The 114,157-nt window shown below is 63.1% G+C and carries 102 protein-coding genes, 2 pseudogenes and 2 riboswitches (1 of these 106 cut by a window edge); of the genes and pseudogenes, 53 read left to right on the top strand and 51 right to left on the bottom strand.

The window, feature by feature from the left end; translation table 11 throughout:
- Positions 1-783, top strand: partial view of a rhamnogalacturonan lyase gene (locus CXQ88_RS07255; RefSeq protein WP_104043498.1) — the 3' portion only. It extends 1,215 nt beyond the left edge of the window; only the last 783 of its 1,998 coding nucleotides appear in the window; its start codon lies off the left edge, out of view; its stop codon occupies positions 781-783.
- Between the two features lie 129 nt (positions 784-912).
- Here CXQ88_RS07255 and CXQ88_RS07250 read toward each other — a convergent pair whose 3' ends face one another.
- The 3 genes from CXQ88_RS07250 to CXQ88_RS21725 all read right to left on the bottom strand — a co-directional run bounded on the left by CXQ88_RS07250 (position 913) and on the right by CXQ88_RS21725 (position 2,976).
- Positions 913-1,821 carry an SRPBCC family protein gene (locus CXQ88_RS07250; RefSeq protein WP_104043497.1) on the bottom strand — a complete coding sequence of 303 codons (909 nt, stop codon included), beginning with the start codon at positions 1,819-1,821 and terminating at the stop codon, positions 913-915.
- A 173-nt stretch (positions 1,822-1,994) separates the two neighbouring features.
- Positions 1,995-2,714, bottom strand: coding sequence for an SRPBCC family protein (locus CXQ88_RS07245; RefSeq protein WP_104043496.1), 720 nt, complete (start codon positions 2,712-2,714; stop codon positions 1,995-1,997).
- 112 nt (positions 2,715-2,826) lie between these two features.
- Entirely contained in the window at positions 2,827-2,976 is a 150-nt protein-coding gene (locus tag CXQ88_RS21725; protein ID WP_181037439.1) for a hypothetical protein, read from the bottom strand.
- A gap of 213 nt (positions 2,977-3,189) precedes the next feature.
- Here CXQ88_RS21725 and CXQ88_RS07240 point away from each other — a divergent pair, with 213 nt between their 5' ends.
- Positions 3,190-3,801, top strand: a complete 612-nt coding sequence (locus CXQ88_RS07240; RefSeq protein WP_104043495.1) for an NADPH-dependent FMN reductase — start codon at positions 3,190-3,192, stop codon at positions 3,799-3,801.
- A 57-nt stretch (positions 3,802-3,858) separates the two neighbouring features.
- On the opposite strand, the gene CXQ88_RS07235 is transcribed toward CXQ88_RS07240, so the two are convergent.
- Positions 3,859-4,332 carry a sensor histidine kinase gene (locus tag CXQ88_RS07235; RefSeq protein ID WP_104043494.1) on the bottom strand — a complete coding sequence of 158 codons (474 nt, stop codon included), beginning with the start codon at positions 4,330-4,332 and terminating at the stop codon, positions 3,859-3,861.
- Positions 4,333-4,544: 212 nt separating this feature from the next.
- Between CXQ88_RS07235 and CXQ88_RS07230 the strand changes: the two are divergent.
- Positions 4,545-5,152: pseudogene (locus CXQ88_RS07230) on the top strand (ZIP family metal transporter).
- A gap of 58 nt (positions 5,153-5,210) precedes the next feature.
- Here CXQ88_RS07230 and CXQ88_RS07225 read toward each other — a convergent pair.
- The 9 genes from CXQ88_RS07225 to CXQ88_RS07190 all read right to left on the bottom strand — a co-directional run bounded on the left by CXQ88_RS07225 (position 5,211) and on the right by CXQ88_RS07190 (position 15,012).
- Positions 5,211-6,146, bottom strand: a complete 936-nt coding sequence (locus CXQ88_RS07225; RefSeq protein WP_104043493.1) for a carbohydrate kinase family protein — start codon at positions 6,144-6,146, stop codon at positions 5,211-5,213.
- 28 nt (positions 6,147-6,174) lie between these two features.
- The gene (locus tag CXQ88_RS07220) at positions 6,175-7,680 is read right to left on the bottom strand and encodes a glycoside hydrolase family 32 protein (protein ID WP_104043492.1); all 1,506 of its coding nucleotides are present in this window, start codon (positions 7,678-7,680) and stop codon (positions 6,175-6,177) included.
- Positions 7,681-7,803: 123 nt separating this feature from the next.
- On the bottom strand, positions 7,804-9,411 hold the full coding sequence (locus CXQ88_RS07215) for an ABC transporter substrate-binding protein (protein WP_104043491.1): 1,608 nt from the start codon (positions 9,409-9,411) through the stop codon (positions 7,804-7,806).
- Between the two features lie 71 nt (positions 9,412-9,482).
- The gene (locus CXQ88_RS22255; RefSeq protein WP_258061719.1) at positions 9,483-9,965 is read right to left on the bottom strand and encodes a carbohydrate ABC transporter permease; all 483 of its coding nucleotides are present in this window, start codon (positions 9,963-9,965) and stop codon (positions 9,483-9,485) included.
- The gene (locus tag CXQ88_RS22250) at positions 9,908-10,441 is read right to left on the bottom strand and encodes a hypothetical protein (RefSeq protein WP_258061718.1); all 534 of its coding nucleotides are present in this window, start codon (positions 10,439-10,441) and stop codon (positions 9,908-9,910) included. Before CXQ88_RS22250 ends, CXQ88_RS22255 begins: the two co-directional genes overlap by 58 nt.
- Positions 10,442-10,448: 7 nt before the next feature.
- Positions 10,449-11,423 (bottom strand): ABC transporter permease, encoded by a 975-nt coding sequence (locus tag CXQ88_RS07205; RefSeq protein WP_181037438.1) that lies wholly within the window; start codon positions 11,421-11,423, stop codon positions 10,449-10,451.
- A complete protein-coding gene (locus CXQ88_RS07200; RefSeq protein ID WP_258061717.1) occupies positions 11,420-12,463 on the bottom strand; it encodes a LacI family DNA-binding transcriptional regulator in 1,044 nt (347 codons plus the stop codon). Before CXQ88_RS07200 ends, CXQ88_RS07205 begins: the two co-directional genes overlap by 4 nt.
- Positions 12,464-12,638: 175 nt before the next feature.
- Positions 12,639-13,826 carry a rhamnogalacturonan acetylesterase gene (locus CXQ88_RS07195; protein WP_258061716.1) on the bottom strand — a complete coding sequence of 396 codons (1,188 nt, stop codon included), beginning with the start codon at positions 13,824-13,826 and terminating at the stop codon, positions 12,639-12,641.
- Between the two features lie 256 nt (positions 13,827-14,082).
- The gene (locus CXQ88_RS07190) at positions 14,083-15,012 is read right to left on the bottom strand and encodes an aldo/keto reductase (RefSeq protein WP_104043488.1); all 930 of its coding nucleotides are present in this window, start codon (positions 15,010-15,012) and stop codon (positions 14,083-14,085) included.
- Between the two features lie 264 nt (positions 15,013-15,276).
- On the opposite strand from CXQ88_RS07190, the gene CXQ88_RS07185 reads away from it, so the two are divergent.
- On the top strand, positions 15,277-16,326 hold the full coding sequence (locus tag CXQ88_RS07185) for a glycosyltransferase family 2 protein (protein WP_104043487.1): 1,050 nt from the start codon (positions 15,277-15,279) through the stop codon (positions 16,324-16,326).
- Between the two features lie 4 nt (positions 16,327-16,330).
- Positions 16,331-16,495 (top strand): hypothetical protein, encoded by a 165-nt coding sequence (locus tag CXQ88_RS21720; protein WP_181037437.1) that lies wholly within the window; start codon positions 16,331-16,333, stop codon positions 16,493-16,495.
- Between the two features lies 1 nt (position 16,496).
- Here CXQ88_RS21720 and CXQ88_RS07180 read toward each other — a convergent pair whose 3' ends face one another.
- Positions 16,497-17,588 carry a hypothetical protein gene (locus CXQ88_RS07180; protein ID WP_258061715.1) on the bottom strand — a complete coding sequence of 364 codons (1,092 nt, stop codon included), beginning with the start codon at positions 17,586-17,588 and terminating at the stop codon, positions 16,497-16,499.
- Positions 17,589-17,922: 334 nt separating this feature from the next.
- Here CXQ88_RS07180 and CXQ88_RS07175 point away from each other — a divergent pair, with 334 nt between their 5' ends.
- The 3 genes from CXQ88_RS07175 to CXQ88_RS07165 all read left to right on the top strand — a co-directional run bounded on the left by CXQ88_RS07175 (position 17,923) and on the right by CXQ88_RS07165 (position 19,522).
- On the top strand, positions 17,923-18,762 hold the full coding sequence (locus CXQ88_RS07175; RefSeq protein ID WP_104043486.1) for a response regulator transcription factor: 840 nt from the start codon (positions 17,923-17,925) through the stop codon (positions 18,760-18,762).
- A gap of 78 nt (positions 18,763-18,840) precedes the next feature.
- The gene (locus CXQ88_RS07170) at positions 18,841-19,260 is read left to right on the top strand and encodes a YkvA family protein (protein ID WP_104043485.1); all 420 of its coding nucleotides are present in this window, start codon (positions 18,841-18,843) and stop codon (positions 19,258-19,260) included.
- A gap of 73 nt (positions 19,261-19,333) precedes the next feature.
- Positions 19,334-19,522: a hypothetical protein gene (locus tag CXQ88_RS07165; protein ID WP_104043484.1), complete on the top strand. Its 189-nt coding sequence runs from the start codon at positions 19,334-19,336 to the stop codon at positions 19,520-19,522.
- A gap of 243 nt (positions 19,523-19,765) precedes the next feature.
- Here the strand turns inward: CXQ88_RS07165 and CXQ88_RS07160 are convergent, their stop codons facing one another.
- On the bottom strand, positions 19,766-20,941 hold the full coding sequence (locus tag CXQ88_RS07160) for a serine hydrolase domain-containing protein (protein ID WP_104043483.1): 1,176 nt from the start codon (positions 20,939-20,941) through the stop codon (positions 19,766-19,768).
- Positions 20,942-21,186: 245 nt separating this feature from the next.
- On the opposite strand from CXQ88_RS07160, the gene CXQ88_RS07155 reads away from it, so the two are divergent.
- Positions 21,187-21,780, top strand: a complete 594-nt coding sequence (locus CXQ88_RS07155; protein ID WP_104043482.1) for a carboxymuconolactone decarboxylase family protein — start codon at positions 21,187-21,189, stop codon at positions 21,778-21,780.
- 340 nt (positions 21,781-22,120) lie between these two features.
- On the opposite strand, the gene CXQ88_RS07150 is transcribed toward CXQ88_RS07155, so the two are convergent.
- On the bottom strand, positions 22,121-22,297 hold the full coding sequence (locus tag CXQ88_RS07150) for a CsbD family protein (protein WP_104043481.1): 177 nt from the start codon (positions 22,295-22,297) through the stop codon (positions 22,121-22,123).
- A 213-nt stretch (positions 22,298-22,510) separates the two neighbouring features.
- Entirely contained in the window at positions 22,511-23,497 is a 987-nt protein-coding gene (locus tag CXQ88_RS07145; RefSeq protein WP_104043480.1) for an aldo/keto reductase, read from the bottom strand.
- Positions 23,498-23,699: 202 nt separating this feature from the next.
- Between CXQ88_RS07145 and rlmN the strand changes: the two genes are divergently transcribed.
- The 3 genes from rlmN (at position 23,700) to CXQ88_RS07130 (ending at position 27,029) form a co-directional block, all read left to right on the top strand.
- On the top strand, positions 23,700-24,941 hold the full coding sequence (gene rlmN / locus CXQ88_RS07140) for a 23S rRNA (adenine(2503)-C(2))-methyltransferase RlmN (RefSeq protein ID WP_104043479.1): 1,242 nt from the start codon (positions 23,700-23,702) through the stop codon (positions 24,939-24,941).
- A 211-nt stretch (positions 24,942-25,152) separates the two neighbouring features.
- A complete protein-coding gene (locus CXQ88_RS07135; RefSeq protein WP_181037436.1) occupies positions 25,153-25,782 on the top strand; it encodes a hypothetical protein in 630 nt (209 codons plus the stop codon).
- 32 nt (positions 25,783-25,814) lie between these two features.
- Positions 25,815-27,029, top strand: coding sequence for a hypothetical protein (locus tag CXQ88_RS07130; protein WP_146069172.1), 1,215 nt, complete (start codon positions 25,815-25,817; stop codon positions 27,027-27,029).
- 242 nt (positions 27,030-27,271) lie between these two features.
- On the opposite strand, the gene CXQ88_RS07125 is transcribed toward CXQ88_RS07130, so the two are convergent.
- Positions 27,272-28,261, bottom strand: coding sequence for a sugar-binding transcriptional regulator (locus CXQ88_RS07125; protein WP_104043476.1), 990 nt, complete (start codon positions 28,259-28,261; stop codon positions 27,272-27,274).
- Positions 28,262-28,577: 316 nt separating this feature from the next.
- Between CXQ88_RS07125 and CXQ88_RS07120 the strand changes: the two genes are divergently transcribed.
- The 6 genes from CXQ88_RS07120 (at position 28,578) to CXQ88_RS07095 (ending at position 35,328) form a co-directional block, all read left to right on the top strand.
- Positions 28,578-29,540, top strand: a complete 963-nt coding sequence (locus CXQ88_RS07120) for a sugar phosphate isomerase/epimerase family protein (RefSeq protein ID WP_146069171.1) — start codon at positions 28,578-28,580, stop codon at positions 29,538-29,540.
- Positions 29,541-30,482 (top strand): PfkB family carbohydrate kinase, encoded by a 942-nt coding sequence (locus CXQ88_RS07115; protein WP_104043474.1) that lies wholly within the window; start codon positions 29,541-29,543, stop codon positions 30,480-30,482.
- Between the two features lie 131 nt (positions 30,483-30,613).
- Complete coding sequence (locus CXQ88_RS07110) at positions 30,614-31,678, top strand: sugar ABC transporter substrate-binding protein (RefSeq protein ID WP_181037435.1); 1,065 nt, start codon at positions 30,614-30,616, stop codon at positions 31,676-31,678.
- Positions 31,679-31,697: 19 nt separating this feature from the next.
- Positions 31,698-33,203: a sugar ABC transporter ATP-binding protein gene (locus CXQ88_RS07105; RefSeq protein ID WP_104043472.1), complete on the top strand. Its 1,506-nt coding sequence runs from the start codon at positions 31,698-31,700 to the stop codon at positions 33,201-33,203.
- Positions 33,200-34,276, top strand: coding sequence for an ABC transporter permease (locus tag CXQ88_RS07100; RefSeq protein WP_104043471.1), 1,077 nt, complete (start codon positions 33,200-33,202; stop codon positions 34,274-34,276). Before CXQ88_RS07105 ends, CXQ88_RS07100 begins: the two co-directional genes overlap by 4 nt.
- Positions 34,277-34,416: 140 nt before the next feature.
- On the top strand, positions 34,417-35,328 hold the full coding sequence (locus CXQ88_RS07095) for an amidohydrolase family protein (protein WP_181037434.1): 912 nt from the start codon (positions 34,417-34,419) through the stop codon (positions 35,326-35,328).
- 137 nt (positions 35,329-35,465) lie between these two features.
- Here CXQ88_RS07095 and CXQ88_RS07090 read toward each other — a convergent pair whose 3' ends face one another.
- The 7 genes from CXQ88_RS07090 to CXQ88_RS07060 all read right to left on the bottom strand — a co-directional run bounded on the left by CXQ88_RS07090 (position 35,466) and on the right by CXQ88_RS07060 (position 42,076).
- A complete protein-coding gene (locus CXQ88_RS07090; protein WP_258061714.1) occupies positions 35,466-35,966 on the bottom strand; it encodes a gluconokinase in 501 nt (166 codons plus the stop codon).
- Positions 35,966-36,277, bottom strand: a complete 312-nt coding sequence (locus CXQ88_RS07085; protein ID WP_104043468.1) for a putative quinol monooxygenase — start codon at positions 36,275-36,277, stop codon at positions 35,966-35,968. Before CXQ88_RS07085 ends, CXQ88_RS07090 begins: the two co-directional genes overlap by 1 nt.
- A gap of 117 nt (positions 36,278-36,394) precedes the next feature.
- Positions 36,395-37,579, bottom strand: a complete 1,185-nt coding sequence (locus CXQ88_RS07080; RefSeq protein ID WP_104043467.1) for an ABC transporter ATP-binding protein — start codon at positions 37,577-37,579, stop codon at positions 36,395-36,397.
- Positions 37,580-37,581: 2 nt separating this feature from the next.
- Entirely contained in the window at positions 37,582-38,475 is an 894-nt protein-coding gene (locus CXQ88_RS07075) for a carbohydrate ABC transporter permease (protein WP_104043466.1), read from the bottom strand.
- A 3-nt stretch (positions 38,476-38,478) separates the two neighbouring features.
- On the bottom strand, positions 38,479-39,426 hold the full coding sequence (locus tag CXQ88_RS07070; RefSeq protein ID WP_104043465.1) for a carbohydrate ABC transporter permease: 948 nt from the start codon (positions 39,424-39,426) through the stop codon (positions 38,479-38,481).
- 26 nt (positions 39,427-39,452) lie between these two features.
- Positions 39,453-40,727 carry an extracellular solute-binding protein gene (locus CXQ88_RS07065; protein WP_104043464.1) on the bottom strand — a complete coding sequence of 425 codons (1,275 nt, stop codon included), beginning with the start codon at positions 40,725-40,727 and terminating at the stop codon, positions 39,453-39,455.
- Complete coding sequence (locus CXQ88_RS07060) at positions 40,724-42,076, bottom strand: NAD(P)H-dependent oxidoreductase (RefSeq protein WP_104043463.1); 1,353 nt, start codon at positions 42,074-42,076, stop codon at positions 40,724-40,726. The genes CXQ88_RS07065 and CXQ88_RS07060 overlap by 4 nt, the downstream gene beginning before the upstream one ends.
- 253 nt (positions 42,077-42,329) lie before the next feature.
- On the opposite strand from CXQ88_RS07060, the gene CXQ88_RS07055 reads away from it, so the two are divergent.
- The 5 genes from CXQ88_RS07055 (at position 42,330) to CXQ88_RS07035 (ending at position 47,818) form a co-directional block, all read left to right on the top strand.
- A complete protein-coding gene (locus CXQ88_RS07055) occupies positions 42,330-43,358 on the top strand; it encodes a LacI family DNA-binding transcriptional regulator (RefSeq protein WP_104043462.1) in 1,029 nt (342 codons plus the stop codon).
- A 153-nt stretch (positions 43,359-43,511) separates the two neighbouring features.
- Positions 43,512-44,423: an NAD(P)-dependent oxidoreductase gene (locus tag CXQ88_RS07050; RefSeq protein WP_104043461.1), complete on the top strand. Its 912-nt coding sequence runs from the start codon at positions 43,512-43,514 to the stop codon at positions 44,421-44,423.
- A gap of 342 nt (positions 44,424-44,765) precedes the next feature.
- Positions 44,766-44,972 carry a hypothetical protein gene (locus CXQ88_RS07045; RefSeq protein WP_146069170.1) on the top strand — a complete coding sequence of 69 codons (207 nt, stop codon included), beginning with the start codon at positions 44,766-44,768 and terminating at the stop codon, positions 44,970-44,972.
- On the top strand, positions 44,969-47,335 hold the full coding sequence (locus CXQ88_RS07040; RefSeq protein ID WP_104043459.1) for a multicopper oxidase domain-containing protein: 2,367 nt from the start codon (positions 44,969-44,971) through the stop codon (positions 47,333-47,335). Before CXQ88_RS07045 ends, CXQ88_RS07040 begins: the two co-directional genes overlap by 4 nt.
- A 90-nt stretch (positions 47,336-47,425) precedes the next feature.
- On the top strand, positions 47,426-47,818 hold the full coding sequence (locus tag CXQ88_RS07035; RefSeq protein ID WP_104043458.1) for a nuclear transport factor 2 family protein: 393 nt from the start codon (positions 47,426-47,428) through the stop codon (positions 47,816-47,818).
- A gap of 81 nt (positions 47,819-47,899) precedes the next feature.
- On the opposite strand, the gene katG is transcribed toward CXQ88_RS07035, so the two are convergent.
- The 5 genes from katG to CXQ88_RS07010 form a co-directional block, all read right to left on the bottom strand.
- Positions 47,900-50,194 carry a catalase/peroxidase HPI gene (gene katG, locus CXQ88_RS07030; RefSeq protein ID WP_104043457.1) on the bottom strand — a complete coding sequence of 765 codons (2,295 nt, stop codon included), beginning with the start codon at positions 50,192-50,194 and terminating at the stop codon, positions 47,900-47,902.
- 194 nt (positions 50,195-50,388) lie between these two features.
- Positions 50,389-51,792 carry an MFS transporter gene (locus tag CXQ88_RS07025; RefSeq protein WP_104043456.1) on the bottom strand — a complete coding sequence of 468 codons (1,404 nt, stop codon included), beginning with the start codon at positions 51,790-51,792 and terminating at the stop codon, positions 50,389-50,391.
- Positions 51,793-51,977: 185 nt separating this feature from the next.
- Positions 51,978-52,298 (bottom strand): DMT family transporter, encoded by a 321-nt coding sequence (locus CXQ88_RS07020; protein WP_104043455.1) that lies wholly within the window; start codon positions 52,296-52,298, stop codon positions 51,978-51,980.
- Positions 52,295-52,651 (bottom strand): DMT family transporter, encoded by a 357-nt coding sequence (locus CXQ88_RS07015; RefSeq protein WP_104043454.1) that lies wholly within the window; start codon positions 52,649-52,651, stop codon positions 52,295-52,297. The genes CXQ88_RS07020 and CXQ88_RS07015 overlap by 4 nt, the downstream gene beginning before the upstream one ends.
- Positions 52,652-52,767: 116 nt before the next feature.
- Complete coding sequence (locus CXQ88_RS07010) at positions 52,768-53,406, bottom strand: isochorismatase family protein (RefSeq protein ID WP_104043453.1); 639 nt, start codon at positions 53,404-53,406, stop codon at positions 52,768-52,770.
- 135 nt (positions 53,407-53,541) lie between these two features.
- Between CXQ88_RS07010 and CXQ88_RS07005 the strand changes: the two genes are divergently transcribed.
- Positions 53,542-54,507, top strand: coding sequence for a GlxA family transcriptional regulator (locus CXQ88_RS07005; RefSeq protein ID WP_104043452.1), 966 nt, complete (start codon positions 53,542-53,544; stop codon positions 54,505-54,507).
- A gap of 67 nt (positions 54,508-54,574) precedes the next feature.
- On the opposite strand, the gene CXQ88_RS07000 is transcribed toward CXQ88_RS07005, so the two are convergent.
- Both CXQ88_RS07000 and CXQ88_RS22245 read right to left on the bottom strand, forming a co-directional pair.
- Positions 54,575-55,072 carry a hypothetical protein gene (locus CXQ88_RS07000; protein ID WP_104043451.1) on the bottom strand — a complete coding sequence of 166 codons (498 nt, stop codon included), beginning with the start codon at positions 55,070-55,072 and terminating at the stop codon, positions 54,575-54,577.
- Positions 55,073-55,445: 373 nt separating this feature from the next.
- On the bottom strand, positions 55,446-55,577 hold the full coding sequence (locus tag CXQ88_RS22245) for a hypothetical protein (RefSeq protein ID WP_258061713.1): 132 nt from the start codon (positions 55,575-55,577) through the stop codon (positions 55,446-55,448).
- Between the two features lie 653 nt (positions 55,578-56,230).
- Between CXQ88_RS22245 and CXQ88_RS06990 the strand changes: the two genes are divergently transcribed.
- Positions 56,231-57,508, top strand: coding sequence for a flavin-containing monooxygenase (locus CXQ88_RS06990; protein WP_104043449.1), 1,278 nt, complete (start codon positions 56,231-56,233; stop codon positions 57,506-57,508).
- Positions 57,509-57,669: 161 nt separating this feature from the next.
- Here the strand turns inward: CXQ88_RS06990 and CXQ88_RS06985 are convergent, their stop codons facing one another.
- The 4 genes from CXQ88_RS06985 to CXQ88_RS06970 are packed head-to-tail and all read right to left on the bottom strand — an operon-like array spanning position 57,670 to position 61,357.
- A complete protein-coding gene (locus tag CXQ88_RS06985) occupies positions 57,670-59,088 on the bottom strand; it encodes an aspartate ammonia-lyase (RefSeq protein WP_104043448.1) in 1,419 nt (472 codons plus the stop codon).
- A gap of 31 nt (positions 59,089-59,119) precedes the next feature.
- Positions 59,120-60,256 carry a M20 family metallopeptidase gene (locus CXQ88_RS06980; protein WP_258061712.1) on the bottom strand — a complete coding sequence of 379 codons (1,137 nt, stop codon included), beginning with the start codon at positions 60,254-60,256 and terminating at the stop codon, positions 59,120-59,122.
- 10 nt (positions 60,257-60,266) lie between these two features.
- Complete coding sequence (locus CXQ88_RS06975; RefSeq protein WP_104043446.1) at positions 60,267-60,938, bottom strand: DUF1028 domain-containing protein; 672 nt, start codon at positions 60,936-60,938, stop codon at positions 60,267-60,269.
- On the bottom strand, positions 60,935-61,357 hold the full coding sequence (locus tag CXQ88_RS06970; RefSeq protein ID WP_104043668.1) for a RidA family protein: 423 nt from the start codon (positions 61,355-61,357) through the stop codon (positions 60,935-60,937). Before CXQ88_RS06970 ends, CXQ88_RS06975 begins: the two co-directional genes overlap by 4 nt.
- Before the next feature lie 135 nt (positions 61,358-61,492).
- On the opposite strand from CXQ88_RS06970, the gene CXQ88_RS06965 reads away from it, so the two are divergent.
- Positions 61,493-62,407 (top strand): LysR substrate-binding domain-containing protein, encoded by a 915-nt coding sequence (locus CXQ88_RS06965; protein WP_104043445.1) that lies wholly within the window; start codon positions 61,493-61,495, stop codon positions 62,405-62,407.
- 50 nt (positions 62,408-62,457) lie between these two features.
- Here the strand turns inward: CXQ88_RS06965 and CXQ88_RS06960 are convergent, their stop codons facing one another.
- Positions 62,458-63,063 carry a TetR/AcrR family transcriptional regulator gene (locus CXQ88_RS06960; protein WP_104043444.1) on the bottom strand — a complete coding sequence of 202 codons (606 nt, stop codon included), beginning with the start codon at positions 63,061-63,063 and terminating at the stop codon, positions 62,458-62,460.
- Positions 63,064-63,152: 89 nt separating this feature from the next.
- Positions 63,153-65,189 (bottom strand): primary-amine oxidase, encoded by a 2,037-nt coding sequence (locus CXQ88_RS06955; protein WP_258061711.1) that lies wholly within the window; start codon positions 65,187-65,189, stop codon positions 63,153-63,155.
- Positions 65,190-65,309: 120 nt separating this feature from the next.
- On the opposite strand from CXQ88_RS06955, the gene CXQ88_RS06950 reads away from it, so the two are divergent.
- The 3 genes from CXQ88_RS06950 (at position 65,310) to CXQ88_RS06940 (ending at position 69,108) form a co-directional block, all read left to right on the top strand.
- Positions 65,310-65,837 carry a hypothetical protein gene (locus CXQ88_RS06950; protein ID WP_104043443.1) on the top strand — a complete coding sequence of 176 codons (528 nt, stop codon included), beginning with the start codon at positions 65,310-65,312 and terminating at the stop codon, positions 65,835-65,837.
- A 42-nt stretch (positions 65,838-65,879) separates the two neighbouring features.
- Positions 65,880-67,376 carry an aldehyde dehydrogenase family protein gene (locus CXQ88_RS06945; RefSeq protein WP_104043442.1) on the top strand — a complete coding sequence of 499 codons (1,497 nt, stop codon included), beginning with the start codon at positions 65,880-65,882 and terminating at the stop codon, positions 67,374-67,376.
- Positions 67,377-67,593: 217 nt separating this feature from the next.
- Positions 67,594-69,108 (top strand): APC family permease, encoded by a 1,515-nt coding sequence (locus CXQ88_RS06940; RefSeq protein WP_104043441.1) that lies wholly within the window; start codon positions 67,594-67,596, stop codon positions 69,106-69,108.
- A 376-nt stretch (positions 69,109-69,484) separates the two neighbouring features.
- On the opposite strand, the gene CXQ88_RS06930 is transcribed toward CXQ88_RS06940, so the two are convergent.
- Both CXQ88_RS06930 and CXQ88_RS06925 read right to left on the bottom strand, forming a co-directional pair.
- A complete protein-coding gene (locus tag CXQ88_RS06930) occupies positions 69,485-70,186 on the bottom strand; it encodes a cache domain-containing protein (RefSeq protein ID WP_104043439.1) in 702 nt (233 codons plus the stop codon).
- A complete protein-coding gene (locus CXQ88_RS06925; protein WP_104043666.1) occupies positions 70,183-70,944 on the bottom strand; it encodes a FadR/GntR family transcriptional regulator in 762 nt (253 codons plus the stop codon). The genes CXQ88_RS06930 and CXQ88_RS06925 overlap by 4 nt, the downstream gene beginning before the upstream one ends.
- 340 nt (positions 70,945-71,284) lie before the next feature.
- Here CXQ88_RS06925 and CXQ88_RS06920 point away from each other — a divergent pair, with 340 nt between their 5' ends.
- From CXQ88_RS06920 to CXQ88_RS06870, 11 genes and pseudogenes are all read left to right on the top strand, one after another.
- Positions 71,285-72,787, top strand: a complete 1,503-nt coding sequence (locus CXQ88_RS06920) for an APC family permease (RefSeq protein ID WP_104043438.1) — start codon at positions 71,285-71,287, stop codon at positions 72,785-72,787.
- Between the two features lie 33 nt (positions 72,788-72,820).
- Positions 72,821-73,426, top strand: coding sequence for a dimethylamine monooxygenase subunit DmmA family protein (locus CXQ88_RS06915; protein ID WP_104043437.1), 606 nt, complete (start codon positions 72,821-72,823; stop codon positions 73,424-73,426).
- The gene (locus CXQ88_RS06910) at positions 73,423-74,394 is read left to right on the top strand and encodes a PDR/VanB family oxidoreductase (protein WP_104043436.1); all 972 of its coding nucleotides are present in this window, start codon (positions 73,423-73,425) and stop codon (positions 74,392-74,394) included. The genes CXQ88_RS06915 and CXQ88_RS06910 overlap by 4 nt, the downstream gene beginning before the upstream one ends.
- An 11-nt stretch (positions 74,395-74,405) precedes the next feature.
- Positions 74,406-75,500, top strand: a complete 1,095-nt coding sequence (locus tag CXQ88_RS06905; protein WP_104043435.1) for a heme-dependent oxidative N-demethylase family protein — start codon at positions 74,406-74,408, stop codon at positions 75,498-75,500.
- Between the two features lie 43 nt (positions 75,501-75,543).
- The gene (locus CXQ88_RS06900; protein ID WP_104043434.1) at positions 75,544-75,774 is read left to right on the top strand and encodes a hypothetical protein; all 231 of its coding nucleotides are present in this window, start codon (positions 75,544-75,546) and stop codon (positions 75,772-75,774) included.
- Between the two features lie 68 nt (positions 75,775-75,842).
- Positions 75,843-77,219: an NAD-dependent succinate-semialdehyde dehydrogenase gene (locus CXQ88_RS06895; protein WP_104043433.1), complete on the top strand. Its 1,377-nt coding sequence runs from the start codon at positions 75,843-75,845 to the stop codon at positions 77,217-77,219.
- Between the two features lie 97 nt (positions 77,220-77,316).
- Positions 77,317-77,763 carry an HPP family protein gene (locus CXQ88_RS06890; protein ID WP_104043432.1) on the top strand — a complete coding sequence of 149 codons (447 nt, stop codon included), beginning with the start codon at positions 77,317-77,319 and terminating at the stop codon, positions 77,761-77,763.
- Between the two features lie 180 nt (positions 77,764-77,943).
- Positions 77,944-79,677 carry an ABC transporter ATP-binding protein gene (locus CXQ88_RS06885; RefSeq protein WP_104043431.1) on the top strand — a complete coding sequence of 578 codons (1,734 nt, stop codon included), beginning with the start codon at positions 77,944-77,946 and terminating at the stop codon, positions 79,675-79,677.
- A complete protein-coding gene (locus tag CXQ88_RS06880; protein WP_104043430.1) occupies positions 79,674-81,692 on the top strand; it encodes an ABC transporter ATP-binding protein in 2,019 nt (672 codons plus the stop codon). The genes CXQ88_RS06885 and CXQ88_RS06880 overlap by 4 nt, the downstream gene beginning before the upstream one ends.
- A gap of 180 nt (positions 81,693-81,872) precedes the next feature.
- Positions 81,873-82,328: a hypothetical protein gene (locus tag CXQ88_RS06875; protein ID WP_104043429.1), complete on the top strand. Its 456-nt coding sequence runs from the start codon at positions 81,873-81,875 to the stop codon at positions 82,326-82,328.
- A gap of 115 nt (positions 82,329-82,443) precedes the next feature.
- A pseudogene (locus tag CXQ88_RS06870) lies at positions 82,444-83,090 on the top strand (ABC transporter ATP-binding protein); the annotation flags it as partial.
- Positions 83,091-83,300: 210 nt separating this feature from the next.
- On the opposite strand, the gene CXQ88_RS06865 reads toward CXQ88_RS06870, so the two are convergent.
- A complete protein-coding gene (locus CXQ88_RS06865) occupies positions 83,301-84,899 on the bottom strand; it encodes a hypothetical protein (protein WP_219816305.1) in 1,599 nt (532 codons plus the stop codon).
- 129 nt (positions 84,900-85,028) lie between these two features.
- Here CXQ88_RS06865 and CXQ88_RS21525 point away from each other — a divergent pair, with 129 nt between their 5' ends.
- Positions 85,029-85,922 (top strand): hypothetical protein, encoded by an 894-nt coding sequence (locus CXQ88_RS21525; protein ID WP_146069169.1) that lies wholly within the window; start codon positions 85,029-85,031, stop codon positions 85,920-85,922.
- A gap of 507 nt (positions 85,923-86,429) precedes the next feature.
- Positions 86,430-90,074, top strand: a complete 3,645-nt coding sequence (gene metH / locus CXQ88_RS06855) for a methionine synthase (protein ID WP_104043427.1) — start codon at positions 86,430-86,432, stop codon at positions 90,072-90,074.
- A gap of 40 nt (positions 90,075-90,114) precedes the next feature.
- On the opposite strand, the gene CXQ88_RS06850 is transcribed toward metH, so the two are convergent.
- The gene (locus tag CXQ88_RS06850) at positions 90,115-90,576 is read right to left on the bottom strand and encodes an SRPBCC family protein (RefSeq protein ID WP_219816304.1); all 462 of its coding nucleotides are present in this window, start codon (positions 90,574-90,576) and stop codon (positions 90,115-90,117) included.
- 178 nt (positions 90,577-90,754) lie between these two features.
- Between CXQ88_RS06850 and CXQ88_RS06845 the strand changes: the two genes are divergently transcribed.
- Positions 90,755-91,273, top strand: a complete 519-nt coding sequence (locus CXQ88_RS06845; protein WP_181037433.1) for a DUF6994 family protein — start codon at positions 90,755-90,757, stop codon at positions 91,271-91,273.
- A 508-nt stretch (positions 91,274-91,781) separates the two neighbouring features.
- Here the strand turns inward: CXQ88_RS06845 and fdhA are convergent.
- The 4 genes from fdhA to CXQ88_RS06825 form a co-directional block, all read right to left on the bottom strand.
- Entirely contained in the window at positions 91,782-92,999 is a 1,218-nt protein-coding gene (fdhA, locus tag CXQ88_RS06840) for a formaldehyde dehydrogenase, glutathione-independent (RefSeq protein WP_104043426.1), read from the bottom strand.
- A 487-nt stretch (positions 93,000-93,486) separates the two neighbouring features.
- Complete coding sequence (locus CXQ88_RS06835) at positions 93,487-95,229, bottom strand: S8 family serine peptidase (protein WP_219816303.1); 1,743 nt, start codon at positions 95,227-95,229, stop codon at positions 93,487-93,489.
- A 228-nt stretch (positions 95,230-95,457) separates the two neighbouring features.
- Positions 95,458-98,322, bottom strand: coding sequence for an ATP-binding cassette domain-containing protein (locus tag CXQ88_RS06830; RefSeq protein WP_104043425.1), 2,865 nt, complete (start codon positions 98,320-98,322; stop codon positions 95,458-95,460).
- Complete coding sequence (locus CXQ88_RS06825) at positions 98,319-98,876, bottom strand: hypothetical protein (protein ID WP_104043424.1); 558 nt, start codon at positions 98,874-98,876, stop codon at positions 98,319-98,321. The genes CXQ88_RS06830 and CXQ88_RS06825 overlap by 4 nt, the downstream gene beginning before the upstream one ends.
- 176 nt (positions 98,877-99,052) lie before the next feature.
- Between CXQ88_RS06825 and CXQ88_RS06820 the strand changes: the two genes are divergently transcribed.
- Positions 99,053-99,949 carry an SAM-dependent methyltransferase gene (locus CXQ88_RS06820; protein WP_104043423.1) on the top strand — a complete coding sequence of 299 codons (897 nt, stop codon included), beginning with the start codon at positions 99,053-99,055 and terminating at the stop codon, positions 99,947-99,949.
- A 214-nt stretch (positions 99,950-100,163) separates the two neighbouring features.
- Positions 100,164-100,637, top strand: coding sequence for an SRPBCC family protein (locus CXQ88_RS06815; RefSeq protein WP_104043422.1), 474 nt, complete (start codon positions 100,164-100,166; stop codon positions 100,635-100,637).
- Positions 100,638-100,723: 86 nt separating this feature from the next.
- On the opposite strand, the gene CXQ88_RS06810 is transcribed toward CXQ88_RS06815, so the two are convergent.
- Together CXQ88_RS06810 and CXQ88_RS06805 are read right to left on the bottom strand one after the other, a co-directional pair.
- A complete protein-coding gene (locus tag CXQ88_RS06810) occupies positions 100,724-101,197 on the bottom strand; it encodes a GNAT family N-acetyltransferase (protein WP_104043421.1) in 474 nt (157 codons plus the stop codon).
- Positions 101,198-101,227: 30 nt separating this feature from the next.
- Positions 101,228-101,551, bottom strand: a complete 324-nt coding sequence (locus tag CXQ88_RS06805; RefSeq protein ID WP_104043420.1) for a hypothetical protein — start codon at positions 101,549-101,551, stop codon at positions 101,228-101,230.
- Positions 101,552-101,712: 161 nt separating this feature from the next.
- On the opposite strand from CXQ88_RS06805, the gene CXQ88_RS06800 reads away from it, so the two are divergent.
- From CXQ88_RS06800 to CXQ88_RS06790, 3 genes are all read left to right on the top strand, one after another.
- Positions 101,713-103,356, top strand: a complete 1,644-nt coding sequence (locus CXQ88_RS06800) for a serine hydrolase (protein ID WP_104043419.1) — start codon at positions 101,713-101,715, stop codon at positions 103,354-103,356.
- Between the two features lie 89 nt (positions 103,357-103,445).
- Positions 103,446-104,219, top strand: a complete 774-nt coding sequence (locus CXQ88_RS06795) for a GOLPH3/VPS74 family protein (RefSeq protein WP_104043418.1) — start codon at positions 103,446-103,448, stop codon at positions 104,217-104,219.
- A 504-nt stretch (positions 104,220-104,723) separates the two neighbouring features.
- On the top strand, positions 104,724-105,068 hold the full coding sequence (locus tag CXQ88_RS06790; RefSeq protein ID WP_104043417.1) for a hypothetical protein: 345 nt from the start codon (positions 104,724-104,726) through the stop codon (positions 105,066-105,068).
- 89 nt (positions 105,069-105,157) lie between these two features.
- Here the strand turns inward: CXQ88_RS06790 and CXQ88_RS06785 are convergent, their stop codons facing one another.
- The 3 genes from CXQ88_RS06785 to CXQ88_RS06775 form a co-directional block, all read right to left on the bottom strand.
- Positions 105,158-105,442, bottom strand: coding sequence for a DUF427 domain-containing protein (locus tag CXQ88_RS06785; protein WP_104043416.1), 285 nt, complete (start codon positions 105,440-105,442; stop codon positions 105,158-105,160).
- A 130-nt stretch (positions 105,443-105,572) separates the two neighbouring features.
- A complete protein-coding gene (locus CXQ88_RS06780) occupies positions 105,573-105,932 on the bottom strand; it encodes a VOC family protein (protein WP_104043415.1) in 360 nt (119 codons plus the stop codon).
- A gap of 73 nt (positions 105,933-106,005) precedes the next feature.
- Positions 106,006-106,359, bottom strand: a complete 354-nt coding sequence (locus CXQ88_RS06775; RefSeq protein ID WP_104043414.1) for a hypothetical protein — start codon at positions 106,357-106,359, stop codon at positions 106,006-106,008.
- A 151-nt stretch (positions 106,360-106,510) separates the two neighbouring features.
- A riboswitch (glycine riboswitch) is annotated at positions 106,511-106,608 on the top strand.
- A gap of 1 nt (position 106,609) precedes the next feature.
- Positions 106,610-106,717: riboswitch (glycine riboswitch) on the top strand.
- 52 nt (positions 106,718-106,769) lie between these two features.
- Between CXQ88_RS06775 and gcvP the strand changes: the two genes are divergently transcribed.
- The 5 genes from gcvP to CXQ88_RS06750 all read left to right on the top strand — a co-directional run bounded on the left by gcvP (position 106,770) and on the right by CXQ88_RS06750 (position 114,066).
- Positions 106,770-109,622 (top strand): aminomethyl-transferring glycine dehydrogenase, encoded by a 2,853-nt coding sequence (gene gcvP, locus CXQ88_RS06770; protein WP_104043413.1) that lies wholly within the window; start codon positions 106,770-106,772, stop codon positions 109,620-109,622.
- 10 nt (positions 109,623-109,632) lie between these two features.
- Positions 109,633-110,781 carry a glycine cleavage system aminomethyltransferase GcvT gene (gene gcvT, locus CXQ88_RS06765; protein WP_104043412.1) on the top strand — a complete coding sequence of 383 codons (1,149 nt, stop codon included), beginning with the start codon at positions 109,633-109,635 and terminating at the stop codon, positions 110,779-110,781.
- Between the two features lie 105 nt (positions 110,782-110,886).
- Positions 110,887-111,270 carry a glycine cleavage system protein GcvH gene (gene gcvH / locus CXQ88_RS06760; protein ID WP_104043411.1) on the top strand — a complete coding sequence of 128 codons (384 nt, stop codon included), beginning with the start codon at positions 110,887-110,889 and terminating at the stop codon, positions 111,268-111,270.
- A complete protein-coding gene (glyA, locus tag CXQ88_RS06755; protein ID WP_104043410.1) occupies positions 111,267-112,592 on the top strand; it encodes a serine hydroxymethyltransferase in 1,326 nt (441 codons plus the stop codon). Before gcvH ends, glyA begins: the two co-directional genes overlap by 4 nt.
- 46 nt (positions 112,593-112,638) lie before the next feature.
- Positions 112,639-114,066 (top strand): L-serine ammonia-lyase, encoded by a 1,428-nt coding sequence (locus CXQ88_RS06750; protein WP_104043409.1) that lies wholly within the window; start codon positions 112,639-112,641, stop codon positions 114,064-114,066.
- Positions 114,067-114,157: the final 91 nt, after the last annotated feature.

Raw genomic sequence — 114,157 nt, 5'->3', positions numbered from 1 at the left:
GACGACGACGGCACGCCGCTCTACAACACCAAGCTTGGCCATGGAGACACCATCCACACCAGCGACTGGGATCCGTCCCGCCCGGGCATGGAGACCTTCGCCGTGCACGAGAGCATGAGCCAGAGCGGCAACCGCGGCGCCACCTTCCGCGACGCCGCCACCGGCGAAGTCCTCTGGAGCATTCCTGCCACCAGGGACACCGGCCGCGGCGCCATCGGCGACATCGACCCCCGCCATGCCGGCGCGGAAGGCTGGGCTGTGGGCGGCGACGCTGCCTGGAACTCCCCGGTCGGATACCTGATGTCCGCGAAGGGTGAGCGGATCTCCGAGAAGATCCCCGCCGCCAACTTCATGGCCTGGTGGGACGGCGACCTGCTCCGCGAAATCGTTGACCACGACTTCGACGCCGTAGCCGGCGTGGGTGTCCCCACCGTCTCCAAGTGGAACTGGGAAACCGAGTCCAGTGACCGGCTCCTTACCGCCACGGGCGCAAGGACCAACAATCACACCAAGGGCAACCCGTCGCTACAGGCGGACCTCCTGGGTGACTGGCGCGAGGAACTGGCCTTCCCGTCGTCGGACAGCACCGAGCTGCGGATCTACACCAGCACCTCACCCACCGAGGTCCGGCTCCGCACCCTCATGCACGACACCGTCTACCGGACCGCCGTTGCCCGCGAGAACGTGGCCTACAACCAGCCGCCGCACCCGAGCTTCTTCATCGGCGAGGGCATGGAGACCCCGGCCGCGCCGTCCGTGAAGTACGCCGGCACAGGCAAGTAACCCGGAAACAGCGAAGCGCCGCCCGCCTCCAAAGGGAGGTGGGCGGCGCTTTCGTTATGCGGAATGTCCGACGCCGGATCCTGCCTTAGCTGTCAGCTGCGGTCAGTTTCGGTGCCGGGTGAGTCCCGGTTAGTGCTGGCCGAGGTTCCCGCCCACCGGCGGCAGCCCGCCGTCGGGCCGGCGGTCGCCTTCCCGCCGTTCCCCGGCGCTGAGGTTCTCGCCCTCAACCGTCTCGTCGGACTCGCCGGTGGTGTCCACCAGGCCGTTGGTCTGGTCGAAGGCGTGGCCGATCCTGTCATCACCCAGATCGGCGACCGAACCGGTGGTGCCCGCAGCCGCCGTCGTGCCCGTAGTGGTTGTCGTATCTGTCGGGACCGGGGTGACGGTGACAGGCTCGGCGGTCCCGACAGATACATCAACGACTTCCCCGGAAGTGTCCTTCTTGGAACCGGCCATGGCTGCTGCCGCACCAGCTGCCGCAGCAACGCCCAGGCCCGCAGCCACCTTGCCGGAGATGCCGGCCTTGCCCGAATCGCCGCGGGATCCTGCTGCGTCCTCCACGCCGGGGGTGCCTGCTGGGGCTCCGGAGCTGACGCTGCCGCGCCAGGCGCCGCTGGCGTAACCCTCATCCTCGATGAATTCCTTGAACCGCTGCAGGTCTGCCTCGGCCTGGCGGTCAACGACGTTGAGCTTGTCGCCCACCTTCTCGATAATGCCCTCGGGTTCGTACTCGAGGGTCAGCTGCAGGGAGGTCTGGCCGCCGCCGATGTCCTCAAACTCAATCGCGCCGGCGTTCGTGGCGCCTTCCGTAGCGGCCCACGCCACCTTGCGGTCGGGGACCTGCTCCAGGATCTTGGCTTCCCACTGCCGGCGGATGCCGCCGATCTCGGCCACCCACTCCAGCCTGTCGTCACTGAGCTGCGTCACGCTCTTGACGCCGCCCATGAAGTGCGGGAACTCCTCGAACTGGGTCCACTGGTTGTAAGCGGTGCTTACCGGTACGTTCACCAGAATGCGTTTTTCGACCTTCGTGCTCATAACGTCTCCTTCGCTTTGCTACCGGAAGCTGATGAGTCGGTAAAAATCATCAGCATGCTTACCAACATACCTAAAGGGCCGGCAGGTTTCCAGAGCAAGAAAAACGACGGCGGCTCTTGGCCCCGAATTGCCGGGCCAAGAGCCGCCGTCGAGCCTTTCCGTGGGGAGAGCGGTCAGAATTGTCCCGGGCTGCCACCGTAGGGCGGGATGAAGCCTTGATCATGCCGGCGGCTCCTGCGTTCAGCGGAACTGTAATTCTCGCCGTCGCTTGTCTCGTCCGACTCACCCTCAAAGTCCACCAGTCCACCGGTCTGGTCGAACGGGTGCTCGAACCTGTTGTAGGGCCGCGGTACTGTTGCAGGCTCTGGCATGCCGGCTACCGGCGTGCCCGCTGTTGCCGTGCCGGAAGCCATAGTGCTGGCCGGGCTGCCCGCCACCGATCCCGGAATCGCGTCGCGCCAGGCCCCGGTGGCATGGCCCTCGTGCTCGATGAATTCCTTGAACTTCTTCAGGTCGTGCTCGGCCTGGCGGCCCACCACGTGGAGCAGGTCACCCAGCTTCTCCACCACGCCCGCGGGCTGGTACTCAAGGGTCAGGGCGAGTTCCGTCCTGTTTTCGCCGAGGTCCCGAAACTCGATGGTGCCGGCGTTCGTTGCGCCTTCGGTAGAGGCCCAGGCCACCCTGTGGTCCGGGACCTGCTCAAGGATTTTCGCCTCCCACTGCCGGTGGAAGCCGCCGATGCGGGCCACCCACTTCAGGCGGTCGTCGCTCAGCTGGGTCACGCTCTCCACGCCGCTCATGAAGTGAGGGAAGTCCTCGAACTGCGTCCACTGGTTGTAGGCCGCGCTGACCGGTACATCGACCACGATCCGTTTTTCCACTTTCGTGCTCACGACGTCTCCTTCGACTGAACGAATCCGATGAGTGCGGCGGCTCGATCTCCCGTGTTTTGGCTGGAGGCCGCTCAGGCGCAGTGATTCAGTGGCTTCGGTTTTTGGGCGCGGACTATTTGCCGGGCACGGCAGCTTTCGGAGTATCAGGCCCCTCGGCCGGATCCTGGGAGTGGACCCTGATTTCGGTGATGTCCGCATCCGGGTCGCCCTCTGCGGGTGCCTCCGTATGGACCCGCTCATCCTGCAATGGATTCTCACTCATGGCTGCTCCTGACCGCGCCGGGGACTTCACTACAGATCATTCAGCGCTCCCCGGCCCGGCCTGTCAAGGACCTTGGCAAGGCTCTGGCCGGGACGGGTCTTCTGTGCTGGACTGGTGCTGCAGTGGGCACCAACCGCCGTCCCGCCACGGGCGGCATCTTTTCCAGGCAGAACATGGACGGCCGGCGCTGACTGGCCTTTGGAAGGAACACTCATGGCACCGTACCGCATCGGATATTTTGTGGGGAGCCTGGCATCGGGCTCCATCAACCGGGTCCTCGCCAACGCACTTATCAAACTCGCTCCGGAGGACCTGGAGTTCACCGAGATCCCCATCAGGGACCTCCCGCTCTACAACTACGATTACGACGCCGACTTCCCTCCGGAAGGGCGTGCCCTGAAGGAGTCCATCGAAGCTTCCGACGGAATCCTGTTCGTGTCTCCGGAGTACAACCGTTCCATCCCCGGTGCCCTCAAGAATGCCATCGACTGGGGCTCCCGCCCGTGGGGGAGCAACTCCTTTGCCCGTAAACCTACGGGAATCATCGGAGCATCGCCGGGCAGCATCGGCACCGCGGTAATGCAGTCCTCGATGCGCAGTGTCCTGAGCTTCCTTGACGCGCCGCAGCTGAACGCCCCTGAGGTTTACATCCACTACAACCCCGACGTGTTCGGTGCTGACGGCGAGGTCAAGGATGAGGGAACCGCCAAGTTCCTGCGCCACTACATGGACGAGTACGGTGCCTTCGTAGCCCGTGTCCTGGCCGCCAACGCGCCCGGCCACATTGGGGACCTGGAACCGGACTCGGCAAAGCTCTCCCGTTAGCAGTCAGGGCAGAAGTACGGATGCCCGCCGTCCCAGCGACGGCGGGCATCCGAGTCTTTAGTCCAGGGGCAGGGTGACGGTCACGCTCGTCCCGTGCCCGGGGGTGGAGCTGATGTCCACGGTGCCGCCGGCTTCATGGACGGCCACGGACATAAGCCGGAGGCCGTAGCCGTGGTGGCGCCCGCACGTGGCGAGCTTGCAGTCGAAGCCTGTGCCGTCGTCGGCCACTACCAGGCGGATCCCGTGGTCGACGGCGGCGAGCTGGACGTTGAGCTGCGACGCTTCGGAGTACTTGAACGCGTTGCTGAGGGCCTCGCGTGCCGACTGGTACAGCAGGGACGCGCAGTCCGGCGGAATCTCGATGCCCCAGTGCGGAGTGTCCCAGCTGACCGCGGTCCCTCGCTGACGGAGGGGTCCCGTGAGCCGGTCGATGCAGCCGGCCAGCCCCAGGCTGTAGAAGTCGAGCGGATGCTGATCCGTCAGCACGCCTGCCACGGCTGTTACTTCATCAAAAGCTGTTTCGTTTCCCATGACTTCCTGCACCCCGCAAGCTGTTGGTTCGATACCTCCAGCGTGGACCTGCAACGTCAATGGGCAGCAAGGTTTTCCTCAAGATCCCATCAATTCTGCGCGCGGCAATTCGCTCAACTAGGCTGGCTGCTTTAGGCCCTGCGGGAGCACCCGGTTTCTTGCCTTGTCGTCGGTTGGAGGCTCCCGCTGGATGAGCCGGGAAGTGGGAGCACATGCCGTTATGGGCTCAGGCGCTGCTGTGGGGAACTGCCGCCGGAGCAGCGCTGGTAATTGGCGCGGCGCTTTCCTGGCGCTGGAACCTGCCGCCCAAACTATTCTCCTCGATCATGTCCTTCGGTGCGGGGGTGCTGATTTCTGCCCTGGCGTTCGAGTTGGTGGATGAGGCAGTACAAGGGGGCGGGCTGTGGCCCACCGTGGTCGGATTCCTCGCCGGCGCCGTGGTGTACGTCGGAGCGAACATGATGCTGGCCAGGGCAGGGGCTAAGCACCGCAAGCGCTCCGGGAAGCAGCAGCCGTCGGAATCCGAAGACCCCGGCAGCGGGACGGCGATAGCCGAGGGCGCTTTGCTGGACGGAGTGCCGGAATCGGTGGTTCTCGGCGTTGGCATGCTGGCAGGCGGAGCGGTCAGCCCGACGATGATGGCGGCCGTGCCCCGGGCGGGGTGGTGGCGTTCATTACCGCTGTGGCGGCCGGGGGAATCCTGGCCATGCTGGCGGACACCATGATTCCGGAGGCTTTCGAGGAGCACCACAACCTCACCGGGCTGACGGCGTCAGTGGGCTTCCTTACCGCGTTCACCATCCACCACCTCGGCGGATAGGACCTCTTGGGGACAGGACGACGGCGGGCCGCACCGAACGGAGTTCCCAGCGGCCAGTTTATTGCTCTTGTAGCTGTGAGCGGAGTTCGTGCGCCGTAGGGGGTTTCGCCCCGGCCCTGCCCACTGTGATCGCGGCCGCGGCGGCCGCTGTGCGTCCGAGCTGTTCGAGGACGGAAGGCGCGTAGCCGTCGGTTCCGCGGGTGAGGAGTCCCAGGATCAGGGCGGACATGTAGGAGTCGCCGGCGCCGATGGTGTCAACAACTGCGGACTTCACCGCGGGGATGCTGAGGGAGGTGGAGGGCGTCGCGAGCAATGAGCCTGATGAGCCCTTGGTGATGACAGCAAGATCCGCTCCCAGCTTGAGGATGTGGGTGGCAGTTTCGTCCACGGTCTTGTGCGGGTAGAGCCATTCGGCGTCTTCGTCGCTGAGTTTGACGACGTCGGTGAGGTGGACCAGGTCCTCGAAGGTGCGCAGCGCTTCGGCGTGGGTTCCGAGCAGGGCCGGCCTGATATTGGGGTCGTAGGTGATGGTGCACTCGTGCCGGAGTTGCTGGAGAACTGTCCGGACTGTTGCGGCGCCGGGTGCGAGGAAGCTTGCGATTGAACCGGTGTGAAGGACCTTGGGCGGGGTGTGCACGCGGTCCAGCGGTTCCACATCCCAGGTGATGTCGAAGGCGTAGGTCGCTGAGCCGTCGCGGGTGATGGTGGCGGTCGCCGTCGAGGTTCTGTCCAGTGGGCGGGAGCCTGGCAGGAGCGTCACGCCGGCGCCGGTAAGGTGCTCCCGAAGCACACCACCACGGCGGTCGGCGCCGACGGCGGTGAGCAGCCCGGTGCTGACTCCCAGCCGGGCGAGGCCGTAGGCGACATTGGCCGGTGACCCGCCAGGGTGCTCGTTGGTGCCCTCCGGCGTGCTGACGACGTCGATAAGGGCTTCCCCGATAACGACGGCGTCCAGCACCTGCCGCGGACGGTTCGGCTTACCGTTGTTGTGCATGTCTGTCTTTCCTGGCTTGGGTGCTGCCCTACGCGAACTGCGTGACCTGAAGGCTGCTAATGGTTGCGGTGCCGCCGGTGGCGTAGACGGAAACTACGGTGCTGGTCTCGGCCGGGAAGATCAGTTCAGTCATGGTGACTTGGCCGCCTTGGGCGAAGACTTCAACCGAGCAGTGGTCCACGAAGATGGTGAGGCGGTAGGACCCCGCCGTTGCCCGGACCGGGGCGGTGTCGATGGAGGGGAAAGATTCGTGGAAGTCTGTCTGCCCTGATTCCCGCCGGTCCACGAACAGTTTGCCTTCGCCGGGGCGGATGCCCACACGGGTTCCCTTCTGGCCGTCTCCACGCAGGATGAGGCCAAATTCCGCTGCGCTTCCGGCGGTGAAAGTTACATCGATGCGCTGGACCGTGCCGGCCGCGCCGGCCAGCACCTGCACGTCGTCGTGAATGGTGGTTTCAGGCAGGCAAAATGATTCCGGATTGGCCAAGGCAGTCCATTCGCCCGCGGGCTGTTGGACCAGGGACAGGATTCCGGCGAAGGTCTGGAGAGAAACCTCACGGGCAAGGCTCATGGGGCTGCGCCAGGGTGTGGTGGGGATCTGGTTGGCATATTCCCAGTTGTTCATCCAGCCGATCATGAGGCGCCGGTTGTCCGGGGCGTCGCTGAAGGAGACGGCGGCGTAGTAGTCCCGGCCCCAGTCCAGCCACTGGTATTCGCCCAGCCGGTCGGGGTCCTGGAGGCCTTCGGTCACAGTACTGGCCGAGGAAAAGGTGGTTCCGTCGAAATCGCCCACAAAGTATTGGCCGGCAGAGCCGTTGTTGGGCCCGCCGGGGTTGAGGTTGACGGTCAGGACCCACTTGAGGTTTTCCGGGTCGCCGTCCACCGGCAACTGGAAAAGGTCGGGGCATTCCCAGACGCCGCCGGTGGCGTTGGCCGGGCCGAAGGTGCTCAGCAGTTCCCAGGTCTTGAGGTCTTCGGACTTGTAGAGCACCACCTGGAAGTCTTTGGCTTCGACGGCGACCATCACCCAGTAGCTGCCCGCGCCGCCGTCGTATCTTATGACTTTGGGGTCGCGGAACTCTGCCGAGCCGCGGTTGAGGACGGGGTTGCCGGTGTGTTTGGTCCAGGTGTAGCCCCCGTCCAGGCTGTAGGCCAGGGACTGGGCCTGGACACCCTCATGCTCCGAGCCGGGCTTAAATGCGCTGGTGTAGACGGCCACGAGGGGGGCGACGGACGCGGTGCCGAAGCCGCTGGTGTTGTGCCGATCGAAGACGATGCTGCCGGAGAAAATGTCTTCGTTCTCGTCGCAGGCAATGGCGACGGGGTGTTCGGTCCAGGTCAGCAGGTCTGTGGAGGTGGCGTGGCCCCAGGACATGTTTCCCCAGACGTTGCCCATCGGGTTGTTCTGGTAGTACAGGTGGTAGACGCCTTCATGAAAAATCAGGCCGTTGGGGTCATTAAGCCAGGTGTTTTGGGCTGCGTAGTGCAGGGCCGGCCGGAAGGTCCCGGCTGTCGTGGCGGTGGCGGCAGTCATGAAGGTGACGTCTCATTTCTTGGCAGGTCTGATCCCTGCGGGTCCTTTTAGGGATGCCGCAGGTTGATGAGCGGGGCGGGTGGGGCCGGCGCGGGTAGCGCCGGCCCCACCCGTTTCCGGTAGTTAGGAGTTCTTTTTGTAGCGGTCGTAGGCCTGCTGGTAGACCTCGATCATTTTGTCGACGCCGACGTTCTTGAGCTGGGAGACGTAGCCGTCCCATTCCTGCTCGATTCCTCCGGAGACGATCCACTTGGCCATGTTCTGCTTCACCAAAGATGTGACATCGGTCTGGATGGTACTGATTTGCTGCAGTTCCTCGTTCGAGAGGGCCACAGGGGGGTAGCCGTCATTGCCGGCGAAGGGCTTGTAGAGCTCCTCAACGGTTTTCTGCCGTTCAGCGGCGCGGGGTTCCGGAGCGACGACAGTTTTGAAGTTGTCAGCGGTGTTGGCCTTCGGGCCGCCGGGGGCGACCTTCTGGCGGCGTTCGCCTTCGCTGGTTCCGGCCGGAGCCGGGATCTGGGTCAGCAGGCCGCTGGCATCCTTTTGCAGGGTCTCGCCGATGGGTCCCCAGTTGGCCTGGGCGGACTGGATGGGGTCGTAGAGGTTGTCAGCCCAGCGCATAGTCGCGGCCGGGTACTTGTTGTTCCTGGTGATGGCGAAGGCGCCGCGCGCGATTTCCTGGTTGTTGGCCTGGCTGGCGATCCGCTTGCCGTCCACGCCTTCCAGCACGGGGACCAGGGAGTAGTTGTTGGCGCGGTCCGCGCCGACCATTTCGGGGATTTCCCACCAGACAAAGGACCCGAGGTTTTCCTGCGCGGCCTTGCCCTTGGCAAGGTAGGCCTTGTCGTCCTGGGAGAAGGACTCGGGGTCAATCAGGCCTTCCTGGTACCACTCGTGCAGGGTCTGGATGGCCTTCTTGTAGCCGTCCTGGGTAGCGGTGAAAATGACTTTGTCGTCCTGGACGATGCGGTGGTCCATGTTGTCCGGCACGCCGCCAAGGGCTGCAATGAGGTCGACGATGTCGCCGCACCAGGATCCGGGCATAAAGCTCAGAGGGATGGTCTTGCCTGTCCCGGAGGCGTCCTGGGTCTTGAAGGCCAGCAACGCGTCGTGGAACTCGTCCACGGTCTTCGGCATCGGGATGTTGAGCTTCTTCAGCCAGGAGGTGTTGATGGCCAGTTCGTGGGGGAACTGGACCAGGCCGAGTTCTTCAACAGAGGGCAGGGAGTAGATGTGCCCATCCGAGGACGTGATGGCTGCCTTGATGTCGGGCCGTTCGGAGAGCAGTTTGGAGAGGTTGGGGGCGTTCTTCTCGATCAGGCCTTCGAGCGGGATGAGGGTGCCGCTGGCGGAGTAGGTGGCGATCTCGGCGTCGGTGAGGCCGGTGTTGAAGAACGCGTCGGGCAGGTCACCGCTGGCAAGGATGAGGTTCTTCTTCTCCTGGAAGACCGTCTCGGGCAGGTTCTCCCAGTTGACGTGGATGTTGGTTGCTTTTTCCCACTCCTTCACCACGGACATGGTGTTGTAGTCCGGAGCAAGTGCTGCCTTCGTACCGGAGAATGTCAGGTCAAGTTGCTTGCTGACGATGGGGAATCCTGTTTCCTGGAAGCCGAAGTCAGCGGAGGCGTCTTTGATCTCCGTGGTGCCTGAGCCGCCGCCGGAGCAGGCGGTGAACGTCAATGTTCCGGCCAGGATTGCGCCGAGGGCGGCGTATTTGCGGCTGAATGCCATGGTCATTCCTATTCTGAGGTGGGTGTGCTGATCGCCCGGGACGGTTGCCTGGGCAGTGTTACTGGGGAGGACTATTTGACGGCGCCGATCATGGCGCCCTTGGTGAAGTGCTTCTGCATGAATGGCAGGGCAATCATGAGTGGCAGGCTCGAGACGACGATCATGGCGTACTTGGTGAGCTCTGCGATCCGTTGCGCTGCGGCATAGGATTCGATGTCTCCGCCGGTGGTTCCGGTGGATGAGACATCCGACTGGATGAGGATGTTGCGCAGGACGAGCTGCAGCGGGTATTTGGTGTCGTCATTGAGGAAGATCAGGGCGTCGAAGAACGAGTTCCAGTGCGCCACGACGTGGATCATGATCATGAGCATGATCAGTGGTTTGGACAGGGGCAGCACCATTTTGAAGAAGAACTTGAAATCGGTTGCCCCGTCCATCTGGGCAGCTTCGCGCAGTTCGTTGGGGATGGTGTGTTCGAAGAAGGACCTGGCGATGATCAGGTTCCACACGCCCACGGCGCCGGGCAGGACAACTGCCCAGACGGTGTCGAGCATGCCCAGGTCGCGGACCACGAGGTACTTGGTGATGAGCCGCCGTCGAAGAACATGGTGATGACGAACAGGAGCATCAGGATTTTTCGGCCGGGCATGTCCTTGCGGGACAGAGCGTAGGCACCGCAGAGGATCGTGCTGACGCTGACGGCGGTGCCGAGCACTGTGTAGACAAGGGTGTTGCCCAGGCCGTTCCAGATCCTGCTGTCGGCGAGGATCCGTTCGTACCCTTCGGTGGTGATGCCCGAGGGAAGGAGCCAGACCTTACCTTCGTACACTGCGTTCGGGTCGCTGATGGAGGCGATGACGATGAAGTACAGCGGGTACACCACGGCCAGGATGGACAGCAGGAGGACTGCGGTGGCGGCGATGCTGAAGGCGCGGTCACCGTACCTGTCCCGCAGCGATTGCTTGGGGCGTACCTGGTTGACGGTCCGCTTCGGGGTGTCGGTAGTGCGGGGGTTGGTTGTCAGAGACATATCGGCATCACCACAGGGTCGCTTGGTTGGCCCGGCGAGCCACGGTGTTGAAGAAGAGCAACAGCGCCAGGTTGAGGAGGGAGTTGAACAGGCCAATAGCGGCCGAGTAGCTGAACTGCGCCTGCTGCAGGCCGGCGTGATAGACGTACGTCTGAATGATTTCCGAGGATGAGATGTTCAGCGGCGTCTGCATCAACAGGGCCTTCTCGAAACCGACGTTGAGCAGGTTGCCGATGGCCAGGATGAACAGGATGGTCACCACCGGCATGATGCCGGGCAGGTCGATATGCCGTATGCGTTGGAGCTTTGAGGCGCCGTCCACCTTGGCGGCGTCATGCAGCGCAGGATCGATGGCCGCAAGTGCTGCCAGATAGACGATCATCGAGAACCCGGCGTTCTGCCAGACATCCGAGATCACGTAGACGGGACGGAACCACTCGGCGGAGCCCATAAAGAAGACTGGCTCTCCGCCGGAAAGCTGGATGGCGTTGTTCACCAGCCCCGACCGGGGGGAGAGAAGGACGAACATGATGCCCACCACCACTACGGTGGAGATGAACGCCGGCGAGTAGAGCACTGTCTGCGTGAACTTCTTGAACTTCTCGCTTTGCAGTTGGTTGACCAGCAGCGCGAGGATGATCGGGATGGGGAAGGCCACCAGCAGGCCGAGGATGGCGATCCACAGCGTGTTACCCACTACCTGGCCGAACTGGTAGGAGTTCACAAACCTGATGAAGTGGGTCAGCCCCACCCACGGGCTGTCCGTGAAGCCGTCCACCGGGTTGTAGTTCTTGAACGCTATCTGCACGCCGTACATCGGCCAGTACTTGAAGACCAGGATGTAGATGATGGCCGGAGCTAGTAATACGTATAACTGCCAGGCGCGGGAAATTCTCTTGAGGCGGAGCGAAAGAGAATTTTTCCGCTGCGGCAACGGTGCCGCAGCTGGACCGCCGCGTCGGGCCGGGATGGTTCGGCTCATGGCATCTCCTTGGGATGGGTCACTGAGTTCCGTTCGATCAGAGGGCAGTCCATGAGCTCGACCCGGCCATCGGGTTCCGCATCCTGGAGTATCAGTTCAACCGCGCGCCGGCCCATGGCGACGAACGGCAATTCAAAGGTAGTTAGACCCGGGCGGAGGAACGGCGCCAAGGTCGCCTGGTTATCGAAGCCCACAATGGACACGTCCCCAGGAATCGAAAGGCGCAGGTCCGACACCGCCTGGTAGGCGCCCCAGGCACCGCGGTCGTTGGCGCAGAAAATCGCTGTGGGCGGGTTGCCGGAGGTCATTAGCTCCATCGCGTACTTGTAGCCGTCTTCCTCGCCGCCGGTCCCGAAGCGGACCAGGTCCGGATCCAGTTCCAGCCCTGCTTCATCGAGCGCTTTCCGGTAGCCCTCGTAACGTCCGACGGCGGCCGGCAGCTCACTTTCAAGGCTCTCAATGTTGATGAGTGCAATCCGCCGGTGCCCCGCGTCAAGCAGTCGACGAGCGGCCGAGTATCCGCCCTTGACTTCGTCCGGAGCGACACTCGCAACCCGTCCAGCCCGATCCTGGGAATTCAGCACCACGGACCGGACACCCGTGAGGGCCTCCGGAACATCCAGGCGCCGGTGGTACATGCCGGCGTAAACCACTCCCGCAACCTTGTAGGAGAGCATTGTGTCCAGGGATGCGGCTTCAAGCTCTTTGTCTCCGCCGGTGTTGACGGTGAGCAGGAGGAGTCCGTCCTCCCACGCCCGCTGCTGAGCGCCTTCAATGATGGCGCCGGCGAAGGGAGTGGTGGCAACGGTGTCGCCGATGAATCCGATCATGCCGGCCACGCCTTCACGAAGGGTCTTGGCGTGGGCGTTGGTGCGGTAGCCCAGCCGGTTCACGGCGTCCCGGACCTTCTTGCGCGTCTCCTCCGAGAACCGTGACCCGGAAGCTGAATTCAGCACCAGGGATACGGTGGCTTGCGAGACGCCGGCGGCAGCAGCGACGTCGTGCATTGTCGGTCCTGACTTTGGCCGTGTTCCAGCCATGGGCACCTCCTTGGGCCGCTAGTAATTTAGTCAGTTATTCGTATAACTGGATCAACTGTAGCGGGCGTCACACGGAGCGTCAATAGAAGCGCACCTACGGGATTCGAGGGATATCTCCACCGGGCGACGGCGGGATGCGGCACCGCGCCGCACCCCGCCGTCGACCCCTGCTGGGTTAGAGCCCCTGCCGGGCCAGATCCTCCACCACGAGACGGGCCAGCTCAGTGGCGCCGGCACGGTTGGGGTGCAACGTATCCCCGGTCATGAACAGGGCCAGCGTTGCCTCCGGGCCAATTCCGGTGAAGTAGGCCGATGCCAGCACATTTAGGTCCACCAGGGGCACGCCCTCCTCCTTGGCCAAGGCAACAATGGAGTTGCGGTACCAGCGGTTCACCGAGGTGTGCACGCCGTCCACAAAGTCCGTTGCCCGGCCCTGCGGAGTGACCAGGACGGGCGTGGCGCCGGTGGCCGCCACCTGCCGGACCATGTCCCGCATGAGTTCCTTGAACTCCTCCTCTGTGGTGGCGTTTTTGGCGGCGGTATCGTTAATGCCCATTTCCAGGAGGAACAGGTCACCGGGCTTGATGTACTGCAGGATGGCTTCAAGCTGGCCGTCGTTGCGGAAGCCGCGGGCGATCTGGCCGCCGGTTGCCATGTTGCGGACGTCGAAGGCTTCCGGGTCAACAAACTGCGGGAGCATCTGCCCCCAACCGCCCTGCATGCTTGTCTCAAGCGGGTAGTAGCTGGCCACGGTGGAGTCCCCGCCCACCCAGATCGTCGGGTCCATCTCCGGGTGGCGTGACACCTTTTCGATCTCCAGTGAGCTCAGCGTAAAAGCCGTGCCGACCTTTCCTTCGGTGACCAGCAGGTTCAACTGGCCATCTGTCACGGGAATTTCGAAGGAGTCCTTTGCCCCGTTGCCGGTGAGGTTCATCGCCTGGAACACACCCTCAGCGGCGATGCTGGCACGGGACGTGTCGCCCAGCGTGACGGATACCTTGTAGAGGCCTTCCTTCAGGTCCACGTTGAAGGTGTTGGTGCTCTTGGTCCCGAACTGCAGGAACCGGACCGCGTCGCTCCCGGCCCCGGTTCCCTTGGCGGAAACGTTGACCATGTGCTCGGGGGTGTTGAAGCCGTAGCGCATCTCAGGGCTGTAGGCGTCGGTGGCACTGACGCCGACGTACCCCTCTTCATTAGGCCCGCTGCCAAAATCAAAGAGGTAGTTGCTGGGTTCGGCGTGGGCCGCGGGTGCTGACAGGCTGATTCCCGCACCACTCACGAGCGCCGCGGCGGCAAGGCAGTAGGCAAGGGATTTTCGAGAGGCTTTGCGGGACGTGCTGCGCTGACTGGGTGTTACGGTCACGTTCATCTCCTTCGATGACGGGTGGAACAATCGACCACGGCGTCGGGGTATTGGATCGATTCAAAAACCGGTCGCAGAGGGCCGGAATAACCGAAATTGGGGTACGCCGATATGAGGCTGTTGATGCACTGGCGTTACAGTATTTGTAACAGCCCGTAACTGCAGCAGTCAAGACATTCTGTTAGATCTGTGTGCTGTTTTGTTCTGCAATGTGGCGCGTATCGACGGAGGTGGCCCGGTTTCGCGGGGCGGCGAGTCAGCCCAGTTCGCCGGTCCCAGCAGCGGCAATGGGCAGGATCCTGTCCCAGAAGTCCTCAGGAATGGCGAAGCCGGCAAGCTGCAGGGTTTCTTCCACGCGCGCAGGTTCGGACATGCCCACGATGGTGGAGCTGATCCGCGGGTTGCGGGTGGAGAACTGCAGGGCGGCGGCCGCCAGAGGCACGGAGTACTCGGCGCACAGCACCTCCATCTTCCGGACGCGTTCGATGATGGCGGGGCTTGCCGGGCGGTAGCAGTAGTTGGGTGCGGCGTCGGGCCCATTTACGAGCATTCCGCCGCCAAAAGGTGCCGCATTGATGAAGGCGACCCCGCGCGCCGCCGCGTCCTCGATAAGCGGCTCGGCGGTCTGGTCCACCAGTGTGTAGCGGTTGTGGCTGATGACGACGTCGAACGCATCGGTGGCCAGATATTTCAGCTCCAGGTCGATGGGGCCGCCCGCCACGCCCAGGTGCCCGATCACGCCCTGGTTCCGCAAATCGATCAGCGCCTCCAAGGGGCCGCCCGGTCCTGCACCTTCCTCGAAGGTGATCTTTTCCGGATCGTGCAGGTAAACCAGCTGCAGCCGGTCCACGCCGAGCCGCTCAAGGCTCTCCTCCACGGAACGGCGCACCCTGTCCCCGGAGAAGTCCTGGGTTCCGCGGATGGGGTCCACCTTGGTGCCCACAACGAAGCCTTCCGGCAGGCCGCCGGCCTCGGCAAGAGCCTGGCCGATGCGCTTCTCGCTCTTGCCGCCGTCGCCGTATTCGTTGGACGTGTCAACAAAGTTGAACGGGCTGTTCAGCACGCGGCGGATGGTTGCAACAGCAGTGTCCGTACCGCGCGGAGCAGGGTGGCTGCCCAGGGAACTGGTACCAACACAGATGGCTGAAACGGAAAGGCCGGTACGGCCCAAGACGCGGTAATCCATGCTTGCTCCTCACGGGGGTGTCCGGAAAAGAGTACCCCTGTCTTGAGCTGGGACACCCTGCTTCTTGAGCCTGTGTTGCGTGCGTTCATCTTGATTGAAGCTTGTAGTTTCCCTGCCGGTTCTCTGCCGATCATTTGAGTTCCCATTGGAAAACTCGAAGTCAATGGGTGTGAGGGAATTATCGGTAGGGGTAATAGTAAGAGTGTGTTTCGCATCGAAATTCGGCGCAATTGTTACTGCGCGATTTAAGGCCGGAGAAGCCCGGTGATCACGGTCCTCATTCCGGCCCACAACGAAGCTGCAGGCATCGGCGATACCCTTCGCTCGCTTGAAACCCAGACAATTGTTCCGCACCGGGTAATTGTGGTGGCGGACAACTGCACCGACGCCACGGAAGAAATTTCGTTGGCCGCCGGGGCCGAGGTGGTGCGTACTGCCGGCAACACGGACAAGAAGGCTGGAGCCCTCAACTTTGTCCTCGCAGACCTCCTGCCCCATGCTGCGCCGGAGGACATGGTCCTTGTGCAGGACGCGGATTCACAACTTTCCCGCGACTTCATTGAACGCTCCATCAGCCACTTGAAGGCAGACTCGCGGCTTGGCGCTGTGGGTGGGGTCTTCCGCGGTGGCGTCGGCGGCGGGTTTGTGGGACACCTGCAGCGGAACGAGTACGCCCGCTATGCGCGGGACGTGCGGCGGCTGAACGGAAAATGCCTGGTGGTCACCGGCACCGCGGCACTGTTCCGGGTGCGGACGCTCCGGGACGTGGTGGCGGCACGGTTGGACGGCACCCTTCCGCCCGGCAACGGCCGCGGCGGAGTGTATGACACCTCGGTCCTGACGGAGGACAACGAACTCTCCTTCGCCTTGCTGACTTTGAAGTACAGGATCCGGTCGCCTGCTGACTGCTCTTTGGTCACCGAAGTGATGCCGACGTGGCGCGAGCTGTGGGCACAGCGCCTGCGCTGGAAGCGGGGAGCGGTGGAGAACTGCGTCCAGTATGGCTGGACCCGGGTCACCTGGCCTTACTGGGGCAGGCAGGCAATTTCCGTCGTCGGGGTCGCCGTGACGCTGGCCTATTTGAGTACGGTCGCGTTTGCACTGGGCACGGGGGAAGGGCTGCACATGCAACCGTTTTGGCTCGCCGTGACCGGTGTCTTCGTGATCGAACGGGTGGTGACCGTGCGGCTGCGGGGCTGGAAGTACATGCTCGCAGCCGCCACCATGTACGAGCTCGTGATCGACCTGTTCCTTCAGGTGGTCCATGCGAAGGCGTACTTAGATGCAGCGTTCAACAAAAAGAAAGCTTGGTAGAAATATGTACAACAATCCAGCAATTCCGGCCGCAGCGGGAGCAGGGTCCGGAACCCTCGCGATGACCGGTGCCGGCGATGTGTTCTGGTTTGCACTTGCCGCGTTTGCGCTCCTGGCCCTGGGGTTGGCCATCAAGAGGATCCTCCCGGTCCGCGGCGCAAAGTCCTAGCTCAGGTCACCACGCTGACCACGTTCGAACACCCGGCTGCGTCGCAGATGTTATAAGCGGTTGTGCTTCCGCCCTTGATGCTGTTGACGTAGCTGCCGGTGTTGGCAATGGTCCTCTGTTTACCGTTGATCCAAAGCGTGACGCTGCTTCCGGTGGCGCCGGTCCACTTCAGGGTGGTGGAGCTGACGGATTTGGCCTTGGTGGTGGTTGCGCTCAGCTTGATGGTGGAGACGGGTGCAGTGGGCGCCGACGCGGAGGCGGGAACGAAAGAGAAGTCCCTGATGACCACGCTTTCCGGTTTGACATGGGCAGGATCTCCTCCGCCTCCGCCGGTGACCCACAGGTTGAAGTGGATCTGCTCCTTGGCGGGGACGGGAACAGTGGCCCCTTCCAGGACCGTGCGCTTCAGCAGGGGACCGGCGAAACCTTCCCCGGCAAAGGTTTCGAACGTGATCCTCCCCGGCTGCCAGACCATCCGGTGTGTGGTGAGGGGGTCGGCCGTAACGTCGAAAACGGTGGTGTTGTTGCCTTCGCCGGGAGGTTTGGTGGCATCAAACCAGTAGCCGTGGCCCTGCGTCACGGGCCAGGACTCGCCGTAGCTTGCGCCGCCGCCCCAGGCCGAGGCCTCACACAAGTCGATTTCGTTGTATCCCGGCTCGGCGAGGGGATCGTAGGTGAACAGGCAGCCCCAGACCACTTCCTTCTGCAGGGTGGTCAGGTCCTTTTCCACCGTGGTGCTGTAGGTGCCATAGCCGAAGCCTTGCCTGGTGGACTGGAACTCGGCACCCACCGGTGCATCGCCGGTGGGGTTGGTCAAATTCATGGTGATGTGGCCATTGGTGTCCGGGTTGCTGACATTGGCGGCCGCGAAGCTCTTGTTGTACTGCGGGGCGCCGCCCCAAAACCGCTTTTCCCAGTTGAACCCTTTCCAGCTGAAGTTACCGGCGGGCCCTGGATTTGGATCAAGCGGGGTGGTGTCCGCGGCTTGGGCGGGTGGCAGGCAGGCGAGCATGGCGACGGCGGCTGCCGCCAGCAGTGCCAGCGGCTTGGTCCTGCGTTTGGGACGTAAGAGAGAAAAGCGAAGACCAGCCATGCAGCACACCCCTTATCACTTGCTCCCAGCGAGCAATGTGCCTCCATTGAGCACAGCTTGATCTTCGGCCAGAAGGAAGGCCGGAGGCAATAGCTCAATGAGTTAAATTTTCGGCTGGGAATAGTATCAAGAAATACTCAACATTTGCCAAAGCTCAAGAATGACGCAAATTGAACCAAAGAAATACGTGTGCTGTCTATTTCATTGTTAGGCTCATATCCGCCCGGAACTTGAAGAGTAATACAGCAATCCAATTGCTTCGTTTCTCCGAATACTTCATGAATTTACTTGAGGAAACGGCCGGGCGTAAGGGCGGCAGAGGGTATGGGGGTACATGGTGGAGCGCGGTGTTGCCGTTGTGGTTGAGGACGATGACGACATCAGGTCGACCCTGACGGAAGTTCTGCAGCAGTCTGGTTTTGCCGTCCATTCAACGTCGACAGGTTTCGAAGGCGTCGAGGCTGTCCGTGAACATAACCCGGACATCGTCACCATGGATGTCGGCCTTCCGGATTTTGACGGCATCGAGGCATCGCGCCGGATCCGGACCTTCAGCGATGCATACCTCATCATCGTCACCGGCAGGGTGGATGAGGCCGATGCGCTGATGGGGTTCGAAGCGGGCGCCGACGACTACCTCACCAAGCCGTTCCGCCCCAGGGAACTGCGTGCCCGGATTGCGGCCATGCTCCGGCGGCCCCGGACCCTGCAGGCGGCTCCAGCCGAACGCGCACCGCAGCAGCCCAGTGTGCGGGGACGGCAATCGCCGCTGCCGCCACCCGCCGTCGGACGTCCCACAAGTGAACCCGAGGTTCTGGAGGGCGATCCTGTGCCAGCACCGGACCCCGGATGCTGCGACTTTGCGCATCGGGGACTCACCCTGCACGAAGGGTCCCGGCAGGTCGCCATCGACGGCGTTCCGGTGGACCTGACGCGGACCCAGTTCGACTTGCTCCTGGTCCTGATGGAGAACGGCCGGACTGTCCTTACCAAAGCCGATCTTGTCCGGCGGCTGCGTAATGAGCCTTACAACACCGGCTCCTTCGTCAGCACCGGCGAGGAGCGTGCGGTCGAGGTGCATATGGGCAACCTGCGCAAGCGGCTGGGGGACAGCACGCGTGAACCCCGCTGGATAGAAACTGTGCGTGGCGTGGGCTACCGGATGACTCCGTAGCCGCCGATCGTCAGCCGGAGTAACTGGAGTACGCTCGTTCCGGAGCCTGGCCCCCACCGGGTTCCAGGGGAGGTGCGGATGTCCTGGGAGACCGTCGCTGGCATTGCGGCCGGCCTTTTGTTGGCGTACGCCGTGCTGCTCCTCCTGCTGTGGTGGTACGCGCGCCGCCATCCCGAGACCGTCACCATGAAGGACGCGCTGCGCCTGCTGCCGGACCTGCTCCGGCTGATCAAAGGGTTGGCCGCGGACCGGACAGTCGCCGCCGGGGTCCGGGTGCGGCTGGTGCTGCTGCTCGCCTACCTGCTCTCGCCCATTGACCTGGTGCCGGACTTCATTCCGGTGATCGGCTACGCGGACGACGCCGTCATCGTGGCGTTGGTGCTGCGATCGGTACTCAAGCGGGCCGGGCCCGGTGCGCTCGAAAAGCACTGGCCCGGAAGCCGGTCCGGACTGGACATCATCCTGAAAACGGCGGCGCCTGCCCGCCAGCGGCCGTAAATTCTTTGGCTTGATCCGCGCCTTTCGCGCAGTGGGCTGTTAGCGTGGAGGCCCGGCCACTGAAGGAGGAGCAATGACCATCAACTCACCTGATTCACTGCCTGATGACGAGCTGCAGGAGGGTGCTGCCGCCAGCAAGGGCAAGGACGACGGCGGTGTTCCCGGCGGCGAAGACGGTGTGGGCATCGGTGCCGACGCCGAGCCGAACACGTTCGAGCCTGAAGAGGACCCGGAGGCAACAGACGGGCCGGCGGCTGACTGACCCACGGCGGCTTGTTCCGCCTGCCCGGCCAGGCTCAAGGTTCAATCAAGATTCACGGCAACCCACCCAAACCGGCTAACCCGCGGGTTACCAGCCGGTACATTTCTAGTTGCTTCCAAGTTTCCCCCGATGCGGAAGCACAACGGAAGCCCCCGCGCTCGAGTCCAACTCGCGTGGGGGCTTCCAATCATTTAACCCTGTGCTTTCACGGTTTCGGCGCCGTAGCCACATGGAGGAGTCCGGTCAGGGGCAAAGCCTGTTCAGGGTCTCTTGAAGCGCCGACACCATCTGGCCATCCCACCCGTTGATCTTGTCTTCGGTCTCGGGATCTTCGAGGGGCGTGGGCATCGGGGGCGGGACCAGGGTCATGGTGGCCTGGTACTGGCCATCCGTGCTGGCGAGCGACGCCGTGCGGTAGGTCCAGAACCCGCCAGTGTGGCCAAACCGGTAGTCGTCGTCGCAGCCTTGGCTCCACTTCCGGAGCCCCAGGCCGAACAAAGGGATGGCCTCAGTCTTGGTCATCTCCTGCAGCGACTCCTTGGACACGAGTTCCCCGCGGAACAGGGCCCCGTAAAAGTCGTTGATGTCGGACATGGTGGAGATTGCTCCGTAGGCCGGCGACCCTAGTATTCCGGGCGCTTCGGTGACATCAAGCCGTTTGTCGCGGTGAGTGATGTAGCCGTGGATCACGCCGGGGTCAGCAGTGGCAGCTTCATTGAGGGACGTGTCCTCCAGGCTCAGCCGATCGATGCCGTCCCCGCGCAGCACGTCTGTGAACGGCCGGCCCCGCAGCTTCTCCACGAGTTGGCCGAGCGCGATGTAGTTGGAATCGGAGTAGCGGAAATACCCCACATCCCGTGCGTCCCACGGCAGTTGTGCCGTCAGTTCAAGAGCCCGCTGCGTACTGATGTTTTCCTTGATGAGGCGGGGGACGTCGTCGGAGGTTTTCTCGTTGGCCTCCTGGAAGGAGCGCATGCCCGACGTGTGCCCCAAAAGCTGGCGGACGGTGATGGGGCCGGGCGGCTTGAGGACCGTGGTGAAGCTGTCCAGGACTGCATTGACCGGATCGTCCAAACCGATCAAGCCGTCTTCCACCAGCTTCATGACAGAGACGGCGGTCATGGACTTGGTGACACTGGCAACGAAAACCTGGTCCTCCGGCGTCGCCGGTTCCCTGGCCTCCAGGTTCCGGACGCCATAGGCCCGCGACCACATTCCTCCCGGCCATCTGACTTCCGCCACCACGGCCACGGAGCCCTGGTCCACAAATGCGCGCATGGTGTTATCGATTGACCTGGTGGGTGGTGGCGCGGTGCCAAAGGATGCCGGAGCGGGAGCCGGTGCTGAGTAGGTGCACGCGCCGAGGGTGAGCACCGCTGCGGCAAATGCGGCGAGACGGGGTACAGAGGACGTTTTCATGACGCCGTCGGATGAGATTCCAAGGAGGCTGAGGAACGGGCCGCAGCTGCACCGCCCCCGGCCAAGGGCTCCGTGGCGCAGCAGTCCCAGCGCTCTAAGTCCAGGAGAGGCGTGCTTCGCGGTCGAGAGGCCGGGTCATTTACAAACACCAGGCCGGAGGCCACAATGAGTCAAAATCGTGGCCTCCATTTGCTGGGAGAGGCGGCACCGGCTGCGGCCGCGGCCGGGCAACTGGAGGAGTTGTTATGACCATCCTGAAGGTGACATCTGAAGCCGAAGCGTCCGGCCTGACTGCCGAAATTTACGACGCCGACCGCCGCTCGCTTGGGTACGTGCCCAGCCACACAAAGGCCATGAGCCTGAATCCGGAGTCTTTCCTCGCCTGGGAGTCGCTCACCCAGGCCATCAGCTCGTCCCTCGGCCTCCGCTGGTACGAACTGGTGACGCTGGCTGCCGCACAAGCCATCGGATCGACCCACTGCAGGCTGGCGCATGGAAAGAAAGCGCTCACGATCATTCCGGAAGAGCATTTGTGTGCTATCGCCTGGGATTTCCACGACGCTGATTTGCCCGAGGCAGAAGTTGCCATGATGGACTACGCCGTGAAGCTCAGCACCGATGCGGAAGCCATGACGGACAACGACACACAGAGGCTGCGCGACGTTGGCTTCACCGACCGCGAGATCGCCGACATCACCTTGACTGCTGCCGCCCGGAACTTCTTCAGCCGGGCGCTGCTCGCTCTGAACGTGGAGCTGGACGTTCCCGAAGGCATGAGCGTCCAGCTGAAGACCGCGCTGCTCGCGCCGCTGCCCCCGCTGCTGGAGAGTCACGGTTAGGGGCCGTGAAGGCGTGAGTAGGGCCGGCGACGGCTGGGGGCGGTGCCCGCGGTCTCAGACGGACACCATCATCGCCGGCCCCAGCTTGATCCCCGGCAAGGAGCCAGGGAAATCAATGGGCTGAGACCTCAGCAGCGGAACACTTGCGCCGCTGGTAGAAACACTAAGTGGCTTTAGCCTCATGAACACGAGTAGTCGGTACTCGTTAACGGCAAGGGCGCCACCTGCGAAAGAGCCGGAAAGAGGTGGCGCCAGGGGAGGTATGCCGGGAGAAATTAAAGAAGGGCGCCGCTCCGACTGAACTGGTCAACTGGAGCCGCGCCCTTCCTATGAGGGGAAGTCAGTCTTTCTTGAAAGCGTCTTTGACTTTCTCTCCGGCCTGCTTGAGGTCTCCCTTGGCCTGATCCGTCTGGCCTTCGGTCCTCAGGTTTTCATCGCCGGTAGCTTCTCCGGCGGCTTCCTTGCCCTTGCCGCCCAGCTTCTCGGCCGCGTTACCGATCTTGTCGTCCAAACCCATGGTGTTTCTCCTTCGGTCGGAATCCGCCCGCATGAAGCGGACGGCTTACGCACCCATCGTAACGCTGCCTTCCTGCGGATTCTCAGATTCCTGGAGAAACCCCTGGCTCTGCGTCCTTTCGTCCGCCACCCGCACCCGTAGTGATAGGCAAGTTTGCCGCCGAGGTACGAGGCGGAACGGCTGCGGCGGCTGCGGCAATGGTAGGATCCGCGGTCAGGCCGGTATCAGTCCCCGATCCTGCAGGTCCTGCCACAGCTCATCCGGAACCGGGGCGGACATACGCCCGGCGCTTTCGCTGATTTGCTCCGGCTTGCTGGCACCGACCGTGACGTTGACGACGGCGGGGTGGCGGAAGGGGAACTGGATGGCGGCGGTGGGAAGTTCCACGCGATGTCCTTTGCAGATGCTGGCCAGCTGGCGGGCCCGTTCCAGGATCTCATCGGGAGCCTGGGAGTAGTTGTAGTGCGCATCGGAGGGCAGCTCGGGCTTGGCGAGGATGCCGGAGTTGTAGACGCCCACGCTCACCACCCCGGTGCCCAGCTCCAGGCAGCGGTCCAGCAGTCCTTCGCCCGGGCGGCCGTCCGAACCCGGCTGTTCCAGCATGGTGAACCTGCCCGCAAGCATAAGGAAATCGAGGTTTGCCGCTTCAACGCACTGCAGGGCTGCGCCGGCGGTGTTGGTGCCCACACCGATAGCCCGGACCAAGCCTTCAGCCCGGACCTTCTCCAAAGCAGGCAGCGCAGATTTCACGGCGTCTTCCATGCTGTAGACATCGGGGTCGTGCAGATAGGCGATGTCGATGTAGTCGAGCCCCAGCCGTTCCAACGACTGTTCGATGCTGCGCCGCACGCCTGCTTCGGAGGGGTCCCATTCACGCCGCAGTTCCGCGGGGACATCGAAGCCGTCCGGATCCTTTGCGTCCTGGGTCGCTGGTGACGGCGCGAGGACCCTGCCCACTTTCGTGGAGAGGACGAACTCTTTCCGCGGTTTGCTGCGGAGGACTTCGCCCATTCGCCGCTCGGACAGGCCCAGTCCGTAGTGGGGAGCAGTGTCGAAGTAGCGGATACCGGCGTCCCAGGCAGCCTCCACCGTTGCTGCCGCCTGCTCATCGGAGATGGCGCGGTAGAGGTTGCCCACTCCGGTACCGCCAAAGCCGAGGCGGCCAAGCTGATCCCGTAACTGCCCGTTGCCCTGGTCCACGTCCTGTCCCTTCGCATCCGCTGGCTCGTGCTGGCTCACCCTGGCAGGAGCCTAAAAGGGAGCGTTGTGGCTGTCAACGAAGCGGATGAACGCCGACAATTTTGCCCTCTATCTCATCTTTCAGTTACCGGAGGACAGGGCGAGAGCGGAATCATAGTGCCCCGATTCCCAATGCGAAAACCGGCATGGGACAATAGTAAGGATGACTTCCCCCAATTCTTCTTCCAATACTCCCGTCCGCGCCCGCCCAGAGGGCGACGGGGCCGCCGAGAGTACCCGCCCGCAGGTCCGCCCGACCGCCGAGGGCTGGAAGCAGGCGCGTACTGTCGAGGGCCGGCCGCTGCTCCAGTTCGCGTCCCCGCGGGTGAAGCAGCCGCCGACCCACCTGGCCGACCTGACCCTGGCCGAGCGCGCAGAGAAGCTGAAGGAACTCGGCGTCCCTGCCTTCCGGGCGAAGCAGCTCTCCACGCACTACTTTCAGCACTGGACCACGGACCCCGAAGCCATGAGCGACCTGCCCAAGGCAGGCCGTGAGGAGCTCGTCTCCCAGATGTTCCCGCCGCTGCTCACCGAGGTCCGCCGCCTCCGCACTGACAACGGGGACACCATCAAGTTCCTCTGGCGGCTGTTCGACGGGGCGCTGGTGGAGTCCGTGCTCATGCGCTACCCGGGCCGCATCACTCTCTGCGTCTCCTCGCAGGCAGGCTGCGGGATGAACTGCCCCTTCTGCGCCACCGGCCAGGCCGGGTTGACCCGCAACATGTCCACCGCGGAGATCGTTGACCAGGTGGTCGCTGCGAACCGCGCCATAGCTGCCGGCGAGCTGGGCGAGAACGAGCACGACGCCGAGCGGGTCACCAACATCGTCTTTATGGGCATGGGCGAGCCGCTGGCCAACTACAAGCGCGTGATGGCCGCCCTCCACCGCTTCGTGGACCCCGCTCCCGAGGGCCTGGGTATGTCGGCCCGGAACATCACGGTCTCCACCGTGGGCCTCGTCCCCGCCATCCGCAAGCTTGCGGACGAGGAGCTGCCGGTCACCTTTGCGCTGTCCCTGCACGCCCCCGACGACGAGCTCCGCGACGAGCTGATCCCGGTCAACAACAAGTGGAACGTGGACGAGGCGATCGACGCGGCCTATTACTACTACCGCAAGACCGGCCGCCGGGTGAGCATCGAGTATGCACTGATCAAGGACATGAACGACCACCCCTGGCGTGCAGACCTGTTGGCCAAGAAGCTCAACCAGCGCGGCCGCGGCTGGGTGCACGTGAACCCGATCCCGCTCAACCCGACCCCGGGCTCCATATGGACCGCCTCGGAAAAGCCGGTGGCGCAGGAGTTTATCGAGCGGCTCCGCGCCGCCGGGGTGCCCTGCACCCTGCGCGACACGCGGGGCAAGGAGATCGACGGGGCCTGCGGACAGCTCGCTGCCGCGGACTAGCCAGCACGGCTACCAGCTGCGCGGATCGAACGACGGCGGGGGCAGCCTATAGTGCGAACCGTGTACCAGCCAGCTCGCTCTGGATGTGGGTGTCGACGGCGTCAGCGGTCCACTGATAAACCCTGACCTGCAACCCGTTCCGCCGGTGCCCTGATGCGGCATGGGGCTGCATATATACTCTGATGAATTGTCTGGGATGTTGGGGGAATTCGTGGGCCGTGTTGTACGTGCTGTCATCTCGGCAGGTCTTGCCGCAACCGTGGTTTTGTCCGGCGCGGTGGTGGCATCTCCAGCCATTGCGGTCTCGTCGTACCCCTGCGGAGCGGAATCTTCGGCGGCCGTGGGCAACCTCGAATCCCTGGCTTTGCCGGCAACCGTCCTTGCCGGTGACGCCTTGCGGATGCAGGTCAGCATTAGATGCGAGGGGGACCAGCAGGCCGTGCTGGCCCACATGCATCTCACGCTTGAAAACGACCAAGGTATCACCACGAGACTCAGCGTAAACAGGGCCGGCATCGAAGCCGGGGCAACTAATGGTGCGTCCACGGCTTACACCGTGACCATTCCCACGCCGGAAGGGTCCTTGCCTGAAGGGCTGCAGCGGCTCACCTATGTCACCCCGGTGTTGGAAATGGTTCCGCGCTTCCCCACGGGAGCCCAGCCACCGCTTTACTCCCGGAGCATCTACCAGCCCTACTTGTCGCTGCACCGTCCGGCAGGGTGGGAAGCCCGGGTGGGCCATCCGACCCATGCTGCCCCGACGCCGCAGGTTCCTGGGCGTTCAAGGCCGGGGTTCCAGCTGAGGTGCGTTTCCCGGCCTGGGGTAAGGGAGCAGTCCTGAGCTACCACTGGCTCCTGGAGGACGGAACCCAGGTGTCTGACCGCAGGGAATACATTCCGGCGGCAGGCAGCGTCTCGCGGATCGTTGTCACCGGGACGTGGCCGGACGGCACTGTGCACGAGCGGGCCTCGGGGCTGGTCCGCAGCGTTGAAGGCACCGGCGGATTCAATGATGTGACCGTTGGAGAGGCAAGGCCCTACAGCTACGACCCGGTACGGGTGGCCCGTACCGCCCCGGATCAGAGTACGAAGTCCGGATGGTATCGGCTTCGGTCCGACGGAAGCTTCCCGTCAACGCCGGAAGCGGCACCGGATTCCTGGTATCCCAGACCGACGGACGTGGGGCAGAGATTCCAGTTCATTGAAGCAGGGACCCGTGTGAAGGGAGCCTCTGCGGTTGTCACGGTTGTTCCCGCACCCCTCCCGGAGAACCGGCGCAGCGGCTATGTCCACGGCGATACGCTCGTGAACACAGTGGCAGAACTCCAGCAGAGACTCCAACCCGGCTACCGGTTAACTGCTAACAATCCGTGGCCTGCCGGACAGGCAGTAACTTACGCTTGGTTGCGCAACGGGCAGACTGTTTCCGGCGCGACCGCGGCGGCATACACTCTGAAGGCCACTGACGCCGGAGCGACTCTTCAGGCAGTGGTTCGAACGGACAGTCCCGGCTATGTCTCCGACGAAGCCGAGGCCTCCGTGGTGAAGATCCCGCTGGTTAATCTGACGTCCGCCGGCCCGCTAGTCTCCGGAAGCGCGCGCGTCGGAGTGACCCTGCGGGCATCCACCCCTGGGTGGACCGCTGGGACCAAATTTAGCTACCAGTGGCTTCGTAACGGCCAGGCCATTCAGGGCGCAACAGGCTCAAGCTATACCGTGCCGGCGAGGGATCGTAACGCAGTTCTGCAGGTGCGGGTCACGGGCATGCAGACCTATTACACAACGGTCACGAGGACAGGCGCCCAGCACCTGATCAACACCGGCATCCTGACCGCCCCTACACCGCTAATAACCGGAACCCTGCAGGCAGGACGGAAGCTAACAGCCCATGCCGGGGCGTGGACCCCCGGAACACAGCTTCACTATCAGTGGTACCGGAACAACCTGCCGATCAGGGGCGCCAGCAAAGCCACCTACCGCATCGCGGCCGTTGACCGCGGTCAAGTTATCAAAGTCCAAGTACTGGGAACCAAGGAGGGGTACCTGAGCCTTTCGCGAGCCTCTGCTCAGAAACGCGTCCAGCGCTGATCGAAGCACACCTGACTTGGCTCTTTTCCTGGTGCGAGACTTTTAGGGCCATGGATCGCCACGAGGGTGGCTTGCTGTTCGGTGGAAATGTCGGGTGCGAATCTCTGTGTGTGCTGCCGCTGATGGCGATGGTCATTTAACGCAGGGGTGGAGCTGCTTGATGACTTGGTGACCGCCAGCCCGGTGAAAACGTGTGTGCACAACCACTGTGTTTCCCCGCGGGCGAACTGGTGCTGACCCGCTTACAGCTGTGGTGGTTCGAGGAGCTGTCTCGCCACGTCGGCGTCGGTGATCAGGACGTTGATCCACCCGCCGGCTACGGCGCCGCGGATGGCGTCCAGTTTGCCCATGCCGCCCGCTACGCCTACGCGGCGGGGTACCTGCATCATGGCCTCGGCGTTGATGGAGATTACTCTTTCTTCGATGGCGGGCTTCATGGGCAGTCCGTCGATGTCGAAGAAACGCAGACAGATCTCGCCGACCGCCCCTGCCCGGGATAGTTCTCCTTCTTCGGCGCTACTTAGGGCGTTCCCGCTGGCTTGCCAGAGTGGTGAAGCGGGGAACGTACCGATTCCTACCAGCAGGGTCGTAAGGCGCTCCCAGGCTTCTATCGATGCAGCCACTGCTGGATCCCCAAGGAACGCCTCGCGAATCTGTTGATTGGCGACGAGGCCAGGACATCCCATGAAGTAGGGCTTGGCTGAAGTGAGTTCTGCGAGGTGGGAGACCAGGCGGCTGGCCTGCATCTGGGCTTGGGGGCTGCCTACGCCGCCGATGAGCTGGATTACTTCACTCGCAATTTTCCTGGGGCGTGAGCGCATGGCTTCAACGGTGTGCAGAAGTGTGGTGCTCCATGAGGAAATCCCCACGTAGTCGTTGGCGTCAATCGTGGTTTCGAGGTAAGTGGCTGCGGACGAGCCCAGCCGCATACCCAGTGAAGCACCGTCCATAACGTCCACGACCACGACCTCCCGGAGCTGATACTTCTCCTCAAGGGCCTTTTCAAGTCCGACGTAGATTCCCGCCGGCTGGACGATGGATGTTCGCACTATTCCTAAGTCAACTGCGTTCTTGAGGTATCGCGACACCCGTGCCTGGGAGAGGTTCAGTCGCTGGGAGATGTCACCCTGCGAAAGGCCTTCCTCGTGGTAGAGCACGGCAATCTTCGTGAAGAGTCGAAGTTGTTCTGTGCTGACGGACAGCAAGGTCGATGATTCTGTGAACTGCGTCATATTTCGTAACCTTTCGTGCGTGTCTGAATATTTATGCAAACCCGAATAGCGTGCGCGCTCGTCTCTCCTGCTGGAAGCCTTAGTCCCTCAAGCGGAACGTGGCCCAGGTCTCAGTCATTCAGCGCTAGAAGCGGTACTGAATGAATATTCAGCGCTGAAAAACTTCTTCCTCAATATCGATTTTGCCATCCTTTTCGGGGATTTTGGCTCATAGACTTCCAAGACCAGCCCGACCTCAGAGCCGAAGTTCCGTCAGGAATTTCGATCGCCGTCCCCCGTGGACTAAGTGGCCTTCACGATCGAAAGCGAAACGCAGATGACAGATGTTAAGTACTCCACCCGCCTTAATTCCTTTGGGCTGGGCAAGGGCAAGAAGTACCCCAGCGGCGAAGACTCGGTGATCGATCTGATCGCTGTTGCCGGAACCGTCAAGGGGTTGACGTCACTCGAACTGAACTACCCGGAGCACTTCGGTCAGCATTCAGTAGAGGAAATAAAGGCGGCTTTGGACAAAGCCGATCTCGATGTCCGGGGTATCCAGCTCCGTTGGCCGGCACCTCAGTTCTCCAACGGGGGATTCACCAATCCTGACCCCGCGCTTCGGGAAGCAGCGGTCGCGATGGTGAAGGAAGCCATCAGCCTCTGTCGGGAATTTGGTTCGGACCATGTATTGCTGTGGCCGGCTCATGACGGTTATGAATACCCCCTGCAGATGGACTACATGAAGTCCTGGAACTGGATGGTCGAAAGCCTTCAGGCAGTCGCCGATGTTGACCAGGACATCCGTATTTCGATCGAGTACAAACCGGCCGAGCCGCGTGGACGCACCATTCTGAACACCACGGGTGCAGTCATGAACCTCATCAAGGACTGTGACCGCCCCAACCTCGGCGTCACCCTGGACTTCGGCCACCTGCTGATGGCGCGGGAAAATCCGGCGCAGTCCGCCGCGATGTGCCTGCGGGAACAAAAACTGTTCGGGCTGCAGCTCAACGATTCGCATGGCGTGGCCGATGACGGTCTCGTGGTAGCGTCGATCCACTTCGCGGAGACACTGGAACTGGTGTACTACCTGCTCCGCGAGGGATATCAGGGAACGTACTACTTCGACACCGATCCGGTCAGGGAGAACCCTGTCGCTGAGTGCGAGATGAACATCGAGAGGATGCAGACCATCATCAACAAGGCCCGCGACTTGGTCAGGGACCAGCCGGATCTCCCCAGCGGAGATGCTCTGCGCTCATCGTCGGTTTTGTGGTCGCAGGTTGTGGGTGTCTAGGTGCGGTCAACCGGTGTCTGCGTCGTCGGGTCGGTAAACGCGGACCTCATTGCGTATCGCGGCGCAGAAGTAAGCGCTGCAGGATATGTGACGGGCGACAGCTTCGAGATGGCCGCGGGCGGCAAGAGTCTGAACGCCGCGATGAGCATCGCAGCGGTGGATCCGACGGTCTCCCTTGTGGCCCGCGTTGGCTCTGATGATTTGGGAAATTTCATCATCAGTGCCCTGCACGAACGCGGGATTGCAACCGAGGGCATCATTCGGGATGAGCGGACCCACACCGGCGTAGGGCACGTCAGAATCGATTCCCAGGGGGAATACGACACCGTCGTTATCCCCGGAGCCAACGGAAACTTCTCACCGGCAGACATTGACGGATACCTCGAAGCCCATGAACCGCCGGCCTTCGTAGTCCTGAACCTCGAAGTGCCGCTTCCCACCGTCAGGCACGCAGCGGCCCGCTTCCGGGAACTCGGTTCTACAGTGGTTCTGAACCTCTCGCCGGTGTGTGCAGAGGCCAGGTCGCTCCTCCGGCTCGCGGACGTCGTCGTTCTAAACCTCCGGGAAGCCTGCCACGTACTGGATGTCCCACACACCACAGATGTCCTGTTGCTCCTAACCGCTCTGCGGGAGGCCGGCGCGAAAACTCCTGTCCTGACGCTCGGCGGCGGCGGGGTCGCGGCCCTGCACGGAAATGACTTCGTGCAGGCGGACGTCGAACCGACAGTGGTTGTCAACTCAGTCGGAGCCGGTGACAGCTTCCTGGGAACAATGGTCCTTGCAATGGCCAACGGCCATCCGTTTCCCTTGTGCCTCAGGGCGGCCAACGAGGCCGGCCGGCTCGTATGCAGCAGGCCTGAGTCTTTCCTGACAACTGCTGACGTCCGTCATATCGAGGACGGCCTCGGAGTTTCCCTCGCCAACACCTCAATTGGCCACTAGCTGACCAGCATCCTGCCGGACCAGCACAATTCAAGAACCGTTGCGGGTGCTCCAAGCAATAGGTACCGCAGCAAGATCTAGCAAGAGTGCCGCATGTTGCGGGCCTTCCAATGATGAAAGGAACTATCACAATGACTAAACTTCCTCGCGCTGTTACACAGCTTTTCGCCGCCACGGCGGCAGTCGCGTTACTCGCAGCATGCAGTGCTACCCCTGACGGGCCAGCGGGCCAGCCCGCAGAGTCCGGCGGAGACCTGGTAAGCCTCGTTGACGCCGCCGCAAAGACACCGATTACGGATGTAAAGGCCAGCCTTGGCGAACCGGCAGCGCCAGCGGCCGACACGAAGCTTTGCTACATCACCCGGACGCTGTCCAACGAATTCTGGGGATTTGAGCGGGACGGCTTCGAAGCAGAGGCTAAAAGGCTCGGCGTCAACTACCAGACGTTTGATGTGACCGACGAATCCTCCATCACCGAACAGCTCGACAAGGCAAAGAGCGCCGCGAACCAGGGCTGCAGCGCCCTGCTTGCCTCGCCGATTTCCGCAACCGGCCTGGACACGGTCTTCACTGATGCATTGGCGCAGAATGTGCCGGTGGTCGTGTTGAACGACGCCAAAGGCAACATTCCTGGGAGTGTTTATGTCGGACCCGACGCACTGACTATCGGTGAAACGGCTGCTGAGTACATCGCCTCTAAGCTTCCCGAGGGTGGCAAGGTTGCCATGATCGAAGGCGACCCGGGCTCATCCAATGCACTGAACCGGGGCGAAGGGTTCAAGAATGGCCTGGCCAAGCATTCGAACCTGGAGCTGGTCGCTTCCCAGACGGCGAAGTGGGATCAAACCAGGGCGCAGGAAATTGCAACTGCCATGCTGACGGCCAATCCCGACATCAAGGCGTTCTATTCGCAGAACGACGGCATGGCGTTTGGAGTCGCAGCTGCCATCGCTGCCAAGAACCTCACGGGCAAGGTGGTGCTGGTCGGTACTGACGGCATTCCGCAGGCCAAGAAGGAAATTCAGGCCGGCAACATGACCGCCACGGTCAGCGAGCAGCCCGTGACCGAAGGCGCCAGCGGCGTGGATGCAGCCCTCTGGCTGATGGCGGGCAAGAAGGTTCCCGGATGGATCGACGTTCCGGCCTTCATCATTGATTCTGAGAACGTCGGGGAATACCCGACCGGAATGCCGTAAGGCAGAAACGGCACCCATCATGGTTACACCGCTGCTGGAACTGCAGAATATCGCGAAGTCATTCCCCGGAGTCCGCGCTCTGAATGACGTCAGCTTCACGTTGGAACGCGGAGAAATTTGCACACTGGCCGGCGAAAACGGGGCAGGCAAAAGCACGCTGCTCGCCATTCTCGGCGGCTCCCTCGTCCCCGACCACGGATCCGTCATCATCGATGGGCACGTACGGCAGCATTTCTCACCCCGCCAGGCACTGGCTGACGGGGTGAGAATTGCCCACCAGGAACCGGCCATCGTTCCACAGCTGTCCGTAGAGCAAAATCTCGTGCTGGGGCGCACAGCACGCCAGCGCCGGGACGCCGGCAAAGACATCGACCAGGCGCTGGCGGACGTCGCACAGATGGGGTTCCCGCTCAAGGCCAAAGCCTCCGTACGGGGGCTCAGCCCGGCCCAAAGGCACGCTCTAACCATTGCCAGGGCACTGGCCTTCGGTGCCAAGATCGTCGCCCTCGACGAACCCACCACCAGCATGCTCGAACACAACGTCGAAGGCGTCCTGAACCGGGTGCGCGAAATCGCCCACACCCGCGGCGTAGGCATCATCTACGTCTCCCACAAGATGCCCGAGGTCATGAGCGTCTCCGACAAAGTGGTAGTCCTGCGCGACGGCACCGTCAACTACACACAGCCGATCGCGCAGACCTCCGAACAGGACATCGTACGGAACATGGTCGGCCGGGAGCTGCTGTCATTCAAACGGCAGCACCCGGTCCCGCCAGAGGCTCCGGTCCTGTTTTCAGCCTCAGGGGTCAGCCACCCCACCGGCGGCGGTCCTCTTTCCCTGGACGTCCGGGCCGGCGAAGTGTTGGGCATCGCCGGCCTGGTCGGATCCGGCCGTACCGAGTTCTTGCGGGCCATCATCAGGGCGGACAAAGGCAGCACCGGCACCGTTAGTGTGGACGGGAAAAAGCGCAGAATCCGCTCCCCGCGGGACAGCAGAAACGCCGGCATCGCGTTCATCCCCGAAGAACGCAAGCACCAGGGCCTGGTCCTGCAGGTTCCTGCCTACTTCAACGTCGCACTCACCGCCGACAGGCAGTTCAACGGCTTTGGGCCCATCATCAGCGTGCGCAAGCAAATCGCCGCCGCCGAAGAAGCAGCCGCGCGGATGTCACTCCGGCCGGCCAATGTACGCCTCAACGCCCGCCAGTTCTCCGGCGGCAACCAACAAAAAATTGTGATCGCCAAATGGACCTGGCGCAACACCAAAGTATTCCTCTTCGATGAACCCACAAAGGGAGTAGATGTCGGCGGCAAAGTCGAAATCTACGAACTCATCGACGCGCTGGCCAAAGCCGGAAGCGCAGTAATCGTGGTTTCCTCAGACCTTCCGGAAATCATCTCCCTCAGCGACCGCGTCAAAGTAATGCGCCAGGGTCAGTTCGTCTCCGAGCACACCGGCGACGACATCAACGAACACAGCCTCGTGGCCAACGCCATGGGCATCGCAGAAAGAACAACGACATGAGCCAGCCCACCCTGCCAAAGAAAGACCAGGCCGAAGACAGCGAAAACGCGACGAACCGAAGGCCCTTCGCAACAGCCATCAAAAAGTCACGCACCCGGCCGGCACTGAACCTCCAGGCACTGGGAATCTACATCGCCGCAGTTGTCATCTTCCTCATTTTCGGGTTGCTGAACCCCAACTTCCTCACCTCCGGCAACCTCCGCGACATCGCCATCTCAGCGAGCGTCAACGCCATCATCGGGCTCGGAATTACCTTCGTCATCATCACCGGCGGTATCGACCTCGCCGTCGGCTCCATCGCGAGCTTCGTCGGAATCGTCACTGCCTCCCTCATGGTCAATGCGGGCACCTCGCCCTTCCTCGCCCTGCTCGCAGGCATCGCCCTCGGCCTGGCCTGCGGAGCCGTTAACGGGCTGCTCATCACCAAACTCAAACTGCCGCCGTTCATCGCAACGCTCGGCACCATGAGTATCTACCAGGGCTTCGCCTACGTCGTCACGAACGGACGCCCTGTCTACAACGTCCCCCGGGACTTCGTCTTTATGCTCAACAGCTACGTCGGCGGCATCCCTGTCGCGGTCATTCTCGTGGCGGTTCTCGCCGTCCTCTGCTGGCTGCTGCTCCGTCGGACAGTCTTCGGGCAAAACGTCATCGCTACCGGCGGCAGCGAAGAAACGGCATGGCTTTCCGGCGTCCGCGTCGACAGGGTGAAAATCGCCGTCTACGCCCTCTCCGGCGTACTCGCGGGAGTCGGCGGACTGGTCATCGTCGCACGCATCAACGCAGCCCAAACCGATGCCGGAAGCCCGTATCTGCTGACGGCGATCGCCTCCGCCGTGATCGGGGGAGCAAACCTCATGGGCGGCGAAGGACGGATCGCCGGTACCTTGGTCGGGGCCCTGATCCTCGGTGCGCTCACCAACGGCCTGGTGCTGCTCAACGTTCCCAGCTTCTACGAACAGATCGTCACCGGGCTCGTCGTCGTCATTGCCGTTGCCCTGGACCAAGGCAGCAAGGGATGGCCGCTGCTGAAGAAGAAAAAGACAGAACCGCAAAAGGAAGCGACAGCATGACCCAGCGTCGGCCGTGACCGGCTGCGGAGGAGAACTACCTGATTGACCAGAGCCGGTAACGGCGGCAGCCGAACAGCGCTGCTGCCGTTGCCGGTTTGCCGGTCCCTATAGACCCCGGACAGCTGAAAGGAGGAGTTCCATTGCTGAACTTTGAAATTATCGACGCCCACCACCACCTGTGCGACTTCTCCCGCTCCTACCCCTGGCTTCGGGGACCGGCGGAGCCGTTTCGCTACCATGGGGACGACCGTGCGCTGAGGCGGGACTACTTTATCGAGGATTACCTGGCCGACGCTCAGGAATTCGAGTTGGCCGGTTCGGTCCATGTCGAGAACGGCGCCGCGGACCCGCTGTGGGAAGCGGAGTGGATCCAGGACGTGCATGACAGCGGCGGCTTGCCCTCGGTCCAGGTGGCCAAGGCTTCTCTGGCCGATCCAGGAGTATTAAGCCGACTTGAAAGGCTCGCCTCTGTCCCATCGGTACGCGGAATAAGGGACATCCTCAACTGGCACCCCGACCCCCGCTACACCCATACCTCCCGCCCGGACCTGATCACCGACCCCCGCTGGCTGGAGGGATTCTCGCATCTGTCGTCCCTGGGCCTGTCCTTTGACCTACAGGTCTTCCCGCACCAACTGGATCAGGCCGCTCATCTGGCTGCCAAGCATCCGGACACAAGCATCATCCTTGACCACGCGGCAATGCCCATTCTCCGCGATCCAGCTTCCCTCCGGGTCTGGCGGGCAGGCATGGATAAACTGGCGAAGCAGCCAAACGTAGTCACTAAGGTCTCCGCATTGGGAACCAACGACCATTCCTGGACGACGGCGTCCATCCGGCCAGTCATCCTGGAAACCATCGAGGCCTTCGGTCCGTCCCGCACAATGTTCGGAAGCAACTTCCCCGTGGACGGCCTCTACTCCAGCTTTACCGCGCTCTATAGTGCCTTCGACGACGTAACCGCCGCCATGACGGATGGTGAACGCCGGGACCTCTTTGCCGAAACGGCAAGGAAAACCTATGGCATCGGCACCTCCGTGCCGCCTGCCTAGCCAATGAGCGCCTCCGTGGCGATGTAATTGACGACGTGAAACAGAGGCATCAAAAAGGCCCGCCTCATCCCTGCAGTGGGTGAGGCGGGCCTTTTCTGCTGGTTGGGTTGCCGGGCAGCTGCCCGCGCAGGGCACAACTACTGCGCCGGCACCAGGTCAGCCAGGATCTGCTCCAAAGTCTCTTCAACGCCTCCTTCAGACGTCAGGATCATTCCTGCCTCGTCTGCTTCGAGCGGCTCGAGAGTTTCCAGTTGTGAGGCGAGGAGGGATGCAGGCATGAAATGACCCGGCCGTTGGACCAGCCGCTTTTCCAACACGGGCGCGTCCACGGTCAACAGAATGAAGGTAGTTGAAGGAGCAGCCGCACGAATGGCATCCCTGTAGGCGCGCTTGAGCGCTGAACAGGCAACGACAACCCCATGATCGTGGGGAGCTGAAAGTTCGGTGCCGACGATGTGGAGCCACGGCTGCCTGTCGTCATCGGTGAGAGGGATGCCTGCAGCCATTTTCCTGACGTTTGCTGACGGGTGCAGCGAGTCGGCGTCGATGAAGGTTGCCCCTATTCGCGCGGCAAGAGCGGTGCCCACTGCCGTCTTTCCTGCCCCGGACACTCCCATGACGACTATTGGGCGGTGCACTAGAGGACCCCTTGGCGCGTTGTTCCTGCTGGAATGGGTGCCATCCGTGTCACTACGACGGGTGTTTCCAGGAGGCCGTCCAGGGCGGCGTTCAGGCGTTTGACCGGGTCGCCGTCGCCGTGGGCGTCGAGCAGCTCAGCTGATTCCCATTTCTCGATCATGAGGATCTGGTTGTTTGGGGCTTCGTGTATCGCGTAGAGCAGGCAGCCGGGTTCCTGGTGCACTTCGGTGATCGCGGGGGAGAGGGCTGCGACGACCTGTTCGAAGGCGCCTTCCTTTGGGTTAAAGGCAGCAGTAACGACGACGGTCATGGTGAGGTTCTCCTTGTGTTAGACGGTGTGCTTGAGGGCGAAAGGGGAGGACGCGGGGCGGACCGACGGCCAATGTCCGTCGGTCCGCTGAAATTTCCGCTTGGTGTTCGTACAAGCTCAGCTGAGGCTGGCCAGGTTTGGGCTGTCAGATGTGGCGAGGTTCAGGCCGGTTTCGCTGTGGAAGTAGCTCGCAAGCCGGGGGTCCACTTCGACGGTGCAGGCATCACCGGTGAAGAGGCGGGTTTGGCCTTCCTGCCGGACCCAGATGAGCTCGTCCTGGTTGAGCTCCCATAGTTTGAGGTTGAGTGCGGGATCGGGCTGGACACCGATAAGGGTGTCGGCGCCCAGGTCTTCGATCCGGCGTACGGTTCCGTGCAGGCCCACGCCGAAGGCGTCTGAGGACACGGACAGGTGTTCGGGCCGCAGGCCTACTGTCACTCCGCCGTTGGCCAGCCTGCTGCCGGCGGTCGCCCCGAGCCGTATCCCGCCAATTGTTGCTGATCCGTCTTCTGCAACGCCGCTCAGGAGGTTCATGGGCGGGCTGCCGATGAAGCGTGCCACGTAGGTATTGGCGGGCCGGTTGTAGATTTCCTGTGGGGTTGCGTGCTGCTGGACGATGCCGTTGTGGAGGATGACGATCTGGGTGGCCATGGTCATGGCTTCGACCTGGTCGTGGGTGACGTAGACGAAGGTCTTGCCGATTGAGCGGTGCAGCCGGACGATCTCGCCTCGCAGTTCGGCACGGAGTTTGGCGTCGAGATTGGACAGTGGTTCGTCCAGCAGGAACATGGAGGGGTTGCGGATCAGTGCCCGCGCCAGGGCTACACGCTGGCGTTGGCCGCCGGAGAGTCCACCGGGCTTGCGTTTGGCGTAGTCGTCCAGGTCCAGCATGGAGATAACTTTGTCCACGTTCGCTGCAATGTCTTTGGAAGCGCCGTGAATCCGGCGGGCCACGGCGCTGATGCCGGGGATGTGCTGCCATCCCTTGAACTTGTCGAGTACCAGCGGGAAGGCAATGTTTTCGCGGACGGTGAGGTGCGGGTACAGCGCGTAGGACTGGAAGACGAACGCGACGCCGCGTTCCCGCGGGCTCTGGCGGTTGACCCGAAGGTTGTCGAAAATGACGTCGCCGGAGGTCGCGTCGGTCAACCCGGCGATGATGCGCAGGAGGGTTGATTTTCCGGAGCCTGATGCGCCGAGCAGAACCAGGAACTCGCCGTTGTCCACGTCGGCATTGAAGTCATGGATGACCTGGGTATCCCCGAAGCGCTTGCTGATGTTTCGAAGTGAAAGCTTTGACATGACTAGCCTTTGACTGATCCGGCCGTGAGGCCTGAGACGATGCGGCGTTGGACGAGGAGGAAGAACACCAGCGCCGGGAGGGTGAAGAGTAGGGCCGCGGCCATCACCGAGTTCAGCGAGGTAAGGTATTGGCCAATGAAGGAGGCAAGGCCAACGGAGGCGGGCCAGAGGTCCCGTTCGGCGATGAAGGTCTTGGCCAGCAGGAACTCGTTCCAGCCATCAAAGAAGTTGATGACCGCGGCGGCTGCGACGCTGGGGAGGATCAACGGGGTGAGGACCAAGGACAGGATGGTAACGCGGGGGCATCCATCCACCGATGCTGCTTCTTCGATCTCGTAAGGGATGGCGTCAATGGCTCCCTTGATGATCCAGACACTGACGGGCATGGTGAACGCAACGTTGGCCAGGATCAGCCCGCCCATACCGTTCAGCAGGCCAAGGGATGCGAAGAGGGCGTAGATGGGGACGACGAGCAGCGCCTCGGGGAGCATTTGGGTTGCGAAGAGCAGGAACCCCGCGGCCCCCTTGCCGTGGAACTTGAAGCGGGAGAGGGCGTAGCCGGCCAGCACCGCGAAGACCAGGGAGAGCAGCGTGGTTCCGCCCGCGATAACTACCGAGTTGGTCAGCCATTTGAAAATCGGAACACTGCCGATGAGGTCGCCAAAGTCTATGAGGCGTTCCCAGTGGGGCCACCAGCCCTGGGCCTGGCCGTACAGTTCTGAGTCCTCGCTAAGGGCGGTGTTCAGCATCCAGTACAGCGGGAAGCCCGAGAAGAGAACCAAAGCTGCCAACATGATGTAGCGGAAGGGTTTGCTGAACTGCCGCTGGCCGGGTGCTTTCAGCCTGCGCTTGTGGGGCGCCTGCTGCACGGATTTTTGGGCTTGGTCGATGCTCATGTTCTAGGCCTCCTTCGCGGCGTTGCGCCGCTCAATGATGAAGTACACAACGGTGACCAGGAGCGAGAGCACCAGGCCGAGAGCGCCAATGGCTGCTGCCCGGCCGAGTTCCTGGTTGCTGAACGCCTGGCGGTAGACGTTGACCACCAGGGTGTTGGTGCTGTCTACCGGTCCGCCGCCGGTGAGGAGGTAGATGATCTCAAATCGCCGGATGGACCAGATGGTCATGAGGAGCGTCACCACCCGGACAGTCGGGGCGATGTGGGGCCAGGTGACGGCCTTGAACGTCTCAAGGGCGCCGGCCCCGTCCATCCGTGAGGCTTCGTACAGTTCGCTGGGGATGGACTGGAGGGACGCGAGGACCACGAGCATGACCAGGGGCATGACTTTCCATACGGAGGTCAGGACCACGGCAGCCATGCCGTACTTCGGGTCGACGAGCCAGCCTTGCTGTCCGACGCCGAATACGCCAACCACCTCGTTGAGGACTCCGTCGGAGCGGTTGAAAATCCAGCTGAAGATCAGGGCGGTCGCAACAGTGGGAACAGCCCACGGGAACGTGATGATCGCCCTGACGATGGTGCGGCCCTTGAAAGCCTGGTTCAGGAGCAAGGCCGCACCAGCGCCCACGAGCACGGCGAAGGCCACCGTTGCCGCCGTATACAGGATGGTGGCGCCGAGGGAGTTGTAGAACTGGCTGCTGCCGAGGAGCCGGGAGTAGTTGTCCAGCCCAACGCCTGTCCCACCGTCGGGCCTGACAAGCGGGGTCTTGGTGAAACTGAGCCGAATGCCCTGAACCACCGGGATGATCATGAAGATGACCAGGTAGATGACGGCGGGGCCGATGTAGATATAAGGGGAGAGCCGCTGCCACATGTGGTGGCGCGAGGGGGCGTCCTGTATTTGGTCCGGCGCCGCAGTTGGCGGGGAGATGGGAATTCGGAGCGACATTGCCCTGATCCTTTGCTTAGGTCCGCTCAGCCGAGCAGCTGGGTTACTTGGGTCTGCGCCGTGGAGAGCGCGGTTGCAGCGTCGCCGCCGTCGACGAGGTAGCGTTCGACCTGCGTCATGACTTCACGCATGATGGCCTTGGTTTGCGGTTCAAAGCCCTTGATGAGCGGACTTCTCGATTCTGCGGCAAGGTCAATGAATGCCTTGGCCCACGGGTTTGCCGCGGCGTAATCGGGGGCGAGCGGAACATCGGTGGCCAGGGTCGAGGGGCCCATGGCCTTCCGCAGTTCGGCCTGCCCTTCGTCTGAGCCCACCCAGCCGACGAAGTCAACGGCGAGGTTCTTGTTTTTCCCGAATCCATTGACGGCGAGCACAATTTCCTGGTGCGCTGAAGGTCGGGGGAGGGGAATGCGGTCGGCATACCCGATGTCGGCTGAGGTGAGGGTCTTTGACGAGCGCAGGATCCCCGCAACGGTGGAGGATACATCGATCATCATCCCCAACCGGCCTTCGCGGAACTTGGTGCGCATGGTGGACGCGTCATCGCCGATCGGCATGGCACCGGAACGGTAGATCTCCCCGAAGGCCTCCACGCCGGCAATGTTCTCCGCCGAATCGATGGTGGGCCGTGAGCCATCGGACCAGGATCCGCCGTGCCCGTAGGTCCAGACATCAAAGTCCATGAACCACGAATCAAATTCAGTCATCTGGTGCCGGACCCCGAAGCCGTCCAGCCCGGTTGCCGAACGGATCTGGCTGGACGCTGTGATGAGCTCCTTGACGTTCGACGGCGCCGTCACGCCGGCCTGGTCCAGCAGCTTGCGGTTCCAGAAGAAGTTCCAGTTCAGCCGTTCCCAGGTAATCCCGTACTGCACACCGTTAACCACTCCGGACTCGTTCGTATGATTGAACGGGGTGCCCTTGTGCGAGGAAATAACGGACGTGAGCGGTGCAAGGATGCCGGCATCGGCCAGTGGGTAAAAGTTGACGTCCTGGACAACGAAGACGTCCGGGCCGCCCTTGCCGCCAAGCTCGGTGTTGAGCTTGTCCGCAAAGGAGAGGAACGGCGTCGTACTCTGGGCAAGGACCGCGGAGGGATTGGCAGTCTTGTAGGCCTGAATTGCCTGCCACATCGCTTCTCCGCGGCCGGGCTCCAGCCACTGCCAGCTGCCGAACTTGAGGGTTCCCCCGGCCGACGCAGCCCGGTTGGGGTCAAGCGCCGGGGTAGACCCGCACCCCGACAGCAGCAGGCCGGCGGCAGTGGCCCCGGCAGCCCCAAGGAATGAGCGCCGGTCGATCATGGTGCCGGAACCGCCTCAAGGGCAAGGGCCTCAGTTTCGCGACGCAGTTCCAGGGCCTGGGCGAGCGAGTCGTCCATGATGACGTCGTCCCAGCGGACGATCCCGCCCTTGGCCACGTCATTGCGCAGTTCCACGTGGTGGGCCAGGGCGACCGGCAGTTCACCGGTAGTAACGGAATGCTTCGCGGAAACGAGTTGGCCCCACACGGTGTATCCACCTTCGCCGTCAAGGAATTCACCGGCCTTAAGGTCCTTCTTGGCGGTGGCGACAACGTCGCCGAAGAACCCGATGGGCGAGCCCGTGGAGATTCCGCGGAGGACGGCGTTGGCGATTGATACGTTCAGCTCAAGTCCGACGTAGTGGTAGGGGCGGTACAAGGCGGCGTACTGGCCGGTGGGGTCCGGGTGCCAAGGGTATTCGTTGAAGCAGCCGGAGACGTACTCGTTTGTGGCTTTCACAACGACGAACACGCCTTCCTGGGTGTTGTGGGGGATCCAGGTGCCGTCACGGTTAACACTGGACATGACGTCGACAGTGCCTTCGTGTGCGAGGGCTCCTCCGACGTCTGCAGGGCGGCAGATTGAGGCGATTTCCTCCACGTCTCCCGGCGTGAACGTCAGGCCGGTATCAGAGGGGACAAGTCCTGCGCCGTTGGCGACGGCAGCCATTTCGATGGCGGCTTTGGTGCCGTCCCGGAAGGAGGTGTGCATGTTGGGGTTGAGCTGTCCGGAGTCGGTGAGCTCCTTGGAGAATTCCCAGTTCTCCCAGACGTTGTCCGGGTTCATCTCGTGGTAATGCTCGAGGAATTTGGCGCCCTTGCCGGCGCAGACGACGTCGAATCCGCTGGTGCGGGCCCAGTCGACGAGTTCCATGATGAGGGCTGGCTGGTCGCCGTATGCCATCGAGTAGACGACACCGGCTGCTTCTGCCCGTTTGGCCAGGGCGGGCCCTGCCAAGGCGTCGGCTTCAACAGTGACCATGATGATGTGCTTTTTCGTTTCGATGGCGCGCAGCGCGTGCTTGACACCGACGATGGGGTTGCCAGTGGCTTCCACGATGATGTCAATATCGACGTCGAAGAGCTCGTCCGCGTTGGCCACGATGGCAGTGGACCGGTCCCTGAGGGCAGTTGCTATGTCGGAGGCGATCTGGTCTTTGGGCCATCCAACGAGATCGAAAGCACCTTCAGCGCGCTTGACGTTGATGTCTGCGATGGCGACAACGTGGATGCCCGGAATGTTGTTTGCCTGGGCCAGGTACATCGTCCCGTAGCGTCCGGCGCCGATGAGTCCAACCCGGATGGGCTTTCCGTCGGCCTCGCGTTGGGTCAGGAGTTTGTGCAGATTCATGGGTTGCCTTTCAAGGGATACGGCGCTGTTCCGGAAGGGGTGCAGGCTGGTTTGGACCAGCCGCAGCTTTGGGGGTTCCAGAGTTCCTCTTAGGACCCGTCGCCCTGGGGCGAGCCTGCAGAACAGGCGGGACGGAACTAAGGTAAACTAAGTGGAACCGGTTACACTTTTATGTCACAGGGGTGGGCCCGGGGTCAAGCCCTAGGCTGAAAAAGTTCCAAGATGTCCAAGAAGTGTCAGCCAAGGAGTAGGCGTGCAGAAACAACCGACCATCCGCGACGTTGCCCAGGCGGCCGGGGTGTCCGTTGCAGTCGTCTCCCGGGTGCTGAACCCAGGGTCAGGTCCAGTCGCCGCAGCCACGCGCAGCAGGGTAAATGAAGTCATGCAGAACCTGGGCTACCATCCCCGCACGGCGGCCAGGGAGCTCAAGTACGGCCCTCCCACCACACTGGGGTTGCTGCTCGCTGATGTCTCCAACCCGTTTTTCGCCCGCCTTGCCGACCAGGTAGTGCAGGAAGCTCACTCCCGCGGAATTCAAGTGCTGCTGATGACCACCCAAGAGGATGACCAGTTGGAGTCGGAGCGCCTGTCGACACTGATCGAACGCCGGGTCAGTGGGATTATCGCGACGCCGACCGGCAACAACTTGGCGATCTGGAAGAAGCTTCAGGACTTGGGGACCGATGTGGTTTTTGTTGACCGCTCGATACCGTCGCTCCCCGAGGTGGATGTCGTGAGCATCGACAATTTTGAGTCTTCCCGCTCTGCCACAGCGCTCCTCGCTGCGCACGGCCACCGCCGCATCGGGATCATCTCCGGGCCTGCATCTTCAACCACCGGGCGGGACAGGATTGCTGGCTATCGGCAAGCCATGGAAGCGGCCGGCCTCGAGCAGGACGAAAGCCTCATACGGCACGCCGCGTTCCGGGGTCCGGCGGGAGGAGATGCTGCATCGGCGCTGCTCGGCATAGAGAACCCGCCGACCGCTTTGGTAGTTGCAAATACCGCCCAGGTAACGGAAGTCCTTCGGCGCCTCTCCCACGCGGGAATTGACATCCCTCGCACCTTGTCCGTCATCGTCTTTGAAGATTCACCTTGGACGGAACTCATGACCCCACCACTGACAATCGTCAGGCAGCCCATAGATCTGCTTGCCCGGCATTCTGTGCAACTGGCTTTGTCAAACACGCAGGGCAAAGCGTCGGGAAAGCCAAACGTCATACGCGTCGCGGCCGAACTCGTCGAACGCTCCAGCGTGGCGCGGCTGCAGTTCTCGAAGTAGCTCCAAGCTGGCATATGCCCGGCCCGCGAGTGGTTTACAGCCTAAGCCGCTTGTGGTACAAAAAGTGTACCGGTTCCACCGTTGCTTGCGGCCATGCTCCGATGTGACTTCTGCAGACGCCTGATTCCGTTTCACCCTCAACTAAGGACCTGAATGTCTAGATACGATCGCCCCTCGCTTGCCCTCCTGGGGTTGGGTCCAATGGGTGAACCCATGGCACGCCGGCTGCTCAACGGCTATGGCGAGCTGACCGTCTGGAACCGTACGGTTTCTAAGGCGGAAGCTTTGACGGGACTCGGCGCCCGCGTCGCGCGCTCACCTCTTGAGGCCGCGGCCGACGTCGTTCTCACCGTGTTACCGGACCTCAGCCACGTCGAGTCCTTGCTGCCCGGAGAAGAAGGCCTGATAGCCGGATGGTCAGCGAAGGGCATCGCCAGACCGATACTCGTCGTGCATGGGACCGTCTCGCCGGGGGCAGTGGCGGCCTTTGGCGAACGCATTCTTCGCGACCACGGAGTGAGGGTCCTGGACGCCCCCGTCAGTGGCGGGACCGTGGGTGCCGAAAACGGCACCCTGAGCATCATGGTGGGCGGGGACGAGAACGCGCTCAGGTCGGTCACCCCAGCGTTCCAGGTCATGGGCAGCACAATCCGTCATATGGGTCCGGGAGGGTCAGGCGCACTCGCCAAGGCCTGCAATCAGATTGTTGTCGCCGGCACAGTCACAGCAGTTTCCGAAGCCATGCTCCTGGCGCGCGGCGGGGGCCTCGACCCATCGGTGATGCTGGAGTTGCTCCGGGGCGGGCTGGCAGACTCCGAAGTCCTGCGTCAAAAAGGGCACAGATGGATAGACAGCGACTTCACAGGAGGCGGCAGCGGCAAAAACCAGCTCAAAGACCTAAACTTCGTCCTTGGAGCGGCTACAGCAGCGCACCTGGAGCTGCCCATGAGCAAGATCATTAGAAGTCTGTTCGAAGAAATGGTCGCGCGGGGCGACGGTGCCCTTGACCATACGGGAATTGTCCGGACGATCGCTCAGCGCAGCAACGCTCTTTCGGACGCCTGATAAGCCTGACGACGGCCCTTCTGTAGCTGGAAAACGAACGCCGATAACTGTGTCCGTATCGCTTCACCGTTTAGCTATCAGCTCACCGATCCCACCGGGCGCATCTGGGGCCACGTGAACCGCAGAAACTCACCTCGCCGTCCATAACCTCCTAAGTCATTGAAGCCAGTAATTCGAGTTCCGCTCAATGGTGCCAGGACCGGTACTGCGGCTTTGACGCCGTGCGCTCGCAGAAAAGGGGTCAGGGAAATAGCTCCGGGAGGCTGACCGGGAAAGTTCAAGGTTTTTATAACTCGAATTGCCTATGTTGGGCGTACCCCCAGAAAACAGTTCGGAGTGGTCATGAATTTTCTGCACGACGCCGCCCTCAAGAAACCATCAAACCGTCACCAGTTTGGCAAGGTGCCGGGCGGAGCGGCGGTCCTCCTGGCCGGCGCAACGTATGGCGCCGTGACGATCGCCTTTGAGCTGGAGTTTTCCGACGGCGCGCATGAGAACGTCTTACGTCTCGCTGTGCCGCCGGTTACCAGGATGGAGGCCTTCTCATGAGCCCGCTGAACATGTATATCAACGACGGGTTCCTTCCCATGGTGGACGGATCGCTCGTTTACCACCGGGGGTTCGGCGACAGGGCTACTCGGACAACGGACGCGAATCCGGCACTGAAGATGAGCCCACACGTCTTTACGGCCGCCGGTGCTGTGAAAGCCAGCCGCCACTACCCCCTTAATGCTCCTTTGCCTCCTTTCGGAAGGCCGCAGCCCTTAAGGGAGGACCCGCAGTTCGAGCGCCAGTTTCTGCCCCGGCGTGCTCACTGGGCCAGCTACTTTCCGGAGCGGACGCTCATTGCCGAAACGGGCAGTACCGTCAGCATCCTGCTCCACAACAACTTGTCCCAACCACACGAACTGCGCTTTCACGGTGCACGTGCGGCGGCCGCCGCCGGTGGGCCCCGGGCAGACGTCAGCAGTGGAATTGTCAACCCGGGGCAAAGGAAAGAAGTGAAATTCCTAGCCCCCGCGCCCGGCACGTACCTGTTCTCCGACCCCGGGAACGAGCCTGTCGAAAGAACCCTGGGCCTGTACGGTGCCTTGGTTGTCATTGATCCTCGACATGCGTGGCGGCTTAGCCCTGGTGGCGCAGAGTTCGAGCGCCAATGGCTGTGGCTGTGCCACGATGTCGAACCGAACTGGGCGCGCATCGCCTCCAAGGGGCAAGCGGTAAATCCCATCGCCACCCCTGCCGTACCGCGGTACTTCACGCTCAACGGCTACTCCGGCTTCCAGGCACTGGCACTCACTACCGACGAGGTGTTCAACGAGCACCGGGAGGAGGACACGCTCCCCTCAGGCTTCCCCCGGGAAACAGACGTGCGGAACTTCAGCGCGTCCCCCCAGCCGGGTGCAGTCCGCACAGGGCAGCTGATGAGAATGGTGAACGCCGGCATCGCGGACCACCAGCTGCACTACCACGGGAACCATGTGTGGACAGTGCGGGCCAACGGCATCGACTTCCCCCGTACAGGTGGCAGGGTTAGCCCTGTAGGCGACGTCATCCTTCAGCAGTGGGAGGACACAGTCCAGCTGCAGCCACTTGAAACCAAGGAAGCCATGCTGCCGGTCCGGCGTCCGCCCGAAGTCATTGACGAAGTCTGGGACGCCAGGACCGAGGACTGGAAGTACCCCATGCACTGCCACGCCGAACCGTCGCAGACAGCCGCAGGTGGCCTCTACCCTGGTGGTTTAATGTCCGACTGGGTGCTGGCCGCAAAACCCATACCGGAGCCCGGACTGCCGGAAACGGTGGAGGACGAGGCGCACCACACGTTCCGGAGCCAGGTGGACTTCGCTTCGGACCAGCCGCATGAGGGCAGCCCTGAAACCGAATTCCGCCTCCGCCCCAACGTCTCAGTCGAAATGGATTTCTTCAGCAGGGAACTCGATTTCCCCGACGGCTCGGAGCACGAGATATGGAGCTTCGAGAACGACAAGTCAGGACGTCAGCTGCCGGGGCCGGTGGTGCGGGTGACGGAAGGGCAAATCTTCCACGCGACCATCAAGCCCAGCAAGAAGGTTCACACCATCCATTGGCACGGCCTGGAACCGGATCCCCGCAATGACGGCGTGGGTCACACCTCCTTCGAGGTGACAGGACATTACACCTATCAGTGGCGGCCGGACGCTGCAGAAACCGGCAACCCGAACCGCGGCGCAGCGGGAACGTACTTTTACCACTGCCACGTCAACACTCCTCTCCATGTCCAAATGGGCATGTTTGGAGCGGTGATCGTGGACCCCGCCGCAAACCCGGCAAAACCGGCTGCTCCGGGAACCCGCCGTCACTCGTTCGAAGGACCGCTATATGACATCGCGACGGAAACGCTGATCGCCCCGTATTCAATCGATCCGCGATGGCATGAAATGAACCACGCAGAGGGCCTCTCAGGGGAGGACGCGGGCCTTAACCGCTTCCAGCCCCGGCACTTCTTCCTGCTGGGCGGCGTCATACCGGCCCGGCCCCGAGGTGATCGGGTCTGGGCAATCTCTGCCATGAAGGCGAACGTGGTGACCGGCAAAAAGGTGCCTACCCTGGTGCGAATGGTGAACGTGGATTACTTCCCCACCCGCACGCGGTTCCTCGATGCCGCCGGAAGGCCGGTGGCCATCGCCGAACTGGTGGGGCATGATGGCCGTCCGTTTTGGAACACCCCCAACCCGGCAGGGCCGGCCGTTCCGCCGTCCTCGGCAGGGAAGCCGCTGTTGACCAGCATCATCAAGTCCGGGGCGGCGGAGAAGTTCGACTTCCTGCTGCGCCCGCCAAGCGCTGGAAAGTACACCATCGCCATCGATTTCCAGCACTGGATCACCGGTCAGGTTCTCGCGACCCGGACTGTGACCGTCACCGCCGCATAAACAAGGCTGTCTATCCGATGGACAACAAAAATGGGCAGGCTTAAACTTGCTGCGCTGGGACCCCGACAATGGCGACGGAGAGGGTTCGAGATGGGAAATCAGGAAGACGCAGCCGTGGTGCGGCGCGGCTATGAAGCCTTCAACGGAGGCGACATGGAGACGCTGATGGGCCTGTTCGCTGACGACGCGGTCTACCACGTTGGCGGCAGCGGTGGCCTCGCCGGCGATAAGCAGGGCAAAAAGGCGATCATGGCCTACTTCGCTGAATTGTTCACCCTGTCAGGCGGCACGGCCAAAGTTGAACTGCAGGACGTGATTGCCGGAGAACGTCACACGGTCAGCGTGCAATCCGCTGAGGCACAGCGCAACGGGAAGTCAATGAAGCAGAACGGGGTCCTCGTGTTCACGCTGAGGGACGGGAAAGTCACCGAGGTCCGCGAATTTCAGGAGGACACGGCCAAGGCCACAGACTTCTGGTCTTAGGCACTGTCTCCATAACCGAGTGAACGTCCGGGCCGACCGCACAACGCAGCCGGCCCGGACGCCTTACTCGGTAAAACAGGATCAGCGCAGGTCGAAGCGGTCAAGCTCCATGACCTTCACCCACGCCGCCACGAAGTCGTTGACGAACTTCTCCCTGGCGTCGTCGCTCGCATACACCTCGGCGATCGCGCGGAGCTGCGAGTTGGAGCCGAACACCAGGTCCACGGGTGTGGCGGTCCACTTCAGCTCGCCGGTAGCAACGTCAGTGATCTCGTAGACGTTCTCTTCCCCCTCTGACGCCTTCCACTTCGTGCCCGGCGAGAGCAGGTTGACGAAGAAATCGTTTGTCAGGACCTGCGGCCGGTCGGTGAGAACACCGTGCGCGGTACCGCCCACATTGGTGCCGAGGGCACGCATGCCGCCCACGAGCGCCGTCATCTCGGGCGCAGACAGGTCCAGCAGGTACGCCTTGTCCAACAGGAGCGTCTCCGGCGCCAGCTTTCCACCAGGGCGCACGTAGTTGCGGAACCCGTCCGCCCGCGGCTGCAGGTATCCGAAGGACTCGACGTCGGTCTGGTCCTGCGCGGCGTCGGTGCGGCCGGGCCGGAACGGCACAGTGACGGTGACGCCTGCGTCCCGCGCCGCCTTCTCCACCGCGGCAGAGCCGCCGAGGACGATCAGGTCTGCCAGCGAGACCTTTTTACCCCCGGTCTGGGCGGAGTTGAACTGCTGCTGCACCCCCTCAAGGGCCTGCAGCACAGTGGACAGCTGCTCGGGCTCGTTGCCTTCCCAGCCGCGCTGGGGCTCCAGCCGGATCCGGGCACCGTTGGCGCCGCCGCGCTTATCGGTCTTGCGGTAGGTGGAGGCCGAGGCCCAGGCAGTGCTGGCGAGCTGCGAAACAGACAAGCCCGAGTCCAGCAGCCGGGCCTTGAGCGAGGCGATGTCCTGCTCGTCAATCAGTTCGTGGTCCACTGCCGGGAGCGGGTCCTGCCAGAGCTGGGCCTCCGGGACCCAGGGTCCGAGCATGTGCGGGCCAACCGGACCCATGTCGCGGTGCAGCAGCTTGTACCAAGCCTTGGCGAACGCGAGCGCGAACTCGTCCGGGTTTTCCAGGAAGCGCCGCGAGATTTCCCCGTAGACCGGGTCCACGCGCAGCGAGAGATCCGTGGTGAGCATCGTCGGCCGGTGCTTCTTCTCCGGATCGTGGGCGTCCGGGATGATCCTCTCGGCGTCCTTGGCCACCCACTGGTGGGCGCCGGCGGGGCTCTTGACCAGCTCCCACTCGTGTTCGAAAAGGATCTCGAAGAAGCGGTTGCTCCACTCGGTGGGCCGGTCCGTCCACGTGACCTCCAGCCCGGAGGTGATCGTGTCCTTACCCTTGCCGGATTCGTAGGTGCTGAGCCAGCCCAGCCCCTGCGTCTCGAGGTTGGCGCCCTCGGGCTCGGGGCCAACGTGCGCGTCGGCGTCGCCTGCTCCGTGGGTTTTGCCGAAGGTGTGGCCGCCGGCGATCAGGGCCACGGTCTCCTCGTCGTTCATGGCCATGCGCTTGAAGGTCTCACGGATAAACGCCGCCGCCAGTAGCGGGTCCGGGTTGCCCATAGGTCCCTCGGGGTTGACGTAGATCAGGCCCATCTCGGTGGAGCCGACTTCCTCGGACATCTGGCCTTCGCCGATGTAGCGTTCGTCGCCAAGCCAGGTGTCCTCGGGTCCCCAGAAAATTTCCTCGGGCTCCCACACGTCCTGGCGGCCGAATGCGAAGCCAAAGGTCTTGAATCCCATCGACTCGAGGGAGACGTTGCCCGCGAGGACCAGCAGGTCCGCCCAGGAAAGCTTCTGGCCGTACTTCTGCTTCACCGGCCACAGCAGCCGCCGGGCCTTGTCCAGGTTGGCGTTGTCCGGCCAGCTGTTGAGCGGTGCGAACCGCTGGCTGCCGTCCCCTGCTCCGCCGCGGCCGTCGTGGACGCGATAGGTGCCGGCCGCGTGCCAGCTCAGCCGGATCATCAGGCCGCCGTAGTGGCCGAAGTCTGCGGGCCACCAATCCTGGGAGGTGGTGAGGACCTGGATGATGTCCTGCTTGAGCGCCTCGACGTCGAGCTTCTGGAACTCTTCGGAGTAACTGTAGGTGGGGCCGAGCGGGTTGCCCGAGGGGTTGTGGGAGTGGAGCACGGAGAGGTCCATCTGGTTCGGCCACCAGTCGGCGACGGTCCGCGGCCGGTGCCCCTTGGGCTGCGGCGAATCGATCGCCGGGTTCTCACTTTCGCTGCCATGCGAGGTCACGCTGCCATGCGCCACGGGGCAGCCGCCCTCAACCTTCTGGTCCAGGCCTTGGGCACTTCCGGGCGTGGGGACCGGGGGGTGTTCCTGGGGATCGGTCATGTGCTTCCTTCCATGTGGCCGAGGCCGTGGTCGGACTCGGGCGGCCGGTTCAACCCTCCTATGTAACCACGAGCGGGAGTGCGGGGAGAGACCCCTCAGTGCCGACGCTTAACGCAAGCGGCCGACGGCGGGAAGTCCCGCCGTCGACCGCTTGCCTTGGGTGCCACTCAAGTTAGCCCGCCCATGTTGCTCAGTCAGCTCGCCGTCACGCTCTCCCGCGCAATGGCGGGCTCTGCAGATTCAGTGCCAGCTTTGTGGGCCTCCAGGTCATCAAGCGACTTGCCCCTGGTGTCGGGGGACAGGAGCGTGGCCAGCGCTGCGACGGCGCAGATACCGAACGTGGTCAGCCCGATGACCAGGGGGACGTTGGTGGATCCCGGGGGAGCGATCGCGGTGAAGATGCTCGGGAAGAACGACGCGATCATGAGGCCCAAATTCTGCGACACGGCGAACCCTGTCACGCGGATCCGCATGGGGAACTGCTCCTGGAAGAACGTGGCAAAGGTGGCATTCCACATCTGGAAGAAGATGCCTTGGACAATCACGATGCAGACGAAGACCAGTGCCAGGCTTCCCTGCTCGATGGCCCACAGGTATCCGCCGGCCAGCACGCCGCCGCCGATGCCGCCGGCCACCATCAGCATCCGCCGGCCGATCCTGTCGGAGAGTGCGCCGAAGAGCGGGATGGTGGCCACGGCGGCCACGTTGGCAATGAGGGTCACCCAGAGGAATTCGCTGCTAATGAAGCCGTTCCCGTAGCCCTCCTGGGTGGCGTAGGAGACGCCGAAGATGAGCGTTGCCATGCCGATCACGTTGGTGAACGTCATGATGACACAGCGGACCATAACCCAGGGGTGGCTGCGGACGAGGTCAACGAGGGGGAACCGGGGCTTCGCCTTGCTGGCTCCGGTCTGCGCCAGGTATGCCGGCGGCTCCTGCACGCGGCGGCGGATGATGTAGCCGGCCAGGATCACGAAGGCGCTGAGCAGGAACGGGATGCGCCAGCCCCAGGACTGGAACTGGTCGGCGGGGAGGATGGCTGCAAGGGGAAGGAGCACGGCGGTGGCAAGGATGGAGCCCACCTGTGTGCCCTGCAGGCTGAAGCTTGCGAAGAAGCCGCGCCTGGCGTCGGGGGAGTGCTCCACGATCATCGCGCTGGCTCCGCCCAGTTCACCGGCGACGGCGAAGCCCTGGATCAGGCGGAGGATCACCAGGAGGATCGGTGCCAGGACGCCCACCTGTCCGTACGTGGGCAGCAGTCCGACGGCGAACGTCGCGAAGCCCATCAGCAGCATGGCAAAGACGAGCACCTGCTTGCGGCCGTGCCGGTCACCGTACGCGCCCAGGACCACAGCGCCGATGGGGCGGGAGACGTAGCCCACCGCGTAGGTGGCCAGCGAGGCGATGATGGCCACGGTCTTGTTCTCGGACGGGAAGAAGATGGCGGGGAAGATCAGCGTGGCGGCCAGCGAGTACAGGGCGAAGTCGTAGTACTCAAGTGCGCTGCCGATCCAGCCGCTCATTGCGGCCTTCTTCGGATCCCGCTTGCCAGCGCTGGCTTCGGGGATTGGATGGCTTTCACCGGGGATGGTGCTCATTCGGAGGAATTCCTTCGTCGTCATTGGCAAGGAACCGGAACTGTCCTGTTCCGGATGGTCGACGTGACCTTGAAGGGTTCAAAGGCTTCGGAAAGCCCTTTCCCTTGAATCGTTTCATCAAGAATAAGACGGTGACGCCGGTTACGTCAACGCAGGCATGGAACGCCACATCCACCATCTGCTGCCTAGTGCGCTGCGCCCAGTTCGATGAGCAGGACGCCGCCGATGATGAGGCCGAGCCCGAGCATCATGACGGGTGTGATCGTCTCCTTGAAGAAGACACGGCTGGCAAGGGCGGTCAGTGCGACGCCGGCGGCGGCCCAGATGCCGTAGGCAACTCCGAGGCTCATTCCCTGATCCAGGGTCAGGGTGAGGAGCGTGAACGCCAGGAAGTACCCGACGCCGACAGGTACGTACCAGCGCCGCTTACCGGTGGATGCGACGCGCAGGAACAGGGTGGCGGTCACCTCGGTGAGGATTGCCGCCGCCAGCAACAGCCACATCATGAGCCAACCATTTCTTTCGCGGGTTCTTTTGCCGGTTCTTTGTGTGACCCGAGTTCCACGCAGAGCACGCCGGCGATGACCATGGCGACGCCGATCATCATCACCGGGGTGAGCGCTTCGCCAAAGAGGAGGGCGGCCAGCAGCACCGTGAGTGTTACTCCCAGCGCAGCCCAGATACCGTAGGCGACCCCGAGCCCCAGGCCTTTACGGAGGACTGCTGCGAGGAAAGCGAAGGAAGCGGAATAACCGAGAACAACCCCGACGAAGAACGCAGGATTATCAAGCGCCGCTTTCAAGGAGAGGGACGCCGTCACCTCACTCAGAATCGCGGCGGCGAGGAGAATCCACTTCATGTCAACAGTCCTTGAAATCGTTCAGGCTTGGTTCCCCTGATGCAACAGGGGAAGTGCTGGGGTGTTCCCCGTGCTTCCCACCCGGCGGAAACAGGTGGGAAGGCCGGGGCGGCTGGCTACGCCTGGGGGACGAGCTCCGAGCCGGCGATTGCGGAGCTGCCGAGGTCGCTCCTATTGAGGGCCTGCCCGGCGCCCAGTACATGGGTCCAGGTCTCGGTATCCGCTACTGCTGCCCAGTTCGAGTTCAGCAGCGCGAGCAGTGTCGTGTGCACGGTCTTTGCATCAGCGAAACCTGCGTCGTTGGCGAGGTTGACGGCGCCGGTGGCATCTGAAAGGACTTCGGTGGTGAAGCCAAGGAACTCTGCCTCCACGGCGGAGGCCAGCACGCAGTTGTTGGTCATGTAGCCCACCAAGGTGACCGTGTCGACGTCGTGCTTCCGCAGCCATGCGGCGAGGTCGGTACCGGCGTAAACGGAACCGTACTGCTTAACAAGCGCCTTCCATGCGCCGGTTTTGCGGCGTTCAATCTCGGGGTGCAGCTCGAATCCCGGCGTGCCGGGCGCGAAGACGGGCGCACCAGCGCCGGCAGAGTGCTGGATCACGGCAATCGGAATGCCGGCGGCGGTGGCGGCGTCAACGGCCTTCGCAATCATGGGCAGGGACTCTTGGTGCGGCGGGTACTGAATTTCGAGGGGGCCGCCAAAGTATTGCTGCTGCACGTCAATGAGGATGAGGGCGCGACGAGGGGTGCTCATGTTTGTTTTCTCCCTGGGGGTTCTCTCGGCTGCCTTCTGGCAACTGTTCCAGTCTTCCCGCTGCCAATGTGCATCAACAGTGGCACGAAGGCGCATATACGATGGATTCGGGCCAATGCGGTGGAAGGGGTCAGAATGAGGATCGCGGTCTATGCCTTCGATGGGGCAACGATGTTTCACCTTGCTGTTCCGCAGATGGTTTTTGACGAGGTGGCCCGTCAAGGCCTGGCCGAGTGGAAGACCTTTCTTTTCTCCGACCAGGAGGGCGAGGTTACAACCGCTGAGGGCTACCGGCTGGGTGAGGTGAAAGGGCCGGAGGCGGCGGAAGAGGCCGACGTCGTGGTGGTGCCTTCATGGTTCGACGACGGGCGCGTCCTCAGCGATTCGCTGCGGCACGTGCTTCAAGGGGCACACGGGCGGGCGGTGCCGATTCTAGGGCTGTGCCTTGGTGCGATTCCCCTCGCAGATGCGGGGTTGCTGGCAGGGCGCCGGGCAGTTACGCATTGGCAGGCATTTGAGTCCCTTGCCGGGCGGCACCCGGATATCGCCCTTGATCAGTCGGTGCTCTACATCGACCACGGCGACGTCCTGACCTCGGCCGGCACAGCCTCTGCATTGGACGCCTGCCTGCACCTTGTGCGTACAAAGCTTGGAGCGGAGGCGGCGAACCAGGTGGCACGCAGCCTTGTCATCGCTCCGCACAGGGAGGGTGGACAGGCGCAATATATTGAGCGTCCTGTTCCGTCCCGCTCCACCGACGATCCCATCTCCCGGCTGCTTGAATGGGCCCTGGGCCGCTTGGGTGAACCGCTGACCATTGACCTGCTTGCGGCGCAGGCGCACCTGAGCCGCCGCACATTTGTCCGCGCGTTCCGGGCCGCAACGGGAACGACGCCGGCCGCCTGGATCCGCGCTCGCCGCCTGGACGCAGCCCGGCGGTTGCTCGAGACCACTGATCTGTCGATCGACCAGATCTCTGCCGACTGCGGATTCGGCAACGCAGTCACGCTCCGGCAGAACTTTGCAGCCACCTTTTCCACGACGCCGACGGAGTACAGGCGCCGTTTTGACGCCCGGCTTGGGCCAGCGGGCTCGCCCTGATCAACAACGTTGATGAACCCCTCTGCACTCGTCCGGGGCGGCGTCCCACTTGGCCCAGGGATACCCGTCAGCGCAGAATCTCGACGAGCGCAACCCACGAGAAAATTACGGCGCCGATCAGTGCCACGATCGTGGCGAGGGCCACTACGAGCAAACCTGCAGGCATGGAGAGTAAGAGCAGCGCGGCCCCGGCAGCGTAGATGACGAGAGGGAACACAAATGACACGATGTGCTGGGTATCCCAGTTGCGTGGACGTTCAGGAGTGTCGTCCTGAAGAATCGCTCGGGCGGCGAGGGCTGCGATGACTCCTCCGGCCAGGGTTCCGACCAGGACCTCGATTCCGAACACCCACAGCGGCTGGTCCGGGATGAGTGCTGCGCAGGCAAGGACCACGCCAAGGATCAGGGCGGAAATGGCGGCCCCTGCGCGGGCGGCGAGGCCCCGTGATTCCGCGATCTGTTTGATGTTGACCGACAACGCCACGATGAGCAGCCCGCCGAGGGCCGCTCCAGCACCAGCGATAGCCACGTTGAAGTCGCCCCACGAGGCCAGTGCCGATTCCATCGGATCAGCGTAGCGACAGCTTCTTCACCAGCGGAAGGCCCATTCATGCCGCCGCCGAGCCTTCTCGTGGACCTGTACCACCCGTACAACGCCAGTGGGCGGGCAATTTGGCCCTTGCCGCCGGCACCGAACTTATTTACAGGCACCCACTCAGTCAACGAGGCCTCCGGAGAGTCCCTTCCCCAGCCACTTCCGGGTCAGAATGCCGAAGATGACGGGAGGCAGGATGCCGAGGGTGCTTGCGGCGAACATCGACCCGCCCGTCCACCAGGCCAGCCTCTTCGACCTCGGAGGGGATGTCCAGGAAGAAGCCGTGCATCATCCAGATGCCGAAGGCCAGGTTGTAGACGATGTAGACGGCGATAATTCCAGCTTACGTATCGATGAGGCCTGCGCCTGCTGCCAGGAGATAGATCGGCAGCGCGAAGACCACAGCAGGTCCCATGCGTGTGCTCATGACGAGGAAGAGGAAGCGGTCCTTGTGCTTGCCCTTCATCCCCGGCAAGCGCGTGGCCTCCCATAGGGGACAGCACGACGACGATGGCCGTGGTGATCAAGGCGATGAGAAAGCTGTTGAGCAATGCGCGGGGGAAGGTGCTGCCCAGAACGCGCTCGAAGGCGGTCCAGTCGGCAGCCTGTAGCCAATCGATGGGCATCTGGCGCCAGTCGATCTGGGGTGTGACTGCGATGCGCAGCATAACCGCGAGCGGCACAAGGCACACGAGGCTGACCAGGATTATGGCTGCGTAGTTGGGATGTCCCAGAGCTTTCGGGAGTTCCATTGCCGGGCAGGGATAGGTCCTTCTGCGGCGGACCGTGGGCTCCGGGCGGTCTCGGTGGTGGTGGTTCGCCACGAAACCGACGGCGGCGGAGAAGCTCAGGTCGAGGTACTGGAAGGCGTTGCGTCAAGCTTCTCCGCCCTCGCTCACACAGGCGCAGTTCCAGTGCAAATCGAATTTTCAGATGTGATTGCTCAAATTTATGAGCTATGCAGATGCAGTGGCACGCGTGAGAATGAAGTTATTCATCCACAGAAATGCGCCGCAGCACCAGTAGTTCAGCCGAATTTCCCAAGGAAGGGAGCGGCGACGGACGCCATCTTTTTGGTAGCGCGCCCGTCAGTGAGCGCTGCGGCGATTTGCCGGAATAGGAGATCACATGTCAAGCCAAGAGGTTGAAGTCCTCGTCGTCGGCGCGGGCCAAGCCGGCGTAGCGATGAGCGAGCATCTGAGTGAACGCGGAATATCGCATCTGGTTCTGGAGCGGGACCGTATTGCCGAGCGGTGGCGCTCGATGCGGTGGGATTCCCTCGTAGCGAATGGGCCCGCCTGGCATGACCGTTTCCCAGGCTTGGATTTCACGGGCGTGGAACCGGGTGGGTTCCCTTCCAAGGAACAGGTAGCGAATTACTTTGCCGCCTATGCAGAGAAGATTGGTGCTCCAATCCGCTGCGGCGTTGAGGTTACTTCTGTTCGGAAGAACGTCGGTGCCCCGGGCTTCCATGTGCAGACGACTGACGGCGACTTCAACGCCCGCTACGTTGTCGCTGCAACCGGCCCGTTCCAAAAGCCTGTCATCCCCGCTGTCGTTCCTGAAACTGCGCAGCTTGTGCAGATCCACTCCAGCACGTATCGAAACCCGGCCCAGCTTCCGGAGGGTGCCGTGCTCGTGGTGGGGGCAGGCTCCTCCGGCGTGCAGATCGCAGCCGAAATCCAGCGCTCGGGCCGGCAAGTTTTTCTCTCCGTCGGGCCGCATGACCGGCCGCCGCGCAGCTACCGTGGCCGGGACTTTTGTTGGTGGCTCGGTGTGCTCGGTAAGTGGGACGCCTCCACACCCCCGCAGGGCGCAGAGCATGTAACCATCGCCGTGAGCGGCGCAGACGGCGGCCACACGGTGGACTTCCGGGAGCTGGCTGAGAACGGCATAAAGCTCGTCGGACGGACCATGGCATTCGACGCCGGCACCATGCGCTTCGCCTCGGATCTCCGCGAGAACATCGCGAACGGCGACGCCCACTACCTGGAGTTGCTCGACGAGGCCGACGCCTACGTCGAACGTAATGGCCTGGATCTCCCCAAAGAGCCTGAAGCCCGCATCCTGCGGCCTGACCCGGAGACCGTCACCAACCCCGTCCTCGAGCTTGACCTGGCCGGCGCCGGAGTTACCTCGATCGTCTGGGCTACTGGCTTCGCCACCGATTACGGCTGGCTGGAGGTGGACGCCTTCGACGAGAAAGGCAAGCCCCGCCAGCAGCGCGGTGTTTCCACTGAACCGGGTATCTACTTCCTGGGATTGCCGTGGCAGTCGCGCCGCGGCTCCAGCTTCATCTGGGGCGTCTGGCACGACGCCAAGTACGTGGCTGACCAGATCGCTATCCAGCGAAGCTACCTCGCCCACAACGAGCAGGACGCCTTGGTGGCCAGCGGCGCGATTTGAGCTCATGCGCAAGGCGCAATAACAAGCGAAGGGGATCATGCCGTTGCATGGTCCCCTTCGTTGCGTCGCTCTGCCCAACGCTTGCATGAAAAGGCCCGACGGCGGCACTTGCGTAAAGTGCCGCCGTCGAGCCATATTCCTGAGACTCGTGTGGACGAGCTTTAGCCGAGCCCAGCCAGGGACCGCGCGGAAAGGGCGGCCTCCATTTCCTGCTGGCCCAGCAGGCCCCGCACCATGACTAGTTCTGCGATGCTCCGGTTCGTGGCCAGGGCCTCCTTGGCGAGTTCGGCTGCCGCAGAGTAGCCGATTATAGGAGCCAAGCCGGTGACCACACTGATGGAATCAGCCATGCGTTGCTGCAGCATCTGAATGTTCGCCGTGATGCCATCCACGCAGTGGGTCCTCAGCTGGCGGCACGCAACAGTGAGCCAGGCTATCGACTCGAGGAGGGAATCGGCGATGACCGGCTCGAAGGCGTTGAGCTGGAGTTGACCGCCCTCCACTGCCATGGTGACAGTCGCGTCTGCACCGATGACACGGAAGGCCACTTGGTTGACCATCTCGGGGATGACCGGGTTGACCTTGCCAGGCATGATGGATGATCCCGCCTGTACCGCTGGCAGGAAGATCTCACCGAAGCCCGTCTGCGGACCGGAGGAGAGCAAACGCAGGTCATTGCAGATCTTTGAGAGTTTCACGGCGGCCCTCTTCAGCACCCCGGATACGAGCATAAACACGCCTGTGTCACTGGTGGCTTCCACGAGGTTGCCCGCCGAGCTGAGCTCCAACCCTGTGACCGCGTTCAGCTCACGGATGACGGCTTCCCGGTACCGGGAAGGTGCCGTAATGCCGGTTCCGATGGCCGTCGCCCCAAGGTTTGATTCACTGAGGTGCGGCAGGAGTTCGAGCAGGCGGCTGCTGTCCTCACGCAGGGTCTCGGCAAAGGCGCCGAACTCTTGCCCCAAAGTCATGGGCACCGCGTCCTGGAGCTGGGTGCGGCCCACCTTGATGATCCCGTCGAACTCGGCTGCCTTTGCATCGAAGGCTTTGATAAGCCTGCCGTGCTCTGCGCACAGTCTAGTGATTTCCCGCTGGAGTGCGATCTTGATGGCTGTTGGGTACACGTCGTTGGTTGACTGGCTGCGGTTGACGTCGTCTATCGGGTGCAGGGCGGCGTAGTCGCCCTTCACATTACCGAGTAGTTCGAGGGCGCGGTTTGCGATGACCTCGTTCGCGTTCATGTTGGTGCTGGTCCCCGCGCCGCCCTGGATGGTGTCCACGACGAACTGCGTGTCCAGCAGCCCGTCCATGACCTCCCGTGCGGCCTTCTGAATGGCTGCGGATTTGCCGGGTTCGAGGAGGCCGAGGCCTTCATTGGCGCGGGCCGCCGCATACTTCACGGCACCCAGGGCCCACAGCAGGGAACGCAGGGTGCCGATGGTCCGTCCGCTGACGGGGAAGTTGTCTACTGCCCGCATGGTGCTGATGCCCCAATAGGCTTCCGCGGGGACATCCTTGTCCCCGAGACTGTCATGCTCCCGCCGCACAGATGCGACGGGAGCCGAAGGTTGATCTGTCATGGTCCTGTTTCTGGTTTGGGGAACAGCCTGGCTACTCTGCCAGGTAGTCCAAGGCGGTGAGGGCCAGGGCGGCTGCGCCGTCGTAAATGGCACGGTTTGCTGCTTCGCCGATGCAGTGGGCGGCGAACTCGGGCTGGTGGTTGGCGGCGGGGAAGCAGCCGAGCCCGATGTAGGGGTGGATGGCCGGAACCACCTGGGACACATTGCCCATGTCTGTTGATGCCCGGTTCATGGTGGCCTGTTCCGGTGGTGCGTTAAAGTCGCGGCCGAGGGACTCGGCATTCAGGACATACAGTTCCAAAGCCCGCAAGTCAGTACGGAACTCCGAATAGGGTTCCGACTCCGGTGTGATGGACAGTTCCGAGCCCGAAGCCAGGGCCCCGGCTTCGAAGCACCGCTGGACACGCTCTTCCAGCTTTTCCAGCTGTGCAAGTGATTCGGCGCGGACGTACCAGCGGCCCTCGGTCTTTTCGGGTATGGCATTGGGCGCTTCACCGCCGCGCGTTTGGATGCCGTGGATGCGGGTTCCTGCAGGCAACTGCTGCCGGAGCAAACCCAGTGCCACCTGGGCAATGATGAAAGCATCGTTTGCATTGACGCCTTGATCCGGATACGCAGCAGCATGGGCTGATTTGCCCCGGTATTCCACGTGGCTGTGGGCCACGGCGTACGGGCGTGCTTCAGCGGAATCCACCGGGCTGGGGTGTGCCATCATGGCCAGGTCCAGACCCAGGAACGCCCCCTTTTTGAGCAGTTCGATCTTCCCTCCGCCGCCTTCCTCCGCCGGGGTTCCGTAGACCTCGACAGTCAGGTCATGCTCGGCCGTGAACTCTGCCAGCGCCAGGGCCGCGCCGCAGGCGATAGCGGTGATGATGTTGTGGCCGCACGCGTGGCCCAGGCCAGGAAGGGCGTCATACTCTGCCATGAGGCCGATACGGCGGGTGCCCTTTCCAAGGACTGCCCGGATGGCCGTGGGGAACCCCAGGTACTCCCGTTCAACCTCGAAACCACGCCGTTCAAGGTACTCGGCCGTCCAGGCGGCGGCGCGGTGTTCCTGCCAGCCGAGCTCTGGGTTGGCGTGGAGTGTCTCGGACAGTTGGACCAGGTCTTGGTGTTCGGCGGCAACGGTGCCGAGCACCTTGGCACGCCGACGGGCCGGACTCACCATGCCTGGCTGCTCAACGTGCATCGCCGGGTACCCCGTATCCCACCGAAGCTGCGGGATCGAGCCCGCGGATGACATAGTCCTGGCGCTGCGGCAGCCAGACTTCCAGCAGTTGCCCGAGCTCCGCGATCGGGTCTTCATGCCAGTCCACGCGCAGGTCAGTGTCGCGCCACCCGTGACCGGAAACCACCGAGATGCCGGCGGAGCGGACAGGGCCGGCCTCGCCGCCAGCGGCCTCCGCTGCGCGGAGGGCGGCCAGGAGCCGGACTTCGAGCTCTCCTGCCGTTGCTTCAAAGCCGTCACACAGTGCCTGGGCGACAGCGGGATCAGCGAGCATATTGCCTGCGGCTACGCTGTTTGCGCTGCGGCCCTCGCCGGAAATGCCCAGTGTGTGCGCACCACTGAAAACAGCGGAACTCCGCTCTGCATCCAGCACCACCAACTGCCGGTAATCCACCGCTGGTGATTCATGGACGACGGCGGCGATGGCTTCTTGGGCGGAATAGCCGGCTTGCAGGCGGTCAAGGAGCGCGGCACCCAGCCGGGGGTCGGTGATGTTTTGGGAACTGACGGCACCGATTCCGTCACGCAGGTGCACACACCGTGCGGCAACGGCCGGGGAGGAAGATGAAACAGCGATGCCGAATCGTCCTTGCCCGTCCGTGGCGGCGATACTGAAGGTCACTGCTGTCCCTCCGTTGAGAGCACGGCGGTGGCGTCTATTTCCACAAGCCACTCCGGACGCGCGAGAGCCTGGACAACGATTCCGGTGGATACGGGGAACACGCCCTTGAGCCACTGGCCCATGGTGCGGTAGACGGTTTCACGGTAGCGCGGATCGACGAGATAGACCGTCACCTTGACGATGTCCTCGAGGCTGCCCCCGGCTTCCTTAAGCAGCATGTCGATGTTGGCCATGGCCTTCTCCGTCTGGGCTTCCACATCGCCGATACCCACCGATTCCCGCGTTTCCAGGTCCTGCCCGATCTGGCCGCGCAGGTAGACCACGCCGTTGGCAACCACGGCCTGGCAGAGATCGTTGTCCAGGTTTTGCTCTGGATAGGTGTCCTTTGTATTGAACGTGCGGATGCGCTGGTGCTTCACTTGGCTGCTGCCTTTCGATTCGTGGTTCAAGCTGTTGCTCGTATCCTTCAGCTTCCGGGCCTCCCTTGAATCTGTCCAACAGTTCTTTCAGAACGATTGCATCGGCGAATCTGATGAAGGTGTAGTCTCTTTGGCATGGATGTGACACTGACCCAGTTGCGCTACTTCGTGGAAGCGGCAGCACAGCTGTCAATGACGGGGGCAGCGGCCCGCCTGAATGTGGCGCAGTCCGCCGTGTCGGCAGCCATTGCGCAACTTGAGCGCCATGTGGGCACCCAATTCTTCATCCGGCAGCGGTCCAAGGGGCTGGTGCTGACGCCGGCCGGGGAACTGTTCGTCCGCGATGCGCAGGCCATCCTGGCGCAGGTGGAAGAGAGCATCGATCACGCCCGCGGCGAGCACCAGAGTGTCTCAGGGCGCATTCGCATTGCGTGCTTCAGTACGCTGGCTCCCTTCCTGCTTCCCGGCGTCCTGACCAAATTGCGCGAGGACCACCCTGCCCTCGAAACCGAAGTGCTTGAAACTGACACCTCAGGCTGCATCGCTGCTCTGCTGAGCGGCCAGGCGGACCTGGCCCTCTGCTATGACCTGGACCTGCCGGACGTGATCGCGCGCTCCGTCGTGGACACTGTCCGGCCATACGTGGCACTACCGCCCGGGCACAAGCTCGCCGGGTCGAAAAAAGTGTCCCTATCCGCGCTCAAGGATGAGTCCTTTGTGCTGCTGGACCTGCCGCATACAAGGGACCTGATGCTCTCCATCGCCCGGCTGGGCGGCCAGGAACCCGATGTGAGGTTCCGCTCGGGAAGCTATGAAACGGTGCGGACGTTCGTGGCGCGGGGACTGGGGTATTCGATTCTTCACCAACGCCCCCAGCACCAGTTCACCTACGACGGCGGCAAGCTCGCCGCCGTCGAAATCCGCGATGACGTGCCGGAGCTGAAGACGGTTCTTGCCCACCTGAAGTCCCACCGTCCCACGGCCCGGGTGCGTGCCGTGGCCCAAGCAGTGCGGCAGCAGGTCGTAGCCGCCCGGGCAGCACGTGGCTAGGCCCCAGTAGCCCGGACGCTGTCTGAGTATGAAAGAAAGCAGAAGCAGGACTACGGGCGTTTTTCCGTCGCGAGCCTTGCCAGTGCGCGCTCCACGAGGTGGCGCTGCCGTGAACCGGTGACCGCGTCCGGGTCCAGCATGGCCGTGACGTGCAGGCCCATCATGATGTTCAGGAGTTCGTCGGCGACTGCGTCCGGGTCCGTCAACGGATCGCATTCGCCGTCGTACTCCGCTTGCGCGAGGAAGCCCATCATCAGGCCGCGCCAGTGCAGCAGGGCATCGCGGCCCACGGCACGGAGCGCATCCTCCGTCTGCGCCCGCTGCCAGAAGGAGACCGCCACACGGGCTTCAACCATGGTGAGGGGATCGGCGGGGATGATTTCCAGGCACAGGCTGCGCAGTGCCGAAAGGCCGCGCCGGCCAGCCGTGCCCGCCGCAATACGTTCGTTGGTGCGCTCGCAGATCAGCTCGTAGGAGGCCAGCAGCAAGGCGTCCTTGTTGGGGAAATAGTGCGCCAGAACCCCGGGGGCCGCGTAGCCGCATTCCCGTGCGATATCGCGCATGCTGGCATTCTCGATCCCCTCTCCGGCGATCAGCCGCCACGTCGTCTCGATGATCGAACGGCGCCGTTCCTGGTGGTCTACCAAGCGGGGCATGCGGCTCCTTCGGTTGCGGACGGTTGGTGGCTCGGACCGCACCCTACCACCGCGGGGACGCGGCTGTGCGCCCCCGCGGCAGGGAAGGGTTAGTGTCCGCAGATGCCCGTCCCGCGGCCTGCCGTCCCGGGGTGGGCGGTACCCGCCGTTTGGCTTTCGGAAGCACAGTGACCGCTGGCGGATGACGGCACGTTCAACGTGGGGTTTTCGTCGAAGAAGCCATGTGGCTTCAGGGTGAAGCCGGTTGTGTCCACGGGCATGATGGGCCAGTCTTCGGGGCGGGGGAAGTGGGTCAGGCCGAATGAGTGCCAGACCACGAGGTCCTGGCCGTCGATGTCGCGGTCCTGTGCCACATACGCGGGGAGCCCGGCGCCGCCCGGGTGCTGGTTGACGAAGTCGCCGGCGGCGTAGAGCTCATCCTCGGCGTGCCGTGTGACCCAGAGGTGGTGCCGTGCGAAGGCCGCCCGGGAGGCGATCGAGGAGTCATCCGCCATGGCAAGGGTCGGGTTGCCCTCCGGGTAGAGCGTGTAGCCCACCGGGTGGCCCAGGCGGTTCAGGGAATCCGGGTTGCTGATGTGCCAGGCGCGGCCCTTGGCTCCGTCGGCGTCCCGGACTGCATCGGACTCGCGGGCCAGCAGGGTGCGCTTCTGCGTGAAGGCGTTGCCGTGCGGGTTTCCGGGTCCCTTCGGGAGGCGCACGAGGTCCAATTCCTCTACGCGGTTCGTGTCGCCGTCGATCATCATATCCAGCCGGGCGCTGAAGAGGTGCTGGTGGTACGGCGCGCCAAGGCCGGGAGCAATCTCCGAGGCGTAGGGGTACGCCCTGTCCGGGAGCGCTGCCGTAAACACGATGCCGGTGGCCTTCGCTTCGAACTCGATGGTGCCGTCCAGGTAGAGGTACCAGTAGAAGCCGTAGTCGTAGTTGCCCACGGTGGTGAAGAAGGAAACCACCAGGCGGCGGTTGCGGCGGACCTCATTGGAGCCGGCCCACTCATCGGTGTGCTTCCAAAGGATTCCTGCGTCTTCCTCGTGGATGCAGATGGCGTTCTCAATGGTGCGCGGGTTTCCGAAGTCATCGGCAACCACGGGGGACATGTACGTAATGTCACCCAGGCAGTCGCAGCCCAGCCTCAGCGAGTTCGCGTCCCGGCCCACAAGGTACTCGCCGGAATCGAAGTAGTTCTGCCAGCTCCGGTAGGGGGAGGGGTCGCCGTAGGGGACCACCATTTCGGAGATGGACGCACGGTGGACAACCGGCCGCCTGCGACCCTTGAGCGTGTGGTGCAGCTGGTGGAGGACGAGTCCTTCCCGTGCATCGAAGCCCACGCGCAGGTCCCAGCCAGCCCAGGAAAGGTGGTTGCCGTCGAGGGTGAAGCTGGGGCCTTCAGGCTGGGTGATCTCAATGGGTTTTAGGTCCGCGCGGAGCTCGCCACGAACGGCTGGGTCCGTGTAGTTGCCGTTGACGTCCGGAACGGGAACCGGGCCGTCGTCGATCAGGTGGTCCACCCGGTGGTTTTCCACGTCAACGAAAGCGACCAGGCCGTCGATTGGGTGTGCCCACGGGTGGTCCGCAGCGTTGTCCTGGCGGAAGCCGAGGCCACGCAGAAGCCGCTTCCCCTCCTCATTTTCGTACTCGAACACGCCTGCGGAAAGCGGGGCGACGCGCACCTGCTCCGGGACCAACCCACGGCTTGACAGTGCTGCCTTCCACTGGGGGTCGGCGGCCAGGATGTCCTCGATGATCCCAAACTCCTCCAGGAGGACCGGCAGTTGGCCGTCGACGGCGGGGTCCAATTCGCGCTGATCGGTTACCAGCCCTGCGGCCAGGGAAAGGCGAACGTCGAGGGAGCGCGACAGTGCGGCGTCCCACAGCATGGCACGGACTTGGCGGTCGGCTTGAGCAGCATCCGCCTGGAATGCCGATTTCGGCGGTTCGACCAGTCCGAGGTAGGCGAAGCGGGTGGTGTCAGAGACGAGTCCCGCCTCGGCGAGGATTCGGTGGGCTTCATGGATTTCGACGGCGGTGAGCTGTGCGAGGGGATGCTGCATGTGCGGGGCCTGCGTCTTTGGGGCCTGCGCCTGCGGGGCCCGCGTCTTCGGGGCCGGAGGAGTCGTCTGAAGGGTCATGGCACTTCCTGAAGTCGAATTTTGGTGGTACAACTGTTCAACCAACGCTTTGATGTTACCCACTTCACAGGCCGGGCGTAAAGTCCTCAACTTCGGGGACGCCGGGCAGCCAGGAGAACTATGGACCAGCAAGTCGCCCTGCGGCCGGAGCGCCTCCAGCGTGCGCTCATTCCTGCCGGCCTCGTTGGTGCGGCTGCGGCAGTCAGCGCAACCGCGCATCTGGTGGCCGCCGCCAGCGGGCCCTCCGGTGCGATGGCGTGGTGGATGGCAGCCATGGGAATTGCTTGCCTGGCGTGCACCACTCCCATGCGGGCCGGACGGATCTGCTCAGGACGGGCCGCGGGCCATCTCCTGGCGATGAGTGCCGCCATGGTCCTCATCCATCTGGTCCTGCTTGTGGCACCCGGAGCCGGGAGCCATCACGGGGCGGCCGCAGAGGTTGCCCACAACGGCAGGATCCCCTATGAATCCGCAGGCCACGACGGCGCAATGCCCGCCCTGATCGGAGTCGAACTGCTGTGCCTGCTGGCTGCCTCGACCGCCCTCCGCCTTACCCGCCGCGGCGAGGGCCGAAGCCTGAGGCCACCTGGCCCAGTCCAACCGCCCTCAACCGTCGGCGCCGCAGACCCTGCCGCCGTCGTGCATTAACCACCACGCACTGAACCAGTGAAACTAAAACCAGGAGCCACTATGAACACCACCTCCACCCTGACTTCCTTCGACTGGCAGGCGCGCGCAGACGCGTTGACGATCGACGGCCGGTCGTTTATCGGCGGCCGCCGCGCCAGCGCGGGCGGGCAAAGGGTGCGTCCCACCTGGAGTCCTGTTGACGGACGCGTCCTGGCTGAACTGGCCGCTTGCAGTCCTGACGACGCGGATGCTGCCGTAGCAGCTGCCCGGCGGGCCTTTCCTTCGTGGTCCCGCCTGGGAGCGGAAAAGCGCAAGGGCCTGCTGCTGGCACTGGCGGCACTGCTGGAGCAAAATGCCGACGAGTTGGCACTGCTCGAAACCCTGGACAGCGGCAAACCGATCCTGCAGACCACCACAGTGGATGTCCCCGGGGCCATCTCCACCCTGCGCTGGTACGCGGAAGCGGCGGATAAGCAGAGTGGGGAAATGCCCGCCGTCCAGCCCGGTGCGACGGCCTTGGTGACCCGTGAACCCCTGGGAGTGGTCGCCGCCATCGTGCCGTGGAATTTTCCGCTTGAGATCGCGGTGTGGAAGCTTGCCCCGGCGCTCGCCGCCGGAAACACGGTGGTCCTCAAGCCCGCCGAGCAAACGTCACTCAGCGTCCTGCGGCTCGCCGAGTTGGCCGCCGAGGCCGGCCTTCCCGATGGCGTGCTGAATATTGTGACGGGGACCGGCCGCGAGGTGGGCGCCGCGCTGGCACACCATATGGACGTCGATGCCTTGGCGTTTACAGGTTCCACTGCCGTGTCGCGGACCCTGCTGGAGGCGTCCGGCCGCAGCAATCTGAAGCGGCTGAGCCTCGAAGCCGGCGGGAAGAGTTCCAACATTGTTTTCGCCGATACCGCCGATCTCGCCACAGCGGCTGCCAAGGCGGCCTTCGGAGCCTTCTACAACCAGGGCCAGGTGTGCTCAGCGAATTCCCGCATCCTGGTGCAGCGGGAGATCCATGACGAGTTTGCTGCGCTGCTTGTCGCTGCTGCGGCGGGCTATCTGCCTGCTGATCCTCTCGCAGGGTTAGGGGGCAACGGTGCCCTCATCAGCAGCGCGCACACGGACGACGTTGAGGGTTGGATCAAGCGCGGGCGGGCCGAAGGTGAGGTGCTTTTCGGCGGTGAGCGGCGTGAAATCCGCGGCTCCGACGCGTATCTGGAACCGACGCTGCTGGGTGGGCTGGGGGCGGAGCACGACGTTCACCGGGAGGAGATCTTTGGGCCCGTTGCCGTGCTGCATGCCTTCGACAAAGAGGACGAGGCGGTGCGGCTGGCTAATGCCACGGACTACGGATTGGCGGCCTCCGTGTGGACCTCGGACCTGTCCCGGGCGCACCGTGTGGCAGGGGATTTGGTTGCTGGAACTGTATCTGTGAACACGGTGGATGCCTTGGGCAACACCACGCCCTTCGGCGGCTTCAAGCAGTCCGGTTTTGGCCGGGATCTGTCCTTGCATGCCTTTGATAACTACACGGCGACGAAGACCACCTGGATCCAGTTCGGCTGACCAGCTCGATCGGAAAAAGCGATAACCTCCATCTGCATTCGGTGCTTTACGTGATCCACTTCACGCCCATACGCTGATCTCCACAGCGGACCGGACCCGAGCATCAAGCACTGCAAGCGAGCCGGCACCGGTTCCTTCTTTTCGTCGTCATGGAGACAACTGCACTACCCACCCTTTTTGCGCAGTAGCAAACTTAAGCAGTAGCAAAGGACCGATCATGGATCAGCAAGTAGCCTCAACACGCCTTGCCCAGGAGCAAAGCAAGCATCTACAGAAATCACTCGGCCGCTTCGACATCCTGTTGCTGGTGGTCGCGGCCGTCATCTCAGTGGAAGTCCTGGGGCAGGTCTCCGGTTTCGGCGGAGAGACCTTCACCTGGACCCTCATCCTGGCTGTCACCTTCATGGTGCCGTATGGCCTCATCTTCGCCGAGACTGGCGGCGCTTTCACCGAAGAGGGCGGCGTTTATGTCTGGACCAAGATGGCCTTCGGCCGGGTGACCGCCGCCATCACGTCCCTCTTTACGTGGGTGACGCAGCCCGTGTGGGTGGGCGGTGCCATGGCGTTCGTCGCCGTGGAAACGTGGTCAGAATACGTGGGTCACGTGGAAGCCGGCAGTGCCGGTGACTACATCTTCAAGTTGCTGTTCATCTGGATCACCGTAACCTCGGCCATCGTCAGCCTGAAACACGGCAAGTGGCTGCCCTCGCTCGGCGCCATCCTCAAGGTCCTGTTTCTGACGTTCTTCATCGTCGTCACCCTGGTCTATGGACTCCAGCACGGTTTCAACGGACTGGACCTTGGCTTCTTCTCACCCACCCTGGCCGGCTTCCTTGGCGTCACACCTCTGCTGCTCTTTTCCTTCCTCGGTTTCGAGTCCGGCAACAGCGCCGCAGGAGAGATGAAAAATCCAGCCAAGGACGTCCCCATCTCCATTGCCCGCTCCTCCATGATCGCGGCCGCCAGCTACCTGCTTCCGATCCTGGCCATTCTGCTGGTGGTACCTCTCGATGAGATCACGGGGATTGGAGGGCTTTTCGGCGCCGTGGCAACGGTCTACTCAGTCTTCGGCCCGGCCGCTGAGGCCATGCTTGCCGTTTCAGCCGTGGTCTTCTGCTTCATCCTGGTTTCCCAAGGGGCCGCATGGATGATCATCAGCGACCGGATGCAGGCCATGGCTGCGGCGGACGGATCCTTCTTTGGCGGGTTCTTTGGCCGCTTCCATCCCAAGCTGGGAACCCCGATCCGCGTGAACACGCTCTCCGGTGTGGTGGCCACACTGTTCATGCTCGCAGCAATGCAGCTCAGCGGCACCAGCAGCGCACTGTTCGGCGTGGTCCTGTCCATCGCAATCTCAACCTTCCTGCTCAGCTACCTTCTGGCGATCCCCGCAGCTGTGAAGCTGCGGAGCAAGTACCCGCTCGCTGACCGGCCCTTCAAGGTTCCCGTCTCCGACGCAACATTCCGCGTCCTCGGCTGCATCTGCTTCGCCTGGATCCTGATCGGCTCCTGGGTGGCCATCTTCCCGGGAACCCTGGACATGCTCTTCGGCCTGGAATACAACTTCGAGGAGACTTGGGGAGTCTCGCAATTCACCTTCGAAGCCTTCGCCCTTGGCACCCTCGGCTCCATCCTTGCCCTGGGGATCGTGGGCTATATCCGGGGCAGGAAAGTACGTGAAGCCGTCTCACCGGGGGCCACTGTCGAGGATGCCGGAATCCTCCTGCCCTAAGGCTGACTAGCCGGAGCAGGGATCCTGCCCGAACCACCTGAAGAACTTCTCCCGGCGGCGGTGTTCTGCGAAGGTTGTCAGCCAGCAATCCGAGAACACCGCCATTGGATGCGATAGATATGCCGGTGCCAACACCGCAGCCAATAACGAAAGAACACCTATGAGTAACCCCTTCCTCCTTGAAGTAGCAGTCACAGAACCGACGGAGAGAGATCAGAAGCTTGACGCCGCTGTACGGCTCGCCATGAAGCACGCCATGGAAAGACGTCAAGGGATCCTTGTGACTCAGCGCAGCTACCGCCACTACGCGGTTTCGGTCAGCCCAGACGTACCATTCGGGCAAACACGCGAGCGGCGGGAACCACGCCGGCCTTAGTTAGCGGGAGCTCAACAGTGAGAGCCCGAGGTGCGGCGCTTCGATCGGGAAAAGTTGTTTGTCCTTCGGGATGTAACGGATTCTTTCTCCAACCAGGTACGCACCGGAGTTGCCCACGACGACGCGACGGCTGTCGTTGATTAGGGCGGCGTCTCCTGGGATGGCCCGGAGCGCAGGCATAAATATTTCTTCAAGCTTGCGAATCCTGATGTCGCAGCCGGCCACTCCGGCGAATTTTCCGCCTACCTGGATCGGCGCTGTGTAAGTGAGAATGTATTCGTCCAAGCCCAGATAGTCGACGTAGGGGCCCCACATGGACCGCTCCCCTGTACGGCTTGCCGAGGTGAAGAAGGGCATGTTCTGGTAGTCGTAGAACCGCTCCCCGCCAGGAGTGAGATCGAATTCCAACTTTTCAATACCTTGTGTACGGGCAGTCCACCACTCAAGGACGCCGTCTGGGTTCTCAATGGCCTCTGCGGAGAAAATGACTCCCGCCCCAACAGCGAAACTGTGCTCTCCCAGGAACTCTTTGGACATACTTTCAAGCGCAGTGATGTCTCTTGGGGAGACCTTGAGAGGGCTTGGGCCGTTTGTCCACAACGCCGCCGTTTGGGCTGCGAACTTGTCGATGTCAGTGCCGAGTGTGTTCGTCCACGCAGCTATTTCCTTAGCAGCCTTGACCGCAGGGGTAGTGGTTGTCATGGGCGCTCCTGCTGATCCGTCGGGTAGCCGAGGGACAATTTCGCGTCCACCAGATGGTGAACGTCATGCCGGATGTGCTCCAGCACTAGCTGTTGAGCGTCCTCAGGTGCGTCGTTTGCAATGGCGCGGGCCAAGGCCAGGTGCTCGGCAGCCACCTGTTCCGGGTTGCGGGTCAGTGATTCGGGCGCCCACAGCGCTTGAACTGTCTCGGCCTGCAGTCTTATCTCTGCATTAGTAAGCCGGGGGGATTGCGCCAAAACCGCCAGTTCGATATGGAATCTGCTGTCGGCGCGTGCTTGCAGTTCCGATTTGTCCGTCATGACAACGCCTCGCGCAAGCTCCAAAAGCCTGTTGATCTCGTGTGGTTCGGCTCGTTCGCAGGCCAGTCGTACGGTGGCGGCGGCGATAGCGGCGTGCTCGTCCCCCACGTCCCGAATCTCGGCAATGGACGTGTCCTGGAACCATTTTTTAATGACATCGGCGGATGTGAAGGGTTGCTTGACAACGAACGTGCCGCCACTGCGCCCCCTCCGCGTGGCAACAATCCCCTGATCGCGAAGGTCGGACAACGCCTCTCGGAGAGTGGACGGTGCAACGCCAAACATTTCCGATAGTGCCGTTTCGGGGGGAAGCCGCTCGCCAACCTTCAGCAGGCCAAGGGCGATCGCCTTGGAGATCCGGTTGACGATGGCTTCAGAGCGCTCTGTTTCCGGCAACGCCCGGTACACCTGGGCTTGGAAAGCGGTGGTAGATGCCAAGAACGACTCCATGGGAAATAGGGACAGCAGTAACTCTAATCCGGGCACCGACGGGCTGCCCGCCGATGCAGCGCCGATCCGACGACCTCGCTTAACTCTCCTTCATGCCTCTCCCTTGCCGGCAAGACCTTCTGGCTCCGCTACTTCTGAAGTGTACTGCAGATCTGAAGAAAAGAATGGAAACCATAGTTTATTCAGCCCTGATCGCCAGATGGAACCGCAGGATTGGCATTAGTTGGCGATTCGGGGGCGGGGCTTGCGCAACTAAAGATATGAAACTATGGTTTTTACGACGTGGTCCCGCTCACAGGTAGCGGTGTGACCGACTAGAAGGAGTCCAATGCGTGTAGAAATACCTGAATCTGTTGGGGAGGCTGTGGTCGATGACGACGCTCAGCATCTTGCCAGCCTTGGTTACTCGTACGAGAGGCAATTCAAGCGGGAGATGACGTTTTGGGGGAACGTCTCGCTGGGGTTCACGTACTTGTCTCCGGTAGTAGCGATCTATTCCTTGTTTGCGGCATCCCTGAGCGTTGCCGGGCCACCGATGTTTTGGTCGCTGGTCATCGTGGGGGTCGGACAACTCCTGGTTGCAACGGTTTTCGGTGAAGTGGTGGCGGCATATCCAGTGGCTGGCGGAGTCTATCCGTGGTCCAGGAGGCTCTGGGGCCGCAAATGGGGTTGGATGAATGGTTGGGTCTACTTGGTGGCGCTCCTGACCACTATCGCCAGCGTCGCGTATGGCGCGGGCCCGTTCCTGAGCACCCTGGCCGGCATGGAAAGCAGCGTGGACGCCACGATCCTGTGTGGTCTGGTGGTCATAGCACTCGCTACTGTCCTGAACCTTGGTGGCACCAAGGTGTTGAACGCCGTGGCAATGATCGGTCTGCTGGCAGAGCTCGGCGGTGCCCTGGTGGTGGGGATCTGGTTGCTTGTTACCGCGAGGCACCATGACCTCAGCGTCCTGTTCCAGACGTTCGGTGCAGGGGAAGGCAGCAACTATTTCTTTGCGTTTGCGGCTGCCGGACTCATTGGCATTTTCCAGTACTACGGTTTTGAGGCCTGCGGCGATGTAGCGGAGGAAGTCCCTAACCCGGGCCGCACCATCCCCAAGGCCATGAGGATGACCATCTACATCGGCGGTTTCGCTGCCATGTTCGTCTGCCTGTCCCTCATCCTCGCCGTTCCCGATTTCGCTGCCGTGATCTCAGGGACCGAAACGGACCCGGTTAGCAACATTCTCCTTTCGGCGTTCGGCCCAATCGGCTTCAAGGCAGTTCTCGCAGTCGTCCTGATCTCGTTCCTCTCATGCGTGCTGAGCCTGCAAGCGGCAACCTCCCGCCTTGCCTACTCGATGGCCCGTGACGGAATCCTTCCGGCCAGCAAGCTCCTGAGCACGTTCAGCGAATCCCGCCATGTGCCTCCTTACGCCCTGCTCCTGGCCGGGCTGGTGCCGGCACTCATCGTCATCGGATCCAAGGTCTCCAGCGACGCGCTGACGGTAATCATCTCCTTCGCTGCCATGGGCATGTACATGGGGTTTCAGATGGTTGTCCTTGCCGCGCTTCGGGCACGCATCCTGGGCTGGAAGCCCAACGGAGCTTTCCAGCTGGGCGTATGGGGCATTCCCGTAAATATCGCAGCTCTCGCCTGGGGTGTGCTTGGCATGGTCAACATGGCCTGGCCGCGGACGCCGGAAGACGGGTGGTTCGGCAACCACGTGGTCCTGATCTCCGCCGTCACGGTGGTCGCGATTGGTCTGGTGTACATGGCGTGGAAGAAGCCGCACCTCAAAGGCGACGCTCCGGCGGCTGATGCAGTTCCAGCGCTTTCGGCCCGTTGATCGCATTCGAAGGACGAAAGGTAACAAAATCAGATGTTGATCACCGGCATCAAAAGCCGACCTGTGTACGACGAGCTGACGCCAATGGCGAGCGGCCTTAACCACCTCGCTGCCGCCCAGGGCAGCGGTGGAAAACCCCTGGTGCGCCTGCTCGGGGCGATGACCCCCGAACAGTTGGCGGCGACTACCGTTCTGTATTCAACAGAATCATTCACCGCCCAGAACTATTTGTTTGACCTACAACAATTCAGAGTGCGCGAGCTGGCCGTGTTCGCAACGAACGCGGACGCGGTCCGCGGACTCGACGCGTCCCTCGCGACGGCAAAGATGGGCACCCGGCTGTACCTGTCCGGTTCTGAGGGGTTCATCGGCACGTCAATGCAGGTGGCTACCTCTTACGGCATGAACCGGGACGAAGTGCTGCGCGAGCACGCCGGTTCCTTCGTGAGGCGCGTGTGGTGTGCGCACTGTGGCCACTATTCCGAGAATGTCACCCACAGGGTCTTTGTATGCCCGGGCTGCGAACTGAATTTGATCGTTCGCGATCACTACTCCGGGAGGCTCGCGGCCTTCCAAGGAGTGAAAGCAGACAGCGAAGTACCCGGCGAAATGCCGGAAAATGAGGAGTTGGATACGTGAGCGAGTCCCAGCATGGAGCCCTGCGGCTCCGGGTCAAACGGATCGAAGCGGTGACCCCGGAAATCAACCGGTACACCTTCGGCGCAGCCGACGGCTCCTGGCTCCCTCCCTTCTCGGGCGGCAGCCACATCACGGTCCTGATCCAGGCCGATGGAGACACCAGGCGCAACGCGTACTCACTGATGAGTTCGCCTTACGACACAAGCGAGTACCAGATAGCTGTCCGCAGGGTGGATGACGGCAAGCGCGGCTCGCTGGCCATGCACAACAACATCCGCGAGGGCGATGTTCTCCTCGCGGGTATTCCGGCGAACCTTTTCCCGGTGTCAAAACATGCACGGCACCATCTCTTCATCGCAGGGGGCGTGGGCGTCACCCCCGTCTTTGCCCAGCTCGAAGAACTAAGCCTCAAGGGGAGTTCGTTCGAACTGCACCTGGCCGTTCGCGGCGCCGAGCATGCTGCCCTTGGTCATGAGCTTAAGGAGCGTTACGGCGAGCGGGTCACGCTGTACGGCCATGACGGCCAATCCCGGCTGAACACGATGGACGTCCTGGCAGGACGGCCACTCGGTACGCACGCCTACGTTTGCGGGCCAACGCGAATGATCGATGACGTGGTCGGTTCCGCCCATGCCCTTGGCTGGTCAGACTCGAACATCCACTTCGAAAGGTTCGAGGACCTGGGATCCACCGGTGATCCCTTCTCCGTGACCCTGGCACGCTCCGGAGCCGTTATTGAGGTCTCTCCCGAGCAGTCGCTGCTGGAAGCAGTCGAGGAGGCAGGCCACAAGCTGCCCTACCTCTGCCGGGGAGGCGCCTGCGGGGAGTGCGAGACCGAGGTCCTGGAACTTGATGGCACCATCGATCACCGCGACGACTGGTTGTCCGAGTCGGACCGGGCAACATGCAAGCTCATCATGCCCTGCGTTTCGCGGGCGACCTGCACAAAACTCGTCATCAACGCTTAAGGAAAAACCACATGACCGCGATATCTGGATCAGCCGCCTTCAAAACGGATGAAGCATACACACCGGAAGGTAAGTACCTCTTCCGGAACTCGCCCGAGGGTGTTCGCCGGCTGCCATTCCCGTTCCCGGACGACGATTACATGTACTCCATGAATCTGGAACCACACGTTCCCGCCGGAGACGGTGCCCTGAGAGCCGCATTCGATATTGACGAACACTACGTGTCCGAGTGCGCCCATCGCGCCCAGATGCTAAGTGATATGCCGGGCGTCCACTACCTTGCACTGCCGCACATGCTGGAAGCGCAGTGGGATTTGCTCGAGCTCATCTTCGAGTCCTATGCCAGGGATTTTCCGGAACACTTCACCCTCACAAAGAACGGAAACGAGTGGCGGTGGCAGAACCGGCTTCTCGGAATCGATGATTCCTTCACGTTCGGTGATCCGGCCACCTTGCCGATGGACCCGATGGAGTACGCCACCCGGCAAGCACAGGGCGAATTCGTAGTCCTCGAGGAAAAGGACAACACACTCGTTATTGGTGCGGGCATGACCACCCAGCGGGCCGACTACTCGCTGAAGTTCAATCTGGGCATGAGCTTCTTTGAATTCCACGGCCCAGTGCCGAAGCTGCACGAAATGGGCATCCTGGACAGGGCTCTGAAGTTCCTGCTGCGTATGAAGGCCGGTCACCCCGTCAGGAGGGTCAACTGGTCCCTCACCGTCAACCCGCGTCTCGAGACCTCAGTGGAGACGCTCCCGGAATGGGCGCCTGACCGGACAACAGTCACCAGCGAAAACGCAGGAGAAAAGGTATACCTGCGCATCGAACTGCAGCCTCTGCACCGGCTGCCCCGATCAAATGCCATAGTGTTCCCCGTCCGTACTTACCTGGTCAGCCTGGCTGAGCTGGTGGAGTACGCTCCCGACTGGGCAAAGCGCATACATCGGGCCCTCGGTTCGCTGGACTCCGAACTCGTCGACTACAAGGGTTTCCACCGCTACCACGCTGCTGCGGTCGAATGGCTTTCCCGCCACGACGACGGTGCACCCCTGGCATCCGGCTACCCCTGGGCCCCGGATGGAATCCAGCCCAACGCCCACTGATCCAGTCCACGACGTCGTGGCAAGAGACGGAAAGAGCAGCCAAATGAAAGTGGAACCCGCAACACGTACTGCGTGGGCCCAAGTTGAACTTGGCACCGAAGTTTCACTCTCCAACAACGGCCAACTCCTGCATCACGGGACAGTCGTGGCCAAAACCACGAGTGGTTCGGCTCTGTGGATTCTTTCACCCACGCTGGAGCGCCGCATGTATCGCAACAACACGGGGCATCACCTGACCGTGGAAAAAGCATCCACCGGCAACCGGTTCACGTAGCAGCCCTGACTACATCAGACCTTGGAAACCAGGAACCCGTCAGAAAAGCAACACAACAAAGGAGCATCATGTCCCGTTACCGGGTTCAGAACCCTGCCACAGGTGAGGTCGTCGAGACCTTTGAAGCAGCTTCAGACGAACAGATTCAGCAAGCCATGGCCAGTGCTGATGCCGCCTACGGCCAGTGGCGGGAAAAAAGCATCCAGGACCGGGCTGCCGTTGTCCGCCGCATCGGTGAGCTGTTCGAAGAGCGCAAGGAAGAGCTCGCCAGGATCATCGCCCAGGAGATGGGCAAACCCCTGTCAGAGGGCGTCGAAGAGGTCGAGTTTGCCGCTTCAATCCTTGACTACTATGGCGTGCACGGCCCCGGCCTCGCTGTTGACCAGGAAATTCCCAGCACTGTTCCGGGCAAGGCGATCATCGAGAACTGCCCGGTGGGTGTATTGCTCGGCGTCATGCCTTGGAACTTCCCGTATTACCAGGTGGCCCGCTTCGCTGCGCCCAACCTGGTCCTCGGCAACACCATCCTGCTCAAGCACGCAGACATCTGCCCCCGTTCGGCACTGGCAATCCAGCAGATCATGGAAGAAGCTGGTGTTCCCGCAGGTGGCTACACCAACGTCTTTGCCACACATGACCAGATCGCTGCGATGATCGCCGATCCGCGGGTGCAGGGCGTATCCCTTACAGGCTCCGAGCGCGCCGGCTCCATCATCGGAGAGCGGGCCGGCAGGCACCTGAAGAAGGTTGTGCTCGAACTCGGCGGATCGGACCCGATGATTGTTCTCGATTCCCATGACCTCGCATCGGTCGCTGCGGACGCCTGGAACTTCCGCGTCTATAACGGGGGCCAGGTGTGCAACGGCAACAAGCGGATGATCGTCATGGAGGATATCTATGACGAGTTTGTGGCCCAGCTTATGAAACTCGCGGACGGGCTCGTACCGGGTGATCCCCTGGACATGCCGGAGGGTGCCTTTGGTCCGCTTTCCAGCAGGGCAGCTGCGGAGCAAGTGAACGCCCAGGTGCAGCGGGCCGTCGCCGAGGGCGCCACTCTTGAAGTCGGCGGTGTCCTCTCCGAGGGGGAGAGTGCTTACTTCTCACCCGCCGTCCTTACGGGTATTTGCCGCGATTCGGCTTCCTTCCGTGAAGAGATTTTCGGGCCTGTGGCGATTGTGTTCAAGGTATCAAGCGATGAAGAGGCTCTCGAGCTGGCCAATGATTCCGACTTCGGCCTGGGCGGCTCAGTCTTCTCGACCGATAAGGCACGTGCGGCGAAAATTGCGTCCCGCCTGAACGTTGGCATGGCGCACGTCAACATCATCGCCGCGGAGGCAGCGGAACTTCCGTTCGGCGGCGTGAAGCGCTCAGGCTTTGGCCGTGAGATGGGTCCCTTGGGCATGGGTGAGTTCGTCAACAAGCGCCTGTACTTCGTGGCCGAGTAATGGGGTAACCGTGTCCGTTACCAGTCCTGCCCGATCGCCCGTTCATCCCCCTAAGCCCCTTGCACGCTGGTCCTCCCAGGCGCCTCACCGGCCTTCGATGGCAAAGCTTGCTGTAACCACCCTTACGAGCGTTGCCGCCCTCGCATGCCTGGTGCTGCTGGGCAAGCTGTCGGGCCACCTGCTGCTCATCCCTCCGATGGCCGCGTCCATGGCACTCGTGGCCGCGGCGCCCCATCTGCCTCTTTCCCAGCCCCGGAGCGTGATCGGGGGCCAGATTGTTTCCGCCTTAGTTGGTGTGGGCACGGGGTTGGTCAGCCACTCGTTCTGGGCCGCCGCGGTTGCGGGCAGTCTGGCTATCGGAGCGACTTTGTGGCTGAGGATGCCTCATTCACCGGCGGCTGCCACCGCAGTCATCGGTACCGTGGCAACCACTGGGCAGGTGTCCTTTGTGGTGTGCTCCGGTATTGCCGCATGCATCCTCGTCGGGTTTGGGATTCTCGGGTCACGGCTCCGAGGAGCGACGTACCCAACCTATTGGATCTGACAAGGAAGGGTAGCTGTCAGAGCCTGACCGCGGACAGCGTAGCCAGCGGGCCCAGTGGCCGGCGGCTACGCTGTCGGAGAACCAAGCCAACTTCTCTCGAACATCCTCGGCCCCGCCCCAGCCGCCGGACGTAAACTGACCTTCGCATCACGTCCCGTGAGCCCTGGACCAGGAGCCGGCATGCTCTGGAAGTTGCTTGTTGAATACCTGCGGCCGCACCGGCAGCTGCTGATCGCCGTCGTGATTTTCCAGCTGGCGCAGTCCATCGCGTCCCTGTACCTGCCCACGCTGAATGCGGACATCATCGACGAGGGCGTGGCGAAGGCGAACATCGGCTATATCCTCAGCCTGGGCGGCGTGATGCTCGCGATCACCCTGGTGCAGATCGTGTGCGCGGTGATCGCCGTGTACTTCGCGGCGAAGGCGGCCATGGGAGTGGGCAGGGACCTGCGCGGCGCCGTCTTCGCGAGGGTGGGGGAGTTCTCCGAGCAGGAAGTCACCAGGTTCGGCGCACCCAGCCTGATCACCCGTTCCACCAACGACGTCCAGCAGGTCCAGCAACTGGTGCTGATGTCCGCCACCATGCTGGTCACCGCCCCCATGCTCAGCATCGGTGGGGTGATCATGGCGGTGCGGCAGGACGTGCAGCTGTCCTGGCTGATCGCCGTCGCCGTCCCGGTCCTGCTGATCGCGGTGGGCCTGCTCACCGTCCGGATGGTGCCGCTGTTCCGGAAGATGCAGAAGCGGATCGACACCGTGAACCGGGTCCTCCGCGAGCAGCTCACCGGCATCCGCGTGGTGCGCGCCTTCGTCCGCGAGGACATCGAGACGGAGCGCTTCGCCCGCGCCAACGAGGACGTCACGGACACCGCCCTGCGCGCCGGCCGGCTGATGGCGCTCGCGTTCCCGGTGGTGATGCTGGTGCTGAACGTCTCCAGCGTGGCCGTAATCTGGTTCGGCTCGTTCCGGATCCAGGACGGCTCCATGCAGGTGGGCACGCTGATCGCGTTCCTGAGCTACCTGCTGCAGATCCTGATGTCGGTCATGATGGCCACGTTTATGGCCGTGATGATCCCGCGCGCCGCCGTCTCGGCCGACCGGATCGGCGAGGTCCTCGCCACCGAGTCCAGCGTCCGGCCGCCAAAGAATCCCGTAAGCAGCGAGGTGCGCCGCGGTGAGTTGGAAATGCGCGACGTCGGATTCGCCTACCCGGGTGCCGACCAGCCGGTCCTCTCCGGGATCAGCTTCACCGCCAGGGCGGGGCAGACGACGGCGATCATCGGCAGCACCGGCGCGGGCAAAACCACCCTGGTGAACCTCATGCCCCGGCTTTTCGACGCCACCACCGGCTCGGTGCGGATGGACGGCGTGGACGTCCGCGAGCTGCACCCGGACCTGCTCTGGGGGCACATCGGCCTGGTCCCGCAGCGGCCGTACCTGTTTACCGGCACCGTGCGCAGCAACCTGCTCTACGGCAAGCCGGACGCCACCGAGGACGAGCTGTGGGAAGCGCTCCGCATCGCCCAGGCCCGGGACTTCGTGGAGCAGATGGACGAGGGTCTCGATGCCCCGATCTCGCAGGGCGGCACCAATGTCTCCGGCGGGCAGCGGCAGCGGCTCGCCACCGCACGGGCCCTGGTGAAACGGCCCGAGCTGTACATCTTTGACGACTCGTTCTCCTCGCTGGACACCGGCACCGACGCCCGGCTCCGCCAGGCCCTCAAGCGCAGCACCGCCGGCGCTACCCTGGTGATCATCGCCCAGCGCGTCTCCAGCATCGTGGACGCGGACCAGATCCTGGTGCTCGACGACGGCAGGATCGTCGGTCGCGGAACGCACAGCGAGCTGCTGGAGACGTTGGAGACGTACCGCGAAATCGTGTCGTCCCAGCTTGCGGCGGAGGAGACGGTATGAGCCCCGAACCCTCTCCCGCAACCGGCGCCAAAGCCGCACCCGCCTCCACAACCGGAGGCGCCGACGTCGTACGCATTCCCCGCCCGGCAGGCGGACCGGGGAGGGGCGGACCTTTTGCGGGGATGAACGTTCCGGCGGAGAAGCCGATGAACTTCTGGCCGTCCGCCAAACGGCTGCTGGGGAAGCTGCGGCCGGAACGGGCGTGGCTGCTGCTGGTGTTCGTCACGGCGGTGGCCGGAGTGGCGCTGTCCGTGATCGGGCCGCGGCTGCTGGGGGAGGGCACCAACCTGATCTTCGCCGGGGTGGTGTCCCGGGACCTGCCGGCTGGGACCACCAAAGAGCAGGTGATTGCGCAGCTGAGGGCGGCGGGGGAGAACCAGCAGGCGGACATGCTGACGCCCATGGCGCTGACGCCGGGGCAGGGGATCGACTTCGCCGCGCTGGGCAGTGTGCTGACGTGGGCGCTGGTGCTGTATGTGCTGTCGTCGGCATTTATGTGGGTGCAGGCGTATGTGCTGAACGGGGTGGTGCAGCGGACGGTGTTCGGGCTGCGCGGGGAGATCGAGGCGAAGATCCACCGGCTGCCGCTGCGGTATTTCGACTCGATCCAGCGCGGTGAGCTGCTGAGCCGGGTGACGAACGATGTGGACAACATCTCCCAAAGCCTGCAGCAGACCATCAGCCAGGCGGTCACGTCCGTGCTGACGGTGCTGGGCGTGCTGGTGATGATGTTCATCCTCTCGCCCACGCTGGCGCTGATCGCGCTGGTGACCATTCCGCTGACGCTGGGGATCACGGCGCTGATCGCCAAGCGCTCGCAGAAGCTGTTTGTGGCGCAGTGGAAGAACACGGGGGAGCTGAACGGGCAGATCGAGGAGACGTACACCGGGCATGCGCTGGTAAAGGTGTTCGGCCGGCAGCGCGAGGTGGAGGAGCGGTTCCGGCAGAAGAACGCGGAGCTGTACGAGGCGAGTTTTGGAGCGCAGTTCATTTCCGGCCTGATCATGCCGGCCATGACGTTCATCGGGAACCTGGTGTACGTGGGGATCGCGGTGGTGGGCGGGCTGCAGGTGGCGTCCGGGGCGATGCAGCTGGGCGACGTGCAGGCGTTCATCCAGTACTCGCGGCAGTTCACCATGCCGCTGGCGCAGCTAGGGTCCATGGCGAACGTGCTGCAGTCGGGGGTGGCGTCGGCGGAGCGGGTGTTCTCGTTGTTGGATGAGGACGAGGAGTCTGTGGAGCCGGCCCCTTCTACTGGTCCCGTGTTCGGGCGGGGGCGGCTGGTGTTCGAGGATGTCTCGTTCTCCTACTCGCCGGACAAGCCGCTGATCTCCGGGCTTTCCCTAGTGGCGGAGCCGGGGCAGACGGTGGCGATTGTGGGGCCTACCGGGGCGGGGAAGACCACGCTGGTGAACCTGATGATGCGGTTCTACGAGCTGGATGCGGGGCGGATAACGCTCGACGGCGTTGACGTCACCTCGGTGCCCCGGCGCGAGCTGCGCTCGCGGCTGGGGATGGTGCTGCAGGATACGTGGCTGTTCGGCGGGACCATCCGGGACAACATCGCTTATGGGCGGCCCTCGGGTACTGAGGATGAGATCTTGGAGGCCGCCCGGGCGACGTACGTGGACCGGTTCGTGCGGTCACTGCCGGACGGGTACGACACCGTGCTGGACGACGAGGGCGCCAACGTGTCCGCGGGGGAGAAGCAGCTTTTGACGATTGCCCGGGCGTTCCTGGCGCGGCCTTCCGTGCTGATCCTGGATGAGGCAACTTCTTCAGTGGACACCCGGACGGAGGTGCTGGTGCAGAAGGCGATGAGTGCACTGCGGTCCGACCGGACTTCTTTTGTGATCGCGCACCGCCTCTCCACGATCCGCGACGCCGACCTCATCCTGGTGATGGAGGCCGGCCAGATCGTGGAGCAGGGGACGCACGCTTCGCTGCTGGCTGCCGGCGGGGCTTACGCGCGGCTGTACGAGGCACAGTTCGCGGCTCCAGTGGCGGAGGTTTGAGATTCATCCATGCCCGTTTGGAGGCCTTGCGCAGTTACCCCTCACAGAAACTAAAACACTTGTGACGCAGTGATGGCGCCATTCGAATCAGTTGCTGGCACGTACTTGAGGGCTGCGCGGTAGGGCGATTCGATCTGGTCGAGTCTTTTTCACCCGAGATACTGTTGCTAGTTTGACTGGATGGATGCTGCCACTATCGGCCTCGTCGGGGGCCTTGCCGGTGTGCTACTTGGTGCCTTCCTGACCTATGTCCTTGATCGCAGGAAGGCCGTGTCTGTGCGGCTTCACGAGTCGCGAATAGAGGCTTACAAGCTTTTTGCCACTACCGCCATGGAGTATCGCCGGGCAGTCATGGATCAGTGGTTTGAAGACCATCAACTGCAAGAGTGGACGGATGACGATGAAGTTCACCGGGCGCGCAGTTCGGCATGGTCTGCCTACTATGGCGTTCGCCTCTTGACCGGAGATAAGCGCCTGGGTGATTCGGGGCGGCAGATTCTGGAGAGAATCACGGCGCTGAAGGACGTAGCAAACCGGGAAGAACTAAACCGCCTGTGCGAGGACTGCCGTGATGAGGTAGACAGGTTCGTTGAAGTGGCTCGGGCAGATGTTGAAGTTGCGTCGAGAACTTTATGACAGAACTGTGCCCTGACCCCATATCGAAATCGAGGGTGTCCCCAGTAAAGTCGGTTCCTATTCTGGTCGCTCGCTCTCCTAGACATTTGCCTGGGTAGGCTCCCGTTCCGTCCGGACACCGCGAATCTCCTCCCTCAGTCTTGTGCGGAGCCGGGACAGACTGTGGCGATCGTGGGGCCCACGGGAGCAGGCAAGACCACATTGGTGAACCTGATGATGTGGTTCTACGAGCTGGATGCGGGGCGGATAACGCTCGACGGCGTGGACGTCACCTCGGTGCCACGGCGCGAGCTACGCTCGCGGCTGGGGATGGTGCTGCAAGAGACGTGGCTGTTCGGCGGGACCATCCGGGACAACATCGCGTACGGGCGGCCTGGTGCTACTGAGGCCGAGGCTCTGGAAGCGGCGCGGGCGACGTATGTGGACAGGTTCGTGCGCTCGCTGCCTGAGGGATGCGACACGGTGCTGGAGGATGAAGGGTCCAATGTGTCTGCGGGGGAGAGCAGCTGCTGACGATTGCCCGGGCGTTCGTGGCTCGGCCGTCTGTTTTGATCCTGGACGAGGCGACGTCTTCGGTGGATACCCGGACCGAGGTGCTGGTGCAGAAGGCGATGAATGCGCTGCGGTCTGACCGGACTTCTTTTGTTATTGCCCACCGCCTGTCCACCATCCGGCGACGCCGACCTTATCTTGGTAATGGAGGCCGGGCAGATCGTGGAGCAGGGAAGGGATGCAGCACTGTTGGCCGCCGCAGGGGCTTAACGCGCTTGTGCCGAAGCGCAGGTCTCGGCTCCTGTGGCCAAGGTTTTGAGCGGCCCGCCTAGGGCCAGTACGTCTTTATCTTGTCGGCACGCACAGCGACGGCGCCGGAGGCATGTTGATAGAAAAGAGCATCGCTGAAGTCACCAGCAGCTACTCCAACCGCAATTCACGGCTCCTGTCGAAGCGCCCCTTTGTGCCCATCCAGATCCCTTAGCGGTCGGTCGCATTGCCAGAAGCTTTGAAAAAGTCATCGAGGTTTAGCACGGCCCTCCTGAGGGCACGAAGGTCTTGCAGGGGTACGTCGACGTAGCCTTCCGATCCGTCCTCTCCTTGCAAAGGAAGTGTTCCTTGAGGAGCATTTTGTGTGCTGATCAAGTCGACATAGGCACCGTAATCGATGACGTAAACATCAAATCGCTCGCCAGGAGCGTCCTGCGCGGAATACCCACGCTTTACTAGGTGTAAGACCCGTGCATCGAACAGTATGACCAACGGGCGGGCATTGCGGTCCTTTTGATTAACGAGGAATCCGCGCGCTCTCTTGCCTCGGATCACTTCATCGATGATCCAGTTCAGAAGCCCCTGTGCTTCGGGCACGTCTGCAAGTGCTCGTTCCTTATCATTCTGGAACCATTGACGAGCAGCCTTTCGAACGTCAGGTATAGAGATTTTTTTTACTCCCGCCCGCCAGGCTGCATTGGCGGCGATGTTGATTGCGTCCCTGGGTACACCCTCTGCGGCGCGAACCAGCTCATCAAATGCACGACTATCGGTGAAAGCTTCCTTTATCAGGTCGGATTCACGATTGAGGCCGAGGTCAACACGTTCATCACCTCCAGCTGTCAGGTGTTTGAAGAACAAGCTTCGAAAGAAAGAGCGCGCTTTCTCCTCCTCCTGTTCGAAGACCATAAAATCGTCTAGATTGAGGTTGGCCGACATGTCGGCCCCAACCTCAATGCCGATCATCGATCCGTTCTCAAGCTGTTTCCTGAATGCGGATTGCTGTTCAATCGCCGCGATCTTGACCGTAAACGGTTGAAGCGGAAGGACACACCGGACAAGGAAAGCGCCCAGGTAAGGCTGGGTCTCCAGTGGGACACTGGTCCACTCGTCAAGAAGAAGCCAGATACGTCTCGCTGAGACGCTGTCTGCCAACGCGCGAAGGGCCCTCGCAACATCGGAAAAGTTGAGGGAGACGCGCTCCTCTCCGACCCATTTGTCCGTAGTCTCAGTTTGCTGTTCCAGCTCATCAGAAGCGCCGAATGTCGCCGAAAACTTCGGCATTGTGCCCGTCGCCGACGCACTGACGCTAGCCGAACCTTTCTGCTGTGCACGCTCGCTGTCTTGGATGGTCCGTTCGACTGGCCCTTTCACACGAATTCCGCTGATGGAGTCAAGAAGAGAGTCGAGAGCGTTCACGAAATTTGCGTTGCCCACGAGACGGTCGTCATCTAAAGCGGCACGAAGGATTTCATCATGAACCTGATTCAACAGGTCAACGAGAAGCCGGGCAGTGCGCTCCACCGCACTAACACTCTGGCCGTCAAAGACTCCCTCGGCAGAACCGATAGTCCGTAGATCGACGTAAATCGCGATGTTGTCCTCGTCGCCTCGCACAGAGGTCAGATACCGCAACGCATGGGTTTTTCCGGTTCCGCGACGACCGTAAATAATCTGGTGATCGACCGTATCAAGGGCCTGACCCACACCCGAATCTTCGAAGGTTGATCGAAGTTCGGCCTCGGCACGTGACTCTGCCCGCTTCGGGATCTTGTTGAGGGCAGCATTAATAACTGACGGCGTAGGCATGGGATGACAATACCTCTTTCCTTTTCCAGCGTCACTTGTACTTCACATGCGATAACACCTCGCGCACCAGCCGACCCAGTCAAAATGCGTGTAGAAAAATACCGCTATTATCCAAGCACGCCATGAACGATGAACAGCATCGCTGGCCCACCAGCCGGAGGAAATATGCCCCACCCAGCCAAGAAAAAACTATCCAAGAAACGGAGCCTTGGCGTTCATATCAAAATGAACACCGAGAATTTCTCGCGAAAGATGCTCTCAATCGCTGTCAACCACAGAGACGGCGGAGTAATGGTTACCCCGCACCTTCAAAACTGGGGTGACATCGTCACCTCAGAACTGACTGTTCCTGCATCGGGAGGGCTTGTGCCGGATGAGGCCGGCTACGTCATTACCGGCCCGGACAACAAGCCCAAGCTCCATTATCATCGGTCAGGTATGTCATCGGTCCAACCTCAAAAATTCATGGGTGGAGAGGGAAGGAAGACTATACATCTTCCATCCCTGGACGAGCTTGACGGTGTGCAGATCTTTTCAGTCGCCGCTCGGGTGCCTGCGAAGCTGCCCTGGGATCAAAAAGTGAACAAAGGAGACATATTCAACATCATGGACTTAGCAGGAGTGCGCACACTTCTGCTTAGTGCTGTTATTTACGACCGCAATAAGATTCCCGCTGGAAGTGTCGGCGGAATGGACGCCATAGATCCGGTGTCCTTCGCGTCCAATCACAACAATGCAGTTCTGGTTGACCTGTCTGGATATGGACTGGAGGCCGTACTCGTACTGCACTTCAGGCCTATGCCGGAGACGCTGCCTGATTTCGCAGCTGACTTCAGCTTGGTCAGTTTTCATCAGGACCGGCTCACTACCGACGGTGGTGTGGCGATACATGACGGTCCTGGCATCCCTTATGCCGCCCTTCTCCACCCAATCCCAGCGGTCCATGAATTTCACCAAACTAGCGCCCTAGATCCTGTAATATCCACCATTGAAAACAGGCCGCCTCCGCCAGGTAACGCGTGATGACAACAGCGCTTGTCTTGCAGGCGACTGCAGAAAGCCTCACGACAACCCCGCGGAGCGCGGCGGAATAACGCCACTGGCAAGAACAGAGTGCGAGCGGTAACACATATGGACGGTGGTATGTCCAAATGACTGCAAGGTTGGTGAGCCCAGCGTCTTAATCCACCGGACAGGGGGGGCAGATCCGGGTGCCCAAGCCGGATAGAGACATCTGCGTTAAGTTGCAGCTGGCAGGCATCAATGCGTCATTAGCTCGTACAAGGTTCTAGCCTACGTTTTCCAATGTCGTTTCTAAGCCCAGTTCGTGTCCGACGATATGGTAATCAGGGGCAGGTGTGCCTTCAGGCGCACAAGTACGTGGAGTCGCGGCTTCTGCGGTGACGGTCTTTGGTGATGTCACCGCCAGACCATTCCGCGAGTCACATGAGCCTATAAAGCCGCCCGCACGCCGTCGTAGTACACGGACACACAGCGCAACGTTCCAGCCCCCACACGTAACCTGTTTAGATGCCTCGTTTTGCGCTTGATATTGACTCCGTGCCCCGCCCTGCCCGTTCGCAGGAGCTCCTGGACGCTGTGAACCACCGGGTGGTCATTGCCGATGGCGCGATGGGCACCATGCTCCAGGGCCGGGATTTGTCGCTCGAGAAGGACTTCCTGGGCCTCGAAGGCTGCAACGAGATCCTCAACGACACGCGCCCCGACGTCCTCGCAGACATCCACGACGCCTACTTCGCCACCGGCATCGACGCCGTGGAAACCAACACCTTCGGCGCGAACTGGTCCAACCTCTCCGACTACGGCATCGACGACCGCATCGAGGAACTCGCCCGCAAGGGTGCCGAGATCGCCCGCGACCGCGCCGAAGCGGCAGAAAAAACAGACGGTCGTATGCGCTGGGTCCTCGGCTCCATGGGCCCCGGCACCAAGCTCCCCAGCCTCGGCCACACCAGCTACGACTACCTCAAGCAGACCTTCGCCCTGCAGGCCGAGGGCCTGATCGACGGCGGCGCTGACGCCTTCCTCATCGAAACCAGCCAGGACCTCCTGCAGACCAAAGCCGCCGTCAACGGCTGCAAGCAGGCCATCGTCACCCGCGGCATCCGGCTCCCCATCTTCGTCGAGGTGACGGTTGAAACCACCGGAACCATGCTCATGGGCTCCGAAATCGGCGCCGCGCTCACTGCACTCGAGCCGCTCGGCGTCGACGCCATCGGCCTGAACTGCGCCACCGGCCCGGACGAGATGAGCGAGCACCTCCGTCATCTTTCCAAGCAGTCCTCGGTGGCTATCGCCTGCATGCCCAACGCCGGCCTGCCCATCCTCGGCGCCAACGGCGCGCACTACCCGCTCACCCCCACCGAACTCGCCACCGCGCACGAGCAGTTCGTGCGCGAATTCGGCCTGGGCCTCGTGGGCGGCTGCTGCGGTACGACGCCGGAGCACATGGCCGCCGTCGTCGAACGCCTTGCGCCCTTCCGCACCCAGGAGACGAAAGCCAGCAACGGCAGCGGCCCTGCCCGCGTCCCCACCGAGCGCGAAGCCGGCGTCGCCTCCCTATACCAGCACGTGAACTTCGACCAGGACGCCTCCTACCTCGCCATCGGTGAGCGCACCAACGCCAACGGCTCCAAGGCGTTCCGCCAGGCGATGCTCGAAGAGCGCTGGGACGACTGCGTGGACATCGCCCGCGAGCAGATCCGCGTCGGCGCCCACCTGCTGGACGTCTGCATTGACTACGTGGGGCGCGACGGCGTGGCCGACATGAAGGAAATCGTTTCACGCTTTGCGTCGGCCTCCACGCTCCCGCTGGTCATGGACTCCACCGAACCGGCCGTACTTCAGGCCGGACTCGAACACATCGGCGGCCGCCCGGTGGTCAACTCCGTCAACTACGAGGACGGCGACGGCCCCAACAGCCGCTTCGCGCGCATCATGCCGCTCGTGAAGGAACACGGCACCGCCGTGATCGCCCTGACCATCAACGAAGAGGGCCAGGCCCGCACCACCGAAGGCAAGGTTGCCATCGCCTCACGCCTCGTCGACGCCCTCGTGGGCGAATGGGGAATGCGCGTCGAGGACATCATCGTCGACTGCCTCACCTTCCCCGTCGCCACCGGCCAGGAAGAAACCCGCCGCGACGGCATCGAAACCATCGAAGCCATCCGCCAGATCACCACGAAGTACCCCGGCATCAACACCACACTCGGCGTCTCCAACGTGTCCTTCGGCCTCAACCCGGCAGCGCGCGTCGTCCTGAACTCCGTGTTCCTGCATGAGGCCGTCCAGGCGGGCCTGACCAGCGGCATCATCGACGCCGCCAAGATCGTGCCGCTCGCTTCGCTCCCGGAGGAACAGCGCAAAGTAGCGCTGGACCTCGTCTATGACCGCCGCGAATACGACGCCGAGGGCAACACCACCTACGACCCCCTGGCCATCATGCTGGACATGTTCGCCGGCGTCGACACCGCAGCGCTCAAGGACCAGCGCGCCGCAGAACTCGCCGCCCTGCCCACGGGCGCACGCCTGGAACGGCGCATCATCGACGGCGAAGGCAAGGGCCTGGAAGCGGACCTCGACCTGGCGCGCAGTGAGGGCATGACCCCGCTCGGCATCATCAACGACCACCTGCTCGAGGGCATGAAGGTGGTGGGCGAGCGCTTCGGGGCCGGCGAGATGCAGCTGCCGTTCGTGCTGCAGTCCGCTGAGGTGATGAAGAACGCGGTGGCCCTGCTCGAGCCGCACATGGAGAAAGCCGACTCCTCGGGCAAAGGCACCATGGTGATCGCCACCGTGCGCGGCGACGTGCACGACATCGGCAAGAACCTGGTGGACATCATCCTCACCAACAACGGGTACAAAGTCATCAACATCGGCATTAAGCAGGGCATCGCCGAGATCATGGCCGCAGCGGAGGAGCACAACGCGGACGTGATCGGTATGTCCGGGCTGCTCGTGAAATCCACCGTGGTGATGAAGGAGAACCTCGCGGAACTCCAGTCCCGCGGCCTGGCGAAGAAGTGGCCGGTGATCCTCGGCGGGGCAGCCCTGACCCGCGCCTACGTGGAGCAGGACCTGGCGGAGCAGTTTGATGGCGTGGTCCGGTACGCCAAGGACGCCTTCGAGGGCCTTGCCCTCATGGAGCCGCTGGTGCGGGTCGCCCGCGGCGAGTCACCGGACGACGTCGGCCTGCCGCCGCTGAAAAAGCGCATCCACAAAGGAGGCGCAAAGTTCACGGTGACCGAGCCGGAAGCGATGCCCGGCCGGTCCGACGTCGCCGCCGACAACGCCGTGCCCGCCCCGCCGTTCTGGGGCACGCGCATCGTGCGTGGCGTCTCGCTGCACGACTACTCGGCGTTCCTCGATGAGCGTGCCACGTTCATGGGTCAGTGGGGGCTCAAGCCCGGCCGCGGCGAGGACGGCGCCTCCTACGAGGAACTGGTGGAACGCGAGGGCCGGCCGCGCCTGCGGTACTGGCTGGACCGCATCCTCGGCGAGGGAATGCTCGATGCTTCCGTCGCCTACGGCTACTTCCCCGTGGTCTCCGAGGGGGAGCAGGTAGTGGTGCTGCACCACGGCACGGACGACGACGGCGTCCTGGGCGCCGCGGGACTGCTCGCCCCCGATGGTGGTTCAGGCGGCCCGATCGGCACGGACCGGCTGCGCTTCGACTTCCCGCGCCAGCGCCGCGACCGGCACCTGTGCCTCGCCGACTTCGTGAAGTCGCGCGAATCCGGACAGATCGATGTGCTGCCGGTGCAGCTGGTCACCGCCGGCTCCAAGATCGAAGAGTTCACCTCCAAGATGTTCGCCGCCAACCAGTACCGCGACTACTACGAGCTCAACGGCCTGGTCATGCAGCTCACCGAGGCGCTGGCGGAGTTCTGGCATGCACGCATCCGCAAGGAGCTTGGCTTCGCGGCCGAGGAGCCGAAGGACACCGCAGGGTATTTCAAGCTCGACTACCGCGGTGCCCGGTTCTCGCTCGGCTACCCCGCGTGCCCGGACATGGAGGACCGCCGCAAGGTGACGGAGCTGCTGAAGCCCGAGCGGATGGGCGTGATCCTGTCCGACGAGCTGATGCTGCACCCCGAACAGTCCACCGACGCGTTTGTGTTCCACCACCCGGAGGCGAAGTACTTCAAGGTGTGAGCTGTGGCGGAACAATCAGCTTCCGCGTATTCGTCCCCGATTAGGTCCGCTCAGCGATCTCTTTTAGTCGCTGCAAGCCAACCTGCCACATTTTTTCAAACTCAGCCGCCTGTTCTTCATCAGTATCGCTGTCAACAAGGAGTTCAGTCATGCCATCTTTTTCTGTAAACGTATAGTTCTCATACGCTGGCGCCCATTTTCTGGCTTCGTCACTGGTTGTATCTTCGACTCCATCGTTCATGATTCCCAGGTGTTCAATGGAGACAAATTCAAAGGGTCGGCATTTGGCAATCCTGCTGACCATGCCGCCTGTTGCACCAGTTTCAGGATCATGTCCAAGAAAAAGCATCTTCGAGCCCTCTTCCCAGGCACCTTCAAAGTAGGAACCTTCGCTGAATGCCGATGTCCACTCGCGGTACGTCTTATCGTCAAGCATCGCGCGCCAAACTTTTTCCTTTGGCGCATTGATCATTATTGAGAAGTGTTGGGTCTGCATCGTCATACCTCCCGTATTTACAGCTTTTCCTTGGACCATTCCCCCAGCCGCGAACCTCTGATGTTCCTCGGAGCCTCAGTCCGCGTCAAGACCACCCGGAGACGAAGTACTTCAAGGTGTGAGCCGGGGTCATAAGCGGCAAAATGTCCTGACCTGCGCATACACTGCCACCTACACCACATGGATGCGTCCAAAGGCTCTGGTCGACGCCATCGCAGGGCTTAACGACGAGCAACGGGCCCGCTACCTCGAGCCGCCGTACACCGTTGGCAGTGCGATGATTTGGCCCGTGAGGAAGCAGGACCGACCCACCATAAACCAGGCACGAGGGACAAGGTCACGGATATCTGACCGGATCGACCTGACCCTTGAGTGCATCCGGCGTCACTATGCAGGAGAACCGGAGAGCCCGCTTGCCGATGTCATCAACGCCTACGCGGACTTCTTCGCGCTCTTCGGGCAGCGGGAGGAAGGGTTCAGGTGCTTTGTGGACTTCTTCCACTTTCAGGACCTGGTGACGCCCGACTACAACGAGGTACGGTTCTTCCTGCCGTTCGACAACTTCCTCCGTCGCGGGACACCGGCCACGACGGAGGAGTACGTGGAGTACAGGGAGAACGTACTGGATTTCATCAACAAACGGGGGCAACGGATGGCCAAGTGGGTCAGAGAGAACCACCCCGACATCGAGGTTCGCGAGTAGTACCCTACAGGTTCAGCGGCCTCAGACCCTTCGTTGAAGTCGGTCCCTGGCTTGGGTGGAATGAGCCTTCGCGGCTTGCCCGCCTAGGCTGGAGACCGGCTTCACCCGCCGGAGCGCGGCGAGAACCGCCCGGCGCGAAGGTTGCTGACCTATCTGAACGTGGTCCCGGCCTTAGGGCTGATGCCGGATGGTCGGTGCAGCCACTGTCAGCGGACGACGAGGTCCCTGTCAACATACGAACCCGGGCGATTTTCAGTGCCATGCTGGCAATTGCAGCCACCATCCAGCTGCAGCCGAACGGTCACCGGACTCGATGCTTCGAGGCGAATGTCAACATGCTCCGTTCCGTTGCTGCTAAGGCGGAGGACTGATTCTTGGTCGTTGCGATAGGTCATGTGATTTCCTTTGCTGACGCAGGGAGAGTGGATGCGCGCCGATGGCACGGGCCAGGAAGGCCCGTGCCACCGGGGGGTGCTACTTACGGTGAAAGGCTTCTTACCGTGCGGTTCTACGCCTTGACGTATCCGTTCGGATTCAGCACGAATTTCGTTGCCGAGCCGGCGTCGAATTCGGCGTAACCGCGCGGTGCATCCTCAAGTGGGATCGCGGTGGCGTTTACTGCCTTGGCGATCTGGACCTTGTCGTGCAGGATCGCCATCATCAGCTGCCGGTTGTACGACATGACGGGGCACTGTCCAGTGGTAAACGACAGGGACTTTGCCCAGCCGGTGCCCAAGGACAGCGACAGGGAGCCGTGCTTTGCGGCCTCGTCAATTCCACCGGGGTCGCCCGTGACGTACAGGCCGGGAATGCCAAGGGCCCCGCCTGCAGCGGTGATGTCCATGAGCGAGTTCAACACGGTGGCGGGGGCCTCGTGGGAGGCGTCCTTGCCGTGACCGCGGGCTTCGAACCCTACGGCGTCGACGCCGCAATCCACTTCGGGGACACCAAGGATTTGCTCGATCTGGTCCTTCGGATCGCCGTTTGAGACGTTCACCGTTTCGCAGCCGAAGGAGCGGGCCTGAGCCAAGCGGTCTTCGTTCATGTCACCGACAATTACGACGGCGGCACCGAGCAGCTGCGCGCCGACGGCGGCCGCGAGGCCCACCGGGCCGGCACCGGCAATGTAGACGGTAGATCCGACGCCCACTCCGGCGGTGACGGCGCCGTGAAAGCCTGTGGGGAAGATATCGGAAAGCATGGTCAGGTCCAGGATTTTTTCCAGGGCCTGGTCGCGATCCGGGAACCTGAGCAGGTTCCAGTCAGCATAAGGGACCAGCACATATTCGGCTTGGCCGCCCACCCAGCCGCCCATATCCACATAACCATAGGCGCTGCCCGGGCGGTCAGGGTTGACGTTCAGGCAGATGCCCGTCTTGCGCTCCTTGCAGTTCCGGCAACGGCCGCAGGAGATGTTGAAAGGTACAGAGACAATGTCTCCCACCTTGATGAACTCCACGTCCGGACCGACTTCCACCACTTCGCCGGTGATTTCATGGCCAAGGACGAGGTCCTTAGGGGCCGTGGTCCGGCCCCTTACCATGTGCTGGTCCGAGCCGCAGATATTGGTGGTCACCGTGCGCAGGATCGCGCCGTGGGGTACTTTTCGTCCCACATTGGCGGGATTGACGCCAGGCCCATCTTTGAGTTCGAACGTCGGGTAGTCGGTGTTGATGATTTCGACGACACCGGGTTCTTTGTAGGCAACGGCTCTGTTTCCTGACATGGACACTCCTTTTGGTAGGGGTATTTCGTGCCAGGCCTTCCATTCGGATGGCCTTGCACTGGTCCGGCAAAGTTGCAGGCGCTGCCCCATGGCCCGAAAGCGGTGCTTCGATGAGGATACCTCCCCAGGTTTCAGGCCACCGAAGCACCCTTCACGGGCACGGGACAGCTCTTCCCTCGCGAGTGCGAAGGCTGTCAGTGGGATGCCGTGTCCAGAGGAACAGCATCCCGAAGCTGCCTGCCCGGCGCTGAACGGACAAGTGACTCTGATGGTTGAAGAGCTTGTACAGATGAGATTAGGGTCACAAGCGCTGCAATAAAAGCGCAAGATTTTGAGGATAACCATGCAGAACAGGTGCATGATGGAGCCGAGGCTCATCACACTCCGCAGTGTCAGGCTGGGGTTCAGGTTAGTCAGACCCTGGGAAGACCGCGGGAACCGCTGATTCCTAGCCGCACCACTCGTACACAGCCGGCGCTGGGATCTGTCAGTCCACGGCCTCCTCGGCGTCGACGATGCCCTCGCCGTACAGGCCGTTGTTCTCGGTGGTCCCTTCGCAGGTCGCGTTCCAGTCCGGCGTCCGCCCTTCGTCGGCGTAGTCCTCCACACCGCCCGCCGGGCAGACGTGGTCATCCGCTGTCCCCAACATCACGCGGGCCACGGCCTCCGGGTCGAGTGCGTATCCGCTATCACCCGTGAACCTGCCCCGATCCTGGACGATCAGCGCCGCGACGCCGACGATGTGCGGTGATGCCATCGAGGTGCCCTGCAGGTACGTGTAAAAGCCGCACCTGCCGTCGTCGCAGTACTTGATCGAGAATCCGTCGACCGGGTTACCCGCAGGGTCGGCCAGACCCTGATCGATCGCCGCCTGGAGCGGATACGACGAGAGGATGAGGTTCCCAGGGGTCCGAGACTGTGGCGTCCCGAAGTAGTCCTGGAACCAGCCACCCGGGGCGGCGATCTCGACCTCACCGAACCCGTAGTTGGAGTAGTCAGCCTTAGTCCCCGACGGACCGACCGACGACACGCTGATTACTTCCGGAGCCTCGCTGGGCAGGTTAAGGCAGGTGTTCTTCACGACCCGCGGCTGGGCGGTGATCGGCGGGTAGTCCGGGCTGGTCGCGTCACTGCGGGTCGGTGCGGCCAGATCAGTGTGCTCGTTTCCGGCGGCCGCGACCAGGGTCACGCCGCGGTCGGAGGCGTACTTCACCGCACCCAGCACCAGTTCGCTGATGAGCCGCTGCTCTGTCAGTTGCGCATCGCTCACGATGCCGCTGACGTACTCGTCGCGCGACGTGCAGTTGTAGAGCCACGGGTCCGTGTAAAAGCTCATGTTCACGACGTCGAGGTTGATGTCCCCCGAGTACACGAGCGCCTTGACCGTCTCGTACAGGAAGAAGTAGCCGGAGTCCTGTCCTGCGCGCACGTTCACCAGGGTTGCCTCGGGAGCCACCCCGCCGATGCCGAAGGCATTGTCGGCCGCGGCTACGATGCCGGCCACGTGCGTTCCGTGCCCGCCGTTGTCGACGTTCGCGGGGTCCTTGCAGGCCGTGTACTCGCAGGGCCCGTCGATGGCCGGGATGTCGGTGGTGAAGTTCCGCGACCGCTTCGCGTCGAAGTTTGGTGCGATGTCGGGGTGCCCGGCGTCGATCCCCGTATCCATGATGCCGACGTCGACACCCTTGCCGGACGCCTCCTCCCAGGCACCGTCGGGCGTTGCACCGATCATTTCCATGTCCCATTGAAGGCCGGAGAGCGGCTCGGCGTGAGGCTCGGGCGTTGATGGGCCCCCGGCTTTCCCGGCGCGGCTCGCCTGCGCCCGCTCGGTTGCGTCGAGCCGCTCACCGGCGTAGTGGTGCGGCATCCCCTGCCGGCTCACACCGACGGAGTGGTTCCGGGCGGCACCGCGGATGCCGCTGCCGACCCTAACCTTGTCCATGAATGCGCCGTCGGGGGCGTTGACCAGGGCGACGCCGATCTGGGCGGTAACGTCCTCGACTGTTCCGCCCGCGGCCACGATCGCGGCGGCGGCGGCTTCGGGGGTACCACCGAAGGAGACGACGAACTTACCCCCGGCCTCCGTCCCTCCACCCTGTCTCACGGCTTCGTCCGCGGCACTGGTTGCTGTTGTCGCGGATGCGACCACCGTGAAGGCGACGGCGGGCCCGGCCGAAAGGACCATCGCCGCGGCAGCGAGACAGGCGACGAGTGGGGATTTTTTCTTCATTTGGGTACTCCGGTTGGCGCCCTTGACGGGCCGGATAAGGGGCCTCGCGAAAGGCAAGAAAATCGGAAACGTCGGCCCAGACTATGCCTGCAGAGCAACGATGTCGCCGTGAACTGCCCCCTATTCCGCCCCCTAATTTTTGTCCCCCAACGCGAACCCCTTTGACCAGATCGAGCTATGAACCACGCGGACCGCGGCAACGGTGTGCGGCTTGCGTGTGGGGTGTCCTCAGACTTCGAGTTGCAGCCGGTCCTTGGCCTGTGAGGAGTGAGCCTTTGCGGCGTGCCAGCTCACGCGTCCGCCGGCGCTGGAGACCGGCTTCACGCGCCTAAGTGCTGCGAGAATGGCCCGTCCCACCACGGCGATTCCAATGATCGTGGTGACGGCACGCAGGGTGTCCCAGCCCGCCGTCGACGTCACCAGCGAATACAGCAGGAAGCTGCTCAGGTTGGTGGTCAGCGGCGCGCCGGGCACGTACGAGATGCCGGTGCCGGAGCCCACCGCGAAGGGCCAGAACCACAGGTTGGTCAGCAGGCCGAACGCGTAGGACGCCACTACGCCGTAGCCGCACAGCATCCACAGTTCGGCTTTGCCCCGCACCTGCCGGGGGAGCAGGCCGGCCCCCGCGCCCACCCACGCACAGGCGAAGACCTGGAACGGCGTCCACGGCCCGATGCCACCCCACAAAGCGCTCGAAAGCGCGATGGTGGCCGCACCGAGGAGCATCCCGAAACGGGCACCGAACGCCCGGCCGGCCAGGATCAGCAGAATAAAGACCGCTTCAACGCCGCCGACGCCGGTACTCGCCACCCGCACGGCGGTACCTACCGCTGCAAGGACGCCGAGCAGCGCCACCGTGTGTGCCGAGCGGACCGAGCCGTCGAGGGACACGAAAATGGCGACGGCGGCGAGCGGCGCAATGGCCAGCGCCGCGTAGGGGAGGGCAGCGGCGGCGTCCTGCGGGAGGGCCGTGGCGAGCAGCGGCCAGCAGAACGCGGCGAGGGCTACCAGGTTGGCGGCTGCGAGGACGGCGAGCTCGACTCCCCGCGGCATCCGGAGGCGGGACTTTCTTGCCGCGCCCTGGGAGTCTGTGGGTTCGGTGACCCCTTGTGCGGTGCTGCGTGGCGCTCCGGGAGGTTGTGCTGTTGGGACGGTAGCGGCCGCTGCAGCCGGGGTGGCTTCTGTCTCGAATGAGGGCGCGACGCCGTCACGCATCGGAAGGATCCGGGCACCGAGGCCACGGGCAAAGTCGAGGTCGTGGGTGGCGATGAGGACCGCCGCGCCGGCGTCCGCTGCCGCCCGCAGTGCTGCCGCGACTGCTAAGCGCGCCTCAGGATCGAGGCCGCGGGTGGGCTCATCGATCAGGAGAACCTGCGGGGCATCCATGGTCTGCAGCGCGATGGCAAGGATCCTGCGTTCCCCGGCGGAGAGGTCCCGGGGATGCTCGTGTCCGATGGGAATCCGAACGTCACCACGGAGACGGGCGAGGTGCGAAGCTGCAGTGCCAGGCGCAGGCTGGCCACCGTTCTTTCGGCGAGCCTGGCGCCGCTCCGCCGCACGGAGCTCTGCTGCAACGGTATCCCTGGTGAACAGGTCGTCCGAGGCGTCCGGCACGAGGGCGACCCGACCGCCGTCGTACATCTTTACACGGCCCGCTCCTTCACCAATGCCGTCACCCAGTGCGAGCGCCACCAGCAGGGACGACTTTCCGGCCCCGTTCGGACCCACCAGGGCCACCACTTCACCGCGCCGCAGGGTCAGGGACGCTTCGCGCACGAGTGGCTTGCCCTTGCGGTGCACCGCGAGGTTTGTCGCCGTCAGCACGGGCGCCTGCTCGGTGTCCGGAACGGGCGTTGCGCGGGCCTCAGCAAGGATGGAAGGCAACGGTGCGGCACCCGGCACCAGGTCGCCGTCGTCGATGGTCCACCACGAGTCGGCAACCGGTATGAGCGCCTCCGCCCGGTGTTCGGCCACGATGACGCAGACACCGTCGACGGCGAGGGCGTTCAGTACCGCGATGACGCGTGCGCGTGCTGCGGTGTCGAGGTCAGCCAGCGGCTCATCCACCAGGAGTAGGGCGGGATGATCCACCACCGCGGCGGCGATCGCGACGAGCGTCGCCTCACCCGCCGAGAGTGTACTGACGTTTCGGTCCAGCAGCGCCAACACTCCGATACGCTCGGCGACCTCCAGCACTCGGGCCTTGGCGGTCCCGGAAGCCACACTGCGCAGCTCGAGCGCGAGGGAGATCTCGTCCCGCACCCGGGTGCTGGCGAAGGCTGCACGGGGATTTTGCAGGACGACCCCGATGTAGCGGGCGGTATCGCGGGGCGGCGTGGTGGCACGGTCCGCTCCGGCAACGCGCACTGTGCCCGAAATTTCTCCACCGTCGACGTGGGAGAGGAGGCCGGCAATGGCCCGCAGGATGGTGGACTTCCCGGAGCCCGTCGGGCCGGTAATGACAGCTATTGACCCGCTGGACGGGGTGAAGTCTGAGACGATCACCCTCGCGTCGCCAACGCGGAACTGTGCGTCCCGGATGAGAAGCGGGCCGCCGTCGTCGTTCCTTGCTTGGTGTCCTGCCCGGCTCCCGAAGCCGCGCAACTCCAGGGCCGCGGCCACACGGGCCGCGTGCTCGAGGGTGCGCTCGAGCACGGGCACCAGGGCGCGGGGTCCAAACTTTTCGCCCCTCAAACGGAATGCCAGGCGTACGGAGGTCACGGCGTCGGAAAGCGCTGGGAGCGCCGCCCACGCCACCACAAGCATGCGGGCTACGCCCTGCATGGGGCCGCGGCGTGCCAGGTGAACGAAGCCGCGGGCCACGTCCACCCAGGCATTGAGCAGGCCGAAAGCGAGGAACATCGCGGCGATCGGCAGGGCGGACAGGACCGCCTCCCACAGGCCGTGCCCCGTGACCGGGCCAAGGAAGACCACATGGGCGTACGGTGCCGGCAGCCGCATGGCCGGCAGGTCGAGCAGGACCGGCCCACCAAGGCCCGCCCCGTTGAAAAGGATGCGGTAGATGACCCGCGCCGCGATGAATACAACGGCGAGAGCCGCCGCTGCGCGTAACGGCGCGGGTCGAAAGGTCATGCTGCGGGTGCAGCCGGTTCGCCGTCGACCGTGTAGAGCAGTTCCAGGCTCTGTCCCGGGCTCACCTTCAGGGTAGCGAGGCCTTCCTGCGCGTATGCCCAGGCACCGGACGCCGGCTTAACCCAGAGGGACCAGTAGGCAAAGGCAGCGGGCATGCCCTTGCATTCTTCCTTGTAGGTGCCCCCCTTGTGGGTGATGTCGAAGTCCGCGGCGGGAACACCGTTCACCCGGCACACCAGTTCAGTGGGGTACTGGGTGGTGCCCACGGTCTTCACGTCGGCCTCTTCGAGCACCTTCGAAGCGGGAGTCGCAGCGTCCACGGGCACGCAGACGGACTTGTCCGCAGCGGCCTGCTCCAGGGAGCCGGAATCAACGATGACCTTCACGCCGGCGCAGGGCCCCGTGTCGACGCTGGCTGAAGCCGCTGCTGTCGAAGCCGGTGCGGACGTAGTGGGCTGGGTGGCGCCCGGCGCGGAACAGGCGGCGAGAGTAAACAGGAGACCTGCGGCGGCGAGTGAGCTCGCGGCGGCGGTGCGGATCTTAGTCAAAGTCACTTATCAAGGGTAGGGCGTTGCTTGTCCGAATCCGGAGGCCGTCCGTTGTATGACGTCAGGCTCCGAGCCAGCTGGCCGGCGCGCCGCATAACGCAAAGCGGACGACGGCGGGAGGTTCCGCCGTCGTCCGTTCCCTACCCTTCCGATGGCATGGATCGGCGTTGTAACGTGATGGCGTGATCGTCCCCGATATTTCCCAGAACGCCGTGGCGGTTGCGGATCATTACGACGAGCTCGATCCCATTTATCGTCGAGTGTGGGGCGATCATGTCCATCACGGCCTATGGGCGACGGGTCGCGAGACGCCCGCCGAGGCCGTTGAGGCGCTGGTCGACTTGGTCGGCGACCGGTTGCGATTTATGCCCGGCGAGGTGTGCATCGACATCGGCTGCGGCTATGGCTCCACCGCAAGGCAGCTCGCGGCGACACGCAAGGTCCGTGTTACCGGCTTCACGATTTCCGCTGAGCAGGCCGACTACGCCGCCGCGCATCCCGTACCCGACGTGGACATCCATCTCCGCGACTGGCTCGTCAACGGGCTGCCCGATTCCTCGGCCAATGCCGCATGGGCCATCGAGTCGAGCGAGCACATGGTGGACAAGCCCAGGTTCTTCGCCGAGGCGCATCGCGTGCTGTCGCCCGGCGGCCGCTTCGTCGTCTGCGCGTGGCTCGCCGAGACTGATGCCGGCGGTTGGAAGGCTCGCCACCTGCTCGAGCCGATCTGCCGCGAAGGGCGCCTGCCCTCGATGGGCACGCGCGAGGAGTATGAGGCGATGGCATTGGCAGCGGGTTTTGAGATCGTTGGTTATGAGGATGTCAGCCGCCGTGTAGCCCGCACATGGACTCTCTGCGCCCGCCGACTTGTAAAGGCCTTGCTCGTCGACAGGGAGACCCGCCGCCTCGCCCTTGGCGCACGCAATCGCATCTTCGTTCTGAGCATTCCCCGCCTGATCCTGGCCTACCGCACCGGTGCGATGCGCTACGGGATATTCACGTTGTCGAAGGCGAGGGAGAACGGGGCGCCACGCGAACCCGGCATATCAATGCACCAGGAGCCAGCCTCAGAGGGGTGAGTCAATCCATATCTCGCCACTGGTCATCGTCACTGCTAGGGAGTGAAGTAGTCCTCGTTCCGGTCTCAAGGTGGACGCGCGCCCGGGGAATTCCGAAGGTCTGGACACAGGTAGCCGCCGGACTTATCGTGCAGAGGTGGCGGCTGCCTGACTGGCAGGACGGCAAGTACTGCCGGTCCGTCGTTGCGGCCGTCCGTCATGACAGGAGGAAGCAATGGAACACGTTGAAGAGACCGTTGATGTCGCCGTTCCCGTGCGGACCGCGTACAACCAGTGGACCCAGTTCGAATCTTTTCCGCAGTTCATGTCCGGTGTGGAATCCGTAACCCAGCTGACCGACACCACGAACCACTGGGTTACCAAAGTGGGCGGTGTTCAACGGGAATTCGATACGGAGATCGTTGACCAGGAACCGGACGACCGGATCGCCTGGCGGAGCACCGACGGCAAGTCCCATGCCGGCATCATCAGGTTTACGCCGCTGGATGCCAACCACACGAAGGTCAAGGTCCATTTCGAGTGGGCGCCGGAAACCCTGACTGAAAAGGCAGGCGCGGCACTGAAGATCGACGAGATGCAGGTCAAGGCCGACATGCTTAAGTTCAAGGAGTTCATTGAATCGCGCGGTACCGAAACCGGCGCCTGGCGTGGCGACGTCAAGGACAGCGGCCCCACCGGGCAGTTCTAGAGGCGGGCGCTGCCGAGTCCAGACTTCCTGAAGCGGACGACGGCGGGCGGCCACCCGCCGTCGTCCGCTTCCCCTCTTCGGGCACGCTACAGGCGGAGTTCCATAAACACGCTGTTGGGGTCCAGGGTGTAGTCGGCAAAGGGCGGGCATTCGGTGAAGCCGTTTCGGGCGTACAGGCGCCGCGCGGGAGCAAAGTACTCCTCGGTGCCGGTCTCAAGATAGATCCGCTCGAGGTCCCGAACCCGGGCGTCCTCAACGATATGCCCGAGCATCAGGGTGGCCACGCCCCGTCCCCTCGCGCTCGTCGTGGTGCGCATGGACTTGATCTCGCCGTGGATGGGATACCCGGAAGGGGAGTGCAGCAGCTTCAGTGCGCCGCAGCCCAGCAGTTCGCCGTCCTCACGGGCAGTCCAGAACGCGATGGACGGGGCGGACAGCGCGGAGTGGTCCAGGGCGTGAACGCTTTCGGCCGGCGAGGTGGCGAACATGTCTGCCAGGTGCTCGCTCAGGAGCTTGTGGACATCCCCGCGTGCGGGGTCGTCCCGGTCAATGGAAATCATCGTCTAAATTTACCGGGTTGACGGCCGCGCCTAGGTGCTGAGGTTCCAGTGGACCCGGATGGCCTCTGCGATCGGGCTGGCGGCGGCGTCGACCCGGAAAGCAACGGGCGCGGTTCCTGTCTCTTCAATCACGGAGTCGCGGTACACCCGGCCGCACTTAGGGCACAGAGTGTAGAGGTCCTCGTCGGCGGGCCAGGCGGCGAGTTCCGCTGGGGCCGGGGTATCTCCTCCGGCGTAAACGGGTACGCCCTGTGAGTTGGCCTGGATCAACCCGTCCTGGCTGACGGTGTTGCCGCACACGCAGACGATGGTGGTGACATCATGACCGGTCACATCGGCGGTTTCAGTGTCCATGTTGAACTTCCCGGAGGCTGGAAGGACGTGCTGGTAATAGCTTAAGCCCGCCCAACTTCCGCAGCAGCCATTGTCTGGTTGCAGCGCGGGGTTCACCATTAAGGCTGTCGGGAAGGCTGGGCCTGCGGAAAGCACTCATGCCCAAGGATCAAGGATTCGAGATGAATAATGGTTCCGTTTTCCCGAACCGACGTACGGTGCTCAAGGCGGCCGGGATGGGGGCGGCCGGAGTCGCCGCCATGCCGCTGCTGTCCTCTTGCACCGTCCGGTCTGCACAGCAAGCGTCAGTGACGTCGGCGCCACTGCTCCCGGCTCCGCCGGGACAGGTCGAACCACTGCTGGACCTGCCCAAAGTTACCAATGCCGTGGGCAAGCTGGACGGACAGATCCAGGGCGCCATGGAGAGCACGGGGTTGCCGGGCATGGCGGTAGCCGTGGTGTACCGGGACGAGGTGGTGTATTCCAAAGGCTTTGGGGTCCGTGAGGTGGGGAAGCCGGAGGAGATTACTCCGGACACGGTGTTCCAGGTGGCTTCTGTGTCCAAGCCCCTGACGTCCACCGTGGTGGCGGCCCTGGTGGGACGCAAGGTAGTCAACTGGACCGACGCCGTCATTGGGCACAACAAGAACTTTGCGCTCAAGGATGACTACGTCACGCGGAACGCCACCTTTGCTGATCTGCTGTCGCACCGCAGCGGGCTGAGAACGGGGTCGGGTGATCTGCTGGAGGACCTCGGATTCGATCGTGAGTATATCCTCGGCCATCTCAACCAGGAGCCCCTTGATACGTTCCGGTCCAGCTACAACTACAGCAATTTCGGCTTCACGGAGGCTGGCCAGGCAGCAGCCGACGCGATGAACATGACCTGGGAGGACCTGGCCGACGAGGTCCTGTTCCGGCCTCTGGGGATGTCCGCGAGCAGTTACCGTCACTCCGACTACGAGAAAGCCACCAACAAGGCCATCATTCATGTGCCGCTGGGGAACAAGGAGTGGGCAGCCAAATACCGCCGCAACGCCGATCCGGAGGCTCCGGCCGGAGGCGCGAGTTCGTCGGTACGGGACCTGGCGCGATGGCTCCGGCTGCAGCTCGGAAACGGCAGCTACGAGGGTCAGTCCGTTATCGATCCCGCCGCCCTCCAAGCAACCCGCGTTCCCCATGCAATCTCCGGGGCGGCGGCGGCCCCGGCTGCCCGCTCCCGTTTCTACGGGCTGGGCTGGAACGTCTCCTACGACGACCAGGCCCGTGTCCAGCTGGGACACTCCGGCGCATTCAATCTCGGCGCCGCCACCGCCGTCTCGATGCTTCCCGGCGAACAGCTGGGCATTGTGGCCCTGACTAACGGACGCCCCCAGGGAATCCCGGAGGCCATCGCCGCGGGCTTCCTCGATACGGCACAGCACGGATCGCCCACGGTTGATTGGCTGGCATTTACCGCCGGTGTCTTCAAGCAGATAGATGAGTCCGAGAAGCCCAAGGTGGACTACACCAAAGTTCCGCCCAACCCCGCTCCGGCCAGAGCGAACAGTACTTACACAGGCATTTTCGACAACGCCTACTATGGCCCGCTTGTGGTCCTCGAGGAAGGCGGAAAACTGATCATGAGACTAGGACCGACCGGCAGTCCCACAGCGTTCCCGCTCACACACTTCGACGGCGACACGTTCAGCTTCGAATCCATCGGCGAGAACGCCAACGGCCTGGCGGGTGCATTGTTTGCCGGAGTGAACGGCGGTTTCCCGCAAAGAGTCACGCTGGACTTCTACGACAGGACCGGGCTGGGGACATTCACGCGGGTCTCGTAGGGCTCCGGACACGGACGACGGCGGGACGTCCCGCCGTCGTCAGGGAAAATTTCATTGTTGTGGCCTTGTGACGGGCGCACCATGGTGGTATGGATGCTGCAACACCTCAAGCGGTGGAGCTGAGCCTTCCCCAGGCTTTCCTCCTCCTGGCAACAAATGACATGAACGGCAAACCCGAAGTGCCGCTGTTCGCACTCAGGTCCACGGTGGCCGGGGCAATATTGGCCGAACTCGACCTTCTCGGTGCAATCGAACTGCAAGGGCATCGCGTCAGGGTCACGGGAACAACTCCCGAAACCGAGTTCCAGCGTGAATTGGAGCTTATCCGCAGCAAATCCCGGCCCCACACTCCCAAATGGTGGGTCTCGGTGCTGGAGAGCCGCGCCGAAGTGCTGCGTGTCTACGATGGGCTCGTGTCGCTGGGCATCGTGGAACATGTGGGTGAAAAGCACTTGGGCCGGTTCCGGGCCGTGCGGTTCCCGGAGAAGGACCATGCTCCGGAGGCGGCTCTGCTGAAAAGGATCGAGGCCGCACTCAGCGGTCCTGCATCCAACCTCGAGGCTCCGGATACCTCCGCGACCGAGGAGGGGGCACTTGATGCGGTGACGGCGGAAGCCATGGTGCCCGGTGCCAACGCGCCTGTTGCCAACGCTCCCGGTGCCAAGTCCACTTCCAAGGCGCCCGACCCCAGGACAATAGTGCTGATCGCCCTGCTTCAGGCAGCCGGACTGCTCGGCAAGCTCTTCCCGGAGGCAGATCGAATCCGGGCGAGCGAGCTGTCGAAGGACTACTGGCCGTCCCGCGCCGTGGAGGACGAGCTTCGAATGATCAGGCTGGCGGAAGAGGAAGCCGCAACCCTGTAATGCCAGGGCTGGAGTTAGCGCCACTCGGCCCCAAAAGGGAAAACAAATTCTGCGTTCCAAATTGTGTTGCCAGCTTTGACTGGAAAACTTATATAAAGGACGTTTGGTCAAGACCGCGAAAGGTGCATAACCGAATTGGTCATGCCAACAGTTCAGTGCTCCTGCGGGCCGTCAGCCTGCGGAGCCGCTTTTCAGTGGACTGGCATTAAAAATAAAAGTAGGTATGGTATCGGGTAACGCAAAGCTATCGAAAGGCGTGATTCCGATGTCAGGAAAATCCCCGAAAAGCGGCGCCGCTAAAAAAGTCGGCAAGTCGATCCTCGAAAAAAGGGCGGACAAAAGAGCCAAAAGCGAAAACAGTGAAATCAGTTTCGTAAAGCCGCGCAAAAACCAGCGATAACAGGACCGGGCAGCCGAATGAGGGACTCCTAGCCCGCTCGGCTGCCCGCGTCACCCCAGCGGCGAACAGACGCCGCGCAGAGCCCTGAGTTTCAAGGACACCACATGAACACTTCCTTCAATGCCCTGGTGGTCCCCGCCCGCCTCGTCCAACCGGTCCACATCAGATCGGTGGAGTTGGATGTGGCAGCGCTGCAGCGAGTGGCCGCAGGGGACATAGGGCATATCGCAGGCACCGACTGGCACGCCTACGTGGACAGCGAAGGGGCCAGGCATAGCGAGAATCTTAGGGCGGAAGTCCTCATCCGCGAAGCAGGCATCGATCTCGACGAAACGATCCACGGAACTGCCTTGTTCCTGGGCCACGGGCACCCCGGCGAAGAGGGTGATGCTCCCCGCCATTTGATCATTCTTGCCGAGCAGCTCTTCGATATGCCGCTCGCCGCCTAACCAAGCAGGCACACCAGGGCGCGATGGAGGGCCCTGCAAAGGCAACGGACGACGGCGGGAAGTCCCGCCGTCGTCCGTTGATCCGCCTTCTACGCCTCGATGGTGACCCCGCGCCAGAACGCGATCCGGTCCTCGATCTGCTTTGCGCGCGGCTTGGGCTCAGGGTAAAACCAGGCCGCGTCCACATTCAGCTTCCCGTTCACTTCGAGCGTGTGGTAGCTGGCCGTGCCCTTCCACGGGCAGAACGAAGAGTGGTCACTGTCCCGCAGGTAGCCGGCATTGACGGCGTCGCGCGGAAAGTAATGGTTGCCCTCCACCACAACAGTGTCCGCGGATTCGGCGATGACTTTTCCGTTCCAGATAGCCCTGGCCATGTGGTTCCGTTCTGTTGACTGCTGCCGCATGAGAATGCGGCCCGGTTGTAGGGATGCCAACGGTGCAGCGGCCGCGCTTGTTCCCGGGAGGGGGAGCGGGCGGAGCATCAGGGAGTGCTCGACGGCGCGGCTAGCGCGGGCTTTTGTCGATGACGCAGAACCGGTTCCCGTCAGGATCAGCCAGGACCACGAAGTCAGCGTCCTCCGGGTACAGGTCCCAATCGACGCGTCGGGCGCCGAGTGACACCAGTCGTTCCACCTCAGCCGCCTGATCGTCCGCATACAGATCAAGATGGATGCGCGGGCGGTCCTGGGCGGGGGTCTCGCTCAGCATGAGTGCGAGCTGCGCTCCCGGACCCGACGCCGGCACCAGGGTCACCCACGTTTCGTCACCGGGCTCCCGCGGGACGTAGCCGAGGGCGGCGTGCCAGAATGCGGTTGCGCGGGCGACGTCATTGACGCCAAGGACGGTGCTGCCGATGGTCAACATCCGCCCAGCCTAGTCTTGGGGCGCACGTCCGCCGAAGAACCAACCGCAAGAAGCAGTAGCTCGCATCAAGCCATTACAGCCAGTCCGATCCGCTGATCCGGAGAGTACGCGCAAGGCTGTTGGCAAACTCCCACAGCGCAACTACTTCAGCCTCGCCGTAGCCGGCTTCGCGATGTGCCACTGCGACTTCCAGCTGGGCCGCCAAATGCCTCCTATCGCGGGCGGACACGGCCACCACGTCGGCGGCGGTCTTCACCCGGCGGACGTTGAGCGTTTCCGCGCCGCCCCAGCGCTGTCCGCCCGGCATGAATTCAGACCGCGTTACCTCTTTGAATCGGGACGACAACTCAGCGAGCAATTCGGAGACCGCAGCGGGGTGGGACTGATCGTCCACCGTGATGTGGACGGCAATGGTGTGGCTGGTCATCGTGACTCCACCCGCCTTTCATCGGTTTTCAATCATCCCGTAGTCCGTGCCGCGTGTCAGCTTCCGCCCGGTCCAATAACCCCACGTTTTGCATCCCGCCACGGAACCCGGTAGGGTGTGAGCCGTGTCACCCACCAGTGGCACATGCTGATGATCTGCGGCGGGAGAGTCCTGCCGGTACGTTCTGCAGGCGCCGTAGGAGCAAATCCTCCCCAGGAATCTCTCAGGCCCACGTACCGCCGCGGCAAGGCAACTCTGGAAAGCAGTCCGGGCTACCGGGCTCACCGACGGTGCAAGTGGCGTTCTGCGAAACAGCAGGGCAACGCAAAACTCTCAGGTCCAATACAGAGCGGGGAGGAACCCGAATCAACGTGGTGCTCCGGCGCCACCTGAATTATGGAGTTCCTCTCATGACGGTTCAATCGTCCCCAACCACCTTCGCAGACCGCCATATCGGCGCGCGCCGCCAGTCCGACCTCGACACCATGCTCAAGGCCATCGGCTATGACAGCGTCGATGGCCTCGTCGACAGCGCGGTCCCCGATTCCATCCGCCAGGACAAACCCCTCACCCTCGAGAGCGCCCTGAGCGAAGTCCAGGTCCTCGCCGAGCTCCGCAAGCTCGCCGGCAAGAACAAGATGGCCGTGCAGATGATCGGCCAGGGCTACTACGACACCGTGACCCCGCCGGTGATCCGCCGCAACATCCTCGAAGCACCCGCCTGGTACACCGCCTACACCCCGTACCAGCCCGAAATTTCCCAGGGCCGGCTCGAGGCGCTGCTGAACTTCCAGACCATGGTCCAGGACCTCACGGCACTCCCGGTTGCCAACGCCTCCCTCCTCGACGAAGCCACCGCCGTCGCCGAGGCCGTACTGCTGATGCGCCGCGCCAACAAGTCCAAGACTGCGAAGGACGGCAAGACCGTCCTCGACGCCGACCTCCTTCCGCAGACCATCGCCATCGTGCTGGGCCGCGCCGAAGCCCTCGGCTTTGAGGTGGAAATCGCCGACCTCACCAACGGACTGCCCGACGGCGACATCAACGGCGTGGTCCTCCAGCAGCCCGGCGTCTCCGGCCGCGTCTGGGACCAGTCCGCCGTCATCGGTGAGGCCAAAGACCGTGGCGCCCTGGTCACCGTCGCCGCCGACCTCCTGGCCCTCACCCTCATCATCCCGCCGGGCGAGCAGGGCGCGGATATCGCCGTCGGTTCTACCCAGCGCCTCGGCGTCCCGCTGTTCTTCGGCGGCCCGCACGCCGCCTACATGGCCGTCCGCCAGGGCATGGAGCGCACGCTCCCCGGCCGCATCGTGGGCGTTTCCAAGGACGACGCCGGTGTCCCCGCCTACCGACTGGCCCTTCAGACCCGCGAGCAGCACATCCGCCGCGAGAAGGCCACCTCCAACATCTGCACCGCGCAGGCACTGCTGGCCATCGTCTCGTCCTTCTACGCCGTCTACCACGGCCCCGACGGCCTGAAGGCGATCGCCGAAACTGTCCACAACAACGCCCGTGCCCTGGCCACCACGCTGAAGACCGCCGGCCGCGACCTGGTGTCCGAGACCTTCTTCGATACCCTCACCGTCCGCGTGCCCGGCAAGGCCGCCAAGGTGATCACCGCCGCGGAAGCGCGCGGCATCAACCTGCGCCTCATCGATGCGGACACAGTTGGCGTGTCAGTCGATGAAACCACGACGCCGGAGGTCCTTTCCGCGGTTGTCGTCGCCTTCGGCGCCGGTCCCGTTGCGGAGGCTGCCGGGTTCGAGCTGCCTGAGTCGGTACTGCGCACCTCCACCTACCTGCAGCACCCGGTGTTCAACACGCACCGCTCCGAAACCCAGCTGCTGCGCTACATCCGCCGCCTCTCGGACCGCGACCTGGCGCTGGACCGCACCATGATCCCGCTGGGCTCCTGCACCATGAAGCTGAATGCCACGGCTGAGATGGAAGCCATCTCCTGGCCCGAGTTCGCCTCGATCCACCCATTCGCACCGGATTCCCAGACTGCCGGCTGGCGTGAACTCATCGCCGGCCTGGAAGCTGACCTCGCGGAAATCACCGGCTACGACCAGGTGTCCATCCAGCCCAACGCCGGGTCCCAGGGCGAGCTCGCTGGCCTGCTCGCAATCCGCGGCTACCACCACTCCCGCGGTGAGGCGCAGCGCAATGTCTGCCTGATCCCCGCCTCGGCGCACGGCACCAACGCCGCCTCGGCCGTCCTGGCGGGCATGAAGGTTGTTGTGGTAGCGACTGCTACCGACGGCACTATCGACCACGCTGACCTGCAGGCCAAGATCGAGGCCAACAGGGACGTCCTCTCGGCCATCATGATCACCTACCCGTCCACCCACGGCGTGTACGACGCCGATGTGCGCGAAGTTTGCGATGCCATCCACGCAGCGGGAGGCCAGGTGTACGTCGACGGCGCCAACCTGAACGCTCTCGTCGGTTTGGCCCAGCCCGGTAAGTTCGGCGGCGACGTCTCGCACCTGAACCTGCACAAGACGTTCTGCATTCCGCACGGCGGCGGCGGACCCGGTGTTGGGCCCGTTGCTGCCAAGGCCCACCTCGCGCCGTTTATGCCGGGTGATGCCAATAAGGCGGCGCACGAAGCAGGCCACGGCGTTGCGATTTCCGCTTCCCGTTTTGGTTCCGCCGGTGTACTCCCGATTTCCTGGGCATACGTGAAGCTGATGGGCGGCCAGGGCCTGACAGAGGCGACCAAGTCCGCGCTCCTGGCTGCCAACTACGTTGCCGCGCGGCTCGACGAGCACTTCCCGGTTCTCTACACCGGCGAGAGCGGACTCGTGGCGCACGAGTGCATCCTTGATCTGCGCGAGCTCACGGCGAAGACGGGCGTCACCGCAGAAGACGTGGCCAAGCGGCTCATCGACTTCGGCTTCCACGCCCCGACGCTGTCCTTCCCGGTGGCGGGAACCCTCATGGTGGAACCCACGGAGTCCGAGGACCTCGCGGAGATCGACCGCTTCATCGAGGCAATGATCACCATCCGCAAGGAAATCGACCAGGTGGCCGCCGGCGACTTCACCGTAGAAAAGTCCCCGCTGCGCAACGCACCCCACACGGCAGCCGCCGTCGTCTCCTCCGACTGGAACCGGACGTACCCGCGTGAGCAAGCCGCCTTCCCGGTGGCCTCGCTCCGGCAGGACAAGTACTTCCCGCCTGTCGGCCGCATCGACGGCGCAGCTGGAGACCGCAACCTGGTCTGCTCCTGCCCTCCGCTTTCTGAATTTGAGAACTAAGGATTCCGTGATGACTGAGAACTACACCGCGCTCTACGAGCAGCACAAGATCGCCGGCGCCTCCTTCACCGACTTCGGCGGCTGGCAGATGCCCCTGAAGTACAACTCCGAACTGGCCGAACACCACGCCGTGCGCAATGCCGCCGGTCTGTTCGACCTCTCCCACATGGGCGAAGTCTGGGTCACCGGCCCCGACGCCGCCGCTTTCCTCGACTACGCCCTGGCCGGCAAGCTGTCCGCCGTGGCCGTGGGCAAGGCCAAGTACTCGTTGATCTGCCAGGAAGACGGCGGCATCATCGACGACCTCATCACGTACCGCCTTCCCGCGGCTGCGGACGGAACAGCGAAGTACCTGGTGGTCCCCAACGCCGGCAATGCTGCTGTGGTGGCCGCCGCTCTGGCCGAGCGGGCTGCCAACTTCGACGTAACCGTTGAGGACGTGTCCGCCGAGACCTCACTCATCGCCGTCCAGGGACCGAACGCCGAGGCCATCCTGCTGACGCTGGTCCCCGCCGAGCAGCACTCGCTGGTGACCGAGCTGAAGTACTACGCCGCAGTGGAGGTAGGGATTATCGTCAACGGCACTGTCCAGGAGCTGCTGCTGGCCCGCACCGGCTACACGGGTGAGGACGGCTTCGAGATCTACATCCCGAACGAGGACGCCGCCGGCCTGTGGGATGCCCTGCTGGAAGTTGGCTCCGGCCACGGTCTCATTCCCGCGGGCCTGGCCTGCCGCGACTCGCTCCGCCTGGAAGCCGGCATGCCGCTCTACGGCAACGAACTCTCCCGCGAGGGCAACCCCTATGCTGCCGGCTTGGGTCCGGTTGTCTCGTTGACAAAGGAGTCGGACTTCATCGGCAGGGCCGTGCTGGCGGAACTCAAGGCACTTGGCGCTGGTTCCACGTCCGGCCGCAAGCTCGTGGGCCTCAAAGGCCTGGGCCGCCGCGCCGGCCGCAGCCACTACCCGGTCCTCAAGGACGGCACCGTCGTGGGCGAGGTGACCTCCGGCCAGCCAAGCCCCACCCTCGGTTACCCGATCGCCCTGGCCTACGTCGACGTCGAGCACGCCGAACCCGGCACCGCCCTGAACATCGACCTCCGCGGCAAGCCGGAGCCCTTCGAAGTAGTCGAGCTCCCGTTCTACAAGCGCCAAAAGTAACGCTCTCTCACTTGATGCGCGTTTTAGCCCAACGCTCTCGCATTTGATGCCGGGTTTGGGCCGACGCTCTCTCACTTCTAGAAATACGAACCGAAGGAAATACACATGGCAAAAGTTGTTGCTGAACTGAAGTACTCCGCCGAGCACGAATGGGTTGCTGTTGACGGATCCGGCCCCACCAACATTGGGATTTCCGCTGTGGCTGCCGAGGCGCTGGGCGACATCGTGTACGTGGACCTGCCCGAGGTTGGCTCCACCGTGACCGCGGGGGAGACCTGCGGCGAGGTGGAATCCACCAAGTCCGTCTCCGACCTCTACGCTCCGGTCACGGGCGAGGTCGTCGAGATCAATGACGAAGTGGTCTCCGACCCCGCGCTGATCAACAACGATCCCTATGGCGCCGGCTGGCTCTTCAAGGTGGCCGTCACGGAAGAAGGCCCGCTGATGTCGGCTGAAGAGTACGCGGCAGCAAACGGCGGCGAGCTGTGAGCGGCGCCGCTGCTACAACAGCAGCCTTCGAGCAGGTAGTGTCCCCGTCCCTCGACGCGGACCTGTCGGCGCTGGATCCGGAGATCGCAGCGAAAATCGACGACGAACTTACCCGCCAGCGTGACGGCCTGGAGATGATCGCCTCCGAGAACCACACCGCCGTCGCGGTGATGCAGGCGCAGGGCTCGGTGCTGACCAACAAGTACGCCGAGGGCTACCCGGGCAAGCGTTACTACGGCGGCTGCGAGCACGTGGACGTGATCGAACAGCTCGCCATCGACCGCCTCAAGGCACTCTTCGGCGCCGGGTTCGCGAACGTCCAGCCGCACTCCGGCGCGCAGGCCAACGCCTCGGTGATGCATGCACTGATCAAGCCGGGCGACACCATTATGGGCCTGAACCTGGCCCACGGCGGCCACCTCACGCACGGCATGAAGATCAACTTCTCCGGCAAGCTCTATAACGTGGTGCCCTACGGCGTCCGCGAGGACACGCACACCGTGGACATGGCCGAGGTGGAGCGCTTGGCCCAGGAGACCAAGCCCGCACTGATCGTGGCCGGGTGGTCCGCCTACGCCCGGCAGCTGGACTTCGCGGAGTTCCGCCGCATCGCCGATTCCGTGGGTGCCTATCTGATGGTGGACATGGCGCACTTCGCCGGGCTGGTGGCCGCCGGGCTGCACCCGTCGCCGGTGCCGCACGCGCACGTCACCACCTCCACCACGCACAAGACCCTCGCCGGTCCGCGTGGCGGCATCATCCTGACGAACGACGCCGACATCGCCAAGAAGATCAACTCGGCTGTGTTTCCCGGCCAGCAGGGCGGCCCGCTGGAGCACGTCATCGCGGGCAAGGCCGTGGCGTTCAAAATCGCAGCGTCCGCCGAGTTCAAGGAACGCCAGGAGCGCGTCCTGGCCGGCGCCCGGATCCTGGCTGAGCGCCTGGTCCAGCCGGACGTCACCGCCCAGGGGATCAGCGTGATTTCCGGCGGCACCGACGTGCACCTGGTCCTGGTTGACCTGCGCAACTGCGAACTCGACGGCCAGCAGGCCGAGGACCGCCTCGCGGAAATCGACATCACCGTCAACCGCAACGCCGTCCCGTTCGACCCGCGCCCGCCAATGGTCACCTCCGGCCTGCGCATCGGCACCCCGGCGCTGGCCACGCGTGGGTTCGGCGAAGCAGCCTTCCGCGAGGTTGCGGACATCATCGCCGAGGCTTTGACGGCCGACGCCGGCACGGACCTTTCGGGCCTGCGCTCACGGGTGGAGGCCCTCGCCGCCGCCCACCCGCTGTACCCGTCAGTCACGAACCTCGCCTGATCCGGAACTCCGGGCCCAACCACCACCTCTCCAGTTAGGAACCACCATGGCTGTTGGTGTCTTCGACCTTTTCTCCATTGGGATCGGCCCTTCCAGTTCGCACACTGTGGGGCCGATGCGAGCTGCTGCCGTTTTTGCGGAGGAGCTCAAGGGCCTCGGCAAGCTGGCGGACGTGGCGTCGCTGCGGGTGGACCTGTTCGGGTCGCTCGCGGCGACGGGACACGGCCACGGCACGATGACGGCCATCCTGCTGGGGCTGGAGGGCTTCCACCCGGAGTTGATCCTGCCCGACGAGGTGGAGGAGCGGCTTGCCGCCATCGCCGAGACCGGGGTCCTGCAGCTCGCCGGTGCTGTTCCGCTGCCGTATGGGGTGAAGGACATGGTGCTGCGGCCACTGACCATCCTGCCTCGGCACACCAACGGCATGACCTTCACGGTGTCCGACGCCGACGGCAACGTCCTGCATACGGCAACTTTTTTCTCGGTGGGCGGCGGGTTCATCGTCCGTGAGGGGGAGGAGGACGCCGCGCAGCACGAGCTCGAGGAGTCCAAGAAGGAACTTCCTTTGCCGTTCCGGACGGCGGCGGAGCTGCTGGAGCACTGCCGCGAAACCGGGCTGGGCATCAGCGACGTCATGCGGGTTAACGAGGAGGACAGCCGCACGGAAGCCGAAATTCGCGAGGGGCTGCTGCACATCTACTCCGTCATGGAGGGGTGCGTGGCCACCAGCCTGAAGCGCGAAGGCGTGCTGCCCGGGGGACTGAAGGTCCGCCGTCGTGCGCCGGACTGGTACGACCGGCTGAAAAAGGAAAGTTCACGGCCGGACAGTGAAGGCCAGGACCAGGAGTTCCACGACCCGAAGTACTGGCAGGAGTGGGTTAACTTGATCGCCCTGGCAGTCAATGAAGAGAACGCGTCCGGCGGCCGCGTGGTCACCGCACCCACGAACGGTGCCGCCGGCATCATCCCTGCCGTCTTGTACTACGCGCTGCACTTTGCCCCCGGCATGGAGAACGCTACGCAGGAAGATCGCGACGACGTGGTGGTGAAGTTCCTGCTCACCGCGGCCGCCGTCGGGGTCCTCTACAAGGAACAGGCGTCCATCTCCGGTGCAGAGGTGGGCTGCCAGGGCGAGGTGGGGTCGGCGTCGTCCATGGCCGCGGCCGGACTGGCAGAGGTGATGGGCGGAACCCCGGCGCAGGTGGAGAACGCCGCCGAAATCGCGATGGAGCACAACCTGGGCCTGACATGTGACCCGATCGGCGGGCTGGTGCAGGTGCCGTGCATCGAACGGAATGCGATCGCCGCCGCGAAGGCGATCAACGCCGCGAAGATGGCGCTCTGGGGCGATGGCTCCCACCGCGTCTCCCTGGACGAGGTCATTGTGACCATGCGCGAAACCGGCCGGGACATGAGCTCCAAATACAAGGAAACAGCGATGGGCGGCCTTGCCGTCAACGTCGTCGAATGCTGAAGGAAGAAGACTAATGACATTGGCACCTGAAGGCCGGAAGCTTTTGCGCGTTGAACAGCGCAACTCTGCTGTCCCGGTGGAGCGGAAGCCG

This window comes from Arthrobacter sp. ZGTC412, from assembly GCF_002929215.1.
GTDB lineage: Bacteria > Actinomycetota > Actinomycetes > Actinomycetales > Micrococcaceae > Arthrobacter.
Note: the sequence above shows the minus strand (reverse complement) of the source record. Positions and strands in the feature narration are given on the sequence as shown.

Excerpts from the sequence above, each read along its gene's own strand:
- CXQ88_RS06960 (WP_104043444.1), bottom strand. The coding sequence starts at position 63,063 with ATGCCCCGCTTGGTAGACCACCAGGAACGGCGCCGTTCGATCATCGAG.
- CXQ88_RS07235 (WP_104043494.1), bottom strand. The coding sequence starts at position 4,332 with ATGGGAAACGAAACAGCTTTTGATGAAGTAACAGCCGTGGCAGGCGTG.
- CXQ88_RS06875 (WP_104043429.1), top strand. The coding sequence starts at position 81,873 with ATGGATGCTGCCACTATCGGCCTCGTCGGGGGCCTTGCCGGTGTGCTA.
- CXQ88_RS07250 (WP_104043497.1), bottom strand. The coding sequence starts at position 1,821 with ATGAGCACGAAGGTCGAAAAACGCATTCTGGTGAACGTACCGGTAAGC.
- katG (WP_104043457.1), bottom strand. The coding sequence starts at position 50,194 with ATGACCGATCCCCAGGAACACCCCCCGGTCCCCACGCCCGGAAGTGCC.
- CXQ88_RS07065 (WP_104043464.1), bottom strand. The coding sequence starts at position 40,727 with ATGATCGACCGGCGCTCATTCCTTGGGGCTGCCGGGGCCACTGCCGCC.
- CXQ88_RS07165 (WP_104043484.1), top strand. The coding sequence starts at position 19,334 with ATGACCATCAACTCACCTGATTCACTGCCTGATGACGAGCTGCAGGAG.
- CXQ88_RS07010 (WP_104043453.1), bottom strand. The coding sequence starts at position 53,406 with ATGAGCACCCCTCGTCGCGCCCTCATCCTCATTGACGTGCAGCAGCAA.
- CXQ88_RS07110 (WP_181037435.1), top strand. The coding sequence starts at position 30,614 with ATGACTAAACTTCCTCGCGCTGTTACACAGCTTTTCGCCGCCACGGCG.
- CXQ88_RS06800 (WP_104043419.1), top strand. The coding sequence starts at position 101,713 with ATGAATAATGGTTCCGTTTTCCCGAACCGACGTACGGTGCTCAAGGCG.
- CXQ88_RS06805 (WP_104043420.1), bottom strand. The coding sequence starts at position 101,551 with ATGGACACTGAAACCGCCGATGTGACCGGTCATGATGTCACCACCATC.
- CXQ88_RS06920 (WP_104043438.1), top strand. The coding sequence starts at position 71,285 with ATGCGTGTAGAAATACCTGAATCTGTTGGGGAGGCTGTGGTCGATGAC.
- CXQ88_RS07070 (WP_104043465.1), bottom strand. The coding sequence starts at position 39,426 with ATGTCGCTCCGAATTCCCATCTCCCCGCCAACTGCGGCGCCGGACCAA.
- CXQ88_RS06895 (WP_104043433.1), top strand. The coding sequence starts at position 75,843 with ATGTCCCGTTACCGGGTTCAGAACCCTGCCACAGGTGAGGTCGTCGAG.
- CXQ88_RS07050 (WP_104043461.1), top strand. The coding sequence starts at position 43,512 with ATGTCTAGATACGATCGCCCCTCGCTTGCCCTCCTGGGGTTGGGTCCA.
- CXQ88_RS07205 (WP_181037438.1), bottom strand. The coding sequence starts at position 11,423 with ATGAGCCGAACCATCCCGGCCCGACGCGGCGGTCCAGCTGCGGCACCG.
- CXQ88_RS06880 (WP_104043430.1), top strand. The coding sequence starts at position 79,674 with ATGAGCCCCGAACCCTCTCCCGCAACCGGCGCCAAAGCCGCACCCGCC.
- CXQ88_RS21525 (WP_146069169.1), top strand. The coding sequence starts at position 85,029 with ATGAACAGCATCGCTGGCCCACCAGCCGGAGGAAATATGCCCCACCCA.
- CXQ88_RS06890 (WP_104043432.1), top strand. The coding sequence starts at position 77,317 with ATGGCAAAGCTTGCTGTAACCACCCTTACGAGCGTTGCCGCCCTCGCA.
- CXQ88_RS06900 (WP_104043434.1), top strand. The coding sequence starts at position 75,544 with ATGAAAGTGGAACCCGCAACACGTACTGCGTGGGCCCAAGTTGAACTT.
- CXQ88_RS07075 (WP_104043466.1), bottom strand. The coding sequence starts at position 38,475 with ATGAGCATCGACCAAGCCCAAAAATCCGTGCAGCAGGCGCCCCACAAG.
- CXQ88_RS06810 (WP_104043421.1), bottom strand. The coding sequence starts at position 101,197 with ATGATTTCCATTGACCGGGACGACCCCGCACGCGGGGATGTCCACAAG.
- CXQ88_RS06950 (WP_104043443.1), top strand. The coding sequence starts at position 65,310 with ATGGACCAGCAAGTCGCCCTGCGGCCGGAGCGCCTCCAGCGTGCGCTC.
- CXQ88_RS07240 (WP_104043495.1), top strand. The coding sequence starts at position 3,190 with ATGGCACCGTACCGCATCGGATATTTTGTGGGGAGCCTGGCATCGGGC.
- CXQ88_RS07005 (WP_104043452.1), top strand. The coding sequence starts at position 53,542 with ATGAGGATCGCGGTCTATGCCTTCGATGGGGCAACGATGTTTCACCTT.
- CXQ88_RS06990 (WP_104043449.1), top strand. The coding sequence starts at position 56,231 with ATGTCAAGCCAAGAGGTTGAAGTCCTCGTCGTCGGCGCGGGCCAAGCC.
- fdhA (WP_104043426.1), bottom strand. The coding sequence starts at position 92,999 with ATGTCAGGAAACAGAGCCGTTGCCTACAAAGAACCCGGTGTCGTCGAA.
- CXQ88_RS06940 (WP_104043441.1), top strand. The coding sequence starts at position 67,594 with ATGGATCAGCAAGTAGCCTCAACACGCCTTGCCCAGGAGCAAAGCAAG.
- CXQ88_RS07020 (WP_104043455.1), bottom strand. The coding sequence starts at position 52,298 with ATGATGTGGCTGTTGCTGGCGGCGGCAATCCTCACCGAGGTGACCGCC.
- CXQ88_RS07190 (WP_104043488.1), bottom strand. The coding sequence starts at position 15,012 with ATGGATTACCGCGTCTTGGGCCGTACCGGCCTTTCCGTTTCAGCCATC.
- CXQ88_RS07160 (WP_104043483.1), bottom strand. The coding sequence starts at position 20,941 with ATGAAAACGTCCTCTGTACCCCGTCTCGCCGCATTTGCCGCAGCGGTG.
- gcvH (WP_104043411.1), top strand. The coding sequence starts at position 110,887 with ATGGCAAAAGTTGTTGCTGAACTGAAGTACTCCGCCGAGCACGAATGG.
- CXQ88_RS07200 (WP_258061717.1), bottom strand. The coding sequence starts at position 12,463 with ATGGCTGGAACACGGCCAAAGTCAGGACCGACAATGCACGACGTCGCT.
- CXQ88_RS07170 (WP_104043485.1), top strand. The coding sequence starts at position 18,841 with ATGTCCTGGGAGACCGTCGCTGGCATTGCGGCCGGCCTTTTGTTGGCG.
- CXQ88_RS22255 (WP_258061719.1), bottom strand. The coding sequence starts at position 9,965 with ATGCTCGACACCGTCTGGGCAGTTGTCCTGCCCGGCGCCGTGGGCGTG.
- CXQ88_RS07225 (WP_104043493.1), bottom strand. The coding sequence starts at position 6,146 with ATGCACAACAACGGTAAGCCGAACCGTCCGCGGCAGGTGCTGGACGCC.
- CXQ88_RS07125 (WP_104043476.1), bottom strand. The coding sequence starts at position 28,261 with ATGACGCAGTTCACAGAATCATCGACCTTGCTGTCCGTCAGCACAGAA.
- CXQ88_RS07060 (WP_104043463.1), bottom strand. The coding sequence starts at position 42,076 with ATGAATCTGCACAAACTCCTGACCCAACGCGAGGCCGACGGAAAGCCC.
- CXQ88_RS06980 (WP_258061712.1), bottom strand. The coding sequence starts at position 60,256 with ATGGTGAGTCCGGCCCGTCGGCGTGCCAAGGTGCTCGGCACCGTTGCC.
- CXQ88_RS22250 (WP_258061718.1), bottom strand. The coding sequence starts at position 10,441 with ATGTCTCTGACAACCAACCCCCGCACTACCGACACCCCGAAGCGGACC.
- rlmN (WP_104043479.1), top strand. The coding sequence starts at position 23,700 with ATGACTTCCCCCAATTCTTCTTCCAATACTCCCGTCCGCGCCCGCCCA.
- CXQ88_RS07180 (WP_258061715.1), bottom strand. The coding sequence starts at position 17,588 with ATGGCTGGTCTTCGCTTTTCTCTCTTACGTCCCAAACGCAGGACCAAG.
- CXQ88_RS07085 (WP_104043468.1), bottom strand. The coding sequence starts at position 36,277 with ATGACCGTCGTCGTTACTGCTGCCTTTAACCCAAAGGAAGGCGCCTTC.
- gcvT (WP_104043412.1), top strand. The coding sequence starts at position 109,633 with ATGACTGAGAACTACACCGCGCTCTACGAGCAGCACAAGATCGCCGGC.
- CXQ88_RS07215 (WP_104043491.1), bottom strand. The coding sequence starts at position 9,411 with ATGGCATTCAGCCGCAAATACGCCGCCCTCGGCGCAATCCTGGCCGGA.
- CXQ88_RS07220 (WP_104043492.1), bottom strand. The coding sequence starts at position 7,680 with ATGACTGCCGCCACCGCCACGACAGCCGGGACCTTCCGGCCGGCCCTG.
- CXQ88_RS06985 (WP_104043448.1), bottom strand. The coding sequence starts at position 59,088 with ATGACAGATCAACCTTCGGCTCCCGTCGCATCTGTGCGGCGGGAGCAT.
- CXQ88_RS06830 (WP_104043425.1), bottom strand. The coding sequence starts at position 98,322 with ATGACCTTTCGACCCGCGCCGTTACGCGCAGCGGCGGCTCTCGCCGTT.
- CXQ88_RS06965 (WP_104043445.1), top strand. The coding sequence starts at position 61,493 with ATGGATGTGACACTGACCCAGTTGCGCTACTTCGTGGAAGCGGCAGCA.
- CXQ88_RS06945 (WP_104043442.1), top strand. The coding sequence starts at position 65,880 with ATGAACACCACCTCCACCCTGACTTCCTTCGACTGGCAGGCGCGCGCA.
- CXQ88_RS06955 (WP_258061711.1), bottom strand. The coding sequence starts at position 65,189 with ATGACCCTTCAGACGACTCCTCCGGCCCCGAAGACGCGGGCCCCGCAG.
- CXQ88_RS07100 (WP_104043471.1), top strand. The coding sequence starts at position 33,200 with ATGAGCCAGCCCACCCTGCCAAAGAAAGACCAGGCCGAAGACAGCGAA.
- CXQ88_RS07015 (WP_104043454.1), bottom strand. The coding sequence starts at position 52,651 with ATGAAGTGGATTCTCCTCGCCGCCGCGATTCTGAGTGAGGTGACGGCG.
- CXQ88_RS07080 (WP_104043467.1), bottom strand. The coding sequence starts at position 37,579 with ATGTCAAAGCTTTCACTTCGAAACATCAGCAAGCGCTTCGGGGATACC.
- CXQ88_RS06815 (WP_104043422.1), top strand. The coding sequence starts at position 100,164 with ATGGAACACGTTGAAGAGACCGTTGATGTCGCCGTTCCCGTGCGGACC.
- CXQ88_RS07025 (WP_104043456.1), bottom strand. The coding sequence starts at position 51,792 with ATGAGCACCATCCCCGGTGAAAGCCATCCAATCCCCGAAGCCAGCGCT.
- CXQ88_RS07105 (WP_104043472.1), top strand. The coding sequence starts at position 31,698 with ATGGTTACACCGCTGCTGGAACTGCAGAATATCGCGAAGTCATTCCCC.
- CXQ88_RS07175 (WP_104043486.1), top strand. The coding sequence starts at position 17,923 with ATGGTGGAGCGCGGTGTTGCCGTTGTGGTTGAGGACGATGACGACATC.
- CXQ88_RS07040 (WP_104043459.1), top strand. The coding sequence starts at position 44,969 with ATGAGCCCGCTGAACATGTATATCAACGACGGGTTCCTTCCCATGGTG.
- CXQ88_RS07035 (WP_104043458.1), top strand. The coding sequence starts at position 47,426 with ATGGGAAATCAGGAAGACGCAGCCGTGGTGCGGCGCGGCTATGAAGCC.
- gcvP (WP_104043413.1), top strand. The coding sequence starts at position 106,770 with ATGACGGTTCAATCGTCCCCAACCACCTTCGCAGACCGCCATATCGGC.
- CXQ88_RS06885 (WP_104043431.1), top strand. The coding sequence starts at position 77,944 with ATGCTCTGGAAGTTGCTTGTTGAATACCTGCGGCCGCACCGGCAGCTG.
- CXQ88_RS06835 (WP_219816303.1), bottom strand. The coding sequence starts at position 95,229 with ATGAAGAAAAAATCCCCACTCGTCGCCTGTCTCGCTGCCGCGGCGATG.
- CXQ88_RS07120 (WP_146069171.1), top strand. The coding sequence starts at position 28,578 with ATGACAGATGTTAAGTACTCCACCCGCCTTAATTCCTTTGGGCTGGGC.
- CXQ88_RS06780 (WP_104043415.1), bottom strand. The coding sequence starts at position 105,932 with ATGTTGACCATCGGCAGCACCGTCCTTGGCGTCAATGACGTCGCCCGC.
- CXQ88_RS06785 (WP_104043416.1), bottom strand. The coding sequence starts at position 105,442 with ATGGCCAGGGCTATCTGGAACGGAAAAGTCATCGCCGAATCCGCGGAC.
- CXQ88_RS21725 (WP_181037439.1), bottom strand. The coding sequence starts at position 2,976 with ATGAGTGAGAATCCATTGCAGGATGAGCGGGTCCATACGGAGGCACCC.
- CXQ88_RS21720 (WP_181037437.1), top strand. The coding sequence starts at position 16,331 with ATGTACAACAATCCAGCAATTCCGGCCGCAGCGGGAGCAGGGTCCGGA.
- CXQ88_RS06915 (WP_104043437.1), top strand. The coding sequence starts at position 72,821 with ATGTTGATCACCGGCATCAAAAGCCGACCTGTGTACGACGAGCTGACG.
- CXQ88_RS07045 (WP_146069170.1), top strand. The coding sequence starts at position 44,766 with ATGAATTTTCTGCACGACGCCGCCCTCAAGAAACCATCAAACCGTCAC.
- CXQ88_RS06865 (WP_219816305.1), bottom strand. The coding sequence starts at position 84,899 with ATGCCTACGCCGTCAGTTATTAATGCTGCCCTCAACAAGATCCCGAAG.
- CXQ88_RS07155 (WP_104043482.1), top strand. The coding sequence starts at position 21,187 with ATGACCATCCTGAAGGTGACATCTGAAGCCGAAGCGTCCGGCCTGACT.
- CXQ88_RS06790 (WP_104043417.1), top strand. The coding sequence starts at position 104,724 with ATGAACACTTCCTTCAATGCCCTGGTGGTCCCCGCCCGCCTCGTCCAA.
- metH (WP_104043427.1), top strand. The coding sequence starts at position 86,430 with ATGCCTCGTTTTGCGCTTGATATTGACTCCGTGCCCCGCCCTGCCCGT.
- CXQ88_RS06775 (WP_104043414.1), bottom strand. The coding sequence starts at position 106,359 with ATGACCAGCCACACCATTGCCGTCCACATCACGGTGGACGATCAGTCC.
- CXQ88_RS06750 (WP_104043409.1), top strand. The coding sequence starts at position 112,639 with ATGGCTGTTGGTGTCTTCGACCTTTTCTCCATTGGGATCGGCCCTTCC.
- CXQ88_RS06930 (WP_104043439.1), bottom strand. The coding sequence starts at position 70,186 with ATGACAACCACTACCCCTGCGGTCAAGGCTGCTAAGGAAATAGCTGCG.
- CXQ88_RS07000 (WP_104043451.1), bottom strand. The coding sequence starts at position 55,072 with ATGGAATCGGCACTGGCCTCGTGGGGCGACTTCAACGTGGCTATCGCT.
- CXQ88_RS06795 (WP_104043418.1), top strand. The coding sequence starts at position 103,446 with ATGGATGCTGCAACACCTCAAGCGGTGGAGCTGAGCCTTCCCCAGGCT.
- CXQ88_RS06845 (WP_181037433.1), top strand. The coding sequence starts at position 90,755 with ATGCGTCCAAAGGCTCTGGTCGACGCCATCGCAGGGCTTAACGACGAG.
- CXQ88_RS06905 (WP_104043435.1), top strand. The coding sequence starts at position 74,406 with ATGACCGCGATATCTGGATCAGCCGCCTTCAAAACGGATGAAGCATAC.
- CXQ88_RS06850 (WP_219816304.1), bottom strand. The coding sequence starts at position 90,576 with ATGACGATGCAGACCCAACACTTCTCAATAATGATCAATGCGCCAAAG.
- CXQ88_RS07150 (WP_104043481.1), bottom strand. The coding sequence starts at position 22,297 with ATGGGTTTGGACGACAAGATCGGTAACGCGGCCGAGAAGCTGGGCGGC.